Annotated in this window: 91 protein-coding genes (1 of these 91 running past the window's edge); 41 read left to right on the forward strand and 50 right to left on the reverse strand. The window is 45.7% G+C overall.

Annotated features, from left to right (window positions below):
• Positions 1 to 1,066, forward strand: a 1,066-nt coding sequence (locus LZZ85_RS00005; protein ID WP_255723882.1) for a PDDEXK nuclease domain-containing protein, incomplete at its 5' end; no start/stop codon positions are given.
• A 53-nt stretch (positions 1,067 to 1,119) separates the two neighbouring features.
• On the opposite strand, the gene LZZ85_RS00010 is transcribed toward LZZ85_RS00005, so the two are convergent.
• From LZZ85_RS00010 to LZZ85_RS00030, 5 genes are all read right to left on the reverse strand, one after another.
• Complete coding sequence (locus tag LZZ85_RS00010; protein WP_237867861.1) at positions 1,120 to 3,807, reverse strand: soluble NSF attachment family protein; 2,688 nt, start codon at positions 3,805 to 3,807, stop codon at positions 1,120 to 1,122.
• The gene (locus tag LZZ85_RS00015; RefSeq protein ID WP_237867862.1) at positions 3,785 to 6,223 is read right to left on the reverse strand and encodes a hypothetical protein; all 2,439 of its coding nucleotides are present in this window, start codon (positions 6,221 to 6,223) and stop codon (positions 3,785 to 3,787) included. Before LZZ85_RS00015 ends, LZZ85_RS00010 begins: the two co-directional genes overlap by 23 nt.
• The gene (locus LZZ85_RS00020) at positions 6,220 to 6,924 is read right to left on the reverse strand and encodes a hypothetical protein (protein ID WP_237867863.1); all 705 of its coding nucleotides are present in this window, start codon (positions 6,922 to 6,924) and stop codon (positions 6,220 to 6,222) included. Before LZZ85_RS00020 ends, LZZ85_RS00015 begins: the two co-directional genes overlap by 4 nt.
• A gap of 61 nt (positions 6,925 to 6,985) precedes the next feature.
• Positions 6,986 to 8,134, reverse strand: a complete 1,149-nt coding sequence (locus tag LZZ85_RS00025; RefSeq protein WP_237867864.1) for an AAA family ATPase — start codon at positions 8,132 to 8,134, stop codon at positions 6,986 to 6,988.
• Complete coding sequence (locus LZZ85_RS00030; RefSeq protein WP_237867865.1) at positions 8,135 to 8,764, reverse strand: hypothetical protein; 630 nt, start codon at positions 8,762 to 8,764, stop codon at positions 8,135 to 8,137.
• A gap of 45 nt (positions 8,765 to 8,809) precedes the next feature.
• Between LZZ85_RS00030 and LZZ85_RS00035 the strand changes: the two genes are divergently transcribed.
• The gene (locus tag LZZ85_RS00035; RefSeq protein WP_237867866.1) at positions 8,810 to 9,754 is read left to right on the forward strand and encodes a YwqG family protein; all 945 of its coding nucleotides are present in this window, start codon (positions 8,810 to 8,812) and stop codon (positions 9,752 to 9,754) included.
• A gap of 4 nt (positions 9,755 to 9,758) precedes the next feature.
• On the opposite strand, the gene LZZ85_RS00040 is transcribed toward LZZ85_RS00035, so the two are convergent.
• A complete protein-coding gene (locus tag LZZ85_RS00040) occupies positions 9,759 to 10,742 on the reverse strand; it encodes a GlxA family transcriptional regulator (protein WP_237867867.1) in 984 nt (327 codons plus the stop codon).
• 298 nt (positions 10,743 to 11,040) lie between these two features.
• Here LZZ85_RS00040 and LZZ85_RS00045 point away from each other — a divergent pair, with 298 nt between their 5' ends.
• From LZZ85_RS00045 to LZZ85_RS00085, 9 genes are all read left to right on the forward strand, one after another.
• Positions 11,041 to 11,496: an iron chaperone gene (locus tag LZZ85_RS00045; RefSeq protein ID WP_237867868.1), complete on the forward strand. Its 456-nt coding sequence runs from the start codon at positions 11,041 to 11,043 to the stop codon at positions 11,494 to 11,496.
• Between the two features lie 32 nt (positions 11,497 to 11,528).
• Positions 11,529 to 11,942 (forward strand): DoxX family protein, encoded by a 414-nt coding sequence (locus LZZ85_RS00050; protein WP_237867869.1) that lies wholly within the window; start codon positions 11,529 to 11,531, stop codon positions 11,940 to 11,942.
• 31 nt (positions 11,943 to 11,973) lie between these two features.
• The gene (locus LZZ85_RS00055; protein ID WP_237867870.1) at positions 11,974 to 12,555 is read left to right on the forward strand and encodes a dihydrofolate reductase family protein; all 582 of its coding nucleotides are present in this window, start codon (positions 11,974 to 11,976) and stop codon (positions 12,553 to 12,555) included.
• Between the two features lie 121 nt (positions 12,556 to 12,676).
• Positions 12,677 to 16,621 (forward strand): hybrid sensor histidine kinase/response regulator transcription factor, encoded by a 3,945-nt coding sequence (locus LZZ85_RS00060; RefSeq protein ID WP_237867871.1) that lies wholly within the window; start codon positions 12,677 to 12,679, stop codon positions 16,619 to 16,621.
• A gap of 161 nt (positions 16,622 to 16,782) precedes the next feature.
• A complete protein-coding gene (locus tag LZZ85_RS00065; RefSeq protein WP_237867872.1) occupies positions 16,783 to 17,316 on the forward strand; it encodes a hypothetical protein in 534 nt (177 codons plus the stop codon).
• Positions 17,317 to 17,578: 262 nt separating this feature from the next.
• Positions 17,579 to 19,063, forward strand: a complete 1,485-nt coding sequence (locus LZZ85_RS00070; protein ID WP_237867873.1) for an MFS transporter — start codon at positions 17,579 to 17,581, stop codon at positions 19,061 to 19,063.
• A 35-nt stretch (positions 19,064 to 19,098) separates the two neighbouring features.
• Positions 19,099 to 19,452, forward strand: a complete 354-nt coding sequence (locus LZZ85_RS00075) for a DUF6370 family protein (protein WP_237867874.1) — start codon at positions 19,099 to 19,101, stop codon at positions 19,450 to 19,452.
• A 387-nt stretch (positions 19,453 to 19,839) separates the two neighbouring features.
• A complete protein-coding gene (locus tag LZZ85_RS00080) occupies positions 19,840 to 20,421 on the forward strand; it encodes a restriction endonuclease subunit S (RefSeq protein WP_237867875.1) in 582 nt (193 codons plus the stop codon).
• On the forward strand, positions 20,418 to 21,881 hold the full coding sequence (locus tag LZZ85_RS00085) for an N-6 DNA methylase (protein WP_237867876.1): 1,464 nt from the start codon (positions 20,418 to 20,420) through the stop codon (positions 21,879 to 21,881). The genes LZZ85_RS00080 and LZZ85_RS00085 overlap by 4 nt, the downstream gene beginning before the upstream one ends.
• A gap of 115 nt (positions 21,882 to 21,996) precedes the next feature.
• On the opposite strand, the gene LZZ85_RS00090 is transcribed toward LZZ85_RS00085, so the two are convergent.
• Together LZZ85_RS00090 and LZZ85_RS00095 are read right to left on the reverse strand one after the other, a co-directional pair.
• Entirely contained in the window at positions 21,997 to 24,450 is a 2,454-nt protein-coding gene (locus tag LZZ85_RS00090; protein ID WP_237867877.1) for a T9SS type A sorting domain-containing protein, read from the reverse strand.
• A gap of 375 nt (positions 24,451 to 24,825) precedes the next feature.
• Positions 24,826 to 25,440 (reverse strand): HD domain-containing protein, encoded by a 615-nt coding sequence (locus tag LZZ85_RS00095; RefSeq protein WP_237867878.1) that lies wholly within the window; start codon positions 25,438 to 25,440, stop codon positions 24,826 to 24,828.
• Positions 25,441 to 25,833: 393 nt separating this feature from the next.
• Here LZZ85_RS00095 and LZZ85_RS00100 point away from each other — a divergent pair, with 393 nt between their 5' ends.
• The 3 genes from LZZ85_RS00100 (at position 25,834) to LZZ85_RS00110 (ending at position 29,616) form a co-directional block, all read left to right on the forward strand.
• A complete protein-coding gene (locus tag LZZ85_RS00100) occupies positions 25,834 to 28,170 on the forward strand; it encodes a S9 family peptidase (RefSeq protein ID WP_237867879.1) in 2,337 nt (778 codons plus the stop codon).
• 153 nt (positions 28,171 to 28,323) lie between these two features.
• On the forward strand, positions 28,324 to 29,031 hold the full coding sequence (locus LZZ85_RS00105) for an SIMPL domain-containing protein (RefSeq protein WP_237867880.1): 708 nt from the start codon (positions 28,324 to 28,326) through the stop codon (positions 29,029 to 29,031).
• 84 nt (positions 29,032 to 29,115) lie between these two features.
• Entirely contained in the window at positions 29,116 to 29,616 is a 501-nt protein-coding gene (locus LZZ85_RS00110; RefSeq protein WP_237867881.1) for a hypothetical protein, read from the forward strand.
• Between the two features lie 112 nt (positions 29,617 to 29,728).
• On the opposite strand, the gene LZZ85_RS00115 is transcribed toward LZZ85_RS00110, so the two are convergent.
• The 13 genes from LZZ85_RS00115 to sufB form a co-directional block, all read right to left on the reverse strand.
• Positions 29,729 to 30,220, reverse strand: a complete 492-nt coding sequence (locus tag LZZ85_RS00115; RefSeq protein ID WP_237867882.1) for a MarR family winged helix-turn-helix transcriptional regulator — start codon at positions 30,218 to 30,220, stop codon at positions 29,729 to 29,731.
• 33 nt (positions 30,221 to 30,253) lie between these two features.
• On the reverse strand, positions 30,254 to 30,769 hold the full coding sequence (locus LZZ85_RS00120) for a GNAT family N-acetyltransferase (protein ID WP_237867883.1): 516 nt from the start codon (positions 30,767 to 30,769) through the stop codon (positions 30,254 to 30,256).
• 64 nt (positions 30,770 to 30,833) lie between these two features.
• Positions 30,834 to 31,772, reverse strand: coding sequence for a hypothetical protein (locus LZZ85_RS00125; RefSeq protein ID WP_237867884.1), 939 nt, complete (start codon positions 31,770 to 31,772; stop codon positions 30,834 to 30,836).
• Complete coding sequence (locus LZZ85_RS00130) at positions 31,769 to 32,761, reverse strand: prenyltransferase/squalene oxidase repeat-containing protein (RefSeq protein ID WP_237867885.1); 993 nt, start codon at positions 32,759 to 32,761, stop codon at positions 31,769 to 31,771. Before LZZ85_RS00130 ends, LZZ85_RS00125 begins: the two co-directional genes overlap by 4 nt.
• The gene (locus LZZ85_RS00135) at positions 32,752 to 33,360 is read right to left on the reverse strand and encodes a hypothetical protein (RefSeq protein WP_237867886.1); all 609 of its coding nucleotides are present in this window, start codon (positions 33,358 to 33,360) and stop codon (positions 32,752 to 32,754) included. The genes LZZ85_RS00130 and LZZ85_RS00135 overlap by 10 nt, the downstream gene beginning before the upstream one ends.
• An 11-nt stretch (positions 33,361 to 33,371) precedes the next feature.
• On the reverse strand, positions 33,372 to 33,758 hold the full coding sequence (locus LZZ85_RS00140; RefSeq protein WP_237867887.1) for a hypothetical protein: 387 nt from the start codon (positions 33,756 to 33,758) through the stop codon (positions 33,372 to 33,374).
• 593 nt (positions 33,759 to 34,351) lie between these two features.
• Positions 34,352 to 34,843: an RrF2 family transcriptional regulator gene (locus LZZ85_RS00145; protein ID WP_237867888.1), complete on the reverse strand. Its 492-nt coding sequence runs from the start codon at positions 34,841 to 34,843 to the stop codon at positions 34,352 to 34,354.
• Between the two features lie 168 nt (positions 34,844 to 35,011).
• Entirely contained in the window at positions 35,012 to 35,329 is a 318-nt protein-coding gene (locus LZZ85_RS00150; RefSeq protein WP_237867889.1) for an iron-sulfur cluster assembly protein, read from the reverse strand.
• 2 nt (positions 35,330 to 35,331) lie between these two features.
• Entirely contained in the window at positions 35,332 to 35,763 is a 432-nt protein-coding gene (locus LZZ85_RS00155; RefSeq protein ID WP_237867890.1) for a SufE family protein, read from the reverse strand.
• Between the two features lie 9 nt (positions 35,764 to 35,772).
• Complete coding sequence (locus LZZ85_RS00160) at positions 35,773 to 37,026, reverse strand: cysteine desulfurase (RefSeq protein ID WP_237867891.1); 1,254 nt, start codon at positions 37,024 to 37,026, stop codon at positions 35,773 to 35,775.
• 378 nt (positions 37,027 to 37,404) lie between these two features.
• A complete protein-coding gene (gene sufD / locus LZZ85_RS00165) occupies positions 37,405 to 38,688 on the reverse strand; it encodes a Fe-S cluster assembly protein SufD (protein ID WP_237867892.1) in 1,284 nt (427 codons plus the stop codon).
• A complete protein-coding gene (gene sufC / locus LZZ85_RS00170) occupies positions 38,688 to 39,476 on the reverse strand; it encodes a Fe-S cluster assembly ATPase SufC (RefSeq protein ID WP_237867893.1) in 789 nt (262 codons plus the stop codon). The genes sufD and sufC overlap by 1 nt, the downstream gene beginning before the upstream one ends.
• Positions 39,477 to 39,626: 150 nt before the next feature.
• Positions 39,627 to 41,108 carry a Fe-S cluster assembly protein SufB gene (sufB, locus tag LZZ85_RS00175; protein ID WP_237867894.1) on the reverse strand — a complete coding sequence of 494 codons (1,482 nt, stop codon included), beginning with the start codon at positions 41,106 to 41,108 and terminating at the stop codon, positions 39,627 to 39,629.
• A gap of 179 nt (positions 41,109 to 41,287) precedes the next feature.
• Between sufB and LZZ85_RS00180 the strand changes: the two genes are divergently transcribed.
• The 3 genes from LZZ85_RS00180 (at position 41,288) to LZZ85_RS00190 (ending at position 46,873) form a co-directional block, all read left to right on the forward strand.
• The gene (locus LZZ85_RS00180) at positions 41,288 to 43,243 is read left to right on the forward strand and encodes an NACHT domain-containing protein (protein ID WP_237867895.1); all 1,956 of its coding nucleotides are present in this window, start codon (positions 41,288 to 41,290) and stop codon (positions 43,241 to 43,243) included.
• A gap of 116 nt (positions 43,244 to 43,359) precedes the next feature.
• Positions 43,360 to 44,367 (forward strand): AAA family ATPase, encoded by a 1,008-nt coding sequence (locus LZZ85_RS00185; RefSeq protein WP_237867896.1) that lies wholly within the window; start codon positions 43,360 to 43,362, stop codon positions 44,365 to 44,367.
• Positions 44,336 to 46,873: a S8 family peptidase gene (locus tag LZZ85_RS00190; protein ID WP_237867897.1), complete on the forward strand. Its 2,538-nt coding sequence runs from the start codon at positions 44,336 to 44,338 to the stop codon at positions 46,871 to 46,873. Before LZZ85_RS00185 ends, LZZ85_RS00190 begins: the two co-directional genes overlap by 32 nt.
• A gap of 20 nt (positions 46,874 to 46,893) precedes the next feature.
• Here LZZ85_RS00190 and LZZ85_RS00195 read toward each other — a convergent pair whose 3' ends face one another.
• Positions 46,894 to 47,148 (reverse strand): helix-turn-helix transcriptional regulator, encoded by a 255-nt coding sequence (locus LZZ85_RS00195; RefSeq protein ID WP_237867898.1) that lies wholly within the window; start codon positions 47,146 to 47,148, stop codon positions 46,894 to 46,896.
• A 326-nt stretch (positions 47,149 to 47,474) separates the two neighbouring features.
• On the opposite strand from LZZ85_RS00195, the gene LZZ85_RS00200 reads away from it, so the two are divergent.
• The 8 genes from LZZ85_RS00200 to LZZ85_RS00235 all read left to right on the forward strand — a co-directional run bounded on the left by LZZ85_RS00200 (position 47,475) and on the right by LZZ85_RS00235 (position 53,676).
• Positions 47,475 to 47,948, forward strand: coding sequence for a JAB domain-containing protein (locus LZZ85_RS00200; protein ID WP_237867899.1), 474 nt, complete (start codon positions 47,475 to 47,477; stop codon positions 47,946 to 47,948).
• Positions 47,949 to 48,096: 148 nt separating this feature from the next.
• Entirely contained in the window at positions 48,097 to 48,639 is a 543-nt protein-coding gene (locus LZZ85_RS00205) for a hypothetical protein (RefSeq protein WP_237867900.1), read from the forward strand.
• 11 nt (positions 48,640 to 48,650) lie between these two features.
• Positions 48,651 to 49,382 (forward strand): helix-turn-helix transcriptional regulator, encoded by a 732-nt coding sequence (locus LZZ85_RS00210; protein ID WP_237867901.1) that lies wholly within the window; start codon positions 48,651 to 48,653, stop codon positions 49,380 to 49,382.
• A gap of 33 nt (positions 49,383 to 49,415) precedes the next feature.
• A complete protein-coding gene (locus LZZ85_RS00215) occupies positions 49,416 to 49,673 on the forward strand; it encodes a hypothetical protein (protein WP_237867902.1) in 258 nt (85 codons plus the stop codon).
• A 369-nt stretch (positions 49,674 to 50,042) separates the two neighbouring features.
• Complete coding sequence (locus LZZ85_RS00220) at positions 50,043 to 50,927, forward strand: DUF488 domain-containing protein (RefSeq protein WP_237867903.1); 885 nt, start codon at positions 50,043 to 50,045, stop codon at positions 50,925 to 50,927.
• A complete protein-coding gene (locus tag LZZ85_RS00225) occupies positions 50,928 to 51,785 on the forward strand; it encodes a DUF8758 domain-containing protein (protein ID WP_237867904.1) in 858 nt (285 codons plus the stop codon).
• A gap of 98 nt (positions 51,786 to 51,883) precedes the next feature.
• On the forward strand, positions 51,884 to 52,762 hold the full coding sequence (locus LZZ85_RS00230) for a hypothetical protein (RefSeq protein WP_237867905.1): 879 nt from the start codon (positions 51,884 to 51,886) through the stop codon (positions 52,760 to 52,762).
• A 5-nt stretch (positions 52,763 to 52,767) separates the two neighbouring features.
• Positions 52,768 to 53,676 (forward strand): hypothetical protein, encoded by a 909-nt coding sequence (locus tag LZZ85_RS00235; RefSeq protein ID WP_237867906.1) that lies wholly within the window; start codon positions 52,768 to 52,770, stop codon positions 53,674 to 53,676.
• A 79-nt stretch (positions 53,677 to 53,755) separates the two neighbouring features.
• Here the strand turns inward: LZZ85_RS00235 and LZZ85_RS00240 are convergent, their stop codons facing one another.
• Positions 53,756 to 54,634 carry an HNH endonuclease family protein gene (locus LZZ85_RS00240; RefSeq protein WP_237867907.1) on the reverse strand — a complete coding sequence of 293 codons (879 nt, stop codon included), beginning with the start codon at positions 54,632 to 54,634 and terminating at the stop codon, positions 53,756 to 53,758.
• Positions 54,631 to 56,868, reverse strand: coding sequence for an AAA family ATPase (locus LZZ85_RS00245; protein WP_237867908.1), 2,238 nt, complete (start codon positions 56,866 to 56,868; stop codon positions 54,631 to 54,633). Before LZZ85_RS00245 ends, LZZ85_RS00240 begins: the two co-directional genes overlap by 4 nt.
• Before the next feature lie 734 nt (positions 56,869 to 57,602).
• Between LZZ85_RS00245 and LZZ85_RS00250 the strand changes: the two genes are divergently transcribed.
• Entirely contained in the window at positions 57,603 to 58,181 is a 579-nt protein-coding gene (locus LZZ85_RS00250) for a hypothetical protein (RefSeq protein ID WP_237867909.1), read from the forward strand.
• 293 nt (positions 58,182 to 58,474) lie between these two features.
• On the opposite strand, the gene LZZ85_RS00255 is transcribed toward LZZ85_RS00250, so the two are convergent.
• Positions 58,475 to 59,473 carry an alpha/beta hydrolase gene (locus LZZ85_RS00255; RefSeq protein ID WP_237867910.1) on the reverse strand — a complete coding sequence of 333 codons (999 nt, stop codon included), beginning with the start codon at positions 59,471 to 59,473 and terminating at the stop codon, positions 58,475 to 58,477.
• 395 nt (positions 59,474 to 59,868) lie between these two features.
• On the opposite strand from LZZ85_RS00255, the gene LZZ85_RS00260 reads away from it, so the two are divergent.
• The 3 genes from LZZ85_RS00260 (at position 59,869) to LZZ85_RS00270 (ending at position 65,247) form a co-directional block, all read left to right on the forward strand.
• Complete coding sequence (locus tag LZZ85_RS00260) at positions 59,869 to 60,477, forward strand: hypothetical protein (protein ID WP_237867911.1); 609 nt, start codon at positions 59,869 to 59,871, stop codon at positions 60,475 to 60,477.
• A gap of 1,288 nt (positions 60,478 to 61,765) precedes the next feature.
• A complete protein-coding gene (locus LZZ85_RS00265) occupies positions 61,766 to 62,512 on the forward strand; it encodes a hypothetical protein (RefSeq protein WP_237867912.1) in 747 nt (248 codons plus the stop codon).
• A gap of 344 nt (positions 62,513 to 62,856) precedes the next feature.
• Entirely contained in the window at positions 62,857 to 65,247 is a 2,391-nt protein-coding gene (locus LZZ85_RS00270; RefSeq protein WP_237867913.1) for a cadherin-like beta sandwich domain-containing protein, read from the forward strand.
• A 122-nt stretch (positions 65,248 to 65,369) separates the two neighbouring features.
• Here the strand turns inward: LZZ85_RS00270 and LZZ85_RS00275 are convergent, their stop codons facing one another.
• The gene (locus LZZ85_RS00275; RefSeq protein ID WP_237867914.1) at positions 65,370 to 66,809 is read right to left on the reverse strand and encodes a S41 family peptidase; all 1,440 of its coding nucleotides are present in this window, start codon (positions 66,807 to 66,809) and stop codon (positions 65,370 to 65,372) included.
• A 202-nt stretch (positions 66,810 to 67,011) separates the two neighbouring features.
• On the opposite strand from LZZ85_RS00275, the gene LZZ85_RS00280 reads away from it, so the two are divergent.
• Together LZZ85_RS00280 and LZZ85_RS00285 are read left to right on the forward strand one after the other, a co-directional pair.
• Positions 67,012 to 67,503: an RNA polymerase sigma factor gene (locus tag LZZ85_RS00280; protein ID WP_237867915.1), complete on the forward strand. Its 492-nt coding sequence runs from the start codon at positions 67,012 to 67,014 to the stop codon at positions 67,501 to 67,503.
• A 2-nt stretch (positions 67,504 to 67,505) separates the two neighbouring features.
• A complete protein-coding gene (locus LZZ85_RS00285; RefSeq protein ID WP_237867916.1) occupies positions 67,506 to 68,102 on the forward strand; it encodes a hypothetical protein in 597 nt (198 codons plus the stop codon).
• A gap of 232 nt (positions 68,103 to 68,334) precedes the next feature.
• Here the strand turns inward: LZZ85_RS00285 and LZZ85_RS00290 are convergent, their stop codons facing one another.
• From LZZ85_RS00290 to LZZ85_RS00300, 3 genes are all read right to left on the reverse strand, one after another.
• Positions 68,335 to 69,225, reverse strand: a complete 891-nt coding sequence (locus tag LZZ85_RS00290; RefSeq protein ID WP_237867917.1) for a hypothetical protein — start codon at positions 69,223 to 69,225, stop codon at positions 68,335 to 68,337.
• Positions 69,226 to 69,284: 59 nt separating this feature from the next.
• On the reverse strand, positions 69,285 to 70,112 hold the full coding sequence (locus LZZ85_RS00295; RefSeq protein ID WP_237867918.1) for a helix-turn-helix domain-containing protein: 828 nt from the start codon (positions 70,110 to 70,112) through the stop codon (positions 69,285 to 69,287).
• A gap of 118 nt (positions 70,113 to 70,230) precedes the next feature.
• Positions 70,231 to 72,051, reverse strand: coding sequence for a hypothetical protein (locus tag LZZ85_RS00300; protein WP_237867919.1), 1,821 nt, complete (start codon positions 72,049 to 72,051; stop codon positions 70,231 to 70,233).
• 242 nt (positions 72,052 to 72,293) lie between these two features.
• Here LZZ85_RS00300 and LZZ85_RS00305 point away from each other — a divergent pair, with 242 nt between their 5' ends.
• Positions 72,294 to 73,580, forward strand: a complete 1,287-nt coding sequence (locus LZZ85_RS00305) for a hypothetical protein (protein WP_237867920.1) — start codon at positions 72,294 to 72,296, stop codon at positions 73,578 to 73,580.
• A 242-nt stretch (positions 73,581 to 73,822) separates the two neighbouring features.
• Here LZZ85_RS00305 and LZZ85_RS00310 read toward each other — a convergent pair whose 3' ends face one another.
• From LZZ85_RS00310 to LZZ85_RS28740, 12 genes are all read right to left on the reverse strand, one after another.
• Positions 73,823 to 74,383 carry a hypothetical protein gene (locus tag LZZ85_RS00310; protein ID WP_237867921.1) on the reverse strand — a complete coding sequence of 187 codons (561 nt, stop codon included), beginning with the start codon at positions 74,381 to 74,383 and terminating at the stop codon, positions 73,823 to 73,825.
• A 6-nt stretch (positions 74,384 to 74,389) separates the two neighbouring features.
• Positions 74,390 to 76,849 (reverse strand): ATP-binding protein, encoded by a 2,460-nt coding sequence (locus LZZ85_RS00315; protein WP_237867922.1) that lies wholly within the window; start codon positions 76,847 to 76,849, stop codon positions 74,390 to 74,392.
• Between the two features lie 9 nt (positions 76,850 to 76,858).
• The gene (locus LZZ85_RS00320) at positions 76,859 to 78,490 is read right to left on the reverse strand and encodes a hypothetical protein (RefSeq protein ID WP_237867923.1); all 1,632 of its coding nucleotides are present in this window, start codon (positions 78,488 to 78,490) and stop codon (positions 76,859 to 76,861) included.
• Positions 78,491 to 78,515: 25 nt separating this feature from the next.
• Positions 78,516 to 80,177: a DUF4407 domain-containing protein gene (locus tag LZZ85_RS00325; RefSeq protein ID WP_237867924.1), complete on the reverse strand. Its 1,662-nt coding sequence runs from the start codon at positions 80,175 to 80,177 to the stop codon at positions 78,516 to 78,518.
• A 139-nt stretch (positions 80,178 to 80,316) separates the two neighbouring features.
• A complete protein-coding gene (locus tag LZZ85_RS00330) occupies positions 80,317 to 81,714 on the reverse strand; it encodes a response regulator (RefSeq protein ID WP_237867925.1) in 1,398 nt (465 codons plus the stop codon).
• A gap of 3 nt (positions 81,715 to 81,717) precedes the next feature.
• A complete protein-coding gene (locus LZZ85_RS00335) occupies positions 81,718 to 83,082 on the reverse strand; it encodes a hypothetical protein (protein WP_237867926.1) in 1,365 nt (454 codons plus the stop codon).
• 91 nt (positions 83,083 to 83,173) lie between these two features.
• Positions 83,174 to 84,613 (reverse strand): pyridoxal phosphate-dependent decarboxylase family protein, encoded by a 1,440-nt coding sequence (locus LZZ85_RS00340; protein ID WP_237867927.1) that lies wholly within the window; start codon positions 84,611 to 84,613, stop codon positions 83,174 to 83,176.
• A 9-nt stretch (positions 84,614 to 84,622) separates the two neighbouring features.
• Positions 84,623 to 85,672, reverse strand: a complete 1,050-nt coding sequence (locus LZZ85_RS00345; protein WP_237867928.1) for an ATP-binding cassette domain-containing protein — start codon at positions 85,670 to 85,672, stop codon at positions 84,623 to 84,625.
• The gene (locus LZZ85_RS00350) at positions 85,653 to 87,275 is read right to left on the reverse strand and encodes a hypothetical protein (RefSeq protein ID WP_237867929.1); all 1,623 of its coding nucleotides are present in this window, start codon (positions 87,273 to 87,275) and stop codon (positions 85,653 to 85,655) included. Before LZZ85_RS00350 ends, LZZ85_RS00345 begins: the two co-directional genes overlap by 20 nt.
• Positions 87,276 to 87,278: 3 nt before the next feature.
• Positions 87,279 to 88,655: an ABC transporter substrate-binding protein gene (locus LZZ85_RS00355; RefSeq protein WP_237867930.1), complete on the reverse strand. Its 1,377-nt coding sequence runs from the start codon at positions 88,653 to 88,655 to the stop codon at positions 87,279 to 87,281.
• 287 nt (positions 88,656 to 88,942) lie between these two features.
• Complete coding sequence (locus LZZ85_RS00360; protein WP_237867931.1) at positions 88,943 to 89,266, reverse strand: hypothetical protein; 324 nt, start codon at positions 89,264 to 89,266, stop codon at positions 88,943 to 88,945.
• Positions 89,205 to 89,585, reverse strand: a complete 381-nt coding sequence (locus tag LZZ85_RS28740; RefSeq protein ID WP_432422751.1) for a DUF6597 domain-containing transcriptional factor — start codon at positions 89,583 to 89,585, stop codon at positions 89,205 to 89,207. Before LZZ85_RS28740 ends, LZZ85_RS00360 begins: the two co-directional genes overlap by 62 nt.
• Positions 89,586 to 89,984: 399 nt before the next feature.
• On the opposite strand from LZZ85_RS28740, the gene LZZ85_RS00365 reads away from it, so the two are divergent.
• From LZZ85_RS00365 to LZZ85_RS00375, 3 genes are read left to right on the forward strand one after another with little or no spacing between them, the layout of a single operon-like run.
• Positions 89,985 to 90,875: a hypothetical protein gene (locus LZZ85_RS00365; protein WP_237867932.1), complete on the forward strand. Its 891-nt coding sequence runs from the start codon at positions 89,985 to 89,987 to the stop codon at positions 90,873 to 90,875.
• Between the two features lie 25 nt (positions 90,876 to 90,900).
• A complete protein-coding gene (locus LZZ85_RS00370; protein ID WP_237867933.1) occupies positions 90,901 to 91,830 on the forward strand; it encodes a hypothetical protein in 930 nt (309 codons plus the stop codon).
• A 58-nt stretch (positions 91,831 to 91,888) separates the two neighbouring features.
• Positions 91,889 to 94,429, forward strand: a complete 2,541-nt coding sequence (locus LZZ85_RS00375) for a M1 family aminopeptidase (protein ID WP_237867934.1) — start codon at positions 91,889 to 91,891, stop codon at positions 94,427 to 94,429.
• Positions 94,430 to 94,654: 225 nt separating this feature from the next.
• Here LZZ85_RS00375 and LZZ85_RS00380 read toward each other — a convergent pair whose 3' ends face one another.
• Entirely contained in the window at positions 94,655 to 94,873 is a 219-nt protein-coding gene (locus LZZ85_RS00380; RefSeq protein WP_255723901.1) for an alpha/beta hydrolase, read from the reverse strand.
• A gap of 66 nt (positions 94,874 to 94,939) precedes the next feature.
• Between LZZ85_RS00380 and LZZ85_RS00385 the strand changes: the two genes are divergently transcribed.
• From LZZ85_RS00385 to LZZ85_RS00395, 3 genes are all read left to right on the forward strand, one after another.
• A complete protein-coding gene (locus LZZ85_RS00385) occupies positions 94,940 to 95,362 on the forward strand; it encodes a putative quinol monooxygenase (protein ID WP_237867936.1) in 423 nt (140 codons plus the stop codon).
• A gap of 372 nt (positions 95,363 to 95,734) precedes the next feature.
• Positions 95,735 to 97,069 carry a glycoside hydrolase family 2 TIM barrel-domain containing protein gene (locus LZZ85_RS00390; protein ID WP_237867937.1) on the forward strand — a complete coding sequence of 445 codons (1,335 nt, stop codon included), beginning with the start codon at positions 95,735 to 95,737 and terminating at the stop codon, positions 97,067 to 97,069.
• Complete coding sequence (locus tag LZZ85_RS00395; RefSeq protein WP_237867938.1) at positions 97,066 to 100,863, forward strand: glycosyltransferase family 2 protein; 3,798 nt, start codon at positions 97,066 to 97,068, stop codon at positions 100,861 to 100,863. Before LZZ85_RS00390 ends, LZZ85_RS00395 begins: the two co-directional genes overlap by 4 nt.
• A 132-nt stretch (positions 100,864 to 100,995) precedes the next feature.
• Here the strand turns inward: LZZ85_RS00395 and LZZ85_RS00400 are convergent, their stop codons facing one another.
• The gene (locus LZZ85_RS00400; protein ID WP_237867939.1) at positions 100,996 to 102,480 is read right to left on the reverse strand and encodes a TlpA family protein disulfide reductase; all 1,485 of its coding nucleotides are present in this window, start codon (positions 102,478 to 102,480) and stop codon (positions 100,996 to 100,998) included.
• Positions 102,481 to 102,878: 398 nt separating this feature from the next.
• The gene (locus LZZ85_RS00405; protein ID WP_237867940.1) at positions 102,879 to 103,394 is read right to left on the reverse strand and encodes a DUF4382 domain-containing protein; all 516 of its coding nucleotides are present in this window, start codon (positions 103,392 to 103,394) and stop codon (positions 102,879 to 102,881) included.
• 280 nt (positions 103,395 to 103,674) lie between these two features.
• On the opposite strand from LZZ85_RS00405, the gene LZZ85_RS00410 reads away from it, so the two are divergent.
• Complete coding sequence (locus LZZ85_RS00410; RefSeq protein ID WP_237867941.1) at positions 103,675 to 103,842, forward strand: hypothetical protein; 168 nt, start codon at positions 103,675 to 103,677, stop codon at positions 103,840 to 103,842.
• Positions 103,843 to 103,925: 83 nt separating this feature from the next.
• Here LZZ85_RS00410 and LZZ85_RS00415 read toward each other — a convergent pair whose 3' ends face one another.
• The gene (locus LZZ85_RS00415; protein WP_237867942.1) at positions 103,926 to 105,728 is read right to left on the reverse strand and encodes an FISUMP domain-containing protein; all 1,803 of its coding nucleotides are present in this window, start codon (positions 105,726 to 105,728) and stop codon (positions 103,926 to 103,928) included.
• Between the two features lie 137 nt (positions 105,729 to 105,865).
• Here LZZ85_RS00415 and LZZ85_RS00420 point away from each other — a divergent pair, with 137 nt between their 5' ends.
• The gene (locus tag LZZ85_RS00420; protein ID WP_237867943.1) at positions 105,866 to 106,516 is read left to right on the forward strand and encodes a DUF6794 domain-containing protein; all 651 of its coding nucleotides are present in this window, start codon (positions 105,866 to 105,868) and stop codon (positions 106,514 to 106,516) included.
• A gap of 139 nt (positions 106,517 to 106,655) precedes the next feature.
• On the opposite strand, the gene ypfJ is transcribed toward LZZ85_RS00420, so the two are convergent.
• The 5 genes from ypfJ to LZZ85_RS00445 form a co-directional block, all read right to left on the reverse strand.
• On the reverse strand, positions 106,656 to 107,516 hold the full coding sequence (gene ypfJ, locus LZZ85_RS00425; RefSeq protein ID WP_237867944.1) for a KPN_02809 family neutral zinc metallopeptidase: 861 nt from the start codon (positions 107,514 to 107,516) through the stop codon (positions 106,656 to 106,658).
• A 288-nt stretch (positions 107,517 to 107,804) separates the two neighbouring features.
• Entirely contained in the window at positions 107,805 to 108,971 is a 1,167-nt protein-coding gene (locus LZZ85_RS00430; protein WP_237867945.1) for a tetratricopeptide repeat protein, read from the reverse strand.
• 535 nt (positions 108,972 to 109,506) lie between these two features.
• On the reverse strand, positions 109,507 to 109,860 hold the full coding sequence (locus LZZ85_RS00435; protein ID WP_237867946.1) for a nuclear transport factor 2 family protein: 354 nt from the start codon (positions 109,858 to 109,860) through the stop codon (positions 109,507 to 109,509).
• 346 nt (positions 109,861 to 110,206) lie between these two features.
• Positions 110,207 to 111,496, reverse strand: a complete 1,290-nt coding sequence (locus LZZ85_RS00440) for an HlyD family secretion protein (RefSeq protein WP_237867947.1) — start codon at positions 111,494 to 111,496, stop codon at positions 110,207 to 110,209.
• Between the two features lie 178 nt (positions 111,497 to 111,674).
• Entirely contained in the window at positions 111,675 to 114,047 is a 2,373-nt protein-coding gene (locus LZZ85_RS00445; RefSeq protein ID WP_237867948.1) for a peptidase domain-containing ABC transporter, read from the reverse strand.
• 396 nt (positions 114,048 to 114,443) lie between these two features.
• On the opposite strand from LZZ85_RS00445, the gene LZZ85_RS00450 reads away from it, so the two are divergent.
• On the forward strand, positions 114,444 to 115,343 hold the 5' portion of the coding sequence (locus LZZ85_RS00450; RefSeq protein ID WP_237867949.1) for a TlpA family protein disulfide reductase. 261 nt of this gene lie beyond the right edge of the window; the window shows 900 of its 1,161 coding nt (coding positions 1-900); it begins with the start codon at positions 114,444 to 114,446; its stop codon lies off the right edge, out of view.

The raw sequence follows: 115,343 nt of genomic DNA on the forward strand, positions 1-115,343 counted from the left end.
TATATTACAAACCCTGAAAGAGAAAATTCAACATGCCCGTCAACGCGCGATGTTAGCGGTGAACGGGTTACTGTTATCAACATATTGGGAGATTGGCATTACGATACTCACCCAACAAAAACAAGAAGGTTGGGGTGCGGGAGTTATAAACCGACTTATTGAAGATCTCAGAAAAGAATTTCCTGACATGCGAGGCCTTTCTATAAGAAACGTAAAATATATGCGCGCCTTTGCGCAAGCATATCCCAACTTTGGGAAATACCCTCAAAATTCGAAAGATCATGAAAATCAGGCAGATATAATTGTGCAGCCGGTTGCTGCACAATTGCCATGGACACATCACCAGGTAATTATCGACAAAGCTAAGACGGATGAAGAGCGTTACTTTTACATACAACAGGCAGCGAGCAATGGCTGGAGCCGGAAACAGCTGGCCCAGGAAATCAACTCCAAATTGTATTTACGTCAGGGCAACGCCATTACTAATTTCGACAACACTCTACCAAAATTAGATTCGGCTCTCGCAAATGAAACATTCAAAAATCCCTACATCTTCGACTTCCTTCATGCATCCGAACAGGTCCGCGGACTCGGACTGGAAAAGGCTCTTGTCCAGCAAATAAAAAACTTTATCCTTGAACTCGGCCGCGGCTTCGCCTTTATCGGAAATCAGTTCAAGGTAAAAGTTGGTGAAACAGATGTCAGCCTGGATCTCCTCTTCTTTCACTACCGCCTTAACTGCTTTATCGTATTTGACCTTAAGATCGGAGAATTTAAACCGGAGTTCGCCGGCAAACTGAATTTCTATACAACCGTAGTGGACGAGGAGATCAAACTCCCCGAACATAAACCAACTATTGGCGTACTGCTTTGTAAAAGTTCAGACCAGACGATGGTGAAATACTCGCTGAAAAATATCAAATCCCCATTAGGCGTTTCCACCTTTGAACTACTGAAAGATCTTCCGCAGGAGCTTAAACCAGATATGCCCAGCGTAGAAGAGCTGGAAGAGGAAATTGAAAAGGAAATAAAAATGTATGAACGCGAATTAAAAGATAAACAATGAAGCATATTACCTGCTACTCATTTGCTCGCCCAGAAGCTGGTTACGCAACAAACTTAAAAACAACAACGGGTTATATCACCTTCCTGGCAGATCAACAGGAACTCTCCTTTTTTCATTCCCGGCATTACAGCCACTATCTTTTGCGATGTTTTGTAGTTCTTGACGAAACGTGGCGCGATATTACCGCCACTGAGCTCAAATAAAAGAGCAGCTCTCGTTTCAGCTATGACGAAAAAACTATCCGAGATAAACTGGATCATCGACGGGATCAATGTTTCAGCAAACACATCCTCCAGTAAATGGCCTCCGCTGTTTTCTTCTTTCATAAAAAGATAGCACCCTTTATTAGTGCTTATGATCGCGGCCATTTCGTCTGAATAGTGGTTAATAGCAAAAAGCCGCAGTACCGACGGAAGCCTGTAATGTATAATCTGATGCGTCATTTTTTGGATCCAGATAAATGACCGTTCCGTTTGCGTATAATAGTGTCCGTTGTGAAACGCCAGCATCGCTGACGCAGGAATTTTGTCAGGAATCCCCTCGCATTTGATTTCCTTGTAAAACTCACCGGAAATCCTGTATTCCAGAAGACACCCGTACGCAATATGCGACTCAAAAAGAGTAACCTCGCGCGCGGTTGACAATACAGCTTGCGGACTCTTTAGCCAGTCAGGGCTTCCTACCAACAGATACTCCTTAAAATCCTTGCTCCTCAACATTGCCTTTTTCTCAATCGGCATCCTTGTAGACGAGTAAAGGAAAACAGTATTTACCAGAAATGGGTTACTGATAAACCGGAACCAGGTCCCCTGTGGAATAGGATTTGTCCACGAAAAATATTCAACCACTCCTTCATAATTCACCCTAGCCAGGTGAAGGCAGTCGTTTTTACGTCCCAGCACCAGAAACTGATCACGGTGCCACACTCCCGTGAACCAATTGATACTGCTATCAAGATGAATGGTCCCGGCTGCAGGATCAGGCATTTTCTTATTGTCTCCGGTCAAATAGCGGGTGCTGTCACGACTGATCAGTTTATCTCCCGGGAAAAATCTTTCCAGGTAATTCACCAGAGAACTATCACCAGTTGCAGCCCCCTCACATACTATTTCATAAGCGATCTCCTGTGCTTCAAAATTCACATCTGTTCCTTCATTCTTCTTATGCACATATTCCAGTACATTCAGGAACTGCTTCTTATTACTGTGACTCGTGTCATTTACATATACGTCCTTTATGCGCTTCCCTAGATCATCAGAGTGATCCTTTCCAACAAGGTCAAAGTAATTTTTCAAACACGACTCTCCGTTATAGGCTGAGCGCCATCCATCCAGCAAAACGAGTTTCGCCCGCGGTGTGTCATGCATTTTATCGCTCATCACTCTTGCTGCTTCACGATGATTGTTCGCCCGTACCTGCGCACTGATAAATTTTTCATAGTGGGCATCTGCGGCCGGCTTTTGCTCAAGAACTGTATACAGATCTCCTACCTTTTCATTATAATCAAGCTCTGCATACAGTTCAATCGCTTCTGTATATAGTTTTCCGTTTTCCAAACAGCGCGCAGCAGCTGCTTTATCTTTCAGATGATCTTTATAAAGCAACGCCGCTTCGCGATAGTGGTTGCCTTGCTCCAGGCACCATGCAGCCGATCTGTAATCGCCAAGAAGATGTGCATAGATATACGCGGCGCGTTTAAAATCTTTTTGTGCGATCTCGTTCTCTGCTGAACGCAGGTACCTTGTCCGCAGATCATCATAATATCTGTCCACATTCCAGGCATCCGCAGCCATACCGCCGCCAAGCCGTCCAAAATTGAACTTGAATGGCCGGCGTGAAAGCTTTGATGAAGGCTTTGCCGCTTTACCACGGTTCATGTATTGAGAAGACAACGGAATGGCATAATCAAGCGCATCCCGGTCGTTCTTATCGAATTTCTTCATCAAACGCTGCAATTCTTTATCTCTTTTACTCTGAAGGTCTTCGATCCGTCCGTCCAGCCAGTTCATGAATCTGGAAAACCATCCTTCATTATTGGACGGAGCCGAAGGCCGGCCCGTTGCTGGTGACGGCGATGGCAATAGCCGGGAGATCAACTTACCAAAAAACGAAAGGATCGTGAACAATACAAGTATAATTCCATCAAAAATCTTTCTCAGCAATGGCTCCTTTTCAGTTTCAGGGATCTCATTCAACGGCTTCATACCTATCATCTTCTTAAACTCCTCCATCAATGCCTCCGAGGATGACTGTGTGATCTCTATACGCGTCAGTCCGGGTTTGGCAGCCAGCCCCGGGTGTGCAAAACTCCAGTCGGAAGACAATGCCGGAACGGTTCTTACAAGCACAGTGAGATCTACCTCATCCTTTTTGTCAAACCCGGTGAATCCGGAAACCGGGTGAAATACCTGCTGGTGCCAGATCGTCAAAGTTTGCAACTCTTCTTTACTCAACGACGGACTGAGTGAAGCTTGTGCAGGAATAAAAAGTTTAGGTACTATCTGCACATAGGGGTCAAGCAGTGAAAGGCTTTTTGCTGTCTCAGGCCTTTTAAAGATCACGAATAAACCTGCGGCCCTTCCGGAAGATCTTGATTCCGGCAGTACATAGCATTCGATCTGTGAAGGCGATAGTTTCCAAAAGCTGATCTCCTTCAGCCATATCAACGGATCTGCACCCGCAATAAATGCAGCATCGGCGGAAGCCGGCGGATGTGCGTTATATTTTAGGTGAAGATGCATTATCGATGATGTGATTGATAAAGGGTAACAGATATTCCGCATAAAATTGATCATCAGGGATCACACCAGGGGTTTCAATATCATCGATAAAAAACCGGCTGCCGCAGAATTTAATCTCAGACGAATATGCGGCGGTTGGTAATGATGTAATGGCAATAACAGATACTTCGGGAAGGCTTGGATCCGCACTTTTCAAATGAAGTACCCCCCGCTTATCCATTAACGCGATACTTCCGTCGGGAAACGCTGCTTTTCTGCATTTGATTTTTGTGCCATTGAAATATGTTTCGTCACTTAGTGTTGCTGTAACCAGCCGGCGATAATCCGGCGCATCTGAAAACATCAACTTCCCTGTCAACTCTCCCAACTTTAAAGAAAAGCGCCCCCAGACGACCTCACGCGAATAGCTGATAAAAACGCTTTCAGCCTTATAGATCACCTGGTAGTTAGGAGACTTCATCAACCCTGACATGTGCACCAGGTCAACTTTTTCACGCTTGAGGGTTGTTTGCTTTACATCATTCATTTCCTGAAGTGATGCATACTGTATTTTTTTTAGTATCAACATCTCTTGAAAGTTGTATTGATACACCACAAAATCTGAAAAAAAATAAAGAAACCCATCGTCACAAAATCCCGCATCAGTTATTGTACCCAAAATATCCGGCAGGAGATCTTTTTCACTTATTGAACATTCTTCGAGTTCGATTGTGTAAAGTTTCAGGATGCTTTTACCATCATAACTTCTAACGAGGATATAACAAACGCCGCGTTGTGAAAAATCAAAAGAATAAATTCCCGGCTCAATTACCTTCATTAGTTCGCTCGCCCCTTTAAAACCTGAGTTAAGTAATAGAACACGTCTGCTGCGGTCGATCACTATTGCACTGCCAGTAGGTGACTTCACGATAAACCTGTTATTCACTGAAATATTTCGCTTCAGGAAAAGTAAGGGTAAAGGGAATGGGTAAAAGAATTTGAAATCAGAAGACTGTATCCCGGAAGGCCGCCTTTGATTACTAAGAGAAAGTTTTGAGATTTTACCGCTCTTTGTTGATAAAAATTCATTTATATCCAGCGTTGCTTCATTCAAAAGTTTTGAATGTCCATTAACATATTCTGCAAAACGGATATTCCCATCACGACTAACAGTAATGTTAAAACTGATCTTCTCTTTTACATTGAAAAAATCTGCATAAAACCCTGCATGTTTCATCTGCCTCTCTTCCGTAATAAAAATGAATTCAGCCTCTTCACCTTTCCTCAGTTCATCCACCGCGCTCTTCAATGCCTTTCCCGGGTGCAATGCCGGATGTAATTGTGAAAGTGCGTTGATCACTCCCTGCTTCTCATTCAACGAGAGTTTTTCGTAAGTGGATTCTTTCAGCACATATGCCTCCACTTGCTCTCCATGTTTCGAATTGCGCGTAAATGCCAATGCGGACGCGATGGCGAATACCCTTGGTACGCCCCACATTTTTATGGTGGAGTCTATCAATATGATCCGCCGGTTTCTTGGTTCAGCCGGCGGCTCTTCTCTTCGGAAATAAAGGGCTTCATTATTTACAAGACGTGCCGTCAGTAATAAGTCGTCCTGTGCAAGTTCACTCAGCAATAGCCTGTCATAGTTTCCACGATTCGTAATATCGGCAATACCACCATAGGAATCTTCCCCGCCCGCGCGGGAGTGTATGGGAATATTGATGATGGAAAGCAGGCGTCTGGCCAGGCGGGAAATACCGGCAGTATCTGTGTCCTCAAGTAATTGATCAAACAGATCCTCAGAATATTGTTCTTCCGGAACTTCTACGTCCGATGGTTCCGGTAACGATTCTATGCCGGTTCTCAGAAAGAGTTCAAGGGATTCGAGTGTGGGGAATTTCTCTGAAGCACGGACCATGCAGTTGAAATCGGCCATAATATCTTTAGAAGATATATAACCTTGAGGAATCATTAATTCTGCATCAAGTCGGCCACTTTGCAATTCGTTTATTGATACAGGGTGACTTTCCCGCTCATTTGATTCCTCTTTACTGAATATTTCTTTTATAAGCTGCACACGTTTATTTCCAGACCTGAGTGAAGGAGGGAGTGAATTTATCAGATCTAAAAAAATCATCGCATTGTTCATTCGCGTTACGCGTACCTCCGTTTCGCCGTCAAACATTTTACGCAATGCAAATTTTTCATTACTGCTGATTTTATTATTGCATGCATACATGACAAATAATAACGAGCCAAGTCGTGGAAGTTTATCTTCCGGGAATTGACGAAGAATAAAAGCGAGGTCATCTTTAAAACAGATGGTAGTCTCGTTTATCCGCCATTCAATTACACCTGCATTGTCTGCCCAATGCCAGAAGTAATCTTGTTTTGGCCGGAAATAATTAATTGTATTTTCTACTGCCCTGATCATTCTTCATTCATCATTGTCATCCGGATCGCGCTGCGCGTTGCCGGGATAAAAAAATTGTGATCGATTTGATGCCATTCGCCGTTTGTATCAAACACGATCAATGCATCACCGTTACCATTGAGCTGCTGCGGAAGAAAGGACGTCACCACCTCCAATTCGAATTCAAACCCCGCCGGAAGCATCATCCCATGGCAGTTCCAGTACTCCCGCCCAGGAATGGACGGCAACAGATCTCCAATGATCATCACTTTCTTATTTTCTGATACGGCAAACTTCAATGCATTCAATCTCACGACTGGCGCCGTTTCTCCATAGTATCTCCATATTGCCAGATCAGTCAGCAAACCCGCGCTCTTGTGCACACGTGAAGAAGGCTGCAACCTGAGATCGACAGATGACGGATTTTCTCCCACACCTGTTGAAACCGGCAATTGAACGGGTATCAGTTCCTGTAAAGACTGCCAGTTCATTTCCTTCAGTTTGCCTGTAGGCGTGACCATTCCACTCGGAAAGAGCAGATCGTTTTCATCCAGGTGAAACCGCTGCTTAACCGGTAAATGACGGATCACTGCATTAGATTCAGCGATCGTATCGTTTCCGCGTAACCAGATATATTCACCGTCAACGGCTGCCATCAATCCGTTTATGCAGCGGACAGATGCCAGCGTTTCCAGATCTTTCTTTAGTATCGTCAATAACATTGTTATCAATATGTAGCAATTAAGCGTCCCGGTGCGTGAGATACGCAGCGGAACTTCTGCTTTATGCTGAGTGAATGATCTTCTGCCAAAGCGAATCGATAGGTTGCTTTACATACGCACGTTGCGTTTCATTGGAGATCCATTCGCTGCGGCCATTCAGGTAACGCAAACGATCCTTTATGATCGTGCGTTCAGAAAGAGCGAGACCGGCATCGTCCCATTTTTCCGTCATCGTTTTCACTTCCTTATAGATCTCTTCCGCATTGGGCGTTGTATGGTCAGCAGCGCGCGGATGCACCTGTGGTGAATTAACATCCGCTTCCACGACAGAGTTGATTATTCCAGCGATGATCTCCTGTTGCTCTTCCGTATCCCAGATATAACGCATCACCCACATATCCGAAAGGATTGCCTTGGTACGTTTACATAATAATGCGCTGGCCGCGATCAGTCGCTGCAGCTTCACCGCACGGCGGTCGCTCACCTTCACTCCCGCATTCCGCAACATTTCGATCAGATTGATAAATGGCTCGCGGATATCCTGCAGATCCACCGAATGTATCATAGCCTGAACGGCGAAAATATCTTCCGCTGAGATCTCCGGCTGATCCGCCATGGCAGGCTTTTCAAGGTTCCAGCCGGCATCCAGTACCTTGTTCAGCAAAGCCGGATCAACATAATCGCAACGCACACGAACAAGAAAGCGATCGAACAATGCATGCAATGCCTCATCTTCCGGCAAATGATTACTTGCACCTACGATCATCACCGCTGGCAATGGTCTGTTCTCCCGTCCGCGACGAAATACTTTTTCATTCAGCACCATCAGTAAACTATTCAGGATGGCACTATTCGCGTTGAGTAATTCATCGAGGAAGATCAGATTGGCTTCCGGCAGCATACCTTCTGTATTGGTCACAAGATCTCCTTCCCGCAGTTTGCGGATATCAAACGGACCAAACAATTCATTCGGCTCGGTGAAACGCGTGAGCAGGTATTCAAACGTCTTTCCGTTCAACAACTTTGATAGTTCACGCACCATCGCACTTTTTGCCGTGCCGGGAGGACCAAGAAGGAACAGGTTTTCCCGGCCGGCCAGGCAGATGCCCATCAGGTCAATGATATCATCTTTCCCTACAAATTTCTCTTTCAGGTGTTCCAGTACGCGTTGAAGCCGGTCGATCGTTTCAAACTGGTGGCTTGTTTCCATTTAAGATGCGTTTATCAGAATTTCAATATCCGGCCAGATCTCTTTCGTATATGCACCGGTGGTTTCAAAAATAGATTGTTGGACTGATGGCCTGACGGCACGTTTTTTATCTTTTGCCAGGATGATCCTGTCGATATACAATTGCTTCAAACAGGCATCCGCTAAAATAATTTCTTCATGTGAAATATGATCAACTTCAATACCTACGGACGACAGTGGCCAGTTGCCCGCTGTGTTATTCATATCTCTCACCAGCGGATCTGCCGGCGCCAACCCTTTTGCCAGCCCGATCAACGATGGCAAATTCCTTAACATAAGATCGGCTGAATAGACAACCGATGGCGTGATTTCCAGGGGGAAGGGATCAAGTACCCGCCGGATCACTTCTTCGTCGGCATTCCTGTCGATGATCAGTTGCGTGGAAAGATAAAGATAGCGGGCAGCCCAGATGGCCGCATCACGGTTGTAGCCAGGCGCTGTTGCCGGCACCTCCATTTTATCATCTTTGTAAAAATGAAAAAGTAATTCGTGTGATGAATCCAGTTCAGCTTCAGTTGGAAGCTGCAGCTCATGACCGAGCTCAACAACACCATTTGTTAAAAGACTTTCAAGAAACGGGATCAGGTTCATCTCACTAAAAATTCTACATTAGCAATTACATTCAAAATATCCACCATGGGAGTTTTTGATTTTTTATCAAACAGGAAGAAAGATATACCGGAAAAAAAGAAAGGCCAAGAAGCTTTACCGGAAAATGTCATAAAGACTTCAAAGCCAGCCATAGCGGCATTTGAAATGGTGGAATTGAAGCCGGGTGTGATACTTCCGGGATTTACTGTCGACCATTGGCCGGAAATAGAAGGTACCGGGCTACCGTCAGTCGCCATTACGGCAGTTCCGCTGGAAGAGATCCCTCCTGCAGCAAGTAAGTTCGGTGGCTATCCTTATATACCGGTCGGCTTTCCTTATCCAAAAGATGCCGGGGGGTCTTATATGTATCCTTTGGCCCAGATCAATTTCTCCGAAGTGCCACCAGTGGATGGATTTCCACGTTCCGGATATCTGCAGATCTATATTTCAGCTTATGATCAGATGCTCGGGTCAGACTATCCCGACCTGCAATCGCAAAAGAATTTTCGCATCTTTTTCCTCGAGGAGAATGAAATAGCTGTACACCAGACAGATTTCTCTTTCCTCGACGATATCATGGATTCAGGAACGCTTCCGATTCAGACATCGCACCGTCTCTCCTTTACAGAAAAGGAAGATCATATGGGTATGGCTGACGTTCGTGTTGAAATGGCCCTTGGCTTAAAGGTCAGCAGGATGATCGACAGGATCATTAAGAAATATCCTGACGAAGACGAAAACATTCTTTACCAGAAATTTTGTAACACATTCTCCGGAAGAGGACATAAGATTGGCGGTTACGCAGGCTTTACACAAACAGATCCGCGGTTCAAAAATCCTCCCTTCGACCACTACATCCTGCTTTTGCAGATAGATTCTGATGAAGAAATAATGTGGGGAGAAATGGGAGTAGCACATTTCTTTATTCACCCGGATGATCTTGCAAAGAAGGATTTTTCAAAGGTGATGTATACGTGGGATAACGGTTGACCGATCACATCATCACTTCCGCATGCTTATTATACTTGTTCTTGTAATCCACCGGGGACAGCCCCGTGATCTTTTTGAAAACAGTCCTGAATGCTTTTGTATCAGAGTACCCCACCTCATACATCACTTCAGAAACATTCTTCTGGCTTGTTTCCAGTTGCTTTTTCGCCGCCTCGATTTTCACGCGTTGCATATATTCAACCGGCGTATTGTTTGTCGCCTTTTTGAATCTTCTTTCAAAATGCCTCCTGCCGATCGCGAATTTGCCAGCCAGTTCTTCAATCGTGATCCGCTCCATGATATTGTTCTCGATATACTCCTGCGCTTGCCTGATCGGCTCATCTTCATGTTGCTTCTGACCATTGAACATAATGAACGGCGATTGACTTTTACGATCTATCTCTATCGCAAAGAACTTGGACGCGAAGATGGCCGTTTGCCGGTCAGTATATTTCTCTACAAGGTAAAGCAGCAGATTCCAGTAAGAAGCGGCACCGCCGCTGGAATAAAGCCGGTCCTGCTCCGTGATGATCCTGTCATCCACCAGCGTTACATCAGGAAACATATCCCTGAATTCATTTGCATAGATCCAGTGTGTTGAACATTTCTTCCCATTCAGCAAACCTGTTGATGCCAGCAAAAACGCGCCGATGCATAAACTGGCAACTTCCGCACCCTTCTCATACTGCGCAACGATCCACGGCATGAAGTCTTTATTCAGCTCCAGCGCCTTTTTCAGGTCTCCGCTCAAAGCGGGTACAACCACCAGATCCGTCTTTTTCACATCCTTCATCAACACATCTGTATGCACACTGAACGATCCCTGGTTCAGCATCACTTCCGGAGACAATCCAACCATCTGCACCTTAAAAAGCGGCTCCTTTCCCGCCTTCATGAGAAATTCATTCACCGCCGTGAACATATAACGCGGATCAGTGATGCTTGTCAGCACGGACTCATTCGGCACAAGGATGGAGATATGCTTCATCGGTTGATTTTTAGGGAAGATAAATCTAGGGAAAATCTTTGGATAGCAGAGTATCTTCCTTTCCGCCCATCATCTTCAGCGTCAGAAACATATTAAGTTTCAAATGGGCGTAGAAAGTATCGCAGCGTACCAAAAATGATCCCTGCATTCTTTGCGGAATTTTAGCGTACGCTGCGATACCTATTACGCCCGCCTGGTCAAAGTAAATGTCGTAATTCACCCCCATTAAGTCACACCCACACTCCCTCGGCCCCGTGTTCCTTTTATACATTTGTATCAACACAGAAATCAGTCTTATATGCAAAAAACAACCGCCAAAACCGTAGATGCATACCTGGCTTCACAGCCGGCAGATGTTCAGGCCACTCTATCCAAAGTGCGCAAGGCCATCCGCGCGGCAGCCCCCAAAGCGGAGGAAAAGATCAGCTATCACATGCCGCTTTATAAGTATCACATTCATTTAGTAGGATTTTGCGCCTTCACCAATCATTGCAGCTTCTTCCCAATGAGCCATGCTGTAATGAAAATGTTTGCTGAAGAATTAAAAGACTATGATACTTCCGGCGCTACGATCCGCTTCCCCGTGGGTAAGCCCCTTCCGGCAACACTCATCAAAAAGATCGTTGCAGCACGCATCATAGAAAACGATGAGATCGCCGCAAAACGCGCAAAAAAGAAATCAGCAAAAAAAGCAGCTGTAAAAAAAGCAGCAAGAAAAAAAGTAGCTCCAAAAAAGAAAGCCGCTTCCAGATAAACTCTCTTTTAACGCCTTAAAACTCTTAGCTCATGAAAAAGACCAACCTCCTCTACTGGATCTTCACCACCCTGTTCGCGTTCCTCATGCTTGGCTCTGCTATTCCAAACATCATCTCCGACCCCATGTCTGTGGAAGGTTTTGGGAAAATGAATATGCCTGCCTACCTGTTACCTTTCCTCGGTATTGCAAAAGCCCTGGGTGTGATCGCCATTCTCATTCCTGGTCGTCCACGGATCAAAGAATGGGCTTATGCAGGACTGATCTTTGATCTTATCGGCGGCGCATGGTGTATCTATGCATCGGGTCAGCCTGTACAAAACTGGGCTTTCATGCCAATCCCTATCGCATTAGGTTTTGCCTCTTATACTTTCTATCATAAGAAAACAAAACTGGCCGACGCTCAAAAAGCAAAAAACAATTTACCTGCATTCAGTGCTGCATAATCCAGGCTTACCGAAGAATAATGTAACCCGCATGAGAAAGCTGATTCTTTCTATGAATATCACACTGGACGGCTTTATTGCCGGACCACGTTGTGAACTCGACTGGCATTTCAGCTACTGGAACAGCGAAATGGCCAGATATGCGGCAAATCAATTGGCATTGGTTGATACGATCCTGCTCGGCCGGGTGACTTATACCGCTATGGCCAAACACTGGCCATTCGTACTCATGGATGACACCTTTCCCAGGGATGATATCGCTTTTGCAGACATGATGAACACACACAGCAAATTCGTCTTTTCAAATACACTCGCCGAAGCCAGCTGGTATAACTCAACACTAGTAAAAGAAGAACCAGCTTCTGCCATCAGGAAATTAAAACGTATGCCTGGCAAGGACATGATCATTTTCGGAAGCGGCAGGCTTGCAAAATCGCTGATCAAACAAGACCTGATCGATGAATATATTCTGTGGACCTACCCTGTCATCCTTGGTGAAGGGAAAACATTGTTTGGAGACACCGGGCGCCCGTCTTCTTTGCGTCTGGTGACAAGCACTGCATTCAGCTCCGGCGTGGTACTGATGGACTACCATGTATGCAGGAGTGCCTGACTTCGATCGGCCTCTGTTCCCGTTATCGGTTTAAACGCATCCGGAGCAGGAGGAATCTGCGCCATTCAGCGTAAATGAGGTAACTTCAGCACATTAACCAAACTACACCAAAACGCTGGAGATGTTCCGGACACTCCTTATCCTCTTCGCCACCTTCAACGCAATGTTCCTTGCTGCTCAGCAACTCATGCCCTCTAATCAGCAGCGCTTTAAAACAGAAGATGGGCTCCCCCAAAGTTTTGTTTCCGGTATTGTTCAGGATAAAAGCGGTTTTATCTGGATCGGCACACAGGATGGCCTTGCCAGGTTTGACGGCCGCAGCTTCAAATCATTCTCCTCTGCAAACACTAAAGGAACAGACTTCCGCTCTTATGTGATCAATGATCTTGTCATCAACAAAGACGACCATCTCAGCCTGTTCTATCAGGGCGGAACGGTAGATGATTTTGATCCGGTCAGTTTCACCGTCAGGCCAGTCACCGGCGGAAAACGAAACCTTCCCCCGATCAAACAGGGAATAGTAGCAGGAAATACCTCTGACAATCTCCTCAACTTCATGTACAGGATCAATGGCGATGGGCTTCACTGGACAGAACCATCCACGGGAGAGAAATTTCAGGCCGGAACCCGCAATGGTAAACTTCAGAATGACACGATCATCACCGTTACAAAAGACCGCCAGGGAAACCTGCTTGTTGTGACTCCGTCCGGAATAGATTTGTCACGAAACAGCGGAAAAACATTCGAACATACTTCCTTCCGCATCCCTTACGACAGCACGCCTTTACAGCACAAAATAGTCGTGGTATTGCCGGACAACACCATCGTCATCCGGAACAAAGGCATGCTCTCCCTGATCAATAAAGAGACAAGATCCGTCAGCTGGATCGACCCCGGCACAAAAGAATCCTACAATTCGACAAGTTTCAATTTTGTAAAACTTGACCACCAGGACAGATTGTACTTTGAATCCTATGGTCATATCTTTCGCAGGGAACATGATGGCAGGCTTCATCTTCTCTGGAAGAACCCTTTCAGGATGAACATCACTGCTTTCCTCATTGATCGTGATGATGTGCTTTGGGTAAGCCCCAACGCGGAAGGATTATATAAAGTCACCCTTCAGCCTGGTCTTTTTAAATCCTACGAATACGAGAAAGGTTTCTTCCCGGATGCAATGAAACTGGCCGGTCTGCCTGTTGAACAATTGCCGTCATCATGGTTCCCCCGAAAAGAACATTTCTTTTTTTATACAGCTTTCGGACCGGATTCCACTCAATATATGTGCTATGGAGACCAGGATACGATCTTCAAAAATCCAAACTTGTTCTATGTAGACCACAAGCAACTCAGAGCTCTGCCATTCCCTTCACGCACAGGAGCAATTCTCCGGGGCCTTACAATTTCAGATAGCGGCGATATCTGGACTGTTGACCCGCGTAGAGGAGGCTTCTGGCATTGGCAGAACAGATCTGTACAACCCGACTTCATACCTGTTGATTCATCAGGCAACTCACCGTTAAAGCAACTGGCAGACATCAAAGTCGCAAAATATAAGATCTGGATCAGTACTTATTGGAAAGGCCTGTTTGTTTTTGAAAACGGTAAGATGGTACATGTGGGGAAGAATCCGGGTGACACAAACAAACTACCGGATAATCTTACTGATATCTGTCTAAATCCAACAAATCCCTCCCAGTTATGGATCGGTTCACGCGGTGCCGGGTTGATCCTGTATGATGAAAAAAAAGGTGTTCGAAAAATTTTTACTACAGAAGACGGTCTTTCCAATAATACGGTCTATTCTATTGTAAGCGATCACTCCGGGATCTTATGGTTGAGCACCAATAAAGGAATCTGCAGATTTAATCCAACTGATTTTTCCATTACGTCCTATGTAAAATCCGATGGCATTGCTGGAAATGAATTTAACCGTCTTCATAAACTTGTTTTTAATGATGGCCGGATTGCCCTCGGTGGGTTAGAGGGTTTTTCCGTATTCCGCCCTTCTTCTTTCAACAATAAAAAAGAGCCATTAGCTGTGCCCGTTGAAGTCACAGGTATCAGCATCAATAACATCTCACAGGATTTTTTGAAACAGCAATCATTTGTAAAAAGCCCGCTCACAGAACTCAAGAAACTCGAACTTCCCTATAACAGAAATTATATTGCTGTTGAATTTTCCGCGCTTCAGTTTACTGAGCCATCAAAAATACAGTATCGCTACATGCTGAAAGGTGTGGATAACAGCTGGCGGGAATCCGGCAATAACAATATTGCATCCTACGCACAACTTCGCCCCGGTAGTTACAAATTACTGATCAATGCGACCGGCCAGAATGGAGTATGGAGTAATAATGTAAAGGAACTTGATATTATTATCCGCCCACCCTTCTGGGCCACCTGGTGGGCATATGCACTTTATGCGATCGCTGCCTTTTCGATCTTTACACTGTATTTGCGGCATCACAGAAAAAGAACAAAAGAGCAGGAGCAACTGGTGTTCAAACAAAAAGAGACCGAGCATTTAAAGGAACTGGACAAATTAAAAGATCAATTCTTTTCAAATATCACACATGAATTCAGAACGCCGCTCACGCTGATCATTACACCACTTGAAAAGCTCTCGCAGGATCAGTCGATGTCCCCGCAGGCTGGTCAAACGCTGATCAGCATGCAACGGAATGCCAAAAAACTCTTGCGCCTCGTAAATGAGTTTCTTGATTTTTCCAAACTGAATAAGGGACAGATGAAAGTAAGCCTTAGTCATGGCGACTTCAATCTCTTCGTTGAAAGTATCGTTCAACAGTTCCAGGATGCAGCGAAAGAAAAGAATATCAACCTGAACTACGCGTCTTCTATCAGCAATACCATTCACGCATTTGATGAAGAAAAGTGGGAAAAGATCCTCTTCAACCTGTTGAGCAACGCCCTGAAGTTTACCGACCATGGAGGAAAGGTAAATGTGTCTCTTAGGTCACTAAAAGACCAGGATATTGAACTGAGCGTTTCCGACAATGGGATCGGGATCGACCCGGGAAATCTTTCTTTGATATTTGAGAGGTTCTACCAGGCGGATTCTTCCGACACGCGCCATTATGAAGGAACCGGTATTGGCCTCGCCCTGGTAAATGAACTAACCTGGCTGATGAAGGGCTCTGTAAGAGCTGAAAGCACGAAAGGAAAGGGTTCTTCTTTTATTGTAGTATGCCCGCTTGAAACAGTAGCAGCTGAAACGGCCAGGGAAGTCGCCATTGATGAAAGGCTGGCTCAGGAGGATAACGAACCTCTCAGGAATCTTCATGAAAAACCATTGATCCTTGTTGCAGAAGATAATGCTGAACTCCGCCATCTTCTTGCAGAGGGATTCACTACCGACTGGCAGGTGATCACGGCTGCAGATGGCTTAATAGCGCATGAAATAATCCTTTCCGAAATGCCGGACGTGATCATCAGCGATATCATGATGCCGGGTAAGAATGGCATGGATCTTTGCCGGATCGTCAAAGAAGATCAGCGTACAGGCCATATCGGGTTTATCCTGCTCACATCCCGCGCAGCACATGATGTAAAACTTAAGGGGCTTGAAACGGGAGCGGATGACTACGTGATAAAACCATTTCATTTCGATGAATTGCAGCTCCGGATCTCCAATCTTCTTTTATTACAGCAAAAACAGCGGGAATTTCTGCGACTGCAGGCTTTGCCTGCTGATCCCGGGATTGCGTTGCCAAAGATCACTGACGCGTTTATTCAACATGTTTATCAATTGCTGGATGCCCATTTGGATGATCCGCAGCTGAACGTAGATTTCCTCGCGCGAAACCTTTCCATGAGCCGGAGCAGTCTGAACCGGAAGCTGAAATCGCTCCTCGATATTTCCGCCAATGATCTGATCAGGAGATACAGGCTTCAGCGCGCCACGGCCTTACTGGCAAGCGGAAATGATATTTCATCCACAGCATATCAGACCGGGTTCAACACACCTTCCTATTTTTCACAATGCTTCCGTGAGCAATACGGGATCACGCCATCCGAGTATATCGCTTCGCTGAACGGACGTTAGTGCATCCTGTCCGAATCTCTTAATTGTTACACGATTGAATCAAAATTGACAGCCTTTGAATCAAAACTGACAGCCCTTGGCTGCCTCGTGGAGTTAGCTTTAACCGACCGAAAACATCGTTTAGTGTCCGGTCGGACACCATTAACCAAAACCTTACGATCATGAAAAAAACACCATTAGCTCCGCAATTCCTGGCGCTGTTAGGTCTCGCCATTTCTGTTTCCTCATTTGGTCAAACTGATAAACTGATCGCCATTAATACAAACAATCGAATCACAACCGAACCGGCTGCCGGCTACAATGCGGCTCCTGCCCCCAAAATAGTATCTGCCACCGTTGAAGAAGGCTTTGTAAAATGGTATCCACAGGCCACCAATGCAAAATGGTCAACGATCGAAAAAGGTTTCCAGGCTTCTTTTACAAATGCCGGTCAGAAAACAACGGCCGTCTTCGATACCCAGGGAAAATTCAGCTATTCTGTGGCAGAAGTATCTGCCGAAAATATGCCGCAGGAACTTATAGCATTCATCAAAAAAGAATATCCGGGTTACAAACTGCTTCAATCCGTTGCCATCCGCGACAATGTCAAAACCATTTACCAGACCTCCCTGCAAAATGGCAACGATTTTATCAAGATCAAGTCTATCGGCGAAGAAATGGAAGTGAGCTCATTAAAGAATCAGTCCGTCCAGTAAATCATTTCCTCTTCCCCTTTTTAGGTACCGGAATACCTCAGCCCTGGAGAAAGCGTCATTGCTGGATTCGGGGCTTTTTTGCGGGTCGGCTGCGGTGGCCGTTGTCCGTTATCCGTTGACCGTTGACCGAGCTGGGCGATAATCATTACCATCGGACCAAGATCATCGGTCAACGGTCAACGGATAACGGACAACGGTCAACGAACTCCGCTCGAAAGTGGTATAATCATTGCCAACTTCCTCTCTGACTAGACAGGAATGTATGAATCTCAAGCCAAAGACAACATTAACAGAATCGGAAGTGCAGGCGGGACTGAAGCTGGTACGGGTAGAGGGGTTGACCACGGAGGCGATGACAACGCTGATCGGAGGCGCCTTTCTCGTCGCACTGGCACTTTTACTTGGTGCAAATAATTTTCAGATAGGTCTGCTGGCAGCATTGCCCACCCTTACCAATGTCTTCCAGTTATTATCGGTTTGGCTAGTGCGACGGTATAACAACCGGCGGGCGATCAGCGTGGTTTGCTCATTGCTCGGGCGACTGCCGCTCGTAATTGTAGGAATTCTTCCTTTTTTTACGGAAGGGTCCATACAACTGGTGATCTTTTTCCTCTTTTTTTATTATCTCTTCTCCTCCATTGCCGGACCAAGCTGGAATGCATGGATGAAAGACCTTGTTCCGGAGGCGCAACTCGGGTCATTTTTCTCCCGCAGAAGCGGCAGTATGCAAATATTGAATGTGATCCTAAGCCTGATCCTCGCTTTTGTGATCGATTATGTGAAAGATCACTACCCGCAATATGAACTCACTACCTATTCGGTTATGTTCATCATCGCCGGCATTTCAGGATTATCCGGTGCACTATTTCTTCTCTCCAGAACGCCAGAGCCACAATCAATACTTGCGAAAGAAAATATTTTCACACTGCTGAAACGGCCTTTGAAAGATGTGAACTTCCGGAAGCTGCTTGTATTCAATTCAGCCTGGGTTTTTGCATTGAATATTGCGATCCCGTTCTTTACTGTTTACATGTTGAGAGAACTAAAACTGGAAATGACATACGTGATCGCACTCACGGTGATCAGTCAGCTTTGCAGCATCTTCACCATCCGCATGTGGGGAACCTTTTCTGACCGTTATAGCAATAAAACAATACTCGCCATCGCGGCACCGCTTTATATTCTTTGTATTATCGGATGGTGTTTTGTCGGGATCTATACAAAATTTACCCCAAACCTGATCTTGCTGGTGATCCTCCATATCGGTGCCGGAATTGCAACCGCTGGGATCAACCTTTCATTGACCAATATCGGCTTGAAACTCGCGCCAAAAGAACATGCGATCGTTTATCTTTCTACAAAAAATATCATCACAGCTATTTTTTCCGCGGTTGCTCCTATCATCGGCGGATTACTGGCAGATTTCTTTGGCAAACGTTCGCTTGTCATCAATGCGCATTGGGATAGTCCCAGCTACGACAAGGTTGTCTATCTGTTGAAATTGCATGACATGAACTTCCTTTTCCTTATTGGTGCCGCACTCGCATTTATCTCCCTTGAACTGCTTGTACGGGTGAAAGAAGTAGGTGAAGTCGAAAAGAACACAGTCGTACGCATCATGCGGAGCAGTATTAAGAATAATCTGAAAGATTATTTCCTGATCGGAAACCTGATCACCTGGCACGAGCATCTCTTTGGATTCTTCAAAAAGCGGACACCAGATCATTCCAACTCGCAAAAGAGCTGAAGACGCCAGATGTGTTATATTTGAAAAAACAAATCATGAAAGCCTTCCTCATTGCCGCCATTTCTTTGAGCATTTATCAAACTTCAAATGCGCAGGCACCTGTTGGCAAGATCGATCCCACTACAAAGCTTGACACGCTTGAAGTCGCTTGCGGCATGTGTCAGTTTGATATGACCGGTGATGACTGCGCTCTTGCTGCGCGGGTGAATACAAGAACCTACTACGTGGAAGGCACACATATCGACAAACATGGTGACGCGCACGCGAAAGATGGTTTCTGCAATATGATCCGCAAAGCGGAAGTGCAGGGAGCGTTTTCAGGTGAGAAGTATAAGGTCACCTATTTTAAATTGTTACCGCTGGATAAGGTTGCGCCGAAGAAGCCTTAACTGCTTCTTCTTTATTATATCAAACAGGTGCAAAAACGGCAAGCCCGGAAATATTGCCTATCCGGAAGACCGGCCGATATTGATTGACCGTCGATCATCGGTCTCGGCCATCGAGCTTAGTAATTTTACGAAAATCCTTTCCCGCATGGATGATTGGATATCATTATTATTTTCCGCCTCTCACCGTAAAACCCGCAGCCGCCGTGAATTTTACAGGCATAAAAGACCAGGACCAGAATTAAATCTTTGATCTATAAGGAAATACCTATTGTTTTTTTCAATACAATGCGATAATTTGGCAATTCTGTACAAGCATTATGCAAGTCTAAAAACCATCTTGCTCAAACCAACAGCCATCGTTATCTGGCTCTGTATAAGAATTACGAAATGAAACGGATTGTCGACTTGGTCACTGCTTTTACCGGCCATACATTACGCGGCCGGATGGAAAATGACCCTAACGGAGATTGCGCCATCGTTCAGGCTAAAGACCTTACTACCAGCGGTGTGGTCAAGTTCCGCAATACTCCTTACCAGATTAAATTAAAACAGGTTCCTGCAGCCCAGCTGCTTCAACGTGGAGATATACTTGTTCTCTCGAAAGGCACTAACAATAAAGCCTTGCTGTATGATTCGCAGTTTGCAAGTGCCGCAGCAACTTCTGCATTCACTGTATTACGTATCACCACCAATCAGATCAAGCCCGCATTCCTGGCGTGGTATATCAATAGCCCGCAGGCACAGGAATATTTCAGCACGCAACGTGCAGGTACCACAACACTGAATCTGTCTAAAAAAGCGATAGAAGAATTGCCGGTACCGGTTCCCCCATTGCTCAAGCAGGAGTTGATGATCAAGCTGGTAAAACAGCATGAGCTGTATTCTTCATTGGTTGATGAATACCAGCAGCAATTACAACTACTCGTAAACAACTTACTGAACAACCGGCTTAACGATAAAACCGTATGAGTACAGAACTCCACTTTCCTTCACAAGATCATGTGAATGCAGCTGTTTGGGCAGCAGGAGAATCATTCCGTGGCAGCCTGGATCTGCAGGAATACAAAAAGCACCTGCTCTCGTTTTTCTTCTTCAAATATATAAATGACGCAAAAGCATCCGGACTTCTCAACGAGATCGCCATTCCCGAGAAATGCGGATATGATTACGTTAAAGCACATAAGAACAATGCCGATCTCGGTGGCCTCATTAACAAAGCGATGGAAAGAACCGCCGCCGAGAATGAATGGATCAAAGACATTTTCAGCAATATTGATTTCACTTCCGATAAGCTTGGTGCATTAAAAGAAAGGAACCGCAGGCTGCGCAAACTCATTGCCGACTTCTCAAAGAAACAACTCGATTTTAAAACATTTCTTACGCACGACAGGAAGATCATTTCCCGTGCCTGGACATATCTGTTAGAACGCTTTGCCACCAACGCCGGTAAGAAAGGCGGCGAACACTATACGCCCGGGGAAGTAAATGAACTGCTCGGCAGGCTGATGATGCCCCGGCCCGGCGACACGATCTGCGATCCTGCATTCGGCTCCGCGTCCCTTCTTGCAGCAACCGCCATGCAGATCCCTCATGCAGCAAATGAAACACCCGATACACTTGTATTTGGGCAGGAGATCGAGCGCGATAATTTCGATACAGGAAGAATGAACCTGATCATTCACGGTCTTCCTTCCAGGTTGGAACTGGGTGATGTGATCCGCAAACCCGCATTGACGACAGAAGACACACTGATGAAGTTTGATATCATCGTCAGCAATCCGCCCTTCTCTTATGAGAACTTCCATACAAAAGAAGCAACGAAAGACAGCTTTCATCGCTTCAACCGCGGCGTTCCACCTTCCACAAAAGGCAATTACGCATTCATTCTTCATATCCTTGAAACATTGACGCCTGAAAAAGGGAAAGCAGGCATCGTTGTTCCGCACGGCGTCCTATTTCGCCTGGGTACAGAAAAGACCATCCGCGAGAATATCGTAAAAGAAAATCTGCTGGAAGCAGTGATCGGCCTGCCGGCGAACCTCTTCTTCGGCACCGGTATATCCGCCGCCATCCTCATCTTCAATACGACAAAACAACACCAGGACATTCTCTTTATTGATGCCGGAAAGGAAGCAGAGAACGGAAAGAAACAAAGCCGCATGCGCCAGCAACATATCGACAAGATCGTTGACACCTATGACGGATTTCTGGCGGGCGGCGGAAGTATGGATAAATATTCCCGCAGAGCGTCTGTCTATGAGATAGAGAAAAATGATTTCAACCTGAGCATCAGCCGCTATGTAGATACAGTTGAGAAGAAGAAGAAAGCGGATATTTATTCAATACAGAAACGAATGGAAGAACTGGAAAAAGAAATGAGCAGAGCCAAATCAGAAATGAACAGATACCTCAAAGAAATGGAATTTTGATTGGCGTAAGGCTCCCGCAAATGAACGCAGATCAAGACGCTGATACGCAGATTTGCCTATAATGATAGGGAATCTGCGTTCATCTGCGGGAACCTTATGCCAATCAATAAAAGATCTATCTTCCAATCACCACCCTTCCCGTCTTCACTTCATTATTCAAACTCAATCTGTAAGTATACACCCCATTCACCCCACTTTGAAAATCCCGCTGATGTTTTCCTCTCTCGAACGTTCCGGAGGCAAGTACTTTCACCAGTCTTCCTGTATTGTCAAACATTTCCAGTCTCACCTTTGAAGTTTCTTTCAATGCAAATTCTATAGTGGTGCGTGAATCAGCCGGGTTCGGAAATGCTTTCACGGTATTCTCCTGGATCAATTCTTCTTTTGGAGGCTCTGGCGCAACAGGAGTAGTTTCCCGCACTGGTGCTGTTCCTCTTGCGATACCATCATTTACCAGTTCGGAACGCAATACCCACAATGCATGTCCGCGTGAAGGCGCCCAAAGATGCACCCTTCCGTCATTGGCCACCGTTGTTTTCATATTTGTATCCAGCGCATTGACAAGTTGCTGATTTTTCCAATCGGCATAGCCGGATGTAGCTGTTCCATTCGGGCTGCCATCATTATCTACCCAGATACCGCGTGTAAGGCTGCTGTTGTTATTGATCACAAGGATTCCTCCGCTTTTTGTTCCATTGCCCTGACGTCTTGCCGCATACACATTGTACGTATCGCCCGCAAATGTTGTGGTGCCATTAGGTGAGGGCTCAGTTACAGGATTTCCCTGCTGCGTTAAGACGATCATTCCGCCATTCAGATAAGTGCGGCGGATGAACATCAGCTTATCAATATCTCTTTTCAATGAAGCGGGAGGAGTAACCGTCAGGGCATTGTTATGATTATCGACCTGCGTTACGCCATAATATTGCGGATAAAATAAGCATGGTCGACCTTCAGCGAACAGGATATAAGCATACGCCATCTTCCAGTCTTTTGTTACCCACTTATCATGTTCTTTACCGGTATCGTGGTTTTCAACAAAAGTAACAACGGATGTTCCCGGCAATGAATTGCCGCCGTTATCCCTTACCATACCGGCATTGTTCAACCAGGCCATGTTGAAACTGGCGCCTGTTCCATTGGTCATTTCAGTCAACGTGTTTTTCAAAGGGAAATCAAACACGTCAACATCCGCACCACTTGTAGCAAGTGTATTCACCCAGTTCTTCAAACGGTATTTAAAACCAGTAAAATACTCTGCCACCACAAAGCGCTGGGCGCTGCCGATCTTCGGCATATTGTTGACCCAGTCTGCGACAAAGCTTTCCTGGAAGCCACGAACAAAATCAAGCCTGTAACCATCAAACCCAACTGTGCTTGTCAGCCAGCTTCCCCAGTTCTTCAATCTTGTTGCAACGGTACTGCTGTACGTGTTGAAATCCATTCCAAACCATTTTGTATTGGGAACGAGCTGATCTTCGAAGCCGCCTTCTGTGCTGCCGCCATCACCAAGATAATCCGCCGCATCAACCGGATGGAAATGTGAATAGTCCCAGGTATAATTTGCTTCACCGGTTCCTGTGTGATTGACATAGTCAACCGTTGTGGCAGTATATGCTTTCAATGTCGTGCTGGCAAGGTTCGTTCCACCATACCATACCGCAGATGGATAGTAACCGTTTGATTGGGCCGCCCATTGCCATTCCCATGCACTGGTGATCGGGTTCGTTCCTTCCCTTTTTGCAGTCAGTACGATCTCGATCGTATCCGCCGCAGGCAAAGTGATCTTATATTCATCGATATCCGTGTTGTTTTGCATGTGGCCGCTGTACGTGCGCTGGTCAAGGGCAACGTTGAAATTACCGCTACCATTATTTGGTTCTGATTCCCAAAGTTGCGAGCCGGGCGACGGAGGCGCATTATGCGTAAACTTGAAATAAACATCGTACCCGCGTTCGCCGACAACACCAGCATAGTTCAGGAAATAACCACCTATCTGGATATAGTAGTCACCCGCTGCCGCATTGGGAATGATCCAGCGGATCTCATTCGTTGGATAGGGAACGCGCTGCGTTCCTCCAACAACTGCTTTATTGAACACATAGGTTTTCACCGCAGGGTTATCGCCGCTTTCATGCGGCATGGAATTCTCTGTATAAATATGATTCAGGATGATATCTGCATAGAGATCCATTCTTGGCGCACCGCCACTTGTAGAATGTGCGGATGTGATGAGACTGGCTAATTCGGAACGCGAGCCAAAACGTGTTTCAGTCGTTCCTTTCTGATTGTAATTACCAAGATCATAATGATCGAACACCCCATACCCCATATCACCAATACCAAAGTTTCCCTTGGAAGGAGGAGGCATCCACAGCGCACGGATACCGGCATTTTTCATTGCTGTCATCTTCGCGCGAAGCGTATCATACCAGAAACCGTTCTTACCGGGTTCATTCACGGGCACGTTCCAGTAAAACGCCTGCATCATTACATCGTCTTGAGCATGGGAGGTTGCTGGCCGATATAATAGCATCAGCAACAACAGTAGTGTAGTTGTTTGTTTCATATGTAAAGTTTAATCGTTAACGTAGGAAGAAAGCGTAGGCGGGCAGGATTAATGGTGTACAAGATACACATTAAAGGAAACGCAGAACAGTTCCACATTCCGGAAGGACGGAAAACCTGGAATTACACATGTAGAATCGGGTAGATACACTGTTTTCACATGAAGGGAAACCATTAAAACGGCCGCATACGAATGCAAATAGATGTTGATAGAGATCAAGTAGCGAGCGGACGGCAGAGGCGGAACGCGGCGGCCGCCGCAATACACAACGAGCGCAACGAAATACAATGTCTTCAACAGCTGTTTCGCCGCGTCCGTAGCGTTTCGCCGCGGCCGCCGCGTTCCGCCTACGCCAATCGAATCTATCACTGCTGCCTACAGTGAATTCAGTTCACGTTTGATATTCCGCCTGGCCTGCTCTTCATACAATGAAAAGAAATGTTCTGTCTTGAAGATCTTCGGCAGATGCAAAAAGTGTTGCAGTACTTTCTTTCTTCCCGGCTTATACATAAAATCAGGAAAAACACTGTATTCCTTCCGGATACTGGCAGCATATGTCTTATACGCCTCCTCCTCACCTCCCAGGATGCAAAGATCTGCATCCGTGAAGAAATTGGTATCCGGGTCATCGCTGATGTGGTGCCCCTTAGTCGCGATAATATGCCGGTAACAGCGGTTAGCCCGCTCCTTTTCAAAACCTGCATCAAGTAGTTTGGTCACCGCCTTCTCGGCACTCTTTTCTTCATTGTTCCCGTGCTTGATGTCGTAAACAAAATCATGATACGCGATGGCTCCCAGGATGACCGGCCAATCCTGGATCTGATGCTTTACCGGTTGAAGTTGCTGCCAGATGGATTCGAGATGTTGAAAAGAATGATAATGCCTGCTTTTGTGTGAGTGTTGCATAGCGATTTCCTGCCAGAAAGCATTGGTTACACTCCCATCGTTGCCTGCTTCCGTAAACACGTTCTTAAAATCGGTTTCGAACATCTCGTTTCTTTTAATGTTTTACTGATTAAAACTACAGAATCCCAGCAGAATTATTTTGGAACAAAACAGCGAATCTGATCATGCCCTGCTTGAGCTTGATCCTTCCGGGTGGCGTAGGGCCCCCTCTAAATCTCCCCCTTCAGGGGAGACTTTACGTCGCTTAAAAAGGTGACTTCAATTCAAAGCGCATATTAACCACGTTATAACGACTAATTTCAAATCTCGGAGTGCAAGTCTCCCTTGAAGGGGGAGATTTAGAGGGGCCCTACGCCAGCCAATTCCCAAGCTGACAGTTATAGACCTGCCTCACCCGCAATTTCCTCCTGAAAAACTCGTCTAACCCCTTTATCTTATATTGCAGAATCATCTAACAACCGCTCTGATAACCCACTTATGCCAAAACGACTAATTACACTCGCCGCATTAGCGGCCTCGCTGGCAACAACTGCCCAGCGCACAGACTCACTGTCTCGCCAGGATTATGAAAATGCCGCCAAATTCCTCGGATTCGGTACCGAGAACCTGGTTTTCCGCAATGGAATGCGGCCCACCTGGATCGAAGGCTCCGACAAGTTCTGGTACGCTGTCAACACCGAAAAAGGAACAGAATTCTTCCTTGTGGACGCTGCAAAAAAAGCAAAACAACCAGCTTTTGATCAGGCAAAATTGGCCGCTGCATTATCCAAACAAACCAGCCGCAATTACGATCCTTACAAACTTCCTTTCCAGACCATCGCGTATTCTACTGATGGAAAATCCATCGCCTTCAGCGCAGATTCCAAAAAATGGAACTATGATCTGAAGACTGGCTCCATCACAGAAGCCGGCACCGCTGCGAACGAAGCAGGCGGTCAGCAAATGGGAATGGGCGGCGGCCGCCGTGGTTTCGGCGGACTGGAATCCACTTCTCCTGATGGCAAAAAAGCTGTCTTCATCAAAAACTATAACCTCTGGATCCGCGACGTTGCTACCAAAGAGGAAAAACAACTGACCACTGACGGCGTAAAAGATTTCGGATATGCTACTGATAACGCCGGCTGGGCAAGCAGTGAAAGAGCGATCCTGAAATGGTCGCCCGATTCGAAAAAGATCTCTACTTTCCAGCAGGACGAACGCAAAGTTGGTGATATGTATCTCGCTACCACTAATGTTGGTCACCCAACCCTCCGCGCCTGGAAATACCCCCTGCCGGGAGATAAAGAAGTGGCCATGCTGCACCGCGTGATCATCGACCTGGAAACAGGAAAAGTGATCCGCCTGCAAATTCCTCCGGACTTTCACCGTTCTTCTATCAGCGACAACATTACTGATGGCGGATCACTTGCTGATATCGACTGGAAAGCGGACGGCACCGAAATGGCTTTCCTTTCTACTTCCCGCGATCACAAGATCTCAAAAATGCGCATTGCCAATGCAGCAACCGGCGCTGTAAGAGAAGTATTCGAAGAAACAGTTCCTACACAATATGAATCAGGCCGCGGCGGTGTTAACTGGCGCTATCTTCCTGCAACAAACGAATTCATCTGGTATAGCCAGCGTGATAACTGGGGTCACCTGTATCTCTATGACGCCACAACAGGCCAGGTGAAAAACCAGATCACCAAAGGAGAATTCGTTGTATCCCGTATTGTTGAAGTAGATGAAAAGAAAAGAGAGATCACCTTCACTACAACAGGTAATGATCCGGTGAATCCTTATTACTCGAATCTTTATCGCGTAAGCTTTGATGGAAAGAAACTGGTTGCACTGACTTCTGGCACTGGTACACACAGCGCAAGCTTCTCTCCTTCTAAAAAGTTCATCATCGATACTTATTCACAGCCAAATGTCCCTGCTGTAACCGTACTGCGTGATGCAAACGGCAAGCAGCTCATCGAGCTGGAAAAAACAGATATCTCCAAACTGGAAGCGACTGGCTGGAAAGCTCCAACGCCGGTGAAAGTCAAAGCACATGATGGCAAGACAGATATTTATGGCCTGGTATTCACTCCAACAAAAATGGATGCCAGCAAAAAATATCCTGTAGTGAATTATATCTATCCCGGTCCTCAGGGTGGTAGCGTTGGCAACTGGTCATTCTCCACTGCACGCAGCGATCACCAGGCATTGGCTGAGCTGGGTTTCATTATCGTACTGATCGAAGGAACCAGCAACCCTAACCGCTCTAAGAGCTATCATGATATGAGCTATGGTAACATGGCAGAGAACACGATCCCTGACCAGATCACAGCGATCCGCCAGCTTTCACAAACCTACCCGATGGATACAACCAAAGTAGGTATGTGGGGTCACTCAGGTGGTGGCTTTGCAACGGCAACGGCCATGTTCCGTTATCCTGATTTCTATAAAGTGGGCATCTCTGAGTCAGGCAACCATGACAATCGTAACTATGAAGATGACTGGGGCGAGCGCTACAACGGTCTGGCTGAAAACGTAAACTACGGAGCACAGGCAAACCAGAACTATGCACAGAACCTGAAAGGAAAGCTGATGCTTGCTCATGGTCTGATGGATAACAACGTTCCGCCTTACAATACCTTATTGGTAGTAGAAGCATTGCAAAAAGCAAATAAGGATTTTGACCTGGTGATCTTCCCGAACAGTGCGCACGGATTCGGTCAGTACTCTTATTATATGATGAGAAGAAGATGGGATTATTTCGTGAAGCATTTAAGAGGCATTGAACCTCCGAAGGAATTTGAGTTGAGAGCGCCGACGGCGGGGAGGTAAGACATCATAGCTTATAAATTTTGAGAAGGGATCGCAGTTCTGCGATCCCTTTTTTGTTTTCCATTCCCAATATTACCAACAACATTTTAGGATAGTATTAATAAGAGCCCCTTTATGTAATCGCCGAACAAAAAGCATCTTAAAATAAAAAAAATGAAAAAACCACTGCTATCTGCGGCTTACTTTCTTGCAATAACCAGCATTCATGCGCAACAAAAGAATTTCATTGACCAGCCTTACCTGGAAGTAACGGGATCCGCTGACTCTCTCGTAACACCAAATCAGATCTTTATCCGGATTTTTGTTTCTGAAAAAGATACAAAAGACCGCATACCTCTGGAAGACATTGAGGTAAAAATGGTGAAGTCCCTTTCAGCATTGGGTATCAATACAGAAAATCAATTGCAGGTGAGTGATATGCTGAGCAACTATAAATATTTTTTCCTGAAGAAAAGAGACATTCTGAAAACAAAGGAATACATGCTTGAAGTAAACAGTGCATCGCTCGCGAGCGATGTATTCATTGAACTGGAGAAACTGGATATTTCAAACGCCTCGATCGATCGCGTTGACCATACACAAATAGAAGCGATTAAAAATATTTGCAGAGGCAAAGCGATTGCAGCAGCAAAGCAGAAAGCGCTCGCACTAACTAAACCTCTCGGACAGGATGTCGGAACTGCCATACATATTGTCGACACCGAATCAATTTCATTGAATCAACTACAGGGTAAAACTGCGGGAATTCAAATCAGGGGTGTATCATCAAACGGCTATATTGATAAATCGGTTTTACCAACTGTGGATTTTCAGAAAATAAAAGTGACGTCCGGGGTAACAGCGGCGTTCGTGCTAAAATAAAAGAAGAAGAAAATGCTGCAAACGATTATCGGAGTTGATAAGAACGATTGCGTACCTTCCCGGAAGCAAACACACTGAACTTTTATGAAACTACAGGATAAAAACTGGGCAAAGCTCGACGGCGCCAACGGAAAACTTTACGATGTCTCCATACCCCTCCTCAAAATGGAACAATCCACAGATCCCGCCGCGCACGCAGCCATCTGGCAGGAACTATGGAACAACCTCCACCAGCATGGGAAAGTAGGGCTTGCCTCATATCTTGCGATCCCGCAATTAGTACGCATTACAAAAGAAAAGGGGATCATCGATTGGAATCTTTTTGCCCTCTGCAGCATCATCGAACAAAAACGCCATGAGAACAACAATCCTGATCTTCCTCCCGCTGCACAAAAGTATTACCAGCAGGGTTTAACGGAATTAAATACCCTTGCCATGGAAGCGATCAAAACCGACCAGGAGGATACATTGTTTGTAACGGCACTTGCCGCAATTGCCACCTGTTCCGGAAGAACACGGCTGGGAAATGCATTGATCCAATTAGAAGACGAACAGGTACTCGAAGAGTTCCTGGAACAGTTCTGATCGATATCAGTATCGCAAAGGCCGCTAAGTAAAACGCAAAGTGCGCAAAGAAAATAGAGATCTCTTTGCGCACTTTGCGTTTTACTTAGCGGCCTTTGCGATACTCCATTGCTTATCTCGAACCACCTTTCGACTGATGAATAGCAGCTGCCCTCGCTGCCATGCTTTTCTCTTCCAGCTTCTGCTCCACTTCTATGATCGCCTGCAAAAGATTGGTAGGTGTATCCGTGAGTTCCGTGATCGCATCGATCATCAGGTTCCAGACAGGTTTCATTTTCGTCACCATCTCCTGGCCTTTATCGGTGAGCTGCAGCAAACGCTTTCTCGAATCGATCTTATCTTTCTTTGATCTGATCAGTTTCTCTTTCTCAAGTTCCTTCAATAAACTGATCGTTGACGGATGCGTGTAGCCAATCTCAACAGCAATCTCCACTACGCTCAGCAGCGGCTTATGATAAAGTGTATAGATCACCGGGAACCATTTCGGTTCAAAAGCAATCTGGTGATCTTTATAGATCTGCAATCCGTCTTTGCGCATCATTTCTGCAAGGCGTTGCATCCTTGTCGCGATTGCAAGAATTCCTACATCATCGATCAGACCCATGTTCAACTGTTTGGTAAAAAATAAATGTATGGATTAATGTGCGGTTGGAACAGTTGTTTCCAGGCGTATTTCGTAAAATATATGGTCGGGTTTCATGCGCGGAAAATGCGCAGGCAATTCTTCTGCAGTTATCTTGCTGAAGCCATTCTTTTCATAAAAGCGCTGAGCAGCCTGAAGCTGTCCGACAGTTCCCAAACAAACTCTGGGAATGTTGTTCTCCTTGCAATATTGCAATAGCGTATCCAGTAATTGCTGCGCGATACCATATTCTTTTCCGCGGTATTCTTTCAACACAAACATCTTCCGGATCGCACCAACACCGTCGCCGGCATTGATCAGTGCGATGGTCCCAACCAGCTTATCCCCATCGAAACTGCCCCAGAAACCTCCGCCTCCGTTAATGTAATTGCCTTCAATATCCAGCAGATCGGGTTGATCTTCCAGGGTGATCGGCACACTAAATTCAATTTGCTGAATAGGCAGGATAATCTTGATAATATCCTGGCAATGAGAGTTATCCAGGAGGTTTGTATGGAAGGATCGATTCATGTTCGTTGATTTGAACACAAATATAGGTAGTTAACTACGTATCTGAAAACATTTTTATTTCCGCTTATTCATATCCGCCCAGCCAGGAAATGGCACATACGTAATATAGCCGCACCCATTGCTCATTCAGAGAGCCACGAAAACTCAATGCATCGATCTGATGGATCAATCTCCCTTCAAGATCCAGCATTTCTTTTTCGCTATATGTCAACAGCAAATTGAATTGATGATTGATGAGATCATCCCGATAGTCGACAATATCATCAAGTATGCCGAAGAATAACCCAACCCTGTACAGGTGTATCAATAACAACCATCGCTCAGTTGACTGCTTGAGGAATACCCAGCCTGGCATTCCCATCAGTACAAACGGAAGTGCAGATTTCCGCATGCCACTTGTCCCGTCCACACCGTTGATGCGGACCGTCGCCCTTTCCGCATCATACATTTTCAAAGCAGTTTTATTGATCAGCTGATACACCTCAAGATCATCCGGACCGGTACATAAATTTTTCAGCTTTCGGAAATACAATTGTATCAGCTGGTAGATCTCCATTCTTGACATGCCGGGTTTTGCTCCCGGTGTACCAACGAAGTCAACCCGTTCAAGTTCCGGCCGCGAGAGGGGATCTTCATCATTATTTTTAGTATCCACTATATGATCATAGAGGCATACGATGAGGTTTGATAAAGCGCCAAGCTTCACCAGTTCCGGTCTCCGTTCATTCTCCGTCAATGGCAGGAACTTATCGGAGAAAGCCATTCCAAAACCAATGATCCTGATCAGTGTTGATTTAGGCAGGTTCACCTCTTGCAGAAAATCAGTTTCCGTAATCTCCTTTTCCTTAAGATCGTTGATCAACTGGTCCCATTGCATGAACCCCGCGAGTTCGATCTTCCTGCGGTCGACCAGGTAAGTCTCACGACTTAGCTTCGTCTTAAGATTTGCCAAAAGCCGGCTTTTCAGCCCGTCTATTGAAGCAGCTTTCTGATAAGCATTCATAAATATAAAGACAATGAATAAAGTACTGATGCGGTAGTAAAGCAACGGTTATGATCCTGTATGATACAGCCGCCGCCTTTGCCTTGCCAGTTCCAGTTCATGATCGTTGCGGGATCGATGGTATGTGGAAAGGGGATCCGAAGCAGCGCTGATGATTCCCATGAACCATCAGGAGATTGCAGTGAGATCAACTCATCTAACACGTATTCTATCCAGTAGGCACATTTTTGTTCGTCGCCGCATTTCAATATGCGCAACAGGTAAGAAAGTTCAAAGGGCAGGAAGGATCTGGATGAACGCAGTTTCTGTATACTCCAATTGACTGACTGCTCAACTGCGTCGCTCAATTTCTTTTCCGGCATATTGTTGTTCAATCTGCAAAATCCTTCCGCTATCAGTCCGGTGGAGTAGGCACTGGTTACCCACCAGTAGGCGGGCCATGCGCCATTCCCCTGTTGCTGATCCAGCAAGTACCGGATCATGTTTTCATCTGCGAGTTCTGGTAAGCTTAGCGCTGCTGCTGTTACGCATGTATGATCATGGCACCACCCTGCGAAAGAGATATTCTTTTTTAGTTTGGTGAACAAACGGATCATCCGGTCGTCTTTATATGTACTGATTCCGCCATTCGATTGAATATGCCGTCGAATGAACGCATAGCTTTTTGACTGGCGCGAAGGTTCGATACCGAGTTGACTGGCGAGCAATAACACCCAGATCGTTGAATCTGCATCAGCCGGCACGCGGCTATTGAATCCCCATTTACTTTGCTTAAGAAACATCCTTGACCCCGAAAGCTTATGCCATACTTTTTTGCGCAGCTCATGTGCTTTCTCATCATCGATCAGTACGAGTTGACAGGCGATATAGGCAGACACCCAGTTTGTACCGGGGCCTGCCAGTGTTAAAAACTCTTCCCATACGCCTTTGCGTTGATAACTGTCAAAAAGGAATTGCAGTCCATGCTGAACAGGTATCCTCATATCCATGAACCTCCGCCTGTATAGCTATGGATCCAACTGTTTGATTGAAAGCAACGCCTGCCTTTCCTGACAGTGCCGCCGCTGGCCCAGCTTCCGCCTTCCACTACTTTCTCCCATACTTCGCCTGTGTCGGAATTCCAGATCATGAATTTACCTACACGTTCTATTTCGTTTCCTTCCAGCTCGTCTGTTTCGCTTCGGAATTTATCCCAGTCATCACCAAATGGCGCGGTGGCGCCGCTGCCATTGAAGCAGGCATGTTCCACTGCTTCAGAATCCATTTCGGTTCCTCCGCAGGCATGGACCATTTCATGAAGCAGCACAGGTCCAACCCTGGTTGATGATGTATTGCAAATAAGAATATTGTTGCCACTGTTCCGGCCATCGAGTCTGTCGCATTCAGAATCGGTACAGTCGATCTCTATCTCCCTCCACTTTTCATTCAGCTGACCAGACAGTCCGCCAAAACAATTTAAGCAGGAACGGGAACTGAAGTTATTGAACGCATTGATGATCGCCTCCCGCTGCGCCACGCTGCAGTCAGGCACTTCTGTTCCTCCTCCATTCCAGCTTCCTCCTTCGGTATGTGTTGTCCAGGTTGCCATAGTATTAAGGTTTATTGCTTGTTTTTATTTTTGAAATGCCACGCGATCCATACACCGCCGCCAAACACGGATTTCTCCACAGACGTAACCATTCCATAAAAGCACTGACTGGCATAGGTGCCGCCATCGGTGATCTTTATTTCGTGCGTGAACTGAAGATCCTGCGAAGACTCCTTATCGTAGATCATCAACGACAACCTGGTTTCTTTTTCATTCGATTCACCTTTCAGCGAACCTTCGAAGATCTGCGGCTTGTCAATGTCTTTCACGGTTAGCTTGAACCGGCCGCTCAATTCACTTTCTCTTGCTTCGATCTTCATTTCGAGAATACCTTTGTATCCTCTTACGTCAATGTAGTCTCCTTCCCATGTACCAGGAAGAATAGTTGAAACTCCCATAATAGATAAGTTTAAATAAATTAAAAACAATAAGATTCAGTAAACATCATCGAAGCTAACTAAGCAGAGGAATGATTCATCACCAGTAAAGCGTGCAAAAGGATAGAGATAAATAGTGAGTAGTTATTGAAACACCAGGATCTTGGTACTATAAAAGAAAGCTATTTCGGGGAGAAAAGATCCAATATGCTACGAATTCTTTGTATTTCATCGCTTATATCTCATAAAGGATATAAAGCGATCATTGTTTGTACCGGATAAGAATTCTTTAGGAGGATGGATAAACTTAATCGATCATTGGCGTAGGTTCCCGCCTCTGCTTTGCTTACGCTTACGCTTGCGCCGAAGCTTCAGCGTAGGAGCACGGCGGTCGGTGCCCGCAGAAGACGCAGATCATAGCTTCCAATGATTGTTGATTGCATTAACAGCGTACACATCTTAATTCGCATCCGCAGACGACGCGGATAAGTTACCGTATAATGGATACTTATCTGCGTCATCTGCGGATGCGAATCACAACCGATACCTTATGGCATCACTAACCAATAAATAAACTGGTAAAATCTGCGTCATCTGCGGGAACCCACGCCATACTACCGAGCCGGAAATTCCACTTCCATCTTCGGCGTCGGCTGATCGAGAATGAAGTTCAACACCTTCACCGAAACATCTTCCGGGTTGATCAATTCCTGGAGGGAGATCTTATTCAACAATTGATCTACCGTATGCTGTATCATCTGCCACAGGGACCGGGCAGAACAATCCACTGAATTCGTACACAATCTCATCGCACCGACATGCGAATCACAAAAACGTTTGTCAAACAACACACCACCCAATGCTTCGAGTACCAACCGGATATTGATATCTTTTGGCGCTCTGGCCAGCACATATCCTCCTTTATGTCCCGGTGTGCTATTAATAAAGTTTCCCATCCGCAAAACCCGCGTGAGCTTCGCCACATAGTGACTGCTCAGGCCTTCGGCCTCTGCGAGCTGCGGAATGCTTAAGCCAACGTTGTCTGGACAACGGGCAATCCTTATCAGGATCCGCAAACCGTATTCTTCTTGAGCAGTGATTTTCATTTTCGGATAATATCTTAAATCGAAAGAGGAGTATCGCAAAGATCACTAAGGGCCGCAAAGGGCGCTAAGTATCTTAAACCGAAATCATCTCCAATATGCTGAATAATTTTCTCCATTGCGTCCCTGGCGGTCCTTTGCGCTCTTTGCGAAGCTCCTACGCAAGCCGCCCTACATAAATCCCAATTCCAACTGTGCCGCCTCCGACATCATCGTCTTATTCCACGCCGGACTCCACGTCACCGCCACATGCACATCATTCACCCCTTCAATCTCCTTCACCTTCTGATCTACCTCTACCGGCAACGATTGTGCCGCAGGACAACCCGGCGCTGTCAATGTCATCACAATTTGTACATTATTCAACGGTAAGATTGATACTTCGTAAATCAATCCCAGCTCCCAGATACTCACCGGCAACTCCGGATCATAAATGGTCTTCAACACATCAATCACCTTTTCTTTCATTTCATCTTCGTTCATCATCATCGCTATGTAGTTGAATGTTTCAATTTAAATGCTAACGCGTAATTCTTGATCTGTTTCACCATCGACAACAATCCATTCGAACGCGTCTGCGCAAGAAAGGATGTCAACCCTACTTCTTTGATAAAATCCAGCGGCGCTCCTATGATCTCATCCGGTGTTCTTCCCGAAAGAACTCTCACCAGCATGCTGATCAATCCTTTTACCAACACTGAATCACTATCCGCACTGAAAAAGATCTTTCCATCTTTATAGTCTGCCTGCAGCCAGACCGATGACTGGCAACCGCGGACCTTATTATCATCTGTCTTATACTGATCATCGAGCACCGGTAACTTCTTACCCAGGTCGATAATGTACTCGTATTTATCGTCATTATTATCAAAGAGTCCAAACTCTTCGACGATCTCTTTTTCTATATCCCTGATCGTACTCATCCCTGTCAATTATGCCAGTAATTTGATAGCTCTATGCAAGCCTTTCACCAGTTCATCAATTTCTTCCGTTGTATTATACGCCGCAAACGATGCACGTGTTGTACCCGGAATGCAGAATCGGTCTATCAGCGGCTGCGCGCAATGGTGACCAGTTCTCACCGCAATCCCGCGGTTATCCAGCAAGATCGCGATATCCTGCGGATGCAGTTTATCGATAATAAATGAAACCAAACTCACTTTTTCCTTCGCCTGACCGATGATCTTCAATCCCGGGATCTGTTGCAATTGTTCTGTTGCATAATCCAGCAATTCATCTTCATGTCTCCGCATCACATCCTTACCTGTTTCATTCACAAAATCGATCGCGGTTTTCAATGCAATCGTATCCGCAATATTCGGCGTTCCCGCTTCATATTTATAAGGAAGATCATTGAACGTGGTTCCTGTGTACTTCACTTCCTTGATCATTTCTCCACCACCCTGGTAAACCGGCATTGCTAACAGGAGATCTCTCTTGCCATACAACACACCAATCCCCGTCGGGCCATATAATTTGTGGGAAGAGAAAGCGAAAAAATCGCAATCCATATCCTGCACATCGATGTCCAAATGCACGGTCGATTGCGCGCCATCTACCATCACCAATGCACCAACTTTGCGTGCTTCAGCAATTATATTCTTCACCGGGTTCACTGTACCCAATGCATTTGATACATGTACTACGGAAATCAGCTTCGTCTTCGGCGAAATCAATTTCAAAAATTCTTCCCAGATCAACTCACCATTATCATCCACCGGGATCACTTTCAGCACCGCGCCTTTTTCTTCACACAGCAATTGCCAGGGAACGATGTTGGAGTGATGCTCCATATTCGTAATGATGATCTCATCGCCGGCTTTTACATTCGCTCTTCCCCAGGTGGCTGCGACAAGATTAATACCTTCAGTAGTCCCTCTCGTAAATATAATTTCTTCTCTGCTTGAAGCATTGATGAAATCTTTCACGGTATCGCGCGTTGCTTCAAAAGCAGCAGTTGCTTCTTCAGCGAGTGAGTGAATCCCTCTATGAATATTTGCGTTAAAACCGGAGTAGTAATTCACCAGTGCGTCGATGACTACCTGCGGCTTTTGTGAAGTAGCTGCATTGTCGAGATAGATCAAAGGATACCCTTTCACCTGGCGTTTCAGGATCGGGAACTGCTCGCGGAAAGACTGTACATCGAAAGTCTTTTTCTTCACTTCGGTATCTATTGATGTGATCATAGCTTACTTTTTATCTGTGATACACTTGCCCACTATTGTCTTCTTCTTTCAAAGTCTTTTCTTCTTTCGGACTGCTCGTGCCGCCTCAATCCCTACAACTTGTTATCCCGGGCGATCTCCTTTCAACCCCTCACAAACTTAAACGACCGAGACCCGGGACCCCTCTAACTACCAAACCCTTCTCTACCTTTCAACCTCCCGACCTCTCAAATCATTGAAGAACTCTTCAACTCGAGAGACCCCGGGTCTGGCTTGCAGTAAGATTGTTACCCTATTTAGTTCGCCCGCCCGGGGAAACAGAGCGGGACGGGGCTATGTAAACAGCAACTGCAAGAGTGACTAAGTGCAGAGGCGACCAAAGGTTTCTATTAAGTTCAATTACGCTTCGTACCCCAATCTCTCACTCACCAATCCATCTACATATTCCCTAATCACCCCAATCTTTATCTTCTCAATCACATCCCCCGCAAACCCATGGAGCAACATCGCTTTCGCCGTTCTTTCAGGCACTCCCCGTGATTGCAAATAGAACAATCCCTCCTCATCCAATTTCCCCACCGTACATCCATGCGAACACTTCACATCATCCGCAAAGATCTCCAATTGCGGCTTCGTATTCACGCTCGCCGTATCTGATAACAAAACGTTCTTATTAGATTGGAAGGCGTTTGTCTTCTGCGCCGGCTGTCTCACAAAGATCTTCCCATTGAACACACCCGTTCCATTCTCATCCAGCATGCCTTTGTAGAGCTCATTGCTATAACAATTCGGCTGTGCGTTGTCAACAACCGTATGATTATCGATCAACGTATTCCCTTTCGGATAATACAACCCATACAAATGCGCTTCGCAATACGCATCTTCCATCACCACGTTCGTATTGTTCCGTACGATCGCGCCATTCAGAGAGATCGTCACCGCATTCGCCAAACTTTTACCTGTCTGACGGATATGCGTCGTACTCACCTGGCTTGCTTGCGCATGCTCATTCTGAATTTTGACATAATCCAGGATCGCATCACGTTCAACAACGATCTCCATCACCTGGTTCGTCAGACTTTCCGCATTGCCAACGTTTGCAAACGTCTCAACAATTTGTATCTGTGCATTCTCACCCAGATGAACCAATGTTCTTGGTAATGCCAGCACCTGTCCATCCGTGATGTTATAGATGTACACCGGGTGCGACACGATCTTACCGCGTTTCACCGCGATGAACACCGCGCCTTTGGTTACAAAAGCCGTATTCAACGCGTTGATCCCGTCTTTCAGATATTGCGCGCTATGATTGAAATGCTTATTTACGATCTCAGCATATTCATTTGTCAATGCATCTTCCAGCGCCACCACGTTCAGTTCAGCTGAACGGATCGTCGAAAGATCCTGTGCATACTGACCATTCACAAACACCAGTTCATTCGCCACTTCATGACCCGGCAAACGATACGCATCGATATCGATCTGTTTCGATGCACCGATCTCAAAAGATTTATTGAAAAAACCTCCGATCCTCGTGTACTTCCATTCTTCATGACGCGTCGTCGGAATGCCCATCGTGCTGAATGCCGCAAAAGCATCCTGCCTTTTGGCGCTCAGCCCGCTGCCGCTGTCGGCCGACTGCAACTGTTCGAATTGTTCCTTTATATAAGTCGTTGTATCCATTACTTGTTTATTTCCGCGACCTGGTCAGCCAGCTCTGCCGCATCAATTTCGTTTTTAATAAAATCATATCCTTTCTCTTCGAGCTCGTATGCCAGTTCTTTCGGACCAGACTTCACGATCCGTCCTTTATATAATACGTGCACGAAATCAGGAACGATATAATCCAGCAGGCGCTGGTAGTGCGTGATCAGCAGCACAGCATTGTCTTTATTGCGCAGCTTGTTCACCCCGTTCGATACCACGCGGATCGCATCGATATCCAGGCCGGAATCCGTTTCATCCAGGATCGCGAGTTTCGGTTCCAGCATCGCCATCTGGAAGATCTCGTTGCGCTTCTTCTCACCACCGGAGAACCCTTCATTGAGTGAACGGCTCAGCAATGACTGATCGATATTCATCAGCGCCATTTTCTCTTTCATCAGCTTCAGGAACTTCACAGCATCCAGCGGCTCTTCACCACGATACTTGCGTACTTCGTTTACGGCTGTCTTGATAAAGTTCGTCGTGCTCAGTCCTGGAATTTCCACCGGGTATTGAAACCCGAGGAACAATCCTTCGCCCGCGCGTTCTTCCGGCTCCAGGTCAAGCAGGTCTTTACCGAGGAACTCTACAGAACCACCGAGCACTTCATAATCTTTGCGGCCAGCCAGCACCGATGCCAGCGTACTCTTACCGGAACCGTTCGGTCCCATGATGGCATGCACTTCACCGGGCTTGATGTCCAGGCTGATGCCTTTGAGAATTTTTCTTCCTTCAATACCTGCTTGCAGGTTGTCGATCTTCAACATTGAACTAACTATTTTTCTTTGTTATTGTACTTTGTTTGTGCGGCGTATTAAGTATCGCCAAGCCCGCTAAGGAATCGCTAAGTACGCCAAGATATCTTTGCGCCCTTTGCGCCTTCTCTGCGCCCTCTGCGATCCTCCTACGCCCATCAATTATCCAACGCTTCCTTCAAGGGAGATAGCCAGCAGCTTCTGAGCCTCTACCGCAAACTCCATTGGAAGTTGGTTCATCACCTCCTTCGCAAATCCATTTATAATCAGCGCCACCGCCGTTTCCGTATCCATCCCTCTCTGGTTGCAATAAAACAACTGATCTTCCCCAATCTTCGACGTCGTCGCTTCATGCTCCACCATCGAAGAACTATTCTTCACCTCTATATAAGGAAACGTATGCGCGCCACATTTATCACCCAGCAACAGCGAATCACATTGAGAGAAGTTCCGTGCATTGCTCGCATTCTTATTCACCTGCACCAACCCGCGGTAGCTGTTATTGCTGAATCCCGCCGAGATACCTTTTGACACGATGCGGCTCTTGGTGTTCTTCCCGAGGTGCATCATTTTGGTACCGGTATCAGCTTGCTGGTAGTTATTGGTCACGGCCACGGAATAGAATTCCCCGACTGAGTTATCGCCTTTTAATATTACGCTTGGGTATTTCCAGGTGATGGACGAGCCGGTTTCCACCTGTGTCCAGGAGATCTTGGAGTTATCGCCTTTGCAGATCCCGCGTTTGGTCACGAAGTTGTAGATCCCGCCCACGCCGTTCTTATCACCGGGATACCAGTTCTGAACGGTGGAGTATTTGATCTCCGCGTCTTTCATGGCCACGAGTTCCACCACGGCTGCGTGCAGCTGGTTTTCGTCGCGCATCGGGGCGGTGCAACCTTCGAGGTAGCTAACATAGCTGCCTTCGTCGGCGATGATCAGGGTACGCTCGAACTGACCCGTATTCTCGGCATTGATCCGGAAATAGGTGGACAGTTCCATCGGGCAGCGGACGCCTTTTGGTATATAAACGAATGATCCATCGGTGAATACAGCAGCATTCAACGCGGAGAAATAGTTATCTGTAATAGGCACGACCGTGCTGAGGTATTCCTTGATCAGCTCCGGGTGTTCCTGAATGGCTTCGCTGATGGAGCAGAAGATGATGCCGAGCTCACCCAGCTGGGCTTTGAAGGTGGTGCCGATGGATACGGAATCCACCACGGCATCCACGGCCACGCCGGTCAGTCGTTTCTGTTCATCGAGGGAAATGCCGAGCTTTTCGAAGGTCTTCCGGAGTTCCGGATCGATCTCATCCAGGCTACCGGGCTTGATCTTCTGTTTGGGGGCAGAATAGTACTTAATATCCTGGTAATCAATCGGATCATATTTGATATTTGCCCAATTGGGTTCTTTCATCTTTTGCCAGTGGGCAAAAGCTTTCAGGCGCCATTCGAGCATCCATGCTGGTTCGTTCTTTTTGGCTGAAATGAAACGTATGATGTTCTCGTTCAGCCCCTTAGGAGCTTCATCCGCCTCAATATCCGTGACAAAACCGTACTTATACTCGGCCTGTATCGCTTGTTCCAGGTAATCTTCAGAATCGTGGATCGGCCTGGCAGGTTTTTCTATTTCTGTTTTCATCATCCGCAAAGTTACGGAAGCGTGTGTACAAAAAAGTATAAATTGATTTTTGATTTTGGGGGATAAGACAGGCAAATAATTACATATGTGTAAAACCCTGCAGTAAGCCATATATATCCTAAAAAATTATACTTTATTTCCTACATTAGGAGTGACTATTTTAGCACGGTTAAATCTTTTCAATGGAATACAATTTAGAGACGGTAAAGGATTTAGTTACAATCGCAAAACCTTTCATCGATCCACTAATATCGTCATTTCTTAAGCCCAAACTGGAGAGATTGGGAAAATGGATCAAAAAACAAGATATTAATGGTCAGCTTGACGAGCCTTGGTTTGAAAATAGGTTTGAAGAGTATCTAGGCCGTACGTATGCCTTTTGCCAAAACGTCAATATTCTGCTCTTTCAAAATCAACAAATTAAAATCAGAGACATTTATTATCCATTAACACTTCAATCCTCAAAAGATCGCAAAGAAGTCAAAATAGATAAGTTTTCTATTACCCATATTCAGCCTTATAAGAAAATCTTGATTTCTGATACTGCTGGAATGGGAAAATCCACGATGGTAAAATGGATTGGCTCACAAATAATCGAAAATTCAATTGGTATTCCTATTATAGTCGAGCTACGAAATTTGAAAGAAAGCCATTCGCTGTTGGATGAAATCTGTAATCAAATTAACCCAATCGATGCGTCGTTCAACAAGGATCTGATCTTGAAGTTTTTGGAGCTAGGTAATTTTATCATTCTTCTTGACGGTTTTGATGAACTATTAACAAAAGATCAAGAAGTTATTACAAAAGATATTCGCGAATTTATTAACAAGGCGTCAAATAATTATTTCTTAATGACATCTCGACCGGAGAGCGCTTTAGCCACTTTCGGAGATTTCCAGTCTTTTAATATTCGGCCATTAGAGAAAGAGGAAGCTTTTGAACTAATTCTAAAATACGACTCTATATGCCCAATTAAAATTGGCGAAAAATTAATCACTGAAATAGACCAAAGCTTTAATCAAGCTAAAGAGCTCTTGAAAAACCCCTTTTTGGTATCGCTGATATATAGCACCTACACCTATAACAAAGATATCCCTTCAAATAAAGTATCATTTTATGAAGAGATTTATTTTGCATTGTTTAAGAGGCATGATCTTTCTAAAGATGGATGGACTCGCCCTAAGAAATCTAAGTTAGACATTCAACAATTTAGAACCCTTTTACGCCAGCTAGCATTTGACACGGCCGTTCTTGGGACTATTGTCTATAATGAATCTGAACTAACATCTTACATAGAATTAGCCAAAGGAAAATGTCCAGGAATCGTGTTTAAAAGCGCTGATTTCTTAGATGATCTTTTGTCATCGGTTCCTTTGTTTCAAAGAGAGGGAGCGAAATTAAAATGGGCGCACAAATCATTACAGGACTACTTTGCTGCTGATTTTATAGCTTATAATAGCCGTAAGGTTGAAATATTGGAAAGGATCTATACATCAGAGCGTGAAGGGTTCTTAAATATTCTAGATTTTCTTGCTGAATTAGATTACAAAACGTTTCGACAAATTGTAATACACAAACTTCTCAGAAAATTTATTCAGTTTTATGATACCTCCTACGCCGACTTTACAGATATTCCAGTAAATGATTTGAAGTATCGAAAATCGATAACTTTTGCAAGTTCGACTATCATTGCTAACAGAAAAAACTTTGAAAAGAGGGCTGAAGAGCTTTTTACGCTCGCTTCGACTATATTTGAAAACGCTCAACAAGCTAACCGCGTTATCACTGCAACGCACTTTTATCTGATTGTGGCCGATCAGTTCGAAGGGAAAATAATCGATCTGTTGCTCCAAAAAAGTATTCCATTTGTTAAAAAAGATTTATCAGAAGATCTTTCGTATAGAGAAAAGGTCAAGATACCTCAAAAAGAATTGTTTCTAGTGAACGATGATTTAAAATCGCCGTTAAATACGTCCAAAAATTTCTCGGAAATTACCCAGATATTACGTCACAGCCTTAGAGGTCCAGGCTCTAGGCAGGGCTCTTTTATCGACCCAGATCTAGCCAGACATGAACTTGCCCAAATTGAAAATGAGATTGCAAGAGAACAACTGATAGATAACTTTAAAGATATCTAAGAAGGCTTTGCTATTGATTGAATTTTGTATGTACAAGTTAACAGTTATTTTCACATCTTTGTAATAGATTAGTATAATCCATATCAAACTCTTGAAAATATATTTTTCAGTAAACAATGACCGGATCCGAGCAAATAAAAAGTCTTATAAAATCCTTTGGAGAAAGCGACGAAGCAAGATTCTTTGCTTCAGCTATGCAAATCGCGGCATCTGAAGCTAGACAAGGTCATTCAAACCTAGCTCAAGAGTTAAAGAATTTAATAGAAAACGCAAAGAAAAATCGATCTGCCCTTCAATATGAAAATGGCAAAGTCGTAAACATATCGACTTCCAGAAGAGAGATCAACGACCTAGTAGAAGTCTTTCATTCAAGAATAGATCTTTCAAGCATGATTTTGGAGACTTCTGTTAAACAACAGTTACTTAAACTAATTCGTGAACAAAAAGACTGGGAACTTTTAAGACATCACAATCTTGCTCCAATTAAAAAACTTCTTCTTACCGGTGCTCCTGGTACAGGCAAAACGATGACAGCTCATGCTTTGGCAGGAGAACTTGGAATTCCGTTATTTCTTATTCGCTTAGATGGCGTATTGTCGAAATATTTGGGAGAGTCTATCGCTAAACTACGGGTAATATTTGATCAGATGCCTGGTCAAAGAGGAGTTTACTTATTTGATGAATTTGACTCAATCGGGTCTCACCGTAATACAGGCCACGACATCGGAGAGATAAAAAGAATTCTCAATAGTTTTCTAATAAACATAGAAAAAGATAACAGCAACAGCATTATTATAGCCGCGACTAATTTACCAGAATCATTAGACAAAGCTCTATTCAGAAGATTCGATCTTATCATATCATATCCGTTGCCTACTGAAAAAGAGATCGTAAATGCTATTAAAAAATGCATTAGTAGTTATTCTCTGGATAAAACGTCAAATTTCTCTGCTATTGCGAAACAAGTAGTTGGTATAAATTACTCTGACATTTCAAAAGCATGTGACGAAGCAATAAAAGAAAAAATATTATCGGGATCTGCTAAAATTCACCGAGATTTTCTTTATACTGCCTTGCTAAATAGAATGTCATATGGCCGAACAATTGCCCCATCTAACGATTAACCCCTTTTTTACCGCAAACCCGTATACTTATCCCGGCCAAGGTGGCGGCGCAGGAATTGAGCTTGCCGTAAAAAATAGAACAGCTCACGCTAATAACTTAATAAAGCAATTAAACGCTGTTCAACAACAATTTCAAGTCAAAGCAGTGGACCCCACTCCTGAGAATATCGTTAAAGATGAATCCTTATATGTAGAGTTTTTATCAGACTATAACTTCCCTCTCGATTTTGACGCACTCAACTCGGACCGGCATAATGCCAAGTATCAGCTACTTAATATCAAAAAGGAGACTGTCAACATCAATGGTGAAGACAAAGACCAGTATCGTGTAGTAGTAGTAATGAAGCCCGGAGCGATTGGCACCTTTTTGAAAAAGGCTGGGGAATATATGGTCGAAAACACGAAAGATAAATTGGGTAATGATACAGGATTGCCCAAACATAGAAATTTATTGAATAATATTCAGTCGATTCAGCTTGCAACGTTGCGCTCATTCTGGACGGACGAACCAGAAATACCATTCCCAAACGAAAACGCAAATGTTTGGTGGGAAGCATGGTTTAGGAAAACCGACAACGAAACTCTGAAAGGAAAGGAAGTCCTTCAGAACTTGCAGGAGGTGGGGGCATCGGTTGGTCAACAAATTTTACAATTCCCAGAACATACGGTTCGTTTAATAAAGGGAACTGCTAAACAATTATCAGAATCAATTTTTCTATTAGATAATTTGGCAGAATTAAGAAAGCCCCAACAGCTCAATAATTTCATTACGAATAAGAACATAGATCTTTCTACAAAAGAGACTTGGCAACAAGATTTATTAAAACGAACCAAGGCTTCTTTCGATGAAAATTCTGTACTGGTTTATTTACTCGATAGTGGAGTCAATAATCTTCATCCCTTGATAACCCCATTTTTACCAACAAATCGGCTTTATACTTACAAGCAAGCGTGGGGCACGGAAGACACTTGGGAAGACGGAGGACACGGCACTGGCATGGGTGGATTGGCCTTATATGGAGATTTGACGACCGCATTGGCAAGCCCAAGCGATATCCAGATTTTTCACGGATTAGTATCCTTTAAGATAGTCCATCCCTCAGATCCTAACACACCAAATTTATATGGCTCGATAACGGAAACGGCATGTAGTACTCCCGTAGTCGATTTCCCCCAAAATCCTAGAATTTATTGCTTATCGATAACAGATAGTACTACCGTATTTAAAGGGAGGCCATCAACTTGGTCAGCAGCCGTAGACAAGATTACTTTTGGAAGAGTAATTGACGATGAGCCTCAACTCATGATAGTGAGTGGAGGAAACGTCAACTATATGCAAGCCCACATTGATGCCCAACATTATAATTCTTATAATTTGCTTGAATCTATTCACGATCCAAGTCAAAGTTATAATGCACTAACGGTTGGCTCCTATACAAGAATGGATCGAATTGACCAGACCATTTGGCCGAATGTAACACCACTTGCTAACAACGGTCATATGTCACCGTCCAATTCCACATCCTTGCTATGGGATGACCAATGGCCATATAAACCAGACATTGTAATGGAAGGTGGCAACTTGGGTAGATCTGGCTCAATGATTCTTGACAACATCCATACGCTAAAGCCCCTGTCTTTAGATAAAGATTTTCAGCAGTACATTTTCAATCCATTTGGAGATACTAGCGGGGCTGCAGCATTAGCTTCTAAACTAGCCGCCGAGCTGAAAACAAAGCATGGACATTTCTGGCCTGAAACAATCCGAGGCTTGATGGCACACTCTGCTGAATGGACAGATGTTATGCTTAACGGAGTTTCCCTTTCGAACGCCACAGTACAGCAAAAGAAAACTTTATTACGCTCATTCGGCTATGGCGTTCCTATTGAGAGAAATGCCTTCTATAGCGCTCAGAATTCTGTAACATTGATTTCTCAAAATTATATCCAGCCTTTTAGAATGGACGGCAGTGCTGTTAAGACTAACGAATATCATCTCTATGAAATTCCTTGGCCGACTGATATTTTACAGAATATTCTGACAGACAAGGATGTCACACTCAAATTGACTCTATCCTATTTTATTGATCCAAACCCTGGCAATAGAAGATATGCGAATAATTTTTCCTACTATTCTCATGGTCTAGATTTTAAAGTAATAAAGCCGGCAGAAAGTTTAGATGTCTTTAAAAGACGCGTCTCAGGAGCTGAGGAAAATCAACACACAACCTATCAGGGACAAGAAGAACCATGGATTTTGAAGGAAAGTTGCCGAAACAAAGGCTCCTTAAAAAAAGATTTTATCATCTGCTCAGGGGCTGATTTAGCTCTGCGAAACATGATCGCTATATATCCGAAACATGGTTGGTACAGCAGTAGGAAAAGATTAGGCCTTGCCGAGTCTATCGTGCGATATAGTCTCATCATTAGTATTGAAACTGAAGGAGCTGAAACAGACCTGTATACCGCTATTTCATCACTAATTGAAAATACTTTGCCACTTTAGTACAATGGCATTTCGTGATATTAAAAGTCATCGCTAAAAAATTCTTCAAAAGAAATATCAAGGCTTTTTAGAACCTTGTATAAACTGCCTAGTCTCAAATCATCTTTACCTTGCTCGTATTTCCCATACTGAGCTCTTGCGATATCATGATCGTAAGCAAAATGTTCATAGTTTGAGTAGCCCTTTGCAATTCGCAGTTTGCGAATTTTATTTCCCACCTTTTTCAAGAAAACTTCAAAATCATCTTTAGGAATATCCTTTTTCGCTTTAGCCATTTATAAAGTAATGAAAATTACCGTGTATTAATTACTATTAAAAAAATACTACTAATTAGTGGCTTTATTAAATAAGTTTCCTATCTTCGGATAGATGTTATAGCAATGTACATATCAGTTATAGACGATCAAGTTGAAGCAAATCAACTTCCGATCGCCCGCATCGCAGCCGCTACGCCCCCGCTGACCATCATTACCAAACGACCAATTGAATACTCCGGATCAACACCGTTACCGGATCACCTCCCATGATACCCGTAACACCGTTGCCCGCGCTCCTTCAATCATCATCCTAAACCGTATTAAAAATTGTTAAACTTAATTTTATGAATATCCGTCTCAAACCCAACCAAAAAATCCACATTCAATCCTCCTCCGATATCTACCAGATTCTCCAACCCATTTTCCGCCGTTACAGCAAGCTGGACCGTGATCGTGAACACCTCTGGATGATGACACTTGACTGCTCTCAAACGGTCCGCAAGCTGGAGCTGCTGGGCCTGGGCACTCAACGTACCGTGCTTATTGATCCCATGGAAGTGTATCATCGTGCTTTGCTGAGACGTGCCGCGTCGATTGTGGTGATTCATAATCATCCGAGCGGCAGTCTTAAACCGTCCAGGGCAGATAAGACGGCTACGGAGAAGTTAGTAGAGGCAAGTCGATTTTTGAACATCAAATTATTAGACCATTTGATTATTTCGGAAGATGAATATTTCAGCTTTTTGGATGAAGGCGTATTTGAAACGCTGGAAACGAGGAAGTTTATAATGTTTAATTCCATTCTGGCAATGGATTGACAATTCTCTAAAACTATTAGAGTTTTGGACATACTCAAAACCTTGATTGTTAACTATTAAAAACAAAAACAGTAATACTACAAACTGTATAATATTTTATAGATAATTGTACAGTTTGTAGTATTAGTTTTGTACCTTGATAATCCATATGAAAGCAAGTCCATTAAAGGTTAAAATTCGAAAGGTTGACACGGACGAATACGTTCCGGCCACCATTCGCCACGCGCCAAATAATTCTCTACCGTCAATTCAAGATGGATGGCGGTTTAATTTCAATAAGGAGATCAGGAAAATAAAAAATGCAATAGGCTATACCCTTACAGTAGATGAAACGCCTCATATAACCGAGGGCGCATTGATTTTCGACCTAAAATTCGAGCAGCTTGCATTCATGTCATACATAGAGATAGCTCCTCACAATAAAAAGAAGCCTAAAAGATTCGATGACGTTGCTGGTTGCCTGATTGCATTTGCGTTCAATGAAAGCCTTCGACTATGTGAGGGAGACTATAAGGCATTATTAGTCTTCGACATTTCGGAAGAAAAGTGGGTAGATCAAAAGAAACTAGAGTCAATATATACCAAAAATTACGGCGCCATTCCTTTCCCAATGGGAGGCTGGTGTATTATGGATGCGGCAGGATACGCCCTGAGAGAGCGATATCTCGGAATTAAAAACAATAACAAATAAAATATTTGGCCATGGAAAATAAGAAAAAAAGAAAAGAAAAATTTCAGGATATAGCAATAGGACAAGCGGAATATAAGGAATGGAGTGCTGAAAAAGTGGCAGCGGTAAAAGCGGCCGTTAAAGAGCATGCGGCAAAGCGCTCAGAAGAACAGAAGCTGTCAAATGAAATGGTAGCCATTGAACTCAAAATGATTCATTATGTAAACCAGGAGAGCCAGAATACACGTAAACCAATTAAAATTGCTGACTTTCTGAGCCAATACCTGTCTGTCATGAAATTATCTTTCAAACGTTTCGCAGAAGGTCTTGACACAAAAGACAGCAATCTAAAAAAATATGTAGACGGCGAACGTTCTTTCAATGGAGACCTGGCTATGAAGTTTGGAAGCTTTTTTCATACTTCACCAGATTTGTGGCTGAAGGTGCATGCGAAAAATGAGCTACTGCAATTGCAGGAAAATAAAAAAGATAGTCAACGGTATAAAAGATATGATTATACAACGGTAATTGAAATTGGATCTGCAGTAGAGGCAAATGGTGCGAGAAAAACTTCTGTTCAGGTAGAAAGCCGGACTGGCGCTTCCAAAAAGGGCGTAGGTTATGCAAAACACTCAGCAAAGAGCTATAAAGCTGAGAAATCATTGGTTCTGCGCGATAGTGGCAGCAAAGTGAGGGGATCATCTAAAGTTGCCCAGAAGGATTCTTATGTACCAAAAGCGGTTGGTAAAAAGCAGGCGAGGTAAATTACCTACCTGTCAATTTTGGACCTTTAGGTTATGACAAAACTCAAGCAAATATCACAGAAAGGCGATCTTGCTGTCCGGTGGCTGCGCCAGCAAAAATTCAAGATGGGGCAGCCTTTTATGATCTACAGTAAAGACCTTCCCATGCAATTTGCCTATCTTGAATTTGCTTCCGGATTAATTCAACTGGCTGAAATAAAGACCGGTTCAAGAAATTTCTCTATTGTCCGGGACCTCAGTATTGCTGAAGCTAACGCCATCTGCAAAAAGTTCAAATTAAGCTACTCTTAATTATGGTTATTGAATATTGATGCCTCCCGGACGGGAGGCATGTTCATTTAAAGATGGAACTTAACCATAATTAGTTTCGTTATCTGTTATCCGTTTCATGTTTGAGAATTTAAATGGTTACTGGTTGGTTGGATATAGTGAAAGTCGTAGTTAAATAAAGTTAGCGTGTTATAATAATACTTCAAAAGAAATTGATCTCATGAAGTCGCAAAGAAAGGAAGATAAATAAAACAAACATTCAGATTCCACAACTGCTTGGCCCCATCTTTTTGAAGGGCTAATCCAATAGAAAGAATACCTATCCGATTTTAGACAATTTACCCGGTTAACAATCTTGCCTCTTCTTCCAAATCGACCTACCTTTGCAATATGTTCTATCGCCGCAAAATAATTTTAGCACTTCTGCAAACCTTTGGTGGCAATCTGGGCAAAACTCAGATGCAGAAACTTCTATTGTTATATGCACATCGCCAGGACAAGCCTGCCTTTCATTTTGTGCCGTACCGATACGGCTGTTATTCCTTTCAAGCTGCAGCAGACGTTTCCACCATGCAGAAATACGGTCAGGTTGCCGTCACTAACACCGGCATCAAAAGCACCGTCGAAACTGACTTTATCGGACAACTCAATGAAAAGGACCGCTCCGCACTTAAGCAGCTTCATCTCTTGCATGGAAAGAAGAGCTATGCAGATCTTATAAAATACACCTATCAGCATTTTCCTTATTATGCAATAAATAGTTCAATTGCCGAGCGCTATTTGAACCCCACCGAACTGCAAAACCTATCAGACCTTAAACCATCTGCGTCCAAGACTATCCTGTACACCATCGGCTATGAAGGCGTGTCCTTAGAGCAGTATTTGAATAAATTGATCGGAAAGGACGTGAAGATGCTTGTAGACGTTCGCAAGAACCCAATGAGCATGAAGTATGGCTTTACAAAAAGCCAGCTTTTAAAGGCATGTGAAGCCGTCGGTATCCAGTATATGCATTTCCCCGAAGTCGGGATAGTATCGGAAGAGCGCCAGGAACTGAGTTGCCAGGCCGATTATGATCGCCTTTTTGACAAATACAGACGAGATACATTACCACATACCAGCTCTACCCAGGAAAAGATCTTACAATTACTGAAAGACAAACAGCGTATCGCCCTGACTTGTTTTGAAGCGAATATCTGCCAGTGCCACCGAAAACATCTTGCTGAAGCCATTATACGATTGCCAGAATGGAACTACGAACTTATCCATCTATAAATGCCTCGCCTGAAAATTCTACTAACTGTCACTACTTATCCTCTACCATCCCGAAGCTACGACGAACTTGTTTGCACAGCAGGCGTCCTTGAAGATGGCAGCTGGATACGTATTTACCCAATACCATTAAGTTTCCTGCTTGATCTTAAAAACTCAGGCAAGGTTAACAGCGTAAAATACACTTGGATTGAGCTTGAAGTAAATAAACGTGAAGATGACTTTCGGCCGGAAAGTCATTCGCCCAAATTTTATGACTTTAGGGATGTTATTATTCATGAACCTCGCGTGAATACCGATGGTAATTGGCTATTGCGTAAAGAATATTGTCTCAAAAATGTTTATTACAATTTTGCTACGCTGATCGGAGATTCAAAAGATCCAAAAAATGTTTCCCTGGCGACTTTCAAGCCAGCCTCTATTGATTGTTTTGTGTGGGAAGAAGATACCCGTGAATGGAAAAACGAATGGGTGGAACTTAGAAAACAAACGGATCTCTTTGCACAGGGGACTGCAGACCCGCAAAAGCTAATCCCGAAAGTACCTTATAAGTTTTTCTATAAGTTTACCGATGACGTAGGAAAACAAAGAAGACTTATGATCGAAGATTGGGAGATTGGTCAACTCTATTGGAACTGTTTGCGCGATGCAAAGAAATCCGGATTGGTCGATCAGAAAACGGCGGAGAAGATTGCTCTACAAAAGGTAAAAGCCAAGTACTTCGATGATTTCGCTAAGACCAAGGACATCTATTTGTTTGTTGGAACTACACGGGAATGGCATACACGGAGGGCGCTTAATCCTTTTGTGATAATCGGAGTGTTCTACCCGATGAAAGAAAGCCAGGGAAGACTTTTCTGATTTTCACAGACTATCACTCCTCTCGATGGTGGAGAATAAAAAATTTGCCTTTTCTTATGAAAAAATTAATTTGACGAATCTTAATTTCAAAAATAAGCATGAATATTTTTAAGATATCAGCGATTTTCGGCTTAACACTAAGTTCCCTCGTTTGTTTTTCTCAATTACAAACAGGCCGTCTAGATGAGCAAATCTTAAAGTCGATAGTCGTAATAAAAAAAGGAACCGCTACTGGTACAGGCTTTTTAGTAGGCAAACTAGGGTCCGCGAATACGGGCTACGGCAAACTCTTTCTCGTGACAAATAAGCATATGATTGGTTCGTATAGCTTGGTCGATACCTTGATGATCGCAGATTCAATCCAAATTTTCTTTTATGATAGCTCGAACAACAATCAAATACTTCCGATAGTGTTGAAATTAAAGCCTGAGGGTATACCATCCCATGCAATACACCTTCACCCCAACCCCAAAGTCGACGTTGTTGCAATTGATATTACATACATTGTTAATCAAGTTCCAGAGATCTACAAATATTGCATATTATCTCAAATGTTGCTTCCTTTAAAGGAAATACCTGTTGAGACCAATACAGGTTGGGGTTCTCCGGTTTTTGCTATAGGTTATCCTTTTGGGATTCGTGTAAACAATACAAATACTCCAGTCCTAAAATCAGGCATTATCGCTTCCGCATTGACGGGTGATCTCGAGATAGCATCCAGTTGGAAGAACCGCAAAGGGGCTATTTTAACAGCCGTACAGTCTGGTAGTTTCTTTTTAGTTGATGGGTTAATCGTCGGAGGGAATAGTGGGGGACCAATTGTGACCCCAGCAGAAAAGATAGAACGTAAGCTTGGCGATAGGACTCTTGCGAAATATCAGCCAAATTACGTATTAGGCATAGTTTCCCACGGGGTATCTGGAAGTGGGATCTCGACAATTTTCTCCTCCGATACAATAATTGAACTATTATATTAACTATAATGAGAAAAATAAACAGCGCACAAATGTTTGCTCTTCTAATATTTATTGGGGCACATTTTCTATCTTATGTATCAAATGGCCAATTGACTGGCGGTTCAAGCACAAGTGATAATATGAACATAAGCGGCTATTCATACTTGCTGTATACAATAAAGAAAGGGCGAAATGAAAAAAATTTAGGAAACTGCTTCTTTTATCGAACAGGCAACAAAACTTACATAGTAACATCTGCCAGCCTTTTAAATGATTGGGACGCAATTAACAATATGGAAGTTGAGGACAAAACGATAGACTCCGCTTATATTTTGGTTCCACTTAAAGGGTCTAAGGAGTTTGCACGAATTGAAATGAATACAAATTTTACGAAACTAGAACATGACAGAATGAATGTCTTCTATAAAAGACCCAGTTGTTATGTAGCCGAAATCGAATTGGCAGATACATTAAATATAAATACTATTGACAAATTAATCACCCAGAACTATCTTAGAACTAACCCTGAAAAAATATCTTTAATGGGGTTTAGCAACACCAGTTACGAGAAAAATAAGCCAAAGACGCTAACCAATCTTAGCAAAGTTAAAATTACTGGTAATGTTATCGATACTATAGGAAGCCCCATAGTATGGCAACCGGGAAATCATGTTGATAGCAATCATTACGCCATTCACATAGATTCCCAATTTAACAATGTCACAACTAGCGGAAGCCCCGTTTTTTTACGATATGGCAATTCCATAGTTTGGGGTGGAATGATCTCTCACGGCGAAGGCAGTGACATACTGTTTGCAATAAAACCAGCCTATATATTAAAAGCAATCGCAACCACTAAACATCGACCGTTTTATATAAACAAAAAAACAAAAGTCACCCCAGCAAAAGTTCAGACCTTTAAGCGCCAAAAATGATTACTGATCTTAAACACAATACCAGTTATGTCTATCCTGTAAAAAACAATCCGTGTTTTCTATCATATCTCTAGCATAATTATGCTCTAAAAGAAATTCCAGCTTTTTTTAAATGCTTTTGAATAAGCGAAAGTGACATCCCAGAGAATAGTTGGCCTGGTTGAGTAAACTTTTTCAGCCCCTTTATATGGTCTTGAAGCAATTTTTGGGCATTTGACATAGCGGCCGATGTAATTCCTCCTGAATTGACCAAATTAATCAACCCGTCTAAAGTCTCTAATGCTGATAATACGGTTAGAGCTTGCTTAGCACGTGCCTCAACCAACTTTTTGCGTAACAAAGCGAACACCTCAATCGAAACCTCCGCTTTTCTGTATATGACGGCATTTGTCTTTTTGATTGGATAGACAAGTCCGTCCTTTGTAAATTCAAGGAACTTAAGAGGATCTTCTAAACATGGATTTATCAATAATCTATATGGTTCTTCTAAATTAATTTTTCGGTTATGAGAACGAATCCGTTTTCGGTTATCAGAAAGAGGAAACTGGTTTTTTTTGCCTAATGTTGTGACCGCTCCACTAGGAGTAGGCTGTTTGCGGGCTTGGTTACAATGCTTACAAGACAAAAATAAATTTTCCCATGTAGCTGCCAGCCAATAATAACCAGGTTTCAAAGAAGTTGAATCGTCTAAAGTAACTTCTCCTTTGGGACGAAAATGCTCTACATCGCCATCATCAATTGCCAAGACTAGACTTTCGCAATAGGCACATTTGTCATAACATAGATCTGATACAGCTTTTTTAACCTCCGGAGCCTGATACGCCTTGTAAGTGAATTTTCCATTCACTCGTTTTGATGTAAAAAACTTTATGGCTAGTGTTGTTTCCGTAATGCCTGACTGTAAAGGATCAGTTAAACTTAAAGGAATCGGGATGCGGCTTCTATCCAGCTTTCTCATGCATTAATAATTTTCTGCTGTATTTCTAAAGGTTCGTCCCACCACTTCTGTAAGAGCGCGATTGTTGTGTCCTTTAAATTAGATTCGGATAAAGTATTTTGATCTGCCTTTTCTTTCGCAAGGATCGTGTCGACCGCCGTAAATGCTAACTCTTCTCGTAAACTATGCCCTAGATGATCTTTTCCTCGTAATGCTTCTTTTAACAAATTTAGACGTTTCTTCTGCCTGATCGTTAATCTTCCTTGACGAGCTAGCAATTGATAATATTCATCGAAATCTTTTTCTAGTTTTTCATCAATTGTGCTATTTAAACCAAAAAATCTCGACGTTAACAATTGATCTGCCCTAAACTCATCTGGATTTGGCAAATCCCCAATAGCATAGATTTGACCTTGATCGTTCTTTTTAAAAACGGCTATCTCTCCTGCTGTCAATCCTTTCAAACAAAGAGGATCGTGCGTGGTCACGATGAATTGTAGTCGCGGGAATGCCGTTCTAAGGGAGTTGACAATACGCATCTTCCAACGAGGGTGCAGATGTGTGCCAATTTCGTCAATAATAACAATACCCTCGACAACTTCCATAGTTGAATTTCCTGTCATTAATGCCTGCATCATATCACAAGCTAAAGCGATAACGGATTTGTATCCATCGCTCAATGTGTCTAGCTTATCTGGGTGCTTTCGTTGATCAGAGTAATGAATTAAGACATCATTTTGATGAACGGAGATTGTTAAGTCAGGGTCTTCGATTTCCTTTGCTAATAGAGACTTCAAAGCGCGACAAGCAAAGTCAAACTGCTCTTTATTTTTTTCATATAAAGAAAGTAGCCAATTGTCGGCGAATAGGGCTGTGGCAGGATTGAACATATTACGAGCCCTCACTTGCCCTTTTGTATATTCCGGCTTTATATTTTTAGTAGGGAAAAGTCGAGTTGCTCCATAAGCCAGCAAAAATGTTGGAGGTTTACGTTCGTTACATTGAATAAGTGACCTAGTAAAATGCAACTCTACTGTGATTTGATCCTCTTGTTGGATACGAACAAATCCGCTGTCGGCGCCATTCCGAAGTACTTCCGTCGGCTTTACTTTCATTTTTCGCAGGTATTCTTCGCCCATTAATGTGAGTGTCAGTGCTTGTAAAAACGAACTCTTTCCCACGCCATTCTCTCCTAAAAGCATTAGCCAAGGCTCTCTCCGCCCCCCTCCCTTCGGAAACTGTAACGTTAACCTCTCAATGCATTTGAAGTTTTCAATTTCAATAGATTTTATTGAAAACCGGTTTAGAAATGACGTTGCTATGGAGATGTCTGTTATCTTTTTATTTGTTACGAGCTGGCTGACTGGTTGTTTCCTAGATATAATTCCGGTCTTACGCATAAATTGATTTAAAATGCCCCCCCCATCAATAGTCTGAAGCATTTCTGCCAATTTAGAATTCTTCCTTAAGTATTCTTGTAAATAAAATTTCTGAATGCCTAAGAAAGGAAGAGTTGATTTGACTTTAATAACCTCACTGATTCTGATAAGTAGTTCTTCGACTAGGGCGGACATATGCAACCGGGTCGTGTCAGTTTTAGACGACGAAAGCATGCCTTTTTCTAAGCCTCTTATAAGATTTATGAATTCTTGACAAATGCGTCTACGCTGTTCTACTAACGCTTTTCGATTTAACTTCAGAATATCAATGGTTACTTCACCTTTATGTGTTAAAGGAATTGCCATTCCGTTTTCTTTGTAACTTAAATGCAAAAAGGGGTCCTCAAAACAAGGATCTATTAGCAGATTTTTCTCCGACTTGCGAATTTGAATAAATGTTTGCGTGAGTTTAGCACGCTTTCCCTCAACAGGAAACCAATTGACTTTGTACCTGCTACAAACTTCACAGCTTAAGTACATGTTCCGCCAATCGAAAGCAAGAGTCCAATAATGATCCAACGAAAATTCATCATTTAATCCTCTGGCGGAAGATTTTGGTCGAAAATGATCGAAATCTCCGATGTTTATCATGCTGATTTTTGATTCACAGTACGCACATTTCCCATTGAATTCTGCTAATAAATAAGTTCTTATTTTTTCCAAAACAGATTGAGGTAATGGAATGGAAGGAGGTCTTGTTTGCCGACGGGTATGTTGCGGTTTTTTGTAATAATTTCTTAGCTCAGTTTTCAATTTGATAATCACCGAAGATGTCATAAATCCAGGTGGTGCAGGCGTTCGCTTTATCTTAATCATTGTATGTGGCTTTTGACTTTTGGTACACGCCGTAATTACCTCCTCAATTTTTTGAGATTTTTATCTAACGAACGTGTCTGCTTTCTTAGATGTGTGTCCTGTTTAAAAAGGTGGGATTATATCTAAGGTAATAACTGTAAAGGTGTTCAATCAGAGTTTTTTCACCCTATTGATGACGGTGAAAACACCGACCCGGTCCTTTAAATACTCTCGTTTCTTTTCTTCCACCCAACCCTTAAAACTGCGCGTGAACCACCTCTACCTCACGAACTAACCCCCTCCAAACCCCAACCACCACCCCCATCCCAACCTCACTCCCCCCACCCTCATCCACCTGCAAACCAACATCATCCAACTTCTCCAACCCCAAACCCAATTCCAAAAAAACCAATAATAAAACTCTCTAATCATCACATCCCCAACCAACCACGCCCCAATTCGAATACCCCACCCAAAACCTCAATCCACCAACACTCCCCTCGATACTCCAATCCGCTCCCCTTAAACCTACGCCTAAACCTTCCTCCCATCTTCATCAACAACTCATCAAACACTCATCAACTCCTATCCATCACCCGAAAATCAAACCATTCCCCCGCAATTCATCTATCCCACCTTCATCCTCCATTAAAAAATCTCCAACCACCTTCATCCCGCATTTCACCTCCACTAAAACTTCCCACCCCATCCCTCCCTCCAACATTCTTTCGTAACTTCCCCTAAAGGAAACTCCAATGGCAATCATCCGCAATCCCATTCTCCCTTACAAGCGTCGTTGCGGGCGGGTAGTCTTCTACCCCTCCCCTGCGGGATTGATCGTCCGCTACCTCAACCCTCACACACGCAAACGCATTCTCAAAGATCCCCGCTTCGCGGCCTTCCGCAAATGCTCCAAACTGATGGCGAAAGCTTCGAAGATCGGCTCGGCTGTCTACAAAGCCCTCCCCGCAGACTTCCGTCAATTCTGGATGTACCGCGCCTTTGTCGGTGAGGCAATGAAGATGCTGAAGGATCAGGCCATGACCGGAGAGCAGACACTCGAAAGCCTGTTCCGGACCTATGTGGAAGTCTGGTATATCAAAGCGGAAATAAAAGAAGCGGAAAAGAAAGCAAAAGAACAAAGCGCATCAACCAAACGCAACAAAACCGTGCAGATCAACATCCGCCGGAAAGAATACGATCACGCACTCACATTAGCCCATATCAAAGTGAATAGGATGCCGGTGAATATCTTGCGATCCGATCATTATCGACGGTCGCGGAACGTTGATGCAGATCCGCCGGTGAAGTCTTGCATGGAATCGCCGGGTTGATTTACATACCCGCGGGATCCACCAATTCCAGTGTCGTTTAGTTAACGATATCCGAGATTAAAACAGGTGATGATTACGACAAATAAAAAAACATCTTTTCGCAAAACCTTCTTCCCGTCTTACCGGTAAAAAATAAACCGGTAAAGCGGGAAGACGGGAATGGAGTCTGAACACAGTGCTGAACTAAACGACATTGCATTCAATTCATACGAACCTTGCAAAGGACGTTTACAAAACATCCTCCGGGTATCAACTTACTTCTGTAAAAGCATTGGTGCACACTCCGCATCATTTCACCGTTTCCGATCATTTGTCACACCGATCGTCCTCAGCCAACGTTCAACCAGCACCGGCCACTCCGCAATCGGCAACTCATTAAAATCCGGAATATCCATCGCTGTTTTATGCAGTCCAAACGCATGTCCGCCTTCGGCGTAAATATGATATTCGGTCGGAACATTAGCTTTCTTCAGCGCGATATAATAACGCAGCGAATGTTGGATCGTATCGACCGGATCATTACCGGCTTGCAAAATGAACATGGGTGGTGTTTGTTTGTCAACCGGCAAAGTGCGATTGAGCGCGTACGGTCCGCTTGCATGAAAGCTCATATGCCCGGGAAAAAACACGATCCCGAAATCAGGGCGGCAACTGATCTGATCGATCGGATCAAGTGGTGCATACGCGCGGCGGCGGTAATTCGTACTGACGTCCGCTACCAGGTGACCGCCCGCTGAAAATCCCATCACGCCGATCTTATCCGGATCGATCTTCCATGCAGCAGCATTGGATCGAACAAGCGCCACCGCCCGTTGCGCGTCTTGCAGCGCGATCGGCTTTACCGGATCTTTCTCGCAACCGCAGGCGGCATCGCGATGCGGCCCCGAAGCAGGAACCCTGTATTTGAGCAGTACGCCGGTAACACCAATCGAAGCCAGCCATTGGCAGATCTCCCGGCCTTCCAGGTCAATGGCGAGTTTATTGTAACCGCCTCCGGGAAAGACCAGCACTGCCGCACCGGTATTATTGCTGTCAGGCGCATACACCGTGATCGTTGGTTTCGATACATTCCGGACCATGCCGTCATTATACGTCTCCATACCGGTGACCAATGCCGAGTCGGGAACAACAGCAGACCAGATCGGCTGTTCGGCAGGTGTCGGTTTCTTAACGATCATGGAATCCGTTACCGATTGAGTTGATAGCTTTTGGGGAGACTTATCCTGATTGGATTGGCATGCGGCCAAGGTGAAAGTCAGGATAGCAATGCCGTTTCTGAAATAATGGAGCATGGGAGATTGATTTCAGGACTAAGGTAGCGCAATGGCGAGATCTTGTGGCGGCATGTTAGACGAGAGCAACACGGCACCGGAAAGATAGTAACCCCGCCGGATCGATTGCTTTTAACTCGCATTCCTCTCCATTGAAGCCTGGCAGACCGAAACATTGCTAATCCCGGTATTAAAATAAAAATAACAACTTCATTTTTGCAGTCGCCGTCAAAACAATTCATTTTATTTGCTTTTTCTTATAAATAGCAATATACCAAACGCAATCGCATGCTAACTGATAGTAAAAATATTTAGCCGTACGGTGGAATGCATACTGGCGCGGTACCGCTCCAGGATGAATCAAACTTTTGAGTTTGCCACAGCAAAAAAAGTAACGGCTATCAGACACTTTTATAATGACAACTACGCTCATCAAATCATTCTGGGAATGGTTCGCAAACAATGCGTATCGCTTGAATCTTGAATCAGCATCGGACGCTTTCCTCGCCGAACTGGATGAACAGGTCGTTAACCTTGGTGACTTTGCCTGGGAAATCGGCCCCGGTTTTCATAAAGAGAACCAGTTCGTCTTATCTCCTCATGGCGATAAAGAGATATTAAAGCAAACGCGCGACGTTATAGAAAAAGCACCTGTAATGGATAAATGGGAATTCTACCCGGCCAGACAACCATTACAGGGCGATCTCGTATTTATTTTGCATACTGATCACGGAGAAATCAACTTCGATGCCACAAATTGGCAATACATCCTCTATCAGTTTCACGATGGCACGTTTGATATCATATTGAAAGCTTCAAACATCGCAGCACTTTCGCCGGCGGACCAGTCACTCGCCGCCCGCCTGGCGATCGACGGAGCGATTGGAGAAGAAAAACGTATCGGACTTTTTGTCGACATCGAGGTAGTAGAAGCATTCGAAGATGGAGAGAGGACGCTTGCCCCAACCTTGCCGTTGTTGATGGACCACCTGAAACAACTCTTTAAGAATAAACTCACCAGGTAACCTTACAAACGTGATCGTCTCACTTTCAACCCCACTCTTTCCTTACCCTTACTTTTATCGACTGATAAATAGCATCTCATATGCCTTCATACTTTTTCCAGTCTTTCGCATTGCATTCAAAACTCATCAGCAATAATTTACCATCCATACTCGTGAAAAAGTAATGAACATATCTCTGAAGCGAAGGGTATATCACCTTGATAATGCCCCAATTCCCGTTAGCTGATTTCTGATAATCTTCAAAAAGCCATTCGATGTCTTTCTTTTTTCATCTGGCTCATGTAAAAGCTCTTGTATTGTCCTACTTCATTAGCGCTAACGCGCTGCGGCATTTCCATTATTTTGAAGTACGCGTCATCATTATCGGTCAGCACTTCGGATGGTCGCTTGTCCCCGGCATATTTTTCCTGAATCCGTTTAGGACTCAATCGCACAAAACCGACGGGCACGGTTATATCGATCCTATCAGCCAGTAAACTGACTTTTTTCGTTGAATCCTGAGTAAATCCAGTTAAATGGCAATTAAGCAGTAGTAAGCAAAGGCAAACGTTCAAAAGACGTGTCGTTGTTCGTTTTAATTGATTTCCAGACTAAGGTAGCGCAACAAAAGAAATCTTTTAGTCTGTTCTTCACCTTACCCGCGACAAAAAATAAGTGTACCAATATTCTACAATTCCCTTAGAAAACCGGTCGCTAAGTGTACTGGCACTGTACTAAAGTTCTACCGGCCACCTACAGTCCAGCCGTCCTCCCTGCGTAGTCGCAGCTATCTCCCTTCGCAAAGGCTTCCATTGCGCATACATACGCAATCAATACTGCATTCAGGACACATCTTTGGGCCAGTAAGGCCAAATCTCCCGCAGATTTATCATTCTTTATTAAGTGACTAACTCCTGTATGGTATCTGCGTCATCGGATCATTTCATTTTCCTTGCCAATAATTCCTTTCAAAAAGCAGACTGATAAATCTGCGAGATCTGCGGGAGCCTTACGCACGTCAGGCACAAACAGTGATCCACCCTACAATCGATACGATGACAGGCGGTCAAAAGTGGCCAATAGAGGCCAAAAGTGACCAATGGCGGCCAAAACGGCCATTTCGTTTGGCAACCGCCTCCTGCTCATCGTACCATTGCATGCAGTGCGATCAATCGTAAAACGGCCAAAATGGCCAATATGGCCAAAACGGCCATTTCGTTTGGCGCGCCCCCACCCCGCAACCTAATTTCATAACCCCATTGCAAACCGGACCAACTCCGGGATGCTTCAACCTTAAAAAATGAAAATTATGCCTACAAGAAAATCTCAAAAGCGCACCACCCGAAAGGCAGGATCGCGCAGAAAAGGAAAACCTGGAGTGACTGGTTACTACTTCAAAACCGCTCCCGAATTCGAACGCTCCCGGGAAAACTGCAACGAATTCGGGCGCGCATCCAAAGCTGGCAAACTCCTCCGCATGGCCCTCGGTCCTCGCGTAAAAGATCTGTGCGACAGCAAGTGTCACAATCGTCTTAGGAAAACCATGCACGATATCATCAAATCCGATTCATTGCACAGGCGCGGCGCACGCGTATTCAATGCGGGCAACGCAGACCTGCTCCTCAATTTCCAGTTCAATGCATTCTGCGATTTCGCCACCATCCTTGACACATCCCTGTACAGCACCTCCCTCGATCCGCACTCCGGCATTGCCGACATCACGATCGCGTCATTCATTCCAGACCGTGATCTGCGTTTCCCTGAAGCCGCCACTCATTTCAGATTCATCGCAACAGCCATTGCCATCGACTTTGACAAACAACACGCCCGGCAAAAGCCTGGCAAAGACACCAGCGACAGCGGCCCCCTCCCCATTGACAAACTTCCCACTGCCGTGATCAACCTCACGCATCAGCTTCCGCCGGATACCGGCCACACCTGGCTGCTGATCCTCGGAATACAATTTGAAATAATCGTAAATGGAATGAGCTACGAAATGAAAAATAAAAAGATGAATGGAATGGGGGTGATTGAAATAAAAAGCTTAAGTTTTTAAAGATTTCTATCGAAAAAAAGGACTAATCAAAAATTGTCATCACTACAAAACCGCCTGCTTCTCACTTAAAATAAAAATCAACTACAGGAAGCGTTCACTCCTTCTTATGTTTTCATACGCTATGTTACGATTATACATGTGTCAGAACATAGGCTTTATTTTTTTAATCTTTTACCCCATCAGATTAAAAAAAGAATTTATATAGCGGTAATTTTTTTATTAATGGCAGTCTTATTCAAAAAATAGTGAGGCTCAAGGTTGTATAATAGCCTGACTTTGTCAACCTTTGCAACCCCAGATCCGCTATATAATCATATACGGTCTGCACCAAAAATCGCAATACTATGACCAACCACACCCTGAAGGGCAAAGCCCTCTCTCCACTGCTTTGCGCGCTTATCATCACCGGCGTGCTCCTCTTCTCCGCAACTATTACCCTTAATGCACAATTAACCGCCTATACCGGCACGTATGCTGGCGCAGGAGGCAATGCCTATTATGCCGGAGACAATAATAACGCACTTACTGCAAAGTTTTCTGCCATGAAGGGCCTTGCCCTGGATGCTTCCGGAAACCTGCTTGTCACGGACTTTCAGAATGCCTGTATCCGCAAGATCACTACTGACGGAAAGATAAGCGTGGTCGCTGGTATTCCGCAGAGCGCCGCCGCCGGCACCTCTGCCACCTGGCCTACCGGCCCCGCCGCGTCGACCCAGATCCCTTACCCGAGCGGGCATATTACTGTTGCGTCCAACGGTGATATTTATTTCCAGACAGATGGTTTTACTATTGGTAAAATCTCCGGCGGAAATGTATCCTATTTTATTCCGGCGATCATGAGCGGCACCGGTTCACTCGCAAGACACAACACATTAAAAGCCTTTGGCAATAAACTGTATCTCGGATCCGGCAACAGTATCAACGTGATCGACCCTGTGCTTAAAAAACAGACAGCAGCCATCATCGTTACCGGTGCAGACGCCATTAAAACACTCGCCATCGATGCTAGCGGCAATATGTTCTGCATCGCTGCAAATGGCCAGGTGTCAAAAGTGGATGCAACCACATCTGCAGTAACCGTACTTGTTGCTGCGAACGCCGATCCGAGTCTTTGGGTGAACCAGGGAGACCTTGCCATAGATGCAGACGGAAATCTTTACATGGCCTATAATTTCAATTACCTGTTAAAGGTCGCTGCCGGTACCTATACACGAAGCCTTCTTACCCTCGGCGGAACCTCTGCCAAGTATATCTCCGTTGCGATCACACCCAATGGCGACATATTTGCAGCCGATCAATCAGGATGTGTGATCACCAGGCGAAGCATGCTTGACGCTAATGCTAACCTCGCAAGCCTGACAGCAAGCCCGGGCATATTGAGCCCTTCTTTTAGCGCCAACACAATAAGTTACACTTCCACTGTTGAAAATAACGTTGATACATTCAACGTAACGCCGACACTGGATGCCGCAACTTCTACCCAACAGGTGCGGATCAATAACGGCACTTACGAAACACTGGCAAGCGGCGCAACCTCTTCCGACATGAATCTTAATGTCGGAACCAACACGATCAACATTGTTGTGTCAGCACAACATCCTTCGTATAAACGTACTTATACAATTACCGTAACACGAAAGGGACTGCCGCCGGCCGCTCCCACAAACCTTGTCACCACGCCTGCAGCAAACAGTGTCAAAATCACTTGGGACGCCGTTCCCGGGGCCGGAAGATATAATGTGTACCGCGGTACTTCTCCCGACAACCTCACGCTGTTATCTGGCATGCCGACAGTACAGACCAGCTTTACAAATGGCGCCACCGTTGGCACCACTTATTACTATGCTGTCTCGGCAATGGAACCAACAGGTGTGGAAGGCGACAAAACAGCAGTCGTGCAGGGTGCAGCAAACATCCCACCGGTGATTTCCACTCTGACGGTATCGGGGAACTTCTGGGAAGGCGCGACTGTCACTGCGGATTACACGTATACCGATGCCGACAATGGACCAAACAACTCGACCTATTTATGGTACCGGTCCAACAACGCTGCCGGCACAGGCAAAGCATTTACCGGCGGTACAGCCCAAACCTATACATTGACAACAGCTGATGTTGGAAAATATATCAGCGTCAGGGTCGCACCCAATGACGGGATCTCTGCCGGAACTGCCATTGAAAGTGCTAGAACGTTGGTAGTTGCGGGTACGCTCCCGGTCAAGTTGAAATTCTTCGACGCAAAAGCGGTGTCCGGGTCAGTGCAACTGGACTGGCAAACCCTTACAGAGATCAACAGCCTTCATTTTGCGATAGAGCGAAGTGATAATGGCAGAACCTGGGAAACGATCGGTAGGGTGAGTGCCGCAGGTGACAGCTATCTTCCGGTCAATTATTCTTACACCGACAGAGATCCGTCTACAGGCAACAATTACTACAGACTGCGGACGGTGGACAGAGATGGCTCTGAAGAAATCAGCAGTACAGTACAGGTAAATGTTGTTTCATCTTCGCAGGTAATTTCGATATACCCTATCCCTGCATCCAGCGCTATTCATGTAAAAGGACTCGCCGGGAACAGCAACCTTCAATATATGATCACGGATGCGGATGGAAAAACAATCAGAACGGGATCACTGACAAAGCCTGTACAGCAAATTGACATACAGGATCTGAAAAACGGGATTTATTTTCTGAAGGCAGGGAACCAATCTGCGGTAAGATTTATAAAGCAATAACACTGATCTTCCTGAAATGATATAACGAAAAAAGCGGGCTCTTTAGCCTGCTTTTTTCTTTAAGTCATTTCGGGAAGATCAGTGAAAATAAGTGAGTTGTGCTAACCCCGCGTAGCTGGACGTTACTCCTTCCCCGCAAGCTCGAACCCCAACACCAATGCTTTATCAATACCCTTCAATTGATCCACTACCCGAACAGGAACAACATGATCCGGCAAAGTCCCCCGCCCCCTTTCCTTCACCTTTACCGCATTCCAGTAATCATACAACTGTATCCTCACTTTTAACTTCGAACCCGGCAACAATACCTCCGCACTACTCCCCGAGGTATTCCCTTCAAATCCACCCCCCGTTTCCTCGCCAATAAAAACCGCGTTCGTCAATTGCCGCAACAATGCCGACACATCTGCTGCCGTAGAAAACGTCCCGCCATCTGTCAGCACGAATATCTTTCCGGTAAATGGATGCGCGCCAGGTTGCTGTTCACTAACACCCGGATGCAATTTTGTAGTAGCAAGAAAGCCTCCCGAAGGATCTGCCACTGTTCCATCCCGCAATTCCTGCAGATACTGCTCTTTGAAACGCGTGAACGAAGGATTGATCGAACGAAGATGAATGCGATCAAAATACCGGAAGGGTTTGTTCACGAACTGTGAAACCAGGAAAGCGCCATACATATCAACACCACCTCCATTGCCCCGCAGATCCAGTAGCAGGCTCCTGGTCTTTTTCTCCTGTATGGTATTGAATACAGAATCGATCTCGTTATAAAAACGATCTCCCTGGAAGCCACGGACCCGGACATAAGCAATGCCCGGCTGCGGAAAATGGACCGATATAATTTCAGTTGGTCCTGACAGCGATTTTATTGAAGCCAGTAAGGCTGCATTCACACGATTGCTCTTCCTGTTCTCCTGCCGTAAGCTGTCAGCAATACCTGCCATCCGCGTGTTCATCACCTTCCCGTTCAGATCCTTTATCGTGAGATTAAACTGTGCAGCGGTATCTACCAGTAACCAGTAGAACGAACCAAACGATTGTTCAAGCCGTTTCTTTTTACCGGTTTCGATATAGCCATCCCCCGGCAGCTTCGCGTACATTTTTTTGAGCAGGTCGTTTGCCTTTTGTCCATTGATCTTTACGATCTCATAACCCGGTGCAATGCTGCTGTCATTCTTCGTTTCATTATAACGGATCACCATTCGATTGTTTTCTATCAGCACACTGAAAGGAAACAACCGGGCTTTGCCAAAATCCGACAATGTCTGTTCATCCATGATCAGGCGCATGTGGCCATCACGCGAATCGGCTAACACTTCGGCCACCAGTTGCGTGAACTCCCGGCGACTCTTTATGGACGTAATCCTCTGTCGTTGGCTGTTAAACCTTGCATCAGTCTTTGGCTTATCAGCAAAACGGTACATTCCGCCATGCACCTCTTCCAAAGACTGGCGCAGCAGATCAAAATCCTTCTCCATCGCCGCGACACTTAAAACATCAGATTGTTGTGCACTAATCACGAAAGACGTGATCAGAAAAAGGGAAACTAAGGTTGCTCTCATGCTTATATGACGGAGCGACCCTCCAATGGTTACAAAAAAAGCATACCCGATAGTTGTCATAAACGCTCACCCCACTAATCGCCATCACTTACATTCGCGATCATCCGCGGCCATTCGCGCTCCATTCATGTTCGCAAAATATTTTCCCCCGCTTGTGATTTTCTCCCAATATTCTACACTAATTACCTGAAGTTTGAACCCGATGGATAAAAAAACACGTTTTACAAAACTTATTACGCAAAACGAGGGGCTGATCATCAAAGTCGCATCACTTTATACCAACAGCCAGCAGGACCAGGAAGACCTTTTCCAGGAAATCGTTTTTCAACTATGGAAATCGTTCGACTCGTTCAATGATCAGTCGAAAATAAGCACCTGGATGTACAGGGTCGCGATGAATACCGCCATTTATAACCTGAAAAGCATCAAAAAAAAGGTAAATACGATACCCATCGAAACAAGCGCTTACCATCTGCCAGACGAAAAAGACAAGTCTGCCGAACAACGGATCAGGGTATTATATGATAGCCTGCAGATCCTGAACCTGCTGGACAAAGGCATCATCCTCCTTTACCTGGAAGGGAAAAATCACCAGGAGATTGCAGAGATTACCGGTATCAGTCCCTCTAACGTTGGAACAAGGATCGGTCGCATCAAAGAAAAACTTAAACAACAAATCACTAAAACACTATAAATATGGAATTGGAAGAAATGAAAAATGCCTGGAGCGAAATGAATAATTCATCCGGTACACCAAGCAGACTAACAACACAATTACTCGATCAGATGACACAGAATAACTATCGTTCTAAAATAAACAGGATCGGGCAATTCGAATACATGGGCAGTATCATCTGTTACCTTGCTGCAGCATATCTTCTGGCAAACTTCGCAAAGATCGAAACAATGATCATGCAGGTTTTTGCTTTCATCGCCATCGCATTGCTGTTGGTTTTGCCCATAGTTTCTATCCGGTCTTTATGTGCAGTTAAAAACATAAACATATCCTCCAATACCTACCTGGATACTATTAAAGACTTTGGCATACGTAAGATCAGGTTTCAACGATTACAAAAACTGAACGTATCGCTGGGCTTTTTACTGATGCTGATCATACTACCTGTGTTCGCGTCAATCAGGGGAAAAGATATCTCGCAGATTCCTTATTTCTGGTCCCTGATCTTTCCCCTCGCAATTGCCTTCTTTCTCGCCTTCGCGGGGTGGACACTACGTTCATACAACAGGATGCTGCAACAAACAGAAAACATGCTGCGCAGTATCGAGGCGGAATGATCAGCATCCGGAACACCAGATACCTTTCAGCGAATGGGTTCGCGCTGAAAGGTATCTGGTTCAACCAGGAAGACAGATTACTACCAGCTATATTTATTATCGGCTATCGCCGGAACAGGCGAATAAGATCAGGCTTTTTACGTTTCAACAGATCCACAGGAAGACGCCCAGCTTTAAGAAGCATTCGCGCTCATTCGCGGCCATTTGCGGCTATTCGCGTTCGCATTCGTGTTTACCAGTTGGTTTGAACTTCCGCAACAGACTTATCCGCCTTCTCATTCAAAAATTTTGCTAACGCCACGTCATCCAATTTTTCACGTTGTTCTTTCAACGCTGCCCATAATTTCTTTACCACCTCAATCCCTCCCGCATCATAAATCTTCCCCGCTGCCACATGCCATCTGCACTGATACCATCCATAGTTTTGCGGATACTTCGGCCCCATCTGGCCATAATTTGTTTCAAGCTCTTGAAGTGTTGTATATGTTAGTGTTGATGTGTCAGTAGTTTCCACCACCATCTTCGGAAATACCGTCAACGCATTCAGTAACCTGGGTTCTTTCTGAGCGATATAGGTATGTAACAGAATATTCGGAAACAACTCCCCCATCCATCTGCGCTGCATCACCAATCCTCCCTGCTGTGTATACGCATGCCCCAATTCATGGATCGCCAGCAGATCAAAGAACGCTTCCATCGTTGTTCCTCCGGATGAATCTGCATACGTATCCCGGATAAGTTTAAGATAAGCACCAGACAGTTTATCCGGCGCTGGCTCCATGCTTTTCCAGTAATCATTATTCTGTGCAGCCACGATCAGCGTCTTACTGTTATAATGCGGCATTCCATAAAAAGGAAATTGCGTAAAACGTGGCCAATCGGCAGGAGAAAGAATAAGCAAGGTTACTTCCGGGGTGAACGCAAGGTGACGCGTATAAAAAGCCATCACACTATCCAGTTGCTGCGCCATCCGGTTGGCTTTTTGCCCGGTGCCATTGCTATAGTAAGTATTTGTCCGATACCCTGTCAATTGCTGCAGTCCGTCGTACGACTGTCCATGAGCAGGGATGGTTACCATCAATATGTTCAGGATAATTATCCAGCAGAAAGATAAGCGCCACATGATTTTTCTTTCAAATCTATTTCTCCCTGCACCCTTGTTCATAGTACAAAATCGACATTCTACAATCGCATGTCCTTTTGCATCCGCAGCGGCGTAGCGCGTAACTGTTGCTCTATCACAGACGGGTTCACGCCTGCAAAGTTTTTAAAATCCCGGATCATATGCATCTGATCAAAATAACCGGCTTCATGCGCAATGTTCGTCCATGTAAGATGCGGCAGCGCCTCCCGCAACCGATAGGCTTTGGAGAACTTCAGTATACGGGCATACAGTTTCGGATTCATTCCGATCCGTTCCTTACACTTTCGCTCAAATTGTTTCAGGCTGAGACAGGACAGGGAGGCCGTCTGCTCTACAGACAACAATCCGGTTGACTGCAATAACGATTGAATGGCTGCATCGAATGGCAATGCTTGCTGAAATCTATCGATCCGTTTCAGGAGAAATGCTTCCACGATACTTTTGCCTTCTTCCAATCCCGAAATATTTTGCAGTTGTTCCTGGACCGCTTTCATTTCCAGATCAAAAAAATCTCTTGCATCAAAACCGCCGTCTGCTAATTCGTGCATCGGTATTCCCAGGATGCGGTAAAGCGCGCCGGGAAGAAGATCAACCCGTATCGACCGTAGTTGTTCATGCACTTTGACATTAACGCGCGAAATTTGTGGCCCGTTGAAAACGATCAGCGGTTGCTTTTCAAAGCTGTCTGAATCTGCCCGTCCCATGGATACAGCGTCCCTGCAATAAAAGATCAGCGATTGGAAGGGCGAAGGCGGATAGGGAGTAACAGCCTCAGTAATGCCCAAAGGAAGCGTGGCATCCACGGTCAGTATGCTCAACACATAAGCTTGCAGCGCAGGATGTGGAATATGTATTGTTACCTTCATGTTGATGGGTATTGTTGAAATAGCCAACCACATGACTAATTTACTGAAAAGGGCGATACCAGGATAGCGTGCAATACGGCCATTCGTGCCAATTCGCGGCCATTCGCGCTCATTCGCGTTATGAAATCCGAACCCTGAAACTCCCATTCACAGAATGCAGAACATTCGACGCATCTCTATAGTCAATAAAGAAAACGCCTTCCCGGATACCGCCCACCTGTTTATCATCCCGGGAAAAATAAACCCCGGCGCTAATGTTGGTATAGTCGATTGCTCTGGACACTCCATCCACTTCCAGGCTTTGCGGATAAATATAGCCGGCGATACCTTCTGCCGACCAGTATTCCATGCTGAAGCCTTTTCCATTCTCATCCTTCAATGTAAGCCGGTAGCCGATATTGCCAAGAGAAGCAACCGTTAACGTGGAACCAGCACCGTTGAGGTCGCTCTTTAATTCACGGAGCGTTGAGCCATCCCTGTAATTACAATACAGCTGTGCAGGATTTGCACAGGTATACAATTGCGGATGATAAATGTATTCCCGCCTTGCGTGCAGGGGAAAGGAAACCGGGACGAATTGCGTATTAACGAGATTAAAAGCTGCATCGTAGATGGTCGCAGTTATCAATGCATTGTTAGAATTATAACTTAGCAAAGAAGAAAATTTGCCTTTGACGACGGGAAACATGAATTCATCATTAAAGACCATGGGGTTCCGCAGCCCTATATACCCGCTGGCTAAAGGCGCACCATTGCAATCAAGGACTGTTCCATTCAGCGTGAGAAAATCCGGCCGGTCGGTTAGCGCGATCGTCTTTTCACCCGCAGCAGTAAAGCTGCCAAGCGGATAGTCCTTCACTCTCATGTCATACCTGTCACCGATACAATCAAATGTAAGCTGCCTGTTTACTGGCACAAATACCAGCGCATCCCCCGCTGAGTTGGTTCTTCCCTCGGCGATCTCAGCTCCCTCACTTTTTACTACATAGCGAATATTTGCAACACCATTATCCGCGCTGGAACGCAGTCGAAGCGTTACATAAACGCCATCCGTCGGAACCGCAAAATACCAATAGCCCTTTTTTGTGATCCTCTTTTCGTAGAAGTCTCCGTTTCTTCTGGCGTAGCCGTTCTGTTGCCAGGCCGAAAGCTCGTTCAGATTCCAGACGGGAATGCTATCTGGCCGCTGCTGAACACCAGCTGGGATCGGCGCACGTAAAATAATAGCGGCATCTGCATTAAAGAAAACAGTATAGTCATCAATATTGTTAGCTTTCGGAATTATGTTGTAAAGACCATACGCGTTGAGATACCAGCGTTTTTTTTCTACGTCGGCCATCGGGTAGCAAGGCAGCTTCAATGCATATTCAGCAAGAAATGGTGAAGAATAGGACGTATTGATCGAATAAGTGCCCGCGTTACGGGGCGTTGAAAAAGCTTTAGCCGGTAAAACCAACTGGCCATTTCCCGGAAGCGGTAACGTAGTGGCGCTGTTATAGTATCCCGAACCTGCAGATACCAGCGGATCAACTTTTACAGTGACATAGTTTTTAAGCCCTTCCAGCGTCGTAAATACTTTAACGGCATCATAGCCGGCAGACCGCGTGGGATTAGACACTTTTATTAACGTGCGATATTGATCAACAGACGCCGCTGCCGGCATGCCAAAAGAGCCGTAATCACTAACGTAGGGTATATACTGACCACTGTACATCACGTTATAAGGGTCGGCCGCCTGACTGATATGAACAGGATGGACCACCAGGCGAGTGGAAAGGGGATGTGCTTGAGGAATCGGGGTATACGCCGGAGGCTCCTGATTGCCGCCGCCGCCGTCCGGATCCGCAGGATCTTTCTTACATGCGACAAAAAACAAGGCAACGGACAGCAACGCAAAAAGCGAAAGCCGTTCAAAGCGAGCACATGGATAAGGTTTCATGATGGTGGTAAATTTGAACTTCGTGGCGAATATACATTGTAGAAACGAATCTTTAAACCCGCCGCGGCATACCTACGCCGCGGAACTTTACGATCCGCTAGCTCATTTAAACAGGAAAAACAAAACCGATCGAAAATATACGTGCCCGGATTGGAAATATTTCAGTCCGGCACAACTACCCTTGTCAAACAGATGAGGTACTTTCGGCCCTGTTAAGCCACCTTCGAAATTCAAGAACCAACATGCAAACGTTTACTAAAGCACGCGCTTTTTACCTGATCATACTTTTCTCCATTTCCTGTTTCGCCTGGAGTGCCTGTGATAAAGATGATGACGACTCATCCAATCCCAATCCGGTACCACCCCCGGTAACCATTGCCGCACCGGTCAACCTGCTGGTCCACACCCCAAGAACCATTGGCTTTACTGTCGCCTGGGACAAAGTAGAAGGGGCTAGCAGCTATAATCTGTATATCGCAACGGATGCCGGTTTTACACAGCTCGCCAATGGCTATTCGCCAAAATCCGTAACGGCGAATACAGAACAGCTGGACGGCCTTAGCCGGAACACCCTTTATTATGTAAAAGTAGAAGGCGTGAAAAACGGCGTTCGCGGGCTGTCAGCCACCCAATCTCAAAAAACCAGTGCAGAAGATGTATTCATTGTTGGCTTTGAGAACGGTGCCTTGCGAGAACCAAGAGTCTGGGTATCGGAAAATAACCCTGTCTGGTTACAACCAAGCAACTCCAACCCTTATGGCGTTTTTGTGAGTGGGAATGACACATACGTGGCCGGGACTGCCTGGACCTCCAACGGAATAGCACTTTACTGGAAGAATGGACAGGCCATCTTGCTCAGCAACAATCCGAACGGATCGTCCGCCAGTGATATTTTTGTTTCAGGAAATGATGTCTATGTCTCCGGAGAAGAACGAGGAATAAACAGGGAGGCCTGCTATTGGAAAAATGGACAGAAAATAAGTCTTGGGAATGGAACAGCTTCCAGCATTGTTGTATCCGGAACAGATGTATACGTAACGGGATCCGTTCCAAATGGGAGGGCAATTGTCGCAACCCTCTGGAAAAACGGCGTTCCTGCTGATCTCACAGACGGACAAAACACGTCCTTCGCTGCCAAGGTATTCCTGGCAGGAAAAGACGTATACGTCTGCGGATCTGAAGTGGTCAATAACAAACGTATTCCGAAATACTGGAAAAACGGAATCTCCCATACGTTGGAATCAAATGGACTTGACGCTTCCTGCTCAGATATTTTCGTCAGCAATAATGATGTGTACATTTCCGGCTGGGAAATAACTACACCCGAAGGCGGCGGCTTCTACTGGAAAAATGGCCAGATGATCCGCCTGCCGGGAAGCACAAAAGCAGATGCCATTCATGTCGTAGGTGAAAATGTCTATATCGCCGGCAGTAGTGGGCAGGATGTGAAATACTGGAAAAACGGCACGGCGGTAACCCTGGCCAAGACAAATCGCGAAGCTTTTGTAGCGGATATATTCGTTCGCTAAGCCAGTAATGCACCACCCGGTCCGGTATCCTCAATGTAGTAATGCTCAACAATTATCAGAAAGCTGGCACCGGCGGCTGGAGCACCGGATACTTTTGATGATGGAGATACCCGCACATGAAAATGGATTCATCAAAGAATTCGCAAGAATCCCCGCAACTCTAAGGATAAAATCGGTGGCGATCATTTTTCATCGACAGTGCCATGAAAAATGATCGCCCGCTACGCCGGCAAACACCTGATCTATAAGCACACCTCATCATCATCTTCTTCCATCTCCTGTTCCATCTCTTCACTCACCACTTCAATACCGTCCATATCATCATCAACGTCTGAAGTTTCTTCCACTTCATTATGCTCATCAGTAATTTCAGCCACCGGCTCCTTAACCTCCGGTTGATCAGGGTCCTCATCTTTGATTTCCGCCGATTCTTCCAAGCCTTCTTCTGGTCGGACTTCTTCCTCTTTTATTCCACCCCGCTTTACCTCTTCCCAATAATCGTGAGAAGGGGTTGTACGATCGATGTACTCAGACACCGCATCCTGCTGATCACTCTTTTCACGACTGCCTTTTAAAGTTGTTTCAACCGCATCGAGCAGACTGTCTGCAGTAGCGGCACTATCAAGCTTTTCCTTTATTTGTTCGGCCTCTTTTGACTGTTTGTAAAATTCCAGGTCAGACCTATCGGTATTACCGATCCAGTATTTCAGGTCTTTCTCATCATAGCCGCCCTTGTCCCACATAGAATATAGGCTATCCGGGTCTTTGCTTACATCTTTGCTATTGTCATTTGATTGTTGCATAATTTTTTATTTTGAATGGTGTTGAAATCGGTTCATTTGAACGAGCACGGGTTTGTTCAGTTGATCATCAAACACAATGGCTTCTCCGCATTGGAGAACCGCAGCGAATTCGATTTGCCCTGGCTGCAGGGACATAGCCTTGCCAAGATATTCCCTGTCGTCAGTGTCGCTAAGCCGGTGCATTATCTTCAGGTTCGTGAACTTAATAGCATCAGACGGCAGTTTGCCGGGAGATTGCTCAATGATCACGATACCCTCTGCTTTGGCCCTTGCTTCCGCCAATAGGTTAGTAAACAACTCGGTGCTTTTAGCTGCCGCACCAGGAGTTTCGCTGCCTCTTGATTCTCCTCCTGTTTTTAACAGCCTGTGCGCTTCTTCTACAAATGTGATATGAAGCTGATTATCCGGATCATGAGATTTCCGCATCTTTCTTGATTCATACAGGAAATTGAGCAAGAAGGCCATGATCAGGGCTTTATCACCATCATCACCTGTACTTTCCAGGTCAATGCAACATGGCTCGTTCAGGATGATATCTGTGTTTCGTTCCAATAACGCCGCATCATTTTCAGCAGATTCAGGCGCAAATATTTGCGCAAGCTTACCAGAGGTAAATGCTATGATGCGCCTGCGAATGGAAGCTTCCACCTCACTGTTACTTTTGGCAGCGGTAAACCGGGACGCATCTTTAAAAAACTTTTCTGCGAAAGGTCCGAATGAGGAAACAGAGGTCGCCATCCCGGATGCTCCTACCGCGGGCAGTATAAACGTCGGGTCATACAGCAGCGCTTCATCTCCGCAAAGCTCTATATAGAACTGGGTAAGAAAATCATTAAAGATCATTGGCATCACACCTTCCATAGGTGCGGCTGCCATCAGGGCTGATTTGATCAACCCGATATGTTCAGACACCGTAATGCCCGGCACCGGAATAAGAGGATTAAAACGCAGGAAACTTTTATCAATCTTCTTTACCCCATCGCGTGGCGTACGTAGTTGAAATCGATGAATCTTTTTTGCACCGGGTATTTCCCAGGTCGCTAACTGTTGATAATACTCTCCCTTCACCGGCTCAATCATCAGAAAAGGAATTCCATGCTCCATTATTTGACGGACCAATTGCAATGTTGTATTTGTTTTTCCTGAACCCGGCACTCCAACGATCAGTGTATGGCGAACAAGATCCTCGCTGCTGATCCTGTACAGATGTGACGCATGCGCAGAGCGGAGACTTTCTCCTTTTTCCACACCTGAAGCCCTCCCTTTCATATAGCCTGGGATGATCGCTTTCGGGGTCTGCCTGCTTATAACGGGAACCTGGAAAGGGTTATCGCGACGCGTATTCATACCAGGCATACCACGCTTATCTGCTACGGGTAGTGAGAAAAAGTTGCTGAGTTCCGCTTCCGAATAAACATAGAGTGATTTATCCAAAAACTCCCCATACCCGTGCGGACGGCCGCAGACTGAATTTGGGAAGGTCTCAAAAAACAGGGATCCCTGTCGCCAAACTTCCTGTATGGTTGTTCCTGTTGGAACGACGGTGCCCAACACCTCCAGGAAATGATGGTCGGATCCGATCAATCCCGCACCGAGAGAATGTGCCACGCCCGCCGCAGCAGACGCATGGCTTGCAGCCACCTGGATGTTGATCGCATACAAAAAAGAAGCATGCCGGTATTTCTCCAATCCTTTTAAAAACTGCTGTTCTGTTAAGGAGCGTATTCCCTGCGCCTGGCAACTATCCAGCAGCAACTGATAGTAATGGTAGCCAAGCATTCGCTCAAATGCGGAAACTTCCTCTGTGCGAAGGCTGATACGAATATGCACCTGGTCCTGCGTACTGCTCAGCTGCGTGAATACCATATACCAGTCAATAGTTGCTGGCTGCAGCTCATAGATCGCCGGTATACAAAGCGATGGAGCTATCCGGTCATTGAAAGGTTGCTTTTCTGACTGAGTAGTGGTCAGTGGTGCCAGAAATGGCACTTTACCATATTGAAAATTAAACCTGCCCGCAGGCAGGGTTCCTGGCTTTCTGCGAATGCTGTAGCAGGTATGCATGCCAATAGGTTGCAGGATCGCTTCGATCCGGGAAGCACTTACTTCGCGAAAACAATATCCTTCGGGAAATAATTGCTCAAGATGTAAACGATAGATCATTGAGTCGGCAGAATGACTAACTGCTTTGTTCCTGAACCTGAGAAAGACAAGCAGAAATACCTGCACGCTACGTGTCACAGGACTATTCATCAACCGTAGCTCGAAGCTGTATTCCGAAATGTTATTCAGCCAACCGGCAATAGTGCGAAGGCACTGGTTTTGCAATTGTGAGAATGCCTGCAGTTCTTCCGCTGAAATGGTCGAAGAATGTTCAGCAATGCTCGTGATCTCATAGACCCAGACCTGGTCCGCATTCGCAAATTTAGCGGGGGTCTGAACGCTGCTTCCCGTATGAGTGCTCATAATAACGGTTTAAAGGTTTTTGAAAATGGAAATCTGGTACTGCCTGTCGCGGTACAACCGACTTTGCGGGTCAAGAAGATCTGCTGTTTCCACCTTCAATACTTCGGCCATGCCCCGCGCCAATTCGTTCGTATCCATTCCCGGGCGAAGGTGTTCGATCAATCTTTTTTCCGTCAACTGAAAATAGATATCAAACCAAACCGCACCCGTAGCGAGCCGTTCTTCCAGATCCGTTTGCCGCTCCAGCCAATCCCCCACCTGCTCCATGTCTTTTGCTTTTTGCTCAAGTTGCTGCGTATCGGCGGTGTCAATGAGCCTGCCAGAACCGGTGATCACTATCGGACTCGATGGCTCTTCTATAATCCTTGTATCAACCGGCGGTGCAGGTGAGATGAGTTTTTGCACCTCCTGTACGATCTGTTCAGGACTGTAGTTAGGGCAATATGTCAACAGCATATCACTAAGCTTGTCAACCAACCCTGCTCTCATAGCATTTCCGGATGCATGATTGGTACTGCTGATAGAACGGATGGTTTCATTCAGATCGCGGAAATATCCTTTCAAAGACACAGCTTCAACTGCAACAGATGAGGTCACAACATGAGACCCGATACGATACGAATTTCCCAGCATCGCGGCGGAAATCCTATCTTCCAGTGCACGGCCAATAAGACCCGCATTCAGTGAGCTCACAGCGTCCCAGGCCTTGATCGCATTCTGCTTGATGATAGCCGCAAGGTTGTCAAACAATAGCTGATTATTCTCTGAAATACCGAACAGCAATTTGATCTGTTTTTCAAACAGGGGTGACAGCTGCGCGGCAGCGATGTTTACCATTACTGCCCGGTCTTTAGCTGCTGCATTTGACCATGTCATTAATCGATCAAGATCATCTGACCTCAACTCCGCAGGGAAGTTGGATACTACCGGCAAGAGATTGATATTGATCGTTGCATCGAAAGCCGCATTGTTCATAGGGATCTGACCCGTCATCGACAGTGACTTAAGGGGTTCAAAGAATACGACAGGCTCTCCGTCTATGATAACTGCACCCTGCTTTTTTGTCCAGTTACCGGTCTGGGTGTTTTGGGTGTAGCACAAAATCCGGGAGACGTCAAAAAAGCCGTACACTTCAAACGGACTATAGATCTCTACGCCATCGGTCACTTTTGGGATTTGCAATGCGGGAATTTTGATCAGCCCTCCTGCAATGACGAGCAGCAGCAGAAAGTAAAGCAGTGAAATAAGCCCTGTTCCCTGAGAATAGCCTGTCGTAAGTATGCGCAGAAACAGCAACGCGCAAACAATCAGTAACACGACTCTCGGGCCAACCACGCACAGGTTCTTTTTTCCGGGTAGCCAGTAGAGTGCAGGCTTATCCTTAAAATAGTGGAAGCTCAAACGATCTCCTAAACGAATTAATGAATCGTTCGTGTACAGCAGGTACAATGAGCCGGCGAAAAGCGCGATGGAGATCCCAAAGCTCAGTCCTGCGCTCATTGATACGATCTGTCCCAGCAGACCGCCACCGATCGGTGTCCAACCTACCCATTGCACAATAGCAATGAAAGTAGTAACAAAGGCTGGCGCGATATCGCCCAGCGATACGTCAGATCTTTTTGAGGAAATAGTTTTTTTCATGATTTCATTTTTTAAGAGTTAGTTACTAAGATGCTCTTCTCCATGCAGAAAATCTGCGGCTGACCTCTTCATCCGCCAACACTTCAAAATGGATATGATGGATGTTTTCTGTATTGTAGCTGATATCCACCAGCTGCGTACTACCATCTGCATACTGAACCTGCACACAGGCGTGATTGACATGCTGCCCTGTATTGTCCGTTTGCACATATACATAGCTGGCGCGCAATCCGAGGTAGCGGCTCAGTGCGATAAACAGTGCACTTATCTCTCCGCATACACCTGTTTTGTCTCGCTCCACTTCTTCTGCAATGCGGTACTTTTTCACCTTGTCATGATCTTTATCGTAAGGGTAGTTTGCTTGCAGGTAAGTGTACAGGCAATGAACAATCTCCCGTTCAGTTTTCGCACCGGCGCAAATTCTGGCTGCTTTAGCGGCCATGCCTGCATCTATGCGAAAGGGATGTTCTGCAATGTTCTCTCCGATCACCATTTTGTACGTTGAAAGAATGGAACCCTTCGGATCGGTTGTTTCTGTTACCTTTTCGGGATCAAGAATCGGCTGTCCCTCTACAGTGGTCACTTCTGGTCCTTCAACAACTTTGTTTACCGCTTTTTTTACCGTTCCACGTACAGCATCGTTTCTTAATTTTCTCAGCTCCTCATCTACAATCCCGGATGAAGCTGTCAGCGCGCCATCAGCCGTACTGGTCAGGTTGTTAATAGTGTGTACATCGTTCTCAAGATTGGTTTGTTGGGTCGCGACCCCTATCTCGTGATTATAGGTAATTACTACAGCGGCAGCGGCAAGCTTTACCAGTTTCTCATAATCATCAAATAGCGATCTGTTCGAAAGCTTCAGTACAAGTGGCATTGTTTCGAGCAGTACGATTCCAAGAAATAACAGTACCCAGCGAACAAAGACAGCAGGATCATCCATAAGCTCATACAGTGCACGGATCTGCGCCAGCTCATCGGTAGCGAAATTCTCCTCGGCTTCAGCCCGTTCTGCTCTGTAGGCGGAATCGAGCTTTTCTTTATGTACTGCGAGCGTGAGCTCAAGCCGGTCTGCCCTTGATCTGGCGGAATCATATGCGGCTTTTTTCATGATGGTCCATGGACCTATACCGCGGAAACCCGAACCGCCCGTTCCATCCACTTCTTCCAGGTAGGATTTTTGCTTTTCATTCAACTCTTCCTGTGATGCGAGGAGAGGCTTCCGTACTTCCTGATCGATCTTTGATTCGTACCGTGCTTCGATCTCTTTGAGTTTGCTGTTTTTCTGGTCATTCAACCACTGAGCAATAGGTCCGCGGCAGGCTTCCAGGATTAATGGAGTCGATATCAGCGCAGCGAACACGAATGAAGCCAGTATCCTCATTATTGCAACCCAGCGGCTGTTCTGCTTACCCATATACACGATGATCTGGAACTCCAGAAAGCCGATCAGCAGGGCCCACAGACTGGCAAAGGCAATACCCACTGCCATGCTCCCGCTCATTGCGAGTGCCGTGTGCAATCCGCTGAAGAACGCGAGGATCGCGCTGACGATGATGGAAAAACCCATGCCTGCCATACGGATCCGGTAGTGTCGGGGCAACTGCCGTGCAATCTGGGGATCAAATCCTCCGGTCAACAATAAGAGAGTTGTGCTGCCGTAAAAAAAGGAGTGAACTAGTTTTCTCATAAACTGTGCATTGATTATTAGCAATCCGGTTTACGAGAATAAAAGTACGGTCGCGAAATACCCTACCTGGCCTACGAGGGTATGTAGGGGTCAGCGGTGGTCAAAGATGGTTAGGGAAGGTTATTATAAAAAGTACTGGTTATAACCAGTGGGTTAGCAGATGAGACGCTTCGGCAACATAAGCAGAGGAGCCCAACTCGATTGACCTTCTCAATAGCTGATACTCATCAGGTTTTATTTTCTTTTTGAGATCAAGAATAGCAAACTTAAACTTCGACAGATCTGACACGTCCGCCTGATAGGCAATCAGTTTAGGCGGCAGCTCAAAATGGTAAAGAAACTCAGCAATATCTTTGGCTGGTCGTGCAAATTGCTGGATCCACAACTCCTCTTCGTGCAGAATATAAAAATCCACATCGCTTTCTTTGATGAACCGTCCCGTCGACTTACTGCTCATCATACCTAGTTGGGTCGAAAAGACAGGCGCTGTTTTTTTGTTCCATGTCTTCTTATCTCTTGTGTGACCGTCGCGAAGTAGTAAATAGAGATCCCCTTTCTCAAAATAATCCGTTTTATCAAGGCTTGTTAATTCGTCAAACGCAAAAGCAACCCGCCTTCCAACCAGTTTATGCTTGAAATTCATCCAGCCCTCGACCTCACTTTCGCAACTATTGGTGACCTTTATTTTCTTATTCGTATCATTTAATTCGAGAGGTGGACATGCCTCCCCGAGCTCTTCTGTCTTGAACTTGAGTACTAAAACATTGATCAGATACTGAAACGCATCCTGGTTCAATTGCTCGCATTCTTTTTTATATTGACGCGCCGGCAGATCCAGATATTTCTCAAGCTTTGTCTCTATTGTTGTTCCGCACCAGTCGCCCGTGAAAGCATATTTTCTCCTGGTACGTCTCAGATATTCATCAATTCTTTCGGTGGCGTCTTGTTCTATGATCGGACTTTTCAAAAGGTTTGCCAGTGAAAATTCGACATCATCACATTTAATCTGGAACTGCCTCCAGTCAGGCGCATATTTCTCTGCCTCTTCTTTAAATTTGCGCCGCTCCTCCGGCGTACGCTTTGTAAAATAACGAAGCAGTGCTTCTTCACGACGCTCTTCACGATACTTCCACTGCTGATTAATATTGACAAATCGGGAAAACTCATCCAGGTGCCCCTTGATGTCTTCACTAAAATGCCCTTTATCAACGATATAGGAAAAGCCATATTTTGCCCAGATCTCTTTTGCCAGCATTAAGTTGTAAGAAGTGCCTGTATACAGGATCAGTGGAATATAAGGATATTTCTCAGCAATACTTTTACCGAACAGCGAGCCACTTCTTTCGAAAGGCCCGTCTGATGCTGCGTCAAGCGTTTCATCTATCAGGAAGAGGTCAATTAACATGAAATGCTTGTCGATATACTGTTGTGCGGCTTCGATCGAGCCAAAAGCGATTACATTATCAGCAAATCCTCGCAGACGTTGCAGAAACAACGACATTGTATCCAATTCATCGTCCAGTATCAGTATATTCATTTGTCAAAAAATGATTGTAATTTTTGTTTTAAATCCATCATCACCGGCAATACAATCGACGAGCAGGTCCCAATGATGATCATCACATTTATCACGGACGATTTGCAATCCGCCGTACCTGTAAATATCATTCATGTTTGGCTTTTTAGGATACGAAGCTTCCTTTCTGCAAAAAGCAATAAAATCTTCCCGCATCAAACCCCGGTTTGTGAACACGACACCCACACGCTGATCTGATTCAATAACCTCAATTGTTACAGTAGAGTCAACTTCTTTGCTTGCAGCCTGGCAACTGTTTTTATACAAGTTCCACAAAATGCTGGCACGGTCATACAGCGCCAGACCCAGCTTAATGCGATCAAGCCGCGAGATATCTTTCGATACCGCCACCACTGGCTTTACTTTGAAATAATTCATTTCTTCATTAAAGAAATGAAGCGTCGCCACGAGACCCCTCGAAAGAAAAGGGCTGATGCTGTCATCCGAATGCCCTGCCTTGAGATGCTCGATTTTCAATAGTACGTCAGAAAAGATCCTGAAGGCGTTCAGCTTGTTCTTCTCCATTTTATAAATCTCACGGTCCTGCGGGTTTTCCACTTTATCAATCAGCAATTGAAAGGCCGCGAGAGACTCTACTAAATGCAAATTTTTCAGGTTGTGCTGGTACACCAGCATTTCTGATGTTCTTCGCTCATCATACAATTTCGTCAGAACGGGGCTGGTAAAGTAGCATCCGATCAGGTAAAGAATCTGCTTTAATTCAGCCCTGGTGAGAAGCGATTTTCCTTCGGGAATCAGGAACGTACAGGCGAGGCTGGTGTCATTAGAGCCGGCGATGTGGAGCGGCATATAGGTAGTTTGAATGCGGTAATATGAGTTGTTGGACTTCTCTTTTTCTTCCATAACAACGGCGAGATGAGATTCGGGCGAATCCAGGTGACAGGCCTGATGAACCACGGCTAAATAATCGCAGATATGTTTCCTGCTATCATTATCAAACGAAAGGTTTGTCTGCATATCCACCAATGCATACATCGAGTCCGCCTGACGGTAATCATATTTATAATAGATAAAAGGATAATCTTCCTGGTTCTTCGCAATAAATGCCTTAAAGGACCTTAGTGTTTCTTCAGATACATGATGAAGTGGTAGCTTGTTATTGTTTAAGTCCCGGTTAAAGACGTCTGCCACCGGCTTGTAAGGATAATCATAATAGATATAACCAGTGTCGCCGGGAATGATATAGCATGCATGTCTTATCTCCACTTTTCCTTCCTGAAACACGGGAACCGTGTTAGCCAGATGTGAAATGTATTCTTCCAATTCAGTTGAGTGGGTTTGTTTCTCATGTAATGTTAGTTGTCGCATACGGTGGCTTTGGAATGGGTTGAATTCAAAAAATTACCAATATTTTCTCAAAAAATGATAATTTTCAGCCGCCGTTCTGCGTTATTTAACCTTACACGGCAACCAGGGCTGATCCGATTTTCAGCACCTCTTTTATCAGGATATCAAGATCGGTTCTCTGGGTGCGATGATTCATCACCATGGCTCTCAGACAATAGGAACCGTTCAGCATGGCATACGAAAGCGAAGCAGTGCCGTCTTCCTGCAACCGCATCAGGATTTCCCGGTTTATGGCATTTGTTTTATCCGGATCGGCAATAAACCGGAAGCAAACCACATTCAGCGTAACGGGAGCCATTAATTCCAGTGCCGGCTCATTTATAATTAAAGCAGCAGCATAGATCGCCTGCTCCATGTTCTGCCTTATCAGCTGCCTGAGCTGGCTGATTCCGTAGGTTTTGATCGTCATCCAGATTTCCAGCGACTTAAACCCCCTGGACATATCGATCCCGTAATCAGCAATCATATCCGGACCGGAAAATAGCCCCCGCTCATGCCTGACCAGGTAATCTGCCTGCACTTCAAAAGTTTCGCGATGCAATAACCGGTTTTTTATCAGCGTACAGCCCACAGCAAAAGGGATATGTATCCATTTGTGCATATCGAAAGAAAGGCTGTCTGCCAGTGAGATGTCTTCTTGTTTGACAGGTCCGTCTTCAGCAGCGGCCCAGGCACCATAGGCGCCATCAATATGGAGCCACAACTGCTCCTGTTGACAGAGGCTGGCAAGTTCCCGCAGAGGATCTACCGCTCCGGTATTGACTGTTCCGACAGTCGCCACAATGCAGAACGGAATAAAGCCTTCCGCCCTGTCTTTTTTTATCCGGCTCTCCAGCTTCCTTAAATCGATCTGAAATTTATCATTCACTTCAATGCGCCGAACGGCATTGCGTCCGAGCCCCATGATGTCAGCAGCCTTGTCGATACAGCTGTGCGTCTCAACAGACGTGTATAGCACCAACTGTCCGTCAAGTGTGCTTAATCCATTTTGCCGGATCACTTTTGAGTAATTGTTCCGTGCGACCAGCAAAGCGGTAAGATTGGCCATGGAGCCACTGCTGACCAATACTCCGCTCGCGCCGGCGGGAAAACACAGATACTCTTTCATCCAACTGATCACTTGCTGCTCCAGGTACAATGCCGATTGCTCTCCCGCACACACATTCGGATTCATACCAGCAGCCAGCAGAGCTGCTAACATCGCTACCGGGTTTCCTGCGCCATCAGCCCATGCAAAGAATCTTGGGTGACCATTACCGGTTGGATACGGTATCAGGCTTTCCTGCAGCTGTTCATACACTGCACACAGGTTCCCGGGCAGATCAGGTAAAGAGTCCTTCCATTTTTCTTTCTGCTTTGCCGGTATAGACTGCCAGACAGGCTGATTGCGGACATGGCGGAGCTGGTTAAAAAGGTCAGTGATCATTCGATGACCCAAAGATTCCAGCTCTTCCCAGTTTTCAGGGTCGAGACTTTTTTCACTTGCATTCATAAGTACGTTTTACGATGACAGGATCCTGCCATATTCCAGTTGAATGGCGCCATCAAGCAGTTGTTGCGGCGAGTATCGGGTTACAGAACCATGGAAGTAGATCTTTCTTCCGGCAGAAGCCATTTGTGCTGTTGGAATCGCTACCTGTTCCTGCTCACCGATCTGAAGAAATGTATGTATTGAGTTTTGAGCAAGCACTGTGTACCCGAATCCATCAGTATCGGAAAAACCTATATTGCCGGGTTGTACGAACAGGTAAAATGCAGGAAGTCCCGGTTGCCAGCCTGCAACCAAATTGCCATTTCCATTGCAACACCTGATAATGTTTGGCGCCGGAAAGCTGACGATCCTGGCGGCCTCTACCACGGGTGGACGATTGATAAATCCTGCTATCGAGTCCTGAAAAATTGCGGTCGCTGAATCTGATGCCGGGCGATAACAATACGCAACTTCGTCTGCAATCAGCTCCATTTCCTGGCGGAGATGACTCGTGTAGATGGTCAACAGGCTCAGGCTTGAGATGATCCGCTTGAGTTCTACAAGAAACTGGAATTTAACGTCAGCATCAAGACCATTGGTTGGTTCATCGAGCAACAGGATATCCGGCGATATGGACAGCGCACGCAGGAGACCAATTCGCTGACGCTGACCTCCGCTGAGCTCCGATACATTGCGTGAACGCCGAAATACATCCTCCATATGGAGCGCCTGCACCAATGCCTGGAACAGCGACTCGTTGAAACGGGATTTATAGAACCTGATATGAGAGAAATAGCGTGCATTCTCCAGGGCATCGAGATGGTCAAACAACACTACCTCCTGTGGCAAATAAGAGATAACAGGTCGCTGCGGGTTAAGATGGATAGAACCTGTGAGAGGCTTCAATGATCCATGGATCATATTTAAGAGCGAACTCTTCCCACTCGCGCTGGCGCCCATTAATCCGATGACATGACCTTTGTCCGCCTCTTTTTTTGCAAAGTTCACGGTTAGCTGATCAAAGATCAACGGCGCCGCTCCATAGCGAAACGAAACCTTATCAAAGTGTATCTGTTGCATATCTTTTATTTTTCCGGCCCGCCCTTGCCAGGATGCTATTCCATAAGAACAAGCCGGAAGCTGCAAGTAATAACGAAATAAGCAGGTAACTCATGGCCCTACCATAGTCGATACTTTTGCCGGTAACGGTTTTATTTAATTCTGTAATGAACGAGGGAATGATATCGGAGAGCACGTTATTGATCACCGCTTCATTCCAAATTGCTGCATATGCCATGATAAACGCCAGCAGGTAATCTGCCCGGAATGGCAACCAGAAGAGCGTCCTGAACTTTTCCCATCCGTTCAGCCGGTGTGCATTCAAAAAATCTATCTGCTTATTGGCAACCCTGAAATGAGAGATCACCAGGAATCCGCAGATCAACGGAAAGCATAGCAATGTTTGACCTGCAACCCAGGCTATGTCCACGACCGGGCCGGAACTGTAGTGAATATGCTGCATCCAGTTGAAACCAAGAAGCAGTATGATCAACGGAGGGATCATCAGCAGTGCAAATAGCAGCATCAAAAACCCGATAGAACGACGATTAAAACCAGCCAGTGTATTTTTCAGCACCAGGCGGTTGGCACAACTGAACAAAACTGCCAGTACTGTTGTCAGCAAGGCCGCTGTAAAAGTGAGCCCCAGCGGCTTGAGCAGTGTTTCCCAGTCATTGTATCTCACCGTACTGAACTGTCTGTAAAGCATCAGCAACAGCGGGATCAACACAAATGAAAGCAGGGTGCCAACAACAAAACCGGTTACCATTTTTCCTCCGCTTTCGCTGGCGGGTAATGCCACACGTGAACGGATCATCCGCTTGTAAGCCCAACGTTTCAAAAACAATAACACCACCACTGTGCTTAGAAGAATAAAGAATACCGCCAGGCCTGACGCCGCGATCCGGGAGAACGCATATTGGTTACTCAAAAGCGAATCTGACTGATAGGTGCGATATAACCATTGATTGACCATTTCCGTACCGGAACCCCGTGAGGCCTTAAAAATAAGCTGAAGCTTCGCATCTTCATAAAATGAAAAAATAAACGCAATCACAAAAAGCAGCAAAGAAGGATTTTGATGTGCCGGAAGAACAAGATCCCGAAACCGCTCCGCCATTGATAAACGGCTGGCACGGATATAGGCAACTTTCGCTGGCGGAACTGACTGCAGGTTCAGCCAAAACAAATAAATGTACAAGGTGCCGAATTGCCAGTACTGTACCACGCCAAGAGTGATAAACTTGTTTGTTGCATTAAGAAAAGGCCAATGAGTGTCAATCGTAAGCAGCTTCCAGATAAATGCGGTGGCTACATTACCCAATAAAAACGGTACCAATAATAAACTCAACCACGCGCCGGTCCTCGAGAAAAGTTTTACCCGGGAAAGCAGCGATGAGAAAATCAATCCTCCTCCCACTAATAGCAACGCCTGGAAAAGCGCAAAGACAATGCTTTGCAGAACTGGCTGACGCAGATCGTCTTCCTGAGCGAACAGTCTGTCAATCAGACCGGCATTCAGCTGAACCGAACTTATCACCGGCAACTGGTATACAACATAAAAAGCCACTACCAGGAACAGGCTTATACGTACCAGGTTATTGAAAAATGCTTGACGCTGCATCTTCTATTGATTGTTAAGAGCGGTGAAGATCTCCTTTCTCTTTGCTTCGATTTGTTTCTGCGCCTGCCTGACAGCTTCCTCCGGACTCAGACTCCCTTCCCATGCTTTCTGAACATATGTCGTGATCACTTCGCTGATCATATTAGCGTCAGGACCAGCTTCAAGAATGACGCCTCCTTTCTGAATAGAGCTCTGCAATGCGGCTGCGTAAGGCAGTGATTTTACAGCGGGATGCTCATACGTCTTTTGAGATGAAGGGCATATGCCTTTTTCCGCAAGCAGCACCTGTGTCCGATCCTGCATAAGCCATGTAATATATTCAAACACTTCTTTGGGATGTTTGGTATAGCGGCTAATGAAATAAGCTCCGCCGACAAAAATGGCCTTGTTACCCGGAATGGATGCAAAACCAAAGCGCGGATCAAAACCGGTTTCGGTTTTGATGGCAGGATAGATCAGGTCGCTCCAAACAATTGCCATCGCCGTTTTGTCTTCTTTCATCAACCTGATCGGCTCGTATTGATCAATACTTGTAAAGTTGCCCGCATTGTATGGTTTTAATGAAGTATAGAGCTTCATCGCTGCAACGCTGGCAGGACTGTCAAATACCACTTTTGTATTCTTATCTCCTTCCCATCCGATCTTTTTATCCAGAACTTCACCGTTCATTCCATACACGAAATTCATGAAGTCATAATAAAGAAAACCTCCTGCAGCTCCACCGACGCAAATGCCTTTTGTCCCCTTACTGTCGCTGGTAAAAAATTGCGCAATGTCACGCAGCTCATTCCAGTCAGCAGGCGGTTCCAGATCGCGGTTGAATTGCTTGCGATAAGCCGCCTTGTTGGCAGGATCTTCAAACATTTTTTTGTTATACATCAGCAGCATCGAATGCGCTGAAAAAGGATACGCTACCTTGACAACGCCTTTGGACGTGTCTTTATCATCTTTATAATAATACCCTACTTCTTTCCAGTTATTGATATAAAGGTCTTTTTCAAACGTTAAAGAGTCTGCCGGAACGTATTTCGCCAACTCATCAATAGTATACACATAATTATTTCTCACAAATGAAGACAGCGAGAAATTATACTGCATAATAATGTCATACAACCCTGTTTTATTAGCAAGGTCCTGATTGGACTTCGTAAAAGCGTCATCAAATGTATTTGGCTTAAACTCAAGGGTAATATCCGGATGCTCCGCCTCGTATTGCTGTTTCAAAGCGGCCATCGCCTGGATGGAGGCGCTATTTTCAGCCAGAATGGTAATCACCGTTTTTCCGTTCTGATCACCTGTTTTTGACTCTCCTGAACCACATCGCCAGCAAATGACCGCGACAAATGCAATTTGAAGTAAAAGGAACGCTTTTTTGTGCATACCGGTAGTTTTAGGCTACTAAAGTAACACGCATTTAATCGCCAGGGGTTAGCGAAGGTTAGCGGGAAGAATATTGCGGCAAACAGGGACGTTGCTGCAAGGGTTAAAAAGATCGCCAATAGACATCCGGGCAACAAACATCGCTGCCGTTACCTGTCGCAAAACACGGAACAGGGTAACCTCGCAGAAAATCAAATTCTCCCGAAAGCTATTAAACCCGATCCATGAGACAAATGATAATCATTAAATGATAGCCCTCAAATCCAGAGAATAGCTATAACCCCAACCTACCCAATCAGCTTAAACGCATCCACCACTATCTTCTCCGTTCCCGGATGATTCCTGGTTACTTTATACATCTCCGCCGTAACGCCCAACTCCTTCGCCTTTTTAAAATGTTCCTTCGCTTTATTCATATCCTTCTCCTTCCGGATCAACCCCAACGTAAAGTTCGCACTCGCCTGCAACCGCTGCCGGTCCGGCCAATCCTTCATTGTCTTCTCACAAAACTGTTCCAGTTCAGCAAGCTTCCCATATTCCTTGTAAATCTCATATGCATCTACATAGATATGCAAACTCTCCCGGCCCTGTCCGCCGATAAACGAATTCAAACCCGCCGTTCAACATCTCCTGCATCGGGATACGCAGTATCCGGTGAAGAGCGCCGGGAAGAAAATCGACACGGATCGATCGCAGCTGACCGTGCACTTTCACATTCACCCGCGAGAGTTGCGGCCCATTGAATACGATCAGTCGCTGCTTTTCGAAGAGCTCCGAATCAGGATGACCTATAGAAACCGGATCATTACAATAAAAAAGCAGCGATTGAAAAGGCGAAGGCGGATAAGGCGTAACAACTTCATTCAATCCAGGCGGTGATACGGCATCCACCGTCAGAATGTTGGAGACATAATGACTGTAGCGCAGGATGAGGTTTTTGAATGGTTACTTGCATGAGGTTGTCCGGAAGATAAACCGGCCATTTTCAATTTACTAAAAAAGGCGGAAAACAATCTTATGTAGTTTAGTTAGCGGTGTGTGTTTACTGATTGGCGTAGAGAAACGCAGCGGGCGCGGCGATACGCGGAGAGCACGGCGAATACAAACTTTTGCAGAGCTGTCTTCGCCGCGTCCGCTGCGTATCGCGGCGCCCGCCGCGTTTTTTATACGCTAGTCAATACTTATTAGTACACGGTAGCTTGAAGAAGAGATCTGGCGGGGGCGTTGATTCGTCTTGCCATAAGACTTTCTCCACTTTAACAATTCCACTCATTCACAATCACAATACACCCTTCTCCCAATCGTTCTACCTTTCAAACCATCACCACCATGCAGCTGCGATATACCCGGCGCGCCGTTCCGATCGCATTCGTGTGCACAATAATCAGCCTATCTTCTTGCAAGGATCAGGCGCAGGAACAGGCATTCCTGGCTTCACTTGATCAAACAATTGCACAATCAACCCTGACTTCAGCCTACAAGATGGAATACGAAGTGAATCGTCTCGAAGAGAAAGCTGCGGATCCCTGTACTCAGGTGAAAGCAGAATACTGGCTGCCCATTGCCAGGAAAGTCGAACGGCTTACCAACGAGCTATCGGCTTCTATCCTGAATCTGAAAGAGGAGCAAACAAACAATGCAAAAAAGGCGGCATCATTACATGACTCTTTGCGGCATCGTATCCACACTTATCGGGATACGGTGCTCGGACTCCATGAGCAGATCAAACAATACTTCGCCGATCGGTTTGATGGGCTTGATACAGTTCGGAGTAAACAAGCTGATCTTATCACGCAATTGCGATTGCTCAGAACCGCCACCTCCTCTCAAGTACCGATACTACTAGTACAGCTCCGTTATGCTATTATGCAGACAGGTGACGGCATCATTAGTTTCTGCGGTGAGAACGTTTCTTGCTGCGGACTCAGGTTTGACTATTACACTGCCATCATCGGACAAAGCGCTAACATCGTTCTGCCCGGGCAAAAACTGGAGATCACCGCCGGCATCGGAGCCTTCAGCATAGCAGCATCACCAAAGATCACGATCAATGGAAAGCTTTGCCAACTGACGGAAGATGGTCTTGTAAGATTTCCGTTGATCGCCCCAGGCAACGCCGGCAAATATAAAGTACCGGTCAGGATCGACTATGTTGATCCATATGGTAAGCCGCAAACCATTTCGAAGGATCTTATGTACGAAGTGTTTGATAAAAAATAAAGAAACGCAAACCATCGACCAAATTATGAGTTGGAAAAAAATAGGCGGCACATTGTTAATACTGCCATGCTTGTTTGCCTGCAAGAATAACAATCCTTCATCAGATAATGTATTAACGATCGCCAATGACGGGCTTCTCCAATCGATCACTTCTGCCAAACAGTCCACCGAAAACGTACTTCTTGCCTTACAGGAAAAGAAGGCCGATCCACTGACTGCCCCCAAGGCAAATGTAGTGGAGCCAAAGGCTCTGGCTGTGGATGATCAGGCAAACGATCTCGTGAGCAGAATAGAAAAGATCAAAGATCAATTATGGCAGGAACGGAATAGCCACAACGTCAGCGAAAAGATCCTCCAGCAAACAGCCGGTTTGCCCGACTTATTCTTCTCCTTTCGTAATACTATTTTGCTGAACAATCCTGATTTCATCAATCAAGTAGACAGCATGCCACCCCTCTTTGCTGAACACTTCGATCAGCGGATCATAAAGGGAGAGTCTATCAACAAGCTGTTGTTTGAATCCATCTCTCCATCAGAAGCCATCTTGATACTTAGCCGATTTCAATTGAACATCCGGGAGCTGGCACTCAAAAGTGCTGTTATCATGTTGCAAGGCACCCACCGTGTGGCATTGATCTGTACGTTTGTTAGTCCAATGATCGCGCAAAGCCATCAGGTACTCAAACCGAATGGGCAATTAACTATTGAATTAGCATTGGGAGAGATCAGGTATAGAGGATTACAACAGGTAAAAATGAATGGAAAGGAACTCTCGCTGAATGAAACGGGTACGTATAAAGCCAGGTTCACCGCTCCTTCAATCGCAGGAAAATACAAGATACCGGTTGTAGCTTCCTTTACAGACCAGGATGGAAAAGAGCAGACGATCCAGAAAGACATTACCTATGAAGTGATGAGCTGCGAAGTCAGCAACATCAAAGAACAAAAAGAGTAGTTGTTGCAAGCTGTCAACCATCCCGGTATTCAGTAATATTGCAGACAAACTCACTCGCATGCGAAAATACCTGATTGGCTTCATCACGTTCATCACCACAGCTACCTCCGCATTTTCCCAGCAGATCACCACCGGTGTTTCCAGTGAATTAGCCATCTACCGCCGCGCGGAAATTTCCGCCATCGGGTACCAACTTCATTTCAATATACCCGCCGTAAAAAAGGAGAATATTCTCGCAGACGAAACCATCCGTTTTACGCTGAAGTCCAATAATAAACCACTACAGCTCGACTTCAAACAATCCGCTGAGAAAATCCGGTCCCTGTCCGTCAATGGTAAACAGTTTACACCACGCTCACAGCAGGAACATATTATCATTCCCGCAGCACAGCTAAAAAAAGGTAATAACACTATTGAGATCTCCTTCATCGCCGGAGATGCCGCACTCAACCGGAATAACGATTATCTCTACGCGCTGCTGGTACCGGATCGCGCGCGGACAGTATTCCCTTGTTTCGACCAGCCAGACCTGAAAGCAAAATTTTCCCTGACACTGACTGTGCCAACCGGTTGGAGAGGACTTGGGAACGGTGCATTGATCGATAGCAATCAAAGCGGCACACAAACAACCTTTCGCTTTAAAGAATCAGATTTATTACCAACCTATCTGTTCTCCTTCACCGCGGGTAAATTTAATCGCGCAGCGCAACAAACAGGAAAATCTGTCGCAGAATTATTATACCGCGAAACTGACCCGGGAACCAATATCGATTCCATCTTCCAGGCGCATACATCCGCCCTCAGATTCCTCGAAGAATGGACAGCCATCCTTTATCCTTTTCAAAAGATCGGCTTTGCAGCCATCCCTGATTTCCAGTATGGCGGCATGGAACACCCGGGTGCCGTACTCTATAAAGCATCCAGCTTATTTCTAAAAGAACCAACCAAAGACCAACTGCTGTCCCGTCAAACACTCATCGCACATGAAACAGCCCACATGTGGTTTGGTGATCTCGTAACGATGCAGTGGTTCAATGACGTCTGGATGAAAGAAGTGTTTGCCAACTTCATGGCCGATAAAGTGGTGGAGCAACGATTAGGCACCGAAGCCTTTCAGCTCAAATTTGTGCAGGATCATTATCCGGCTGCTTATGGTGTGGATCGCACATCAGGAGCCAATCCTATTCGTCAGCAACTGGAAAATCTGCAGGAAGCCGGCAGCATGTACGGAAGCATCATCTATCACAAAGCACCGATCATGATGCGCCAGTTGGAAGCGCGGATGGGTAAGAACAATTTTCAAAAAGGCATACGCGAATATTTGAAGACTTATGCGAATGGCAATGCAACATGGAATGAACTGATAAAGATACTCGCTAAATATTCAAAAGAAGACCTGTATGACTGGAACAGGGTATGGGTCAACGAGCCGGGCCGCCCGGTCTTCGACTATACCATCAAATACAACGGCAACAAAATAGCGGAACTGGCAATGACGCAACACCCGGAAAGAGGATCGGCGCGCATCTGGCCGCAGATCGTAACCTTAACACTGGTGTATGCGGACAGCCTTCACACCGTGCAGGTAAACATGAATAAGGCAAGCCTGCAAATCCAGGAGCTAACAGGACTGGAGAAACCAAACTGGATTCTCTTCAATGCCGATGGAATGGGCTACGGACTTTTCCCGGTCGATAGCCAGGGACGGCAAAAACTATGGCAGCTGACAAGTCCCGTAAGCCGCGCAGCGGCAGCCATCAACCTCTATGAAAATGTGCTGGCAGGAAGAGCTATGTCTCCATCTGAATTCATCAACTTACTGGCAGAAGGATTGCCGTTGGAAAAAGAAGAAACTAACCTGAGATTACTGACCAGTTACCTCGGAAACCTGTACTGGAACTTTACCGCGCCGGACAAGCGTACTGCCATCGCTCCGCAACTGGAAGAGGCGCTGTGGACGGCCATGCAGGCACAAACTAACCCCGGTAGCAAGAAGGTACTCTTCAGAGCGTATCAACAGATAGGAGTAACCCAAAGCGCGTTAGGGCGCTTGTACGAGATCTGGCAAACACAACAACCACCTTCAGGATTGCGCCTCGCAGAGGACGATTACATTTCATTGGCATTGGCGATCGCCTTGAAAAATGATACAGCAACTTCTGTACTGATCCGGCAACGTGAACGCCTGCAGGATGAAGACAAAAAAGCGCGGCTCAGCTTTTTGATGCCGGCCTTATCCTCGGAACCAGCCCGCCGGGATAGTATGCTGACTTACCTCGTGAATCATCCCAATGAAGCCAAAGAATCCTGGACCGCCACCGCTCTCGGATACCTGCATCATCCATTGCGTCAACACACAGCAGCGAAGTATTTGCCCAAAAGCCTGGAAGTACTGGAAGAGATCCAACGCAAGGGCGATATCTTTTTTCCGCAGGACTGGCTCAGTGCCATTTTCGGTGCCTATCAAACTCCGGAAGCATGGAAAGTGGTAGAGCAATTCTTACAGCATCACCCGGCATATAATCCGCGACTCAAAGCAAAGATTGAGCAGGCAACGGATAACCTGTTTCGGGCGCAGGGGCTTATACCGAAGCAGTGAGAGCCAATGTCGTTAAGATCTTGCGTAGTTGTATCGCAACGAACACAGCGGGTCGCTACGTTCGCTGCGATACAATAACCAGGGCACAATGATTCCACTGATCGTTTTAACTTTCGTTGTTCGATTCTCACCGTTTTCAAACAGCCGTCATCCCAATCGCCCTAAGCCATCGCCCAACCAGCACCGGCCAGTCCGCAATAAGAAGCTCATTAAAATTGGGGATGTTCATTGCTGTTTTATGCAGCCGAACGCATGTCCGCCTTCATCGTAAATATGATATTCTGTCGGAACATTAGCTTTCTTCAGCGCAATATAATAACGCAGCGAATGTTGAATAGTATCCACCAGATCATTACCGGCTTGCAAAATGAACATGGGCGGCGTGTGCTTATCAACAGGCAACGTGCGATTGAGCCCGTATGGGCCGCTTACATGAAAGCTCATATGCTCTGGAAAAACAGGTCGAACGTATATTCCTCACTACCTTTACCAAACTTAATCCCCAAACACATGAAAAACATGTCCCGCTTTTTACTCATCCTTCTCACCAACTTACTTATCCTGCAGGTCATCAATGCGCAACAGCCCGCGGCCTCCACCAGAATGATCCGCATTGCCGAGCTCGAGATCATCCCGCAATACCTCACTGAATACAAAAAAATCTTGCAGGAAGAAGCTGCCGCGGCTATCGCTAAAGAACCCGGCGTCGTCGCCATCTTTCCCATGGCAGAAGCGGAACACCCGACGAAGATCCGCATACTCGAGATTTACGCCGACAAAGCAGCTTATGAAGCACATCTAAAGACGCCACACTTCCTGCACTATAAAACAACCACCACAAAGATGGTTGCATCCTTAAAGCTCGTGGAGATGGATTGCCTGGACTCCGCAACTATGGCACAGCTGTTCAAAAAAATGCCATCAGGTCAATGATGACAGGCAAATACGAACGCAAAATACATCCCGATCAATTGATCCATGCAAACGCCTGAAGCAGCCGCTTCAAAATCTGACGCAAAAATAGCCATTGATCCGCAGACAGTCAATGGCGAAGGCGGCTACAGACAGCGATTTTAGAAACATATAAATGGCAGTTCAGCAGTTATGAGCGAAGTGTCCGGAAATAAATTCTGATGAATTAGCAGCAAGCTCCTTCCACGGTTGAAAGACAAATACTTCGTACTGGCTTTTGCAACCAGGTCAGGAAATTAATGCTCCTGTTAACTAATGCAAATTCGGTAAACTGTTTTTTGCTATCCCCCTTCAAATACACTAATTTACTCATCTCTCAACCTATTCAACACCATGTCAAAACTGCTGCGTATCCTGCTCGCACTATTTACCGGTTTGACAATCGTATCAGTTGTATTCCTTTTCATCATCAGAAGGGACGGAACCGCTACCACCATGCAGCCAAAAAAAGTATTCATTCTTCGCAATGGCAAAAAATTTACCCTTTACCGCAACGGTCATCCGTTCTTCATAAAAGGCGCTGCCGGCACCGGACATCTCGCACGCCTGAGCCAGGCCGGCGGCAACACCCTCCGCACCTGGGATACCACTCACCTGCAACAGATCCTCGATGACGCCGCCGCTAACAACATTGCTGTCATCGCGGGCCTCTCACTTCCCTTCAGTTTCACGCATTCCTTTTATGACAACACCTCGCTCGTCACCGCACAATTCAATGCCTATCGGGACGTGATCAGGAAATACCGCTCTCATCCGGCCCTGCTCATGTGGTCGCTCGGCAATGAAGTCGACTTCCCCTACAGCTATCACTTCCGCCGTTTTTATAAGGTGTATAATGAACTGCTCGATATGATCCACCAGGAAGATCCGGATCACCCCGTATCCACCGCGATCATCAATGTAGATCGCCGCAACATTCTCAATATAAAAATGAAGGTCCCGGACCTCGATCTCATCACCCTCAACACCTTCGGAAAACTCTCTCAAATAGATCGGACACTGAGCGAACTCACCTGGTGCTGGAACGGTCCATTCCTTATTTCCGAATGGGGAACCAACGGCCCCTGGGAAGCTGAATATACGGTCTGGGGTGCACCCATTGAAACCACCTCCACCAACAAAGCCCAACAATATCTCGAGCGCTCCGCTATGCTGCCCGTAAATAGCCCAAGGTTTTTAGGGGCCTGCTGTTTTTTCTGGGGACAAAAACAGGAGTCCACGCATACCTGGTACAGTTTGTTTTCCGAAGATGGCAAAGCTTCCGAAACAGTGAACGTCCTGCAACAGATCTGGACAGGTACCACCCCAACTCACCATGCACCATCCGTGAAATATATGCTGCTCAATGGCAAAGGCGCGCAGAATAATATCTTGCTGCAGTCAGATGGCAGTTACACAGCCGAACTGTTGATGGATGAATCACAGCAACCCGATTCCACCACCGTATCCTGGGAGATCCTTGCGGAAGACTGGGTACGCAAAGATCCCAGTGAACTAAACTTGAACAAACCGGCAACGATCAATGCACAACGATCTGCGGATGCCACTAATAAATGGCTGTTCCGGGCACCAAAGCAAGAGGGTCCGTATCGTATTTTCGTAACCGTATTCGATAACAAAGGGTATTTCTCCACCGCCAATACTCCTTTTTATGTCGTCGAAAAATGAAGAACAGCAGCACGACCGTATCAAACCCTTCCAAAGCAGCCCTGATCACACTCCGGTTGATGATCGGGATCGGCGTGTGCAGCATGTTCTTCCTGCTGTACAGCCTGTTTGATCGCGCGCAGATTGGCCATGCGCCCTTTTACTGGATCCTTATGGTGGCAATGTGCGTTAACTTTCTGAAGATCCTGCACGAATGGTATCACTACTTTTCCATTGCGGTCCCGCCAGAACCAGCCGCCGGCAAAGATTTCACCGTCGATATATTCACTACCTTCTGCGCAGGCGAACCATACGCAATGGTCGTTGCCACGCTGGAAGCTATTCAACAAATAACGTATCCGCATACCACCTATCTCTGTGATGAAGCAGACGATCCATATCTGAAAGATGTCTGCCTTCGCCTGAACGTCCGCCACATCACGCGTGAAGTACATACCAACGCAAAAGCCGGCAACATCAACAATGCCCTTCAATTCGCCAGTGGCGAACTCTGCGTGATCCTGGATCCCGATCACATTCCTCAACCTGATTTCCTCGATCCGGTCATCGCACACTTCAATGATCCGAAAATCGGCTATGTGCAGATCGTACAGGCATATTACAACCTTGGTGAAAACTTCATCGCCAAAGGCGCCGCCCAGCAAACGTTCCAGTTCTATGGGCCGATCATGATGACGATGAACAGCTATGGTACCGTGCAGGCCATCGGCGCGAATTGCACATTCAGAAGAGCCGCACTCGATTCGATTGGAGGACACGCGGCCGGTTTAGCCGAGGATATGCATACCGCGTTGCAGCTACACGCGAAAGGATGGACCTCGGTGTATGTACCCGCGATACTGGCGAGAGGGTTGGTGCCTGCATCGCTCTCCGCCTATTACGCACAACAATTGAAATGGTCCAGGGGTACCTTCGAAATTTTCTTCACCAGCTTTATCCGGCTATTCCCAAAACTCACCTGGCGGCAGCGCATCCATTACGCCACCATACCACTTTATTATCTCTCCGGATTCATCGTGCTGATCAATTTTTTGATCCCCATAATGTCATTGAGCACCGGGCTAATCCCTTTGCGGATGGATATTCTGGATTTTTTATTGCTCGGCATGCCGATGATCGCGTCGATGATACTGATCCGGCATTATGTGCAGCGATGGGTGATGGAAGAAAAGGAGCGTGGCTTTCATTTGATCGGTGGACTATTACAGATCGGCACCTGGTGGATCTACATCATTGGCTTCCTTTATACCATCCTCCGAAAAAAAGTTCCCTACATACCAACACCCAAGGATAACACGCATCCTGATCCCTGGTGGCTCAACTTACCGAACCTCGTAGTGATCCTCGTCTCTTTGCTCGCCATCGTACTCGGTCTGCGCTATGACTGGAATCCCTACTCCATCGCCATGGCGGGCATCGCAGCCGTCAACTGCATCATTCTGCTAACGGTCATTGGCATTAGCAGCGCTACGGATGAAGTCAAACTACGCGACCGCTATGAATGGATCAACAGATCATTGACGATCCCGCTTCTGTTAAAACGAAAGTTCTGGATACTCAGACATGCGTTTATCTATACGGGTTTGCGAAAGCTGGGACTATTATTGATCGCGCTTAGTGTATTCACCGCCTGGTACCTGTTGAAAGAAGATGCCCGGCCACCAGCTGGTCAGGATAAAACGATTCAACAACCACATCCCTTCTTGACCGGCGTATTTCAACCCGGCAATACAGCGGGATTGGTGTCAATGAAGGAGGTTTCAGCATACGAGTCAACAGCTGAAACACGCTTCAGTATTATCTCCCTGTATATCCCCTGGGGAGACGCACCGCAATGCCTGCTGCCAGATAGCATCATCCGTAATATCTACGAAAACTACTCCCTGCCGATGATCACCTGGGAACCATGGACAAGCTTGTTCAACTCAGACACAACAACTGCCAGATCCGGTAAGGAGCAGCAGGTGTTCCGGCGCTTGCTCAAGGGCGATTTCGATCACTACCTGGACCGTTTTGCCCGGCAGATCATCAAGTTGAATAAACCCATCTTCATCCGCCTGGCACATGAACCGGATAACCCCGCCTATCCATGGTCTCCATCCGGCGGCAATACTCCCGACGAATTTAAAGCCGGCTGGAAATACATTTACGAATACTTTCTTCAGAAAGGTGTCAACAATGTGGCCTGGGTCTGGAGTCCCTGGAAAGCAGCAAATATCGAAGCATATTTTCCGGGAAAACAATACGTCGACTGGCTTGGTGTAACGATGTTGGATTATGGCGCTTTAAGAGGAACGAGCGATTCATTCGAAGACCTGTACAGACCTTTTCATCAGCACGGGATCTTCCGTTCAGGATTACCGGTGATGGTGGCAGAAATGGGATCGCTTGCCGGAAAAGAACAGCAGACCCAATGGTTCAGCTCAGCCTTTAAAAAGATCAGTGAGCAGTTCCCTGACATACGCGCCGCTGTATTTTTCAATAGCCATCATGATCAGAATGTACCGCAGCAAAATGCTGTAACATCGCTCGACTGGCAAATCAAATCACCCGACAGTGTACTTTCTTTACTGAAACAATATCCCCGGGTTGATATCAGCAGGGACCTTACCTTCTGGACGGATCTTCCGGAAAGAAAGGCGGCAACCGCTTTTCCGATCAGGAAACTGCCTTCCCTGATCCGCGGCATGAATTATCACACAGCGAAAACCTGGTACCGCAATTATCATGATCTCACCCGCAGAAATGTAACGCATGATATGCAGGAGATGCGATCCATGGGCATCACCACGATCCGTCGTTACGGCCCCGGCATATACGACCAGAATGTGCTGAAGGTCGCCTCACAGACTGGTATGAACATGATGTATGCTTTCTGGATTCCGACCCTCAAGCGAAATAAAAACGACAGGGAGATCCTGGTTGACGCCGGACGACAGATCATCGCCACAGTTCGTTCACTCAAGGATCAGCGGAATATTATGGCGTGGTCGATCGGCAACACGGGACAATGGCTATTACCGCCCCAACTTAAACCCGTGGCGATCTACCAGCAGGAATATTTTTTGCAATGGTTGAATGAATTAGTAACAGACATAAAAACAATAGACAGTACAAGGCCCGTAACGATCGATGTTGACTTGTCTGTTCACCTGCGTGCAACGATCGCAATGTTACGCACCAAACTTCCTGCGGTGGATGCGTACGGTATAGTGATGGGAAAGGACACAACAGGGATCGCACAGCTCAGTCAGATCGATCAGACACCTGTCTTCGTCAGCGAAATTTTTCCGCAACACATCGCTCTGCTAAAGAACCTGCCTGAAATGCCTGCATTTATAAAAGAATTCCAGGATCAGCAGACCCGGGACTGCATCACCTTTGATGGCGTGATCGATCATTGGGGGCGTCGCAAACCAGTTTATGATCTATTACAGGCGGAATGGGGAACAACCACTTCTTCTATCAAACTACCCTCGGTAAAGATCCTCCGGCCGGCAGTGCCACTCTTCAGCAACCGCGTCGTTACCTACTCCGCACTGGTGAACACGGGCGAGGGCTGGCGCTTCCCGGATACGATGGAAAGCCGTCTCCGCTTCGAATGGCATTTGGTAAAAACTGGTCTGAACGGTGAAGCGATATACATGGAGACAATAGGCAGTGGAACCACAATCAATCTAAATATTCCAGAAGAGCCGGAACGATACCGGCTATATGTGGAAGTAGTAGCAGGCAATAAAGCAGATGGAGCACAATCATTGCTGAACCTTCCTCTGTTCCGCATGGATCGTTAAATACGAGCGGAAATAAGGACAAATTCTGAAAACAATTCTGCAGATCCATAAGGTTCCCGCTCATGAACGCTCATCAACACTTTCATTTATGTCGCAACGGTCTCAACATCCATCAGCACCATCAGTGCCCGCTTAAAAACCCTTCAGATACTTTTCCAGCAAAGACCTTAATGCAGGATCTTTTGGTCCCGGAGCATCTGCATTCACCACCAACCCGTTCTGATCAATGATCATATAACGCGGGATCTCTTTGATAGTATACCCCATGAAATTGTATGTGGTGTCATTGCTCGCTTTTAAAAGAAGGTTTGCAGCGTTATCAAGTTGCTCCGCTTTACTTGCCTTCTCCCAATCCGGAATACTATTGTCCAGCGAAATGGAGACGAAGCCGATGTTCCTGTCTGAATACTGCCGTTTCAGCATTCTCAATTGCGGCATTTCCTTCCGGCAGGGAATACACCAGCTTGCCCAGAAATCAACAAAGACTAACCGGCCTTTGAATGGAGTGAACAATTCCTGGCCAGACAGCTCCTGCTTGCTGTCAAATGGCACAAAAGAATTTCCGGCTGTCAATGCCGCGATCATCTCATTGCTATTTATTTTCTTTCCGAGATAGTGGCAGAGTTGCTTGTAATGCCTGTCGGATATATCGCTTTCACAGGTCGACACAAATTCAGGATAACTGATGATCTTGGCGCGCAACGCTGAGTACAGCGTTCTCGTGACAAGAAAATCCCTGGTGATACCTTGAAAATAAGTTTTTGAAGAAAGCATAAATGTATCGAACGCATCTCTGTCAACCACGCGTATGTAACTTCCTTTGATACTGACGATATGAGCCAGTAGTTCCGAAAGAAAGTCATTGTAATACATAAGATCATTTGTTGTCCGTATCTCACCGGCTAAAGAAGTGAGCGAGGTCAGCTGTTTGACCAGGGACGGCTTGTCAACCGCTTTCCGGTTGGACCAGTAGTAATCAAGCCATGCAGCAGAAAATTTTGCATGAGCATACATCAGGGCAGATTTCCGGAGGTCAGCCGTCGCAGCGCTGGCAGGCAGAACGGAATCAATAGCTGCTGCGGATCTCGTTAAAAACTTTTCCATTCTCGCTTTAGCAATTTGTTCGTAGTTGCTGCTTTGCAGATCATCCGACAAACGCAAATTACTTTCAGAGCGGTATTGCCACAAGTTGGTATTGAACAGGTCCATGAGTATTTGCCAGCTCACGAGTTCTTTTGAGCGTGCAGCGCTGGTCATTGATGAAAAGTAAACATCCCCATTTTCGTTCATCGAGGCTTTTAATTCATCACCAGGCTTTACCAGCAATGGCATATTGATGCCGGTACTCCAGACAACAGACGGACTTGTAATGTACAGATCAAACCGGCCGGCACTGTCTACCGCGATTGTATTCTCCTCGAGACCAAAGAGGTTCCGGTATACAAAATTCATGTCGATGGGTCCGTCCCAGTTTGCATTCTTTGCAAAAAGGTCAGGATCGGCATAGATACTGGCCGTCATCGTCATCTTTTCATCTTGCTCAATCCGCCTTGTCAGGCGCCGATCGCAGCTGATGAAAATCGCACAAAACAGGACAGCGATTGCAATTACTTTCATAACCTGGTGCGGTTTATGGGGAAAGCAGGCTGATCCGCGATCAACCTGCTGTTAAATTGAAACGATAAAGTACAAAAAATATCAGCTTAGGTTACCTGGAAATCGCTATTTTTTGCGGTGCTGCAGGTGAAGTGTGAACCTGAGCTTGCTATTCAACTGCCTTTCTTTGGCGATCAGTAGTTAAGTTGCAGAAAGTATCGCCGCCATTTTAAGCTGTCTTTTCGCTCATCATTTACCAACAGGAATTTTCACTCCGGGCATTAAACATTCTTTATGTGTTGTCCGCATTTAAAAGAGGTATGTCAATAAACGATCGGTCGCCCGGTAATACAATAAACGGGAAAAGCCTTTCGCAATGAAAGGCTTTTCCCGTTTGATTTCGCTTCACTATATCGATATTATTTTATCTTCAGCACCGGCTTTAATTTATAATCACCATTCCCTTCCTGCACAATAGAAAGGGCTGCATCAAAATCGATCAGAATTGAATCGATCCCTTCCCTAAGCGGCTTATTGATCTTGATCTTGAGTCCGCTGCTGCTGCCACTCGGGATCGTCAATGGATAAAGCACATTATCGATCCTGATGCTGTTATCACTACCCAGCACAAACCTGATCTCTTTCAGCGGTTGTGTTGGAACAATCGCACTGGCGATCAGCGTATCGATGCCGTCCTGGAAATCCAGCAGGTTATAGATCCCCGCACGCGTGTCCAGGTTTCTCCAGCCTTCTTCGTCATTGCCATCATCACTGAACTTTACACGGACCTGCTCAATATCAACATTCACTTCGGTAGCGTTATAAGGATTATCAGTTAAACTGATCCGGAGGTCGGTGGTCTTTTCATCTTTGTCGCAGGATAGAACGCTGGTCAATACAATGCCGCTTGCCAGCAGGTACAGTAGTGGTTTCATTTGTCGGAATTTTGAACAGGTGGGAGACAAAATTGTGCCAGACCTGTAAAAAATACCCGGCCCGGATAAATATCCATTGGTTAGCAGTGAACTTTCATTTCACAACATTGATCTGCCTCAAGAATAGAGGGTAAATCCACGAGGAAAGATCCGTGCGCAGCTCTTAAAGACCTTCCATTAGTACATGTCTCTTTACCGGAAGACCAGGCTGACCAGGCCAGCTAACGTTAAACCGGGCATTGGTTTTGCAATGAGCAGTTAGTATATCTAAACGACTTATATGAAAACGATCCGTCAGTACGCCGTACTTGCTTTTGCTACATTGATACTCGCCTCCTGCAGCACGCACCCGCGTGGTTTCAGCAGCCCGCCCGGTCATCAAAAGAAAGCGGCGGGTTCTAAATCGGCAAAGCCGTTTGCTCCTGGTCAACAGAAAAAGAATCGATAAGAACAAAGCCCTTCATAACGAAGGGCTTTGTTCTTATAATGTAACTCCAGTCGATCACGCCATGCGTGTTTTCCAACATTTCCTTACTTATCCTTCACACACCGGCAAGAAAACCTATAATCCACATCTGCGGCAGGACCAAACGCCACCGGCCCGAGATTCGGGCTGTAACCATTGATGCCATAATCCAATGCTCCCTGGCTGCTTTTTGTAGTCGTCCAAAAATAGCCACCCTGGCCCTGGTACTGGTACAACGTTCCATTCGGCCCGGTCACGGCCATTCCTGATGGCATCAGCTTAAATCCAAACGCATCCGTATTCTGATTTGGTGTTGGCCAGCCGGTTCTCGAACGCAGCGCTGTCTTTGCCTTTTCCGCACCACCAACCGTTTTCACCAGCTGCTCGTATTCAGCCAGCGAAGGAACATGCCATCCCTCGGGACAGATCCCTTTTACGCCGCTTGGATTGGTCGCGGAACGCTGGTTCCCCACAACCTCTGTGATGGTATACAACCGGCCATGGGTCGCGCAGCTTTGCGCATTGCTGTTATAACAGATCCCGGCGCCGGCCCAATTGAGATTGGCCGCCATCCATCGCTGATCACCAATGCAGGCCGTGGGATATTTCTGGCCATCACGGCGGTCGACGAGCGTGTCTCCACATTTTTCATAGCTGTAATGCGGACTGAAGAATTGCGAAAAATAAAGCGGTTTGACCGGAGCGGCTCCGATGCGCAGACCTCTTGTTACCAGTACAGGTACTTTTTCGATCTGGATGGTATGCGAAAGAAGTGAATTGTTGTTTCCAAGATGGGCAACACCTGTCGAATCGCCGTCCAGTAAATGCAGGATGAGTGAATCTTCCCAACGCATGGCGTAGTTATTCAGTACAGGGCCGGAATATTTTTCATCCGTGGCATAACCATAATACACAGCAACGCCTTTACTCTTCCAGGCTTCGGGGAGATTTCTTTCAGTAGGACCATCATACGTGTATCCGCTCCAGCAGTGATTTCCATAGAGGATCGTTTCATTGAAGGACAGCGAAGAATTGCGGATCCATTTATCCGTCACGCTGACATGCGCCCATTTTTGAGCGATCACATATCCATCCAGGTCGACAAACAGGTTGAATTCAAGTTCGCCGGTTTCAAACAGCCGGAGCGGCATTTTCATCTGGGTTCCGATGCTGTCGATAACCTGTTTGGTCGCAGCATCTCCTTCTTCATCGGTCATATCAGGCTTCCAGAGCCCACGGGGCAGCCGCAATCCATCGCGCAGGAAAAATCCATTGGGAAGACCATGGGTGTTCAGGATCACCAAACCGTAATCGTCGTCCAGCACATTCAACCGGTCGAATGTGACATCCGTATTGTTGTAAACGTCTACGGTGAAATCCGAAGGAAACATATTTTGTTTGTTGTACACCCCTTGATATTGCGACTCCATATAGGGATTCAGGATCAGTACTTTCTTATTGGGGATCTCTTCAACAAATGCCTGATCTGCAGCAAACTGGTTCAAGCCATCGCCACCACCGCCACCGCGCGTAAGGTGCTGGCCTCTCGCATCCCTGTTGACAAACACGAGGTGACTGCGAAGACCACTCTTGAATTGCACCTCCAGCAAACCGGTTGACCAGTAATAAACTTTGTCGACACTGGCTTGCTCCACCAGGAACTGCGCAGTCGCATTGACGGCTTTCAGCGAATCGCCACTCGTGGTCGCCAGGGTTTGAGCATAAACATCCGCGCCAAGGCTTTGCACCCGCGTGATCTGCGCCATAGACGCTGCAATGGACTGTGGCTGGTCGGGTTGCTCCGCTCCTGATTTTTTACAGGCGATGGCGATCAGCAGCAGTGCAAGGGATAGAAGGAAGTACTTCATGTGAATGGAGGTATTTACGCTTCTATCGGAGAGATCGCAAAAGGTCATCACAAGGCAGGGACGATTTCCGGCCTCATCACAATGCCTTGTGCATTTTGCCCCAATTTTGCATCTGCCTGTTATATAAACCTCCCGCTATGGTAATCAAATTATATCGCCTGTTATTGATAGCAACACTGCTCACCACCACCGCCTTCGGGCAAACAAAAAAGCTTCCGAAGCCAACCACACTGGACGAGGCCATCGCTTACCTGGACACGATCTTTGTCGACAGTGTGAAAACCTCCGTAAAAAAAATGACCGAAGACGAGTTCATCGTCAGCTATCATTTTGGTCTCGGCATGTCCATGCGCAATAACTGGGGCCTTTGGAGAGGCTCAAAGCTAGCAAAGCATTTCAAGGCGCTGGGGATTTTTCATCCTGATGATATGAGTGGTATCATACTCACCAGTTTTCACCGCAAGTTGCTGGGAAAAGACATTGACCTCCAGGGGCAGATCAGAGAATCACAGAATTACTGGCGGGCCAACTCGGTCCCCTTACCTAAAGGCTATCCAAACGGAATCAAAAAACTCAATTTCACCGCCAGCTATGGCTATCCCGCATCGGACAGTTTGCCCGGAGTGATCCATCTTGCGGAAGTGCCCCGCAAAAAAGAGTATTGGTTGTACGATATTAACTGGGGTTGGAAAAAAGCGACCATAGAACAGGTCAATGAATTAAATCAAACAAGCAATAACCGGAAGGAGTGGATCGAAACTTTCTACAAACCCGGCAGTCATGAATAGATCACCTGAACAACCATCCGCCTGTCCGTAAAGGGGCCGGCTGTGCAATTCTGGACGATCTGCTTCAGAACCACCAGTGCCAGTCTCGCTTGTCTGCCTTCACCCGCTCAAACGTTCTATTACAGGTATGTATACTGCTTTATCGCAGATCCGGCGCATTGAACGTATCGCCCTGCCTCATATCCCCGGTCTCATACCCCTTCTTGAACCAGTACATCCGTTGCGCAGATGTGCCATGCGTAAAAGCATCCGGCACTACCCTGCCGCCCGATTGCTGCTGCAACCTATCATCACCGATCGCACTCGCAGCATTCAATGCTTCTTCGATATCGCCCGGTTCCAAAATGGCATTCATCTGTTGCGCATGATGCGCCCAAACACCCGCCAGGAAATCTGCCTGCAGTTCCATCATCACCGAATACTTATTGAATTCTTTTTCACTTAACTGCTGACGCATCCGGTTCACCTTTGCCGCCGTTCCGTTGAGGTTCTGGATATGATGCCCCACCTCATGCGCTACCACGTAAGCCATGGGGAAGTCACCGGGAGCATTCAGTTTATGTTGAAGGTCTTCGTAAAAAGACAGATCGATATACAGCTTATTGTCGCCCGGGCAATAAAATGGACCGCTCGCCGAACTGGCATAACCGCAAGCGGATTCTACCTGACCGCGGAATAAGACCAGGACAGGATCCTGGTAGTTTTGTCCCTGCTGCTGGAACAGTTTATTCCACACATCCTCGGTATCTGCCAGTACGACTTTAACGAACTTTGCCCGCTGCTCATCCTCCTGTTGTTCTTCCGCGGACATTTGTGCAGGGGCATCACCGCCTCCTAACTGACGTTGCATCTGCGAAGGATCTACCTGCCCTCCGCTCATAAATGTATACACCAGGTAAATGAGTACGCCGATCACACCGCCGCCTGCTGCGACCTTGCCGCCCGACATGCCGCGGCGGTCTTCCACGTTACCGCTTTCCCGTCTTCCTATCCATTTCATATTGCTGAGTTGATTGATTGACCGATTAAAAACTGCGGCATAAATTACCGCTTGTGAATGAAAGCAAATACTTTGCCGCGGTGAAAAGGATTGGCAAGAGCCCACTTCACGGAACGGCCATCACTTTCGGCCAGGTTGATTACTGGTGTCGCAAACAGTGGTCCGCTATCGGGCTCAGATCTGCGTTGCCTGCGCCTCACCAATCTTGAAACTATGCCGGGTCAACTTTATGGTAATTGCAACACCTGCGTGATCGCGGGAACCTATGCATCGCTTTCCCTGGGCTGCTCAATTGATCAACCTGAACGCCTCTTCCACCATCTTTTCCGTCGAAGGATGATTTCGCGTTGGACTATATCTGGAAGCGGAAATCCCCAGCTCCTTCGCCTTCCGGAAATACTCTTTGGCGCGTGCCGGGTTGGTATCTTTATAGATCATTCCGAGCGTAAAGCTTGTACATGCAACAATATTAGGACGCTCTTTCCAGTCCTGCATATATTTCTCGCAGAACACCGCCAGCTCGCTGAGCTTATTGTATTGCTTGTATACCTCATAAGCATCCGCGTACATATGCAGGCTTTCGCGGCCCTGGCCGCCAATAAACGCTTTCAGTGCATTTGGGGCACCGGTATTATTGGTTTTGACCATGAACTTCAGCAGAGACAACTGGTTGAAGAATTCAACCCGGTGAAGTGTATCTGCCTGCGAATAACGAAACAGGGCATTGGCATTGTCGTTCTGCAACTCATATGCTTCGCCCATGATCCGCGAGGCCTGAGATAACAGCCCGCGGTCCTTTGTCATTCCCCATACAGTTTTTCCAGCCTCAATGGCTTTTGCCGGATCCTTTAGCTGCACGTATGCATTGGCCAGTTCTATCCAGCCTGTTGTCATCTGAGGATTCAGGCTCACTGCCTGCCGCAACTGCTGCGCCGCTTCGGCCGGCTTACCAAGATAGCTGTTCGCATAACCGACCACATAGTAATAACCTTCGTCATGACAATCAGCCGGTGTTTTCTGGACAAAATAATCGCGGATCTCCCGCAGGCTTTCCAGCGACATATACCTTTTCTCCTGGTTGATCATCCAGCTGTAAAACCTCGCCGAAGAAAAATACATCGCGCAATCTTTAGGGAATTGCTGTATCCCGTAAGCCAGTAATCGCTCAACCGGGAATTCAACCGACTCTTTCGCTTCCTGCCCTGACGGATTCACGTCTTTAAACCCCCATTTATCATAGAGATCATTATGTCCTATGCTGTGACTGGTAACCAGCATAACGGCAAGCGGGATCAGCTCCTGGCCATCGGACTGTACCGTCTGCATCATTTTATACGCGGAGAGATATTGTTCGCGTTTCATCAATGCTTTGATCGAATCGATCCTTGCTTTGTCTGTCTGTGCGTGACTATACAAGGAGAACAACAGGGAAGAAATGGCCAATATTTTTTTCATGGTAGCGGCTTGAGACTACCAAAATAGTACAGGTTTTTTATTCATACAAATGGCAGGAAAAAACAACCTGTCCGTGAGCTGCATCCTGCTGGTCATTCCGGATTTCTACAAAACCTGCACTATTCTTCTTTTGCGACCTGATCGGAACAAGTTAGTTCACTATGACCGGTTATCCGGCAGAGGAGTAGTATAAAGACCTCTCCCCGAACGCTTTGGTCAACACACCGCAAAAAATTTCACCCCTGGGTCCCTATTCATTTCTGGCCGGGTCATGACAAATTCCACATCCTTACTGGTCAGCAGCGCTATCCATCTTATAAAACATTGAATGCCGACCAGGAAAGTGTAATTGTAATAATGGCAAAGGAAGTGTGCAACTTGCAAGCCGCTTGGCACCTGTCATGCCAGGCATTTTTTTATGCGTAAAACTTAACCTCCAGTTTCAGGCTCTTTCTGTCCAGGCAGCTGAGTCAATAAGCTGACTGTAAAAACTCAGACGTTCATGATGCAATGCAGCTATCACACGTTTCGTTAACTACTGTTTTATCTCTACGACAAACGCTTTCAATTCCGCCATCTTCCCATGCTCAAACCGCCAGACATCGCAATACGAATAATGGGTTGCCTTACCCGTCTTATCTTTTAGTGTTATCTCACCAACGGCCGTGAGCAGATCGCCTTCACTGATCAGGTGATCTACCGTTACGATGGGAGGCTCAAGATAGGTGGCTGCCATATACTCCCTCACGGCTTGCTTTCCCTCGAGAACCTGATCACCGAGAAAGTTCCATAGCGTATTATCGGTACAGAGAGCCAGGAAGCCTTCATGATCACCGTTTGCAATAGCCGCATTACCCTTTAACAAGAGCTCTTTATTACTTGTAGACATAAACAGGACTGCATCAATTAAAAAATTGCTTTTCAATAAAGCATTATCAACACATTGATCCAACAATTAAAATGCCATTTAGTTAATGTATGCACGGGGAATATTGAACAGGCAGTTCGGGTAGCCTCTTTTTATCCAATGTCGTCTAGTTAAGGATTTTCCCGAAAGTTCATTCAATGGCCGTTGGCCGAAAATACATATACCTGCGAGTGTCAATACCCTATACTAATTAGCAGCAACAGCTTCCATCCAATACGGCACTCGGCCTCGGCCATCAGTCATCGGCCATCGAGCCAGTGTAGGACGATCTCTTAACTAAACGACAGTGCTTTTTTATCTCTGGTTTTCATCTCTCCCCAATCTTCCTCAACTGATCAAAGAACAGTTCAATCAGCCTTCTTTCATCCGTGACGATATCTGCCTGCGCAGATAAACTATTGTTGAAAAAAATCTCCTTCCCGTAGTTGGTGTGCAATCCGTTGGGCAGCGACGCTTTCAGGGCAAAACTATCTGTACGATTTGGGATCAATGAAACATAGTTAATGGTAGCAGTAAGCAAGCCAAACTCTTCGCTGGGAAATCCATCTATCTTAACGATCACCTGCTGCCCCTTTTTGATCTTGCCAAAACCGCGCTGGCCCGCCACCAGTTCAAGGTAATAGCCCGATGTACCCGGTTGAATATAGAAGAGCGGATCTCCATTGGAGATCAGTTGATTTTCTGCCAGCGAAGCGGCGAAGAGCACACGTCCGCTGTCTGGAGCAACCAATACATATTGCTGGATCCATTTTTCCGTTTCGCTTTTCAGCTGCAGCAGACTTGAACGGTATTGCTGCTGCTGATCGGTTACCTGCTTCTGCAGATCCAGCAATTCTTTATACTTCGCGTGACCACTCATCGCGTTATTCGTGATCAATGCTTCCACCTGTTCAAGGTTCTGGTCCTTGCCCAGCAACCTGCTTTTATATTGATTCAGCTCTAATGGCGCGATCACTTTTTCCTTCGCCAGTTGCACATAAGCATCGTATTCCTGCTCCTGCAGGGAACGGTCCTCCTTTTGCAATTGCTGCTGCTGCTGTGAATGGGATCGGAGGTTCGCGAGATATTGCAGATCCTGTTGCAATGCTTTTTGCTTCTTGACAAAATATCCCGATGCCATGGTTTGCCTCGTTGCAAACAGCTGGTCCTGGAATTGCTGGTAACCCGACTGCAATTCTCCGAGACCGGAGAAAAATGGAAGTTGTTCCGTCATCGCAAGTGTCAGTTCTCCCTCACCGAGCTCTTGCGTTGTTTTATTCAGCCAGTGGAACAGGGCCATTACCTGGTGATAGTCTGCCGTACTCTCAATATAAGCCAGGTGCTGCCCACCCTTTGCGATATCATTATCCTGCACAAGCAACTTCGCCAGCTTTCCCTGCGCCCGCGCGATGACCTGCTTGGGCGGGTTAGTCGCCACGAGCCTTGCGGAGGAGCGGATAATATCCGGGTAACGGATCAGCCACGTGACCATTAGTACAGCCAGTGCCACCAGCAGGAAAAATACATTTCCTTTCCGCACGATCCAGTGTGGACGATAGGAGATCAGCTCCTCCACTTCATCCGTTAACGGCTCTGATTGATTGTTAAAAGACGGCATAGAAATAAAATTTACTTAATGATTCGCTTATGATCGTTCGATATTTTTTCGCATCCAAAACATCCTCCTGCACTATAACAGAAAAGAGGCTGTTAAATGGCCAATGAGAGGTTACACAATTTGTCGCTATCAGCATCAAACTATAGTTCATCTTCAGCCATCGGTCATTCGCTATCACTTACTCTCCCAGTTCAAGTTGATTTTTTACAAGCTGATAGTAGGCGGATCTCAGGTTTGTCAATTCCTGGTGCGTACCACACTCTGCGATCACCCCTTTATCCAGCACGATGATCTGATCCGCATGTTTCACCGTGCTTAAACGATGCGCCACCACTACCACAGTGCGGCCTTTAAAGAACGCCTGCAGGTTTTTGACGATGAGCGTTTCATTGTTCGCATCAAGACTATTGGTGGCTTCATCAAAGAAAATAAAATCAGGATCACGATAGACTGCTCGCGCAATGAGTATCCGTTGTTTCTGCCCCATACTGATACCCGTTCCCTCCTGGCCGATCTTTGTCTGATAACCCAGCGGCAGGGATTCAATAAACTCCTGGAGGTTTGCCATCATAGTGGCATGCTGTAAACGTTCCATATCGATCCGCTCCTGACCGACTGCAATATTCTTCGCGATCGTATCAGAGAAAATATAACTTTCCTGCATCACGACCCCACAATGAGAACGCCACTGCTTATGACTGATGTGACTAAGCGGTGTTTCACCCAGGCGGATCTCCCCCTTCTGTGGCTGATAAAATTTCAGCAACAGCTTAAGCAGAGTCGTCTTTCCACTTCCGCTCGTCCCGACAATAGCCGTGGTCTTTCCCCGCGGAATAGATAAGTTAATATCATGCAATACCGGCGTATTGCCGGCACCGGGATAAGTGAACGACAGGTTCCAGAAATGAATGGCCACTTCCACCTGGGCCTTTGGCAGGGGGAAGCCATCAGAAGCTTCGCTGGCGGAAAGTGCCGCGTCTGCAACAGGCAAGCCAAAAGAAGCTCCGGACGGCGCGGCAAAACCTTTCACGGCAGAAGCATCATACAAACCGGTATCACTCGTTCCACCGATCAACTGACGGGTGAAGGATGCAGGCAGTTCTTTCTGTAAATGGATCTCGCGCGGCTCTTCGTCCGGCATTGCATGCACTTCGTTCAACCGGTCAAGGCTGATCCGCGCATTCTGCCAGCTCTGCACAAAGCCGATCATTTGCTCGACGGGGCTGTTCAATTGCCCGATGATATATTGAATTGCAAGCATGGCCCCAAGTGTCATCTCGCCATCAATAACGGCTTTCGCGGAGAAGAAAGTGATCAGGATATTTTTCCCTTCGTTGATAAAGAACGCACCTGCCTGCTGCCATTGATTCAGTGAAAGCCCTTTCATATTGAGCCGGAAGATCTTCGCCTGCAGCCGTTCCCATTTCCATCGCATCGGGCGCTCCGCCCCGTTTAATTTGATCTCCTGCATTCCCTGCACCAATTGGATCGTCGCACTCTGCTCTTTGGCCGTTACATCAAACCGCTTATAATCCAGCGCCTTTCTTTTCTTCAAAAACAGGATCACCCACACGGCATACAATATACTCGCGCTTGCAAACACAAAGAAAACTCCCGTATTGAATATGGCCAGCACAATGGAAAATACAACCAGGTTCACCAGCGAGAACAATACGCTAAGGGAAGATCCTGTAAGAAAGCTTTCGATCCGCTGGTGATCATTCATGCGTTGCAGAATATCACCGGTGTGTTTGCTGTCAAAATATGACATCGGAAGCTTCATCAGCTTCACCAGGAAATCCGTCAGGATAGAGATGTTGATCCGGGTACTGATATGCAGCAGGATCCAGCCCCGCACAAATTCAATGACCATCCTTCCGGCAAATAAAGCAAGCTGCGCAAGCAGCACGATGTATACGAAATGTATATTCGCTGTATTCACACCCGTGTCAACAATACTCTGCGTGAGGAACGGCAGAAAGAGTTGTAACAGGCTACCCACTCCCAATCCAACGAATAGTTGAAAGACGAGTTTCTTATATGGAAGGATATAGCCGAGAATATTTTTGAACTTCAGTGTACCGGTTGCCGGACTTTCATCTTCCGAATCGGCGGCCTCATAAAACAATGGAGATGGTTCCAGCAGCAGGGCAATACCTTCCGGCTCATCTTTAACAGGATCACTGATCCAGCTGGCACAAAATTCTTCGGCCGTATAATGCAGCAGACCTTTTGCCGGATCAGCAATATAAAGCCGGGTCCCTTTCACTTTGTACAGAACAACAAAATGGTTTTGATTCCAGTGTAAGATCGCGGGCAGTTTCGCATCTTTGACGAGAGACTGGTAGGTCAGTTTATACGAATGCGTGCGAAACCCCACCGCCTCTGCGGCTTCACCAATTCCCAGCAGATTCACTCCTTCTTTACCGATCTGCGACAGATCGCGCAAGTGTTGAAGGGAAATACTCCGCTTGTAAAACTTTGCCACCATGCGCAGGCAGGTGGGACCACAATCCATGGTATCGGGTTGTTTATAGAAAGGAAAACTCATGGTATGTTCAATTTATAGAGTCAGCCAATTGTAACATGAATGAAAGGATATCGCTCACTGATCACTTGCTATCACCTTGTAGCAACAGAGCATTTATACAACAGAGAAAGTTCATACAACATGTCAGACATCAGCAAATGCAATCAGTAGTATTCGTAAATGAAAAGTAAATGAATGAATAGAAAGCTCCAATTCTATTTTCTGAAAATTTACATGGAAGGATCATGTGTAGGTACTTTCACTTAGATAAAAATGGATGATAAAAAACGGTCAATACGGTTTGGGCATTTAAGCTTTCGCGAATAATAAGAGTTAGCACCTAAATAAAAGAGAAGCCGGCTGAATAGAAAATCAAAAAGGTGGCTTATTTTACAAGCTGGCCATATCAAGGCATTCATGATAAAAACCGTTTCTCTTTTAATACTCTTATGCATCTGCCTGTTAACATCAGGACAGCAACCTTTCGTGCTCGAGGTCAATTTCGAACGCGCAAAAACCGTTGATACGGTAGTACTGAAAATTAAAACGCCCGGATTTGTCGAGGTGCTGACTGCAGTAAAAAAAGATAAAAGCATCTCTATTGAGGGATTACTCAAAGATCCCTATGGAATTGGGCTCCTGACGACAGACGGAGGCAACGACTCACTTTTTGGCGAATTTATTGAGCTGCGACCTGGACAAAATGTCATTAGACTATTCAATGATCCTATTCAACAGGATCTCAGGATCGACACAAGTGCATGGTCGCCGTCCATGAAAGCTTTCAATAGTTATCAAAGAGCAATTGAACCAGCCACAGACTCGCTCACGAAGAACTGGAAGCAGTTAACACTTCTGAAAATAAAACATTCACCTGATAGCCTGCGCCAATTACAGGATTCCATTATTCTTGCCTGGCGTCGAAAACTGCTCGAAGCGAAAACTTTATTTTTCCGCCAGCATACCGACCAATACTCCGCCTTACACTTATTTGATCTTCATCTGTTGGCCGACAACTACGCCAGAAAAAAATTGGGTATCGATAGCCTTCACCGTATTTTCCTTCAGTTCTCTCCGTCATTGCGACAAACAGAATTAGGAAATTATATACTACTGGAACTTCAGCAACTGCTTGCTGTTGGACTTGAAAATCGTGCGCCTGATTTCAAGATCACAACTTCAGACGGAACACCTTTCCAGCTTTCAGAAGCCAAAGGATCAGTAGTACTGCTTTGCTTTTGGGACGCTAATTGCCGCTCCTGCATCGCAAGCTTTCCGATATTGAAGAATATTGCGAAGCAATATGGACGGGAGGAG

The sequence above is a fragment of the Terrimonas ginsenosidimutans genome (assembly GCF_022012415.1).
Classification (GTDB): domain Bacteria; phylum Bacteroidota; class Bacteroidia; order Chitinophagales; family Chitinophagaceae; genus Terrimonas_A; species Terrimonas_A ginsenosidimutans.

Coding starts and splice junctions, on each gene's coding strand:
- LZZ85_RS00010 (WP_237867861.1), bottom strand. CDS start 3,807: ATGCATCTTCACCTAAAATATAACGCACATCCGCCGGCTTCCGCCGAT.
- LZZ85_RS00140 (WP_237867887.1), bottom strand. CDS start 33,758: ATGGGAGTTTCAACTATTCTTCCTGGTACATGGGAAGGAGACTACATT.
- LZZ85_RS00270 (WP_237867913.1), top strand. CDS start 62,857: ATGACCAACCACACCCTGAAGGGCAAAGCCCTCTCTCCACTGCTTTGC.
- LZZ85_RS00250 (WP_237867909.1), top strand. CDS start 57,603: ATGGCAATCATCCGCAATCCCATTCTCCCTTACAAGCGTCGTTGCGGG.
- sufD (WP_237867892.1), bottom strand. CDS start 38,688: ATGGATACAACGACTTATATAAAGGAACAATTCGAACAGTTGCAGTCG.
- LZZ85_RS00230 (WP_237867905.1), top strand. CDS start 51,884: ATGAATATTTTTAAGATATCAGCGATTTTCGGCTTAACACTAAGTTCC.
- ypfJ (WP_237867944.1), bottom strand. CDS start 107,516: ATGAAATGGATAGGAAGACGGGAAAGCGGTAACGTGGAAGACCGCCGC.
- LZZ85_RS00215 (WP_237867902.1), top strand. CDS start 49,416: ATGACAAAACTCAAGCAAATATCACAGAAAGGCGATCTTGCTGTCCGG.
- LZZ85_RS00415 (WP_237867942.1), bottom strand. CDS start 105,728: ATGAAGTACTTCCTTCTATCCCTTGCACTGCTGCTGATCGCCATCGCC.
- LZZ85_RS00445 (WP_237867948.1), bottom strand. CDS start 114,047: ATGAGTTTTCCTTTCTATAAACAACCCGATACCATGGATTGTGGTCCC.
- LZZ85_RS00145 (WP_237867888.1), bottom strand. CDS start 34,843: ATGAAAATCACTGCTCAAGAAGAATACGGTTTGCGGATCCTGATAAGG.
- LZZ85_RS00100 (WP_237867879.1), top strand. CDS start 25,834: ATGCCAAAACGACTAATTACACTCGCCGCATTAGCGGCCTCGCTGGCA.
- LZZ85_RS00185 (WP_237867896.1), top strand. CDS start 43,360: ATGACCGGATCCGAGCAAATAAAAAGTCTTATAAAATCCTTTGGAGAA.
- LZZ85_RS00115 (WP_237867882.1), bottom strand. CDS start 30,220: ATGGGTCTGATCGATGATGTAGGAATTCTTGCAATCGCGACAAGGATG.
- LZZ85_RS00065 (WP_237867872.1), top strand. CDS start 16,783: ATGAAAAAAACACCATTAGCTCCGCAATTCCTGGCGCTGTTAGGTCTC.
- LZZ85_RS00040 (WP_237867867.1), bottom strand. CDS start 10,742: ATGAAGCATATCTCCATCCTTGTGCCGAATGAGTCCGTGCTGACAAGC.
- LZZ85_RS00055 (WP_237867870.1), top strand. CDS start 11,974: ATGAGAAAGCTGATTCTTTCTATGAATATCACACTGGACGGCTTTATT.
- LZZ85_RS00180 (WP_237867895.1), top strand. CDS start 41,288: ATGGAATACAATTTAGAGACGGTAAAGGATTTAGTTACAATCGCAAAA.
- LZZ85_RS00340 (WP_237867927.1), bottom strand. CDS start 84,613: ATGAATGCAAGTGAAAAAAGTCTCGACCCTGAAAACTGGGAAGAGCTG.
- LZZ85_RS00420 (WP_237867943.1), top strand. CDS start 105,866: ATGGTAATCAAATTATATCGCCTGTTATTGATAGCAACACTGCTCACC.
- LZZ85_RS00210 (WP_237867901.1), top strand. CDS start 48,651: ATGGAAAATAAGAAAAAAAGAAAAGAAAAATTTCAGGATATAGCAATA.
- LZZ85_RS00440 (WP_237867947.1), bottom strand. CDS start 111,496: ATGCCGTCTTTTAACAATCAATCAGAGCCGTTAACGGATGAAGTGGAG.
- LZZ85_RS00240 (WP_237867907.1), bottom strand. CDS start 54,634: ATGAGAAAGCTGGATAGAAGCCGCATCCCGATTCCTTTAAGTTTAACT.
- LZZ85_RS00400 (WP_237867939.1), bottom strand. CDS start 102,480: ATGAAAGTAATTGCAATCGCTGTCCTGTTTTGTGCGATTTTCATCAGC.
- LZZ85_RS00335 (WP_237867926.1), bottom strand. CDS start 83,082: ATGCGACAACTAACATTACATGAGAAACAAACCCACTCAACTGAATTG.
- LZZ85_RS00110 (WP_237867881.1), top strand. CDS start 29,116: ATGAAACTACAGGATAAAAACTGGGCAAAGCTCGACGGCGCCAACGGA.
- LZZ85_RS00135 (WP_237867886.1), bottom strand. CDS start 33,360: ATGGCAACCTGGACAACACATACCGAAGGAGGAAGCTGGAATGGAGGA.
- LZZ85_RS00345 (WP_237867928.1), bottom strand. CDS start 85,672: ATGCAACAGATACACTTTGATAAGGTTTCGTTTCGCTATGGAGCGGCG.
- LZZ85_RS00030 (WP_237867865.1), bottom strand. CDS start 8,764: ATGAACCTGATCCCGTTTCTTGAAAGTCTTTTAACAAATGGTGTTGTT.
- LZZ85_RS00375 (WP_237867934.1), top strand. CDS start 91,889: ATGCGAAAATACCTGATTGGCTTCATCACGTTCATCACCACAGCTACC.
- LZZ85_RS00315 (WP_237867922.1), bottom strand. CDS start 76,849: ATGAGCACTCATACGGGAAGCAGCGTTCAGACCCCCGCTAAATTTGCG.
- LZZ85_RS00265 (WP_237867912.1), top strand. CDS start 61,766: ATGCCTACAAGAAAATCTCAAAAGCGCACCACCCGAAAGGCAGGATCG.
- LZZ85_RS00260 (WP_237867911.1), top strand. CDS start 59,869: ATGACAACTACGCTCATCAAATCATTCTGGGAATGGTTCGCAAACAAT.
- LZZ85_RS00155 (WP_237867890.1), bottom strand. CDS start 35,763: ATGAGTACGATCAGGGATATAGAAAAAGAGATCGTCGAAGAGTTTGGA.
- LZZ85_RS00125 (WP_237867884.1), bottom strand. CDS start 31,772: ATGAATGCTTATCAGAAAGCTGCTTCAATAGACGGGCTGAAAAGCCGG.
- LZZ85_RS00045 (WP_237867868.1), top strand. CDS start 11,041: ATGCAAAAAACAACCGCCAAAACCGTAGATGCATACCTGGCTTCACAG.
- LZZ85_RS00195 (WP_237867898.1), bottom strand. CDS start 47,148: ATGGCTAAAGCGAAAAAGGATATTCCTAAAGATGATTTTGAAGTTTTC.
- LZZ85_RS00060 (WP_237867871.1), top strand. CDS start 12,677: ATGTTCCGGACACTCCTTATCCTCTTCGCCACCTTCAACGCAATGTTC.
- LZZ85_RS00120 (WP_237867883.1), bottom strand. CDS start 30,769: ATGAATCGATCCTTCCATACAAACCTCCTGGATAACTCTCATTGCCAG.
- LZZ85_RS00395 (WP_237867938.1), top strand. CDS start 97,066: ATGAAGAACAGCAGCACGACCGTATCAAACCCTTCCAAAGCAGCCCTG.
- LZZ85_RS00355 (WP_237867930.1), bottom strand. CDS start 88,655: ATGCACAAAAAAGCGTTCCTTTTACTTCAAATTGCATTTGTCGCGGTC.
- LZZ85_RS00075 (WP_237867874.1), top strand. CDS start 19,099: ATGAAAGCCTTCCTCATTGCCGCCATTTCTTTGAGCATTTATCAAACT.
- LZZ85_RS00035 (WP_237867866.1), top strand. CDS start 8,810: ATGGGAGTTTTTGATTTTTTATCAAACAGGAAGAAAGATATACCGGAA.
- LZZ85_RS00305 (WP_237867920.1), top strand. CDS start 72,294: ATGCAAACGTTTACTAAAGCACGCGCTTTTTACCTGATCATACTTTTC.
- LZZ85_RS00385 (WP_237867936.1), top strand. CDS start 94,940: ATGAAAAACATGTCCCGCTTTTTACTCATCCTTCTCACCAACTTACTT.
- LZZ85_RS00160 (WP_237867891.1), bottom strand. CDS start 37,026: ATGATCACATCAATAGATACCGAAGTGAAGAAAAAGACTTTCGATGTA.
- LZZ85_RS00085 (WP_237867876.1), top strand. CDS start 20,418: ATGAGTACAGAACTCCACTTTCCTTCACAAGATCATGTGAATGCAGCT.
- sufC (WP_237867893.1), bottom strand. CDS start 39,476: ATGTTGAAGATCGACAACCTGCAAGCAGGTATTGAAGGAAGAAAAATT.
- LZZ85_RS00190 (WP_237867897.1), top strand. CDS start 44,336: ATGGCCGAACAATTGCCCCATCTAACGATTAACCCCTTTTTTACCGCA.
- LZZ85_RS00235 (WP_237867906.1), top strand. CDS start 52,768: ATGAGAAAAATAAACAGCGCACAAATGTTTGCTCTTCTAATATTTATT.
- LZZ85_RS00095 (WP_237867878.1), bottom strand. CDS start 25,440: ATGTTCGAAACCGATTTTAAGAACGTGTTTACGGAAGCAGGCAACGAT.
- LZZ85_RS00300 (WP_237867919.1), bottom strand. CDS start 72,051: ATGAAACCTTATCCATGTGCTCGCTTTGAACGGCTTTCGCTTTTTGCG.
- LZZ85_RS00220 (WP_237867903.1), top strand. CDS start 50,043: ATGTTCTATCGCCGCAAAATAATTTTAGCACTTCTGCAAACCTTTGGT.
- LZZ85_RS00200 (WP_237867899.1), top strand. CDS start 47,475: ATGAATATCCGTCTCAAACCCAACCAAAAAATCCACATTCAATCCTCC.
- LZZ85_RS00150 (WP_237867889.1), bottom strand. CDS start 35,329: ATGATGATGAACGAAGATGAAATGAAAGAAAAGGTGATTGATGTGTTG.
- LZZ85_RS00350 (WP_237867929.1), bottom strand. CDS start 87,275: ATGCAGCGTCAAGCATTTTTCAATAACCTGGTACGTATAAGCCTGTTC.
- LZZ85_RS00205 (WP_237867900.1), top strand. CDS start 48,097: ATGAAAGCAAGTCCATTAAAGGTTAAAATTCGAAAGGTTGACACGGAC.
- LZZ85_RS00390 (WP_237867937.1), top strand. CDS start 95,735: ATGTCAAAACTGCTGCGTATCCTGCTCGCACTATTTACCGGTTTGACA.
- LZZ85_RS00280 (WP_237867915.1), top strand. CDS start 67,012: ATGGATAAAAAAACACGTTTTACAAAACTTATTACGCAAAACGAGGGG.
- LZZ85_RS00325 (WP_237867924.1), bottom strand. CDS start 80,177: ATGAGAAAACTAGTTCACTCCTTTTTTTACGGCAGCACAACTCTCTTA.
- LZZ85_RS00225 (WP_237867904.1), top strand. CDS start 50,928: ATGCCTCGCCTGAAAATTCTACTAACTGTCACTACTTATCCTCTACCA.
- LZZ85_RS00090 (WP_237867877.1), bottom strand. CDS start 24,450: ATGAAACAAACAACTACACTACTGTTGTTGCTGATGCTATTATATCGG.
- LZZ85_RS00245 (WP_237867908.1), bottom strand. CDS start 56,868: ATGATTAAGATAAAGCGAACGCCTGCACCACCTGGATTTATGACATCT.
- LZZ85_RS00025 (WP_237867864.1), bottom strand. CDS start 8,134: ATGGAAACAAGCCACCAGTTTGAAACGATCGACCGGCTTCAACGCGTA.
- LZZ85_RS00050 (WP_237867869.1), top strand. CDS start 11,529: ATGAAAAAGACCAACCTCCTCTACTGGATCTTCACCACCCTGTTCGCG.
- LZZ85_RS00410 (WP_237867941.1), top strand. CDS start 103,675: ATGAAAACGATCCGTCAGTACGCCGTACTTGCTTTTGCTACATTGATA.
- LZZ85_RS00405 (WP_237867940.1), bottom strand. CDS start 103,394: ATGAAACCACTACTGTACCTGCTGGCAAGCGGCATTGTATTGACCAGC.
- LZZ85_RS00105 (WP_237867880.1), top strand. CDS start 28,324: ATGAAAAAACCACTGCTATCTGCGGCTTACTTTCTTGCAATAACCAGC.
- LZZ85_RS00290 (WP_237867917.1), bottom strand. CDS start 69,225: ATGTGGCGCTTATCTTTCTGCTGGATAATTATCCTGAACATATTGATG.
- LZZ85_RS00320 (WP_237867923.1), bottom strand. CDS start 78,490: ATGAAAAAAACTATTTCCTCAAAAAGATCTGACGTATCGCTGGGCGAT.
- LZZ85_RS00070 (WP_237867873.1), top strand. CDS start 17,579: ATGAATCTCAAGCCAAAGACAACATTAACAGAATCGGAAGTGCAGGCG.
- LZZ85_RS00380 (WP_255723901.1), bottom strand. CDS start 94,873: ATGAGCTTTCATGTAAGCGGCCCATACGGGCTCAATCGCACGTTGCCT.
- LZZ85_RS00130 (WP_237867885.1), bottom strand. CDS start 32,761: ATGGATATGAGGATACCTGTTCAGCATGGACTGCAATTCCTTTTTGAC.
- LZZ85_RS00435 (WP_237867946.1), bottom strand. CDS start 109,860: ATGTCTACAAGTAATAAAGAGCTCTTGTTAAAGGGTAATGCGGCTATT.
- LZZ85_RS00310 (WP_237867921.1), bottom strand. CDS start 74,383: ATGCAACAATCAAATGACAATAGCAAAGATGTAAGCAAAGACCCGGAT.
- LZZ85_RS00330 (WP_237867925.1), bottom strand. CDS start 81,714: ATGAATATACTGATACTGGACGATGAATTGGATACAATGTCGTTGTTT.
- LZZ85_RS00295 (WP_237867918.1), bottom strand. CDS start 70,112: ATGAAGGTAACAATACATATTCCACATCCTGCGCTGCAAGCTTATGTG.
- LZZ85_RS00430 (WP_237867945.1), bottom strand. CDS start 108,971: ATGAAAAAAATATTGGCCATTTCTTCCCTGTTGTTCTCCTTGTATAGT.
- LZZ85_RS00370 (WP_237867933.1), top strand. CDS start 90,901: ATGAGTTGGAAAAAAATAGGCGGCACATTGTTAATACTGCCATGCTTG.
- sufB (WP_237867894.1), bottom strand. CDS start 41,108: ATGATGAAAACAGAAATAGAAAAACCTGCCAGGCCGATCCACGATTCT.
- LZZ85_RS00275 (WP_237867914.1), bottom strand. CDS start 66,809: ATGAGAGCAACCTTAGTTTCCCTTTTTCTGATCACGTCTTTCGTGATT.
- LZZ85_RS00020 (WP_237867863.1), bottom strand. CDS start 6,924: ATGTTATTGACGATACTAAAGAAAGATCTGGAAACGCTGGCATCTGTC.
- LZZ85_RS00255 (WP_237867910.1), bottom strand. CDS start 59,473: ATGCTCCATTATTTCAGAAACGGCATTGCTATCCTGACTTTCACCTTG.
- LZZ85_RS00365 (WP_237867932.1), top strand. CDS start 89,985: ATGCAGCTGCGATATACCCGGCGCGCCGTTCCGATCGCATTCGTGTGC.
- LZZ85_RS00080 (WP_237867875.1), top strand. CDS start 19,840: ATGAAACGGATTGTCGACTTGGTCACTGCTTTTACCGGCCATACATTA.
- LZZ85_RS00015 (WP_237867862.1), bottom strand. CDS start 6,223: ATGATCAGGGCAGTAGAAAATACAATTAATTATTTCCGGCCAAAACAA.
- LZZ85_RS00285 (WP_237867916.1), top strand. CDS start 67,506: ATGGAATTGGAAGAAATGAAAAATGCCTGGAGCGAAATGAATAATTCA.